This is a genomic window from Sphingomonas kaistensis (genome assembly GCF_011927725.1).
Lineage (GTDB): Bacteria > Pseudomonadota > Alphaproteobacteria > Sphingomonadales > Sphingomonadaceae > Sphingomicrobium > Sphingomicrobium kaistense.
This window is the reverse complement of the sequence record NZ_JAATJC010000001.1, coordinates 337976-448256: the sequence shown is the minus strand read 5'-3', so window position 1 is coordinate 448256 and position 110281 is coordinate 337976. Positions and strand designations below refer to the sequence as shown.

114 protein-coding genes, 1 tRNA gene and 1 pseudogene (2 of these 116 cut by a window edge) are annotated in these 110281 nt (G+C 66.5%); 51 read left to right on the top strand and 65 right to left on the bottom strand.

All coding sequences use genetic code 11. The features are described from left to right. Window positions 1-21: the 5' end (the start) of a hypothetical protein gene (locus tag GGQ97_RS02120; protein ID WP_168067422.1), read on the bottom strand. 129 nt of this gene lie to the left of the window's left edge; only the first 21 of its 150 coding nucleotides appear in the window; it begins with the start codon at window positions 19-21; its stop codon lies beyond the left edge, outside the window. Window positions 22-35: 14 nt separating this feature from the next. Then, window positions 36-365 carry a DOPA 4,5-dioxygenase family protein gene (locus tag GGQ97_RS02115; RefSeq protein ID WP_168067421.1) on the bottom strand — a complete coding sequence of 110 codons (330 nt, stop codon included), beginning with the start codon at window positions 363-365 and terminating at the stop codon, window positions 36-38. 227 nt (window positions 366-592) lie between these two features. On the opposite strand from GGQ97_RS02115, the gene GGQ97_RS02110 reads away from it, so the two are divergent. Together GGQ97_RS02110 and GGQ97_RS02105 are read left to right on the top strand one after the other, a co-directional pair. After that, the gene (locus GGQ97_RS02110; RefSeq protein WP_168067420.1) at window positions 593-1351 is read left to right on the top strand and encodes a phenylalanine 4-monooxygenase; all 759 of its coding nucleotides are present in this window, start codon (window positions 593-595) and stop codon (window positions 1349-1351) included. Window positions 1352-1389: 38 nt separating this feature from the next. Beyond that, window positions 1390-1824, top strand: coding sequence for a hotdog fold thioesterase (locus GGQ97_RS02105; protein ID WP_168067419.1), 435 nt, complete (start codon window positions 1390-1392; stop codon window positions 1822-1824). Here the strand turns inward: GGQ97_RS02105 and GGQ97_RS02100 are convergent. Both GGQ97_RS02100 and serS read right to left on the bottom strand, forming a co-directional pair. Next, the gene (locus GGQ97_RS02100; protein WP_342448423.1) at window positions 1821-2534 is read right to left on the bottom strand and encodes an alpha/beta hydrolase family protein; all 714 of its coding nucleotides are present in this window, start codon (window positions 2532-2534) and stop codon (window positions 1821-1823) included. The two genes, GGQ97_RS02105 and GGQ97_RS02100, sit on opposite strands and share 4 nt — an antisense overlap. Then, window positions 2525-3784 (bottom strand): serine--tRNA ligase, encoded by a 1260-nt coding sequence (gene serS, locus GGQ97_RS02095; RefSeq protein ID WP_168067418.1) that lies wholly within the window; start codon window positions 3782-3784, stop codon window positions 2525-2527. The genes GGQ97_RS02100 and serS overlap by 10 nt, the downstream gene beginning before the upstream one ends. Before the next feature lie 110 nt (window positions 3785-3894). On the opposite strand from serS, the gene GGQ97_RS02090 reads away from it, so the two are divergent. Then, the gene (locus tag GGQ97_RS02090; RefSeq protein ID WP_168067417.1) at window positions 3895-4857 is read left to right on the top strand and encodes a DUF808 domain-containing protein; all 963 of its coding nucleotides are present in this window, start codon (window positions 3895-3897) and stop codon (window positions 4855-4857) included. An 8-nt stretch (window positions 4858-4865) separates the two neighbouring features. After that, window positions 4866-5195, top strand: coding sequence for a FluC/FEX family fluoride channel (locus GGQ97_RS02085; protein WP_168067047.1), 330 nt, complete (start codon window positions 4866-4868; stop codon window positions 5193-5195). Here the strand turns inward: GGQ97_RS02085 and GGQ97_RS02080 are convergent. Further along, a complete protein-coding gene (locus tag GGQ97_RS02080) occupies window positions 5192-5704 on the bottom strand; it encodes an acyloxyacyl hydrolase (protein ID WP_168067416.1) in 513 nt (170 codons plus the stop codon). The two genes, GGQ97_RS02085 and GGQ97_RS02080, sit on opposite strands and share 4 nt — an antisense overlap. Before the next feature lie 120 nt (window positions 5705-5824). Here GGQ97_RS02080 and GGQ97_RS02075 point away from each other — a divergent pair, with 120 nt between their 5' ends. Next, window positions 5825-6325, top strand: coding sequence for a DUF4142 domain-containing protein (locus GGQ97_RS02075; protein WP_168067415.1), 501 nt, complete (start codon window positions 5825-5827; stop codon window positions 6323-6325). 1 nt (window position 6326) lies between these two features. Here the strand turns inward: GGQ97_RS02075 and GGQ97_RS02070 are convergent, their stop codons facing one another. Together GGQ97_RS02070 and dmeF are read right to left on the bottom strand one after the other, a co-directional pair. Continuing rightward, entirely contained in the window at window positions 6327-6887 is a 561-nt protein-coding gene (locus GGQ97_RS02070) for a DUF2585 family protein (RefSeq protein WP_168067414.1), read from the bottom strand. Beyond that, window positions 6878-7765 carry a CDF family Co(II)/Ni(II) efflux transporter DmeF gene (dmeF, locus tag GGQ97_RS02065; RefSeq protein ID WP_168067413.1) on the bottom strand — a complete coding sequence of 296 codons (888 nt, stop codon included), beginning with the start codon at window positions 7763-7765 and terminating at the stop codon, window positions 6878-6880. Before dmeF ends, GGQ97_RS02070 begins: the two co-directional genes overlap by 10 nt. 67 nt (window positions 7766-7832) lie before the next feature. Between dmeF and GGQ97_RS02060 the strand changes: the two genes are divergently transcribed. Beyond that, a complete protein-coding gene (locus GGQ97_RS02060) occupies window positions 7833-8804 on the top strand; it encodes a magnesium transporter CorA family protein (protein WP_168067412.1) in 972 nt (323 codons plus the stop codon). Here GGQ97_RS02060 and GGQ97_RS02055 read toward each other — a convergent pair. Further along, window positions 8801-8998 carry a hypothetical protein gene (locus GGQ97_RS02055; protein ID WP_168067411.1) on the bottom strand — a complete coding sequence of 66 codons (198 nt, stop codon included), beginning with the start codon at window positions 8996-8998 and terminating at the stop codon, window positions 8801-8803. The genes GGQ97_RS02060 and GGQ97_RS02055 overlap by 4 nt on opposite strands. A gap of 157 nt (window positions 8999-9155) precedes the next feature. On the opposite strand from GGQ97_RS02055, the gene GGQ97_RS02050 reads away from it, so the two are divergent. The 3 genes from GGQ97_RS02050 (at window position 9156) to GGQ97_RS02040 (ending at window position 12622) form a co-directional block, all read left to right on the top strand. Further along, on the top strand, window positions 9156-9611 hold the full coding sequence (locus GGQ97_RS02050) for a low affinity iron permease family protein (RefSeq protein ID WP_168067410.1): 456 nt from the start codon (window positions 9156-9158) through the stop codon (window positions 9609-9611). 72 nt (window positions 9612-9683) lie between these two features. Next, window positions 9684-12362 (top strand): aconitate hydratase AcnA, encoded by a 2679-nt coding sequence (gene acnA / locus GGQ97_RS02045; RefSeq protein ID WP_168067409.1) that lies wholly within the window; start codon window positions 9684-9686, stop codon window positions 12360-12362. A 14-nt stretch (window positions 12363-12376) separates the two neighbouring features. Continuing rightward, window positions 12377-12622, top strand: coding sequence for a CBU_0592 family membrane protein (locus GGQ97_RS02040; RefSeq protein WP_342448422.1), 246 nt, complete (start codon window positions 12377-12379; stop codon window positions 12620-12622). Here the strand turns inward: GGQ97_RS02040 and ygfZ are convergent. After that, window positions 12619-13323, bottom strand: coding sequence for a CAF17-like 4Fe-4S cluster assembly/insertion protein YgfZ (gene ygfZ, locus GGQ97_RS02035; RefSeq protein WP_168067407.1), 705 nt, complete (start codon window positions 13321-13323; stop codon window positions 12619-12621). The genes GGQ97_RS02040 and ygfZ overlap by 4 nt on opposite strands. 23 nt (window positions 13324-13346) lie before the next feature. Here ygfZ and pyrC point away from each other — a divergent pair, with 23 nt between their 5' ends. Then, the gene (pyrC, locus tag GGQ97_RS02030; RefSeq protein WP_168067406.1) at window positions 13347-14384 is read left to right on the top strand and encodes a dihydroorotase; all 1038 of its coding nucleotides are present in this window, start codon (window positions 13347-13349) and stop codon (window positions 14382-14384) included. Here pyrC and GGQ97_RS02025 read toward each other — a convergent pair. Next, the gene (locus GGQ97_RS02025; RefSeq protein ID WP_168067405.1) at window positions 14381-15124 is read right to left on the bottom strand and encodes a Crp/Fnr family transcriptional regulator; all 744 of its coding nucleotides are present in this window, start codon (window positions 15122-15124) and stop codon (window positions 14381-14383) included. The genes pyrC and GGQ97_RS02025 overlap by 4 nt on opposite strands. A gap of 251 nt (window positions 15125-15375) precedes the next feature. Between GGQ97_RS02025 and GGQ97_RS02020 the strand changes: the two genes are divergently transcribed. The 6 genes and pseudogenes from GGQ97_RS02020 to GGQ97_RS14700 all read left to right on the top strand — a co-directional run. Then, window positions 15376-15468: transfer RNA gene (locus GGQ97_RS02020), tRNA-Ser, on the top strand. Window positions 15469-15607: 139 nt separating this feature from the next. Then, the gene (locus GGQ97_RS02015; protein WP_168067404.1) at window positions 15608-16789 is read left to right on the top strand and encodes a tyrosine-type recombinase/integrase; all 1182 of its coding nucleotides are present in this window, start codon (window positions 15608-15610) and stop codon (window positions 16787-16789) included. 236 nt (window positions 16790-17025) lie between these two features. Further along, window positions 17026-17619, top strand: a complete 594-nt coding sequence (locus GGQ97_RS02010) for a hypothetical protein (RefSeq protein ID WP_168067403.1) — start codon at window positions 17026-17028, stop codon at window positions 17617-17619. An 84-nt stretch (window positions 17620-17703) separates the two neighbouring features. Beyond that, window positions 17704-17892 carry a helix-turn-helix domain-containing protein gene (locus tag GGQ97_RS02005; protein ID WP_342448547.1) on the top strand — a complete coding sequence of 63 codons (189 nt, stop codon included), beginning with the start codon at window positions 17704-17706 and terminating at the stop codon, window positions 17890-17892. Window positions 17893-18995: 1103 nt separating this feature from the next. Further along, the gene (locus tag GGQ97_RS02000) at window positions 18996-19619 is read left to right on the top strand and encodes a tyrosine-type recombinase/integrase (protein WP_168067402.1); all 624 of its coding nucleotides are present in this window, start codon (window positions 18996-18998) and stop codon (window positions 19617-19619) included. Window positions 19620-20404: 785 nt separating this feature from the next. After that, a pseudogene (locus tag GGQ97_RS14700) lies at window positions 20405-20521 on the top strand (PEPxxWA-CTERM sorting domain-containing protein); the annotation flags it as partial. A gap of 673 nt (window positions 20522-21194) precedes the next feature. Here GGQ97_RS14700 and GGQ97_RS01990 read toward each other — a convergent pair. The 3 genes from GGQ97_RS01990 to GGQ97_RS01980 all read right to left on the bottom strand — a co-directional run bounded on the left by GGQ97_RS01990 (window position 21195) and on the right by GGQ97_RS01980 (window position 22683). Further along, complete coding sequence (locus GGQ97_RS01990) at window positions 21195-21638, bottom strand: hypothetical protein (protein WP_168067401.1); 444 nt, start codon at window positions 21636-21638, stop codon at window positions 21195-21197. Window positions 21639-21699: 61 nt separating this feature from the next. Further along, window positions 21700-22122 carry a large conductance mechanosensitive channel protein MscL gene (gene mscL / locus GGQ97_RS01985; RefSeq protein WP_168067400.1) on the bottom strand — a complete coding sequence of 141 codons (423 nt, stop codon included), beginning with the start codon at window positions 22120-22122 and terminating at the stop codon, window positions 21700-21702. A 75-nt stretch (window positions 22123-22197) separates the two neighbouring features. Then, window positions 22198-22683 (bottom strand): hypothetical protein, encoded by a 486-nt coding sequence (locus GGQ97_RS01980; RefSeq protein WP_168067399.1) that lies wholly within the window; start codon window positions 22681-22683, stop codon window positions 22198-22200. A 147-nt stretch (window positions 22684-22830) separates the two neighbouring features. On the opposite strand from GGQ97_RS01980, the gene GGQ97_RS01975 reads away from it, so the two are divergent. From GGQ97_RS01975 to GGQ97_RS14695, 4 genes are all read left to right on the top strand, one after another. After that, complete coding sequence (locus tag GGQ97_RS01975; protein ID WP_168067398.1) at window positions 22831-23031, top strand: dodecin family protein; 201 nt, start codon at window positions 22831-22833, stop codon at window positions 23029-23031. A gap of 80 nt (window positions 23032-23111) precedes the next feature. Beyond that, entirely contained in the window at window positions 23112-23708 is a 597-nt protein-coding gene (locus tag GGQ97_RS01970; protein WP_168067397.1) for a DUF937 domain-containing protein, read from the top strand. A 25-nt stretch (window positions 23709-23733) separates the two neighbouring features. Beyond that, window positions 23734-24156 (top strand): DUF3597 domain-containing protein, encoded by a 423-nt coding sequence (locus GGQ97_RS01965; protein WP_168067396.1) that lies wholly within the window; start codon window positions 23734-23736, stop codon window positions 24154-24156. Then, the gene (locus GGQ97_RS14695) at window positions 24084-24431 is read left to right on the top strand and encodes a PilZ domain-containing protein (RefSeq protein WP_425338705.1); all 348 of its coding nucleotides are present in this window, start codon (window positions 24084-24086) and stop codon (window positions 24429-24431) included. Before GGQ97_RS01965 ends, GGQ97_RS14695 begins: the two co-directional genes overlap by 73 nt. A gap of 107 nt (window positions 24432-24538) precedes the next feature. On the opposite strand, the gene GGQ97_RS01955 is transcribed toward GGQ97_RS14695, so the two are convergent. Next, complete coding sequence (locus GGQ97_RS01955; protein ID WP_168067394.1) at window positions 24539-25003, bottom strand: hypothetical protein; 465 nt, start codon at window positions 25001-25003, stop codon at window positions 24539-24541. A 506-nt stretch (window positions 25004-25509) separates the two neighbouring features. Between GGQ97_RS01955 and GGQ97_RS01950 the strand changes: the two genes are divergently transcribed. Further along, the gene (locus GGQ97_RS01950; protein WP_168067393.1) at window positions 25510-25776 is read left to right on the top strand and encodes a hypothetical protein; all 267 of its coding nucleotides are present in this window, start codon (window positions 25510-25512) and stop codon (window positions 25774-25776) included. A 234-nt stretch (window positions 25777-26010) separates the two neighbouring features. Continuing rightward, entirely contained in the window at window positions 26011-26613 is a 603-nt protein-coding gene (locus GGQ97_RS01945) for a DUF4262 domain-containing protein (RefSeq protein ID WP_168067392.1), read from the top strand. A gap of 916 nt (window positions 26614-27529) precedes the next feature. On the opposite strand, the gene GGQ97_RS01940 is transcribed toward GGQ97_RS01945, so the two are convergent. The 3 genes from GGQ97_RS01940 to GGQ97_RS01930 all read right to left on the bottom strand — a co-directional run bounded on the left by GGQ97_RS01940 (window position 27530) and on the right by GGQ97_RS01930 (window position 32767). Further along, window positions 27530-29281: a recombinase family protein gene (locus GGQ97_RS01940; RefSeq protein ID WP_168067391.1), complete on the bottom strand. Its 1752-nt coding sequence runs from the start codon at window positions 29279-29281 to the stop codon at window positions 27530-27532. 1327 nt (window positions 29282-30608) lie between these two features. Next, on the bottom strand, window positions 30609-31268 hold the full coding sequence (locus GGQ97_RS01935) for a hypothetical protein (protein WP_168067390.1): 660 nt from the start codon (window positions 31266-31268) through the stop codon (window positions 30609-30611). Window positions 31269-31351: 83 nt separating this feature from the next. Continuing rightward, the gene (locus tag GGQ97_RS01930; protein ID WP_168067389.1) at window positions 31352-32767 is read right to left on the bottom strand and encodes a tetratricopeptide repeat protein; all 1416 of its coding nucleotides are present in this window, start codon (window positions 32765-32767) and stop codon (window positions 31352-31354) included. A 103-nt stretch (window positions 32768-32870) separates the two neighbouring features. Here GGQ97_RS01930 and GGQ97_RS01925 point away from each other — a divergent pair, with 103 nt between their 5' ends. Together GGQ97_RS01925 and GGQ97_RS01920 are read left to right on the top strand one after the other, a co-directional pair. Beyond that, window positions 32871-33137 (top strand): hypothetical protein, encoded by a 267-nt coding sequence (locus tag GGQ97_RS01925; protein WP_168067388.1) that lies wholly within the window; start codon window positions 32871-32873, stop codon window positions 33135-33137. A 461-nt stretch (window positions 33138-33598) separates the two neighbouring features. Further along, complete coding sequence (locus GGQ97_RS01920; protein ID WP_168067387.1) at window positions 33599-34222, top strand: hypothetical protein; 624 nt, start codon at window positions 33599-33601, stop codon at window positions 34220-34222. 423 nt (window positions 34223-34645) lie between these two features. Here the strand turns inward: GGQ97_RS01920 and GGQ97_RS01915 are convergent, their stop codons facing one another. The 4 genes from GGQ97_RS01915 to GGQ97_RS01900 form a co-directional block, all read right to left on the bottom strand. Further along, window positions 34646-35233 carry a calcium-binding protein gene (locus tag GGQ97_RS01915; RefSeq protein ID WP_168067386.1) on the bottom strand — a complete coding sequence of 196 codons (588 nt, stop codon included), beginning with the start codon at window positions 35231-35233 and terminating at the stop codon, window positions 34646-34648. Window positions 35234-35718: 485 nt separating this feature from the next. Next, a complete protein-coding gene (locus GGQ97_RS01910; protein WP_168067385.1) occupies window positions 35719-37101 on the bottom strand; it encodes an efflux transporter outer membrane subunit in 1383 nt (460 codons plus the stop codon). Further along, on the bottom strand, window positions 37098-40298 hold the full coding sequence (locus tag GGQ97_RS01905) for an efflux RND transporter permease subunit (RefSeq protein ID WP_168067384.1): 3201 nt from the start codon (window positions 40296-40298) through the stop codon (window positions 37098-37100). Before GGQ97_RS01905 ends, GGQ97_RS01910 begins: the two co-directional genes overlap by 4 nt. Further along, complete coding sequence (locus tag GGQ97_RS01900; protein ID WP_168067383.1) at window positions 40298-41530, bottom strand: efflux RND transporter periplasmic adaptor subunit; 1233 nt, start codon at window positions 41528-41530, stop codon at window positions 40298-40300. The genes GGQ97_RS01905 and GGQ97_RS01900 overlap by 1 nt, the downstream gene beginning before the upstream one ends. A gap of 412 nt (window positions 41531-41942) precedes the next feature. Between GGQ97_RS01900 and GGQ97_RS14250 the strand changes: the two genes are divergently transcribed. Both GGQ97_RS14250 and GGQ97_RS01890 read left to right on the top strand, forming a co-directional pair. Then, the gene (locus tag GGQ97_RS14250; protein WP_168067382.1) at window positions 41943-42518 is read left to right on the top strand and encodes a YMGG-like glycine zipper-containing protein; all 576 of its coding nucleotides are present in this window, start codon (window positions 41943-41945) and stop codon (window positions 42516-42518) included. Window positions 42519-42527: 9 nt separating this feature from the next. Beyond that, window positions 42528-43820, top strand: a complete 1293-nt coding sequence (locus GGQ97_RS01890) for a L,D-transpeptidase family protein (RefSeq protein ID WP_168067381.1) — start codon at window positions 42528-42530, stop codon at window positions 43818-43820. Window positions 43821-43824: 4 nt separating this feature from the next. Here the strand turns inward: GGQ97_RS01890 and GGQ97_RS01885 are convergent, their stop codons facing one another. Both GGQ97_RS01885 and GGQ97_RS01880 read right to left on the bottom strand, forming a co-directional pair. Further along, complete coding sequence (locus tag GGQ97_RS01885) at window positions 43825-44496, bottom strand: energy transducer TonB (RefSeq protein ID WP_168067380.1); 672 nt, start codon at window positions 44494-44496, stop codon at window positions 43825-43827. An 81-nt stretch (window positions 44497-44577) separates the two neighbouring features. Then, window positions 44578-45372, bottom strand: coding sequence for an alpha/beta fold hydrolase (locus tag GGQ97_RS01880; RefSeq protein WP_245198012.1), 795 nt, complete (start codon window positions 45370-45372; stop codon window positions 44578-44580). Between the two features lie 51 nt (window positions 45373-45423). Here GGQ97_RS01880 and GGQ97_RS01875 point away from each other — a divergent pair, with 51 nt between their 5' ends. The 3 genes from GGQ97_RS01875 (at window position 45424) to GGQ97_RS01865 (ending at window position 48815) form a co-directional block, all read left to right on the top strand. After that, window positions 45424-45930 (top strand): (2Fe-2S)-binding protein, encoded by a 507-nt coding sequence (locus GGQ97_RS01875; RefSeq protein WP_168067378.1) that lies wholly within the window; start codon window positions 45424-45426, stop codon window positions 45928-45930. A gap of 60 nt (window positions 45931-45990) precedes the next feature. Continuing rightward, window positions 45991-46878 (top strand): RcnB family protein, encoded by an 888-nt coding sequence (locus tag GGQ97_RS14145; RefSeq protein ID WP_209022773.1) that lies wholly within the window; start codon window positions 45991-45993, stop codon window positions 46876-46878. 98 nt (window positions 46879-46976) lie between these two features. After that, complete coding sequence (locus tag GGQ97_RS01865) at window positions 46977-48815, top strand: DUF885 domain-containing protein (RefSeq protein ID WP_168067377.1); 1839 nt, start codon at window positions 46977-46979, stop codon at window positions 48813-48815. A 27-nt stretch (window positions 48816-48842) separates the two neighbouring features. Here GGQ97_RS01865 and GGQ97_RS01860 read toward each other — a convergent pair whose 3' ends face one another. The 3 genes from GGQ97_RS01860 to GGQ97_RS01850 all read right to left on the bottom strand — a co-directional run bounded on the left by GGQ97_RS01860 (window position 48843) and on the right by GGQ97_RS01850 (window position 52943). Further along, window positions 48843-50342 (bottom strand): ABC transporter permease, encoded by a 1500-nt coding sequence (locus tag GGQ97_RS01860; RefSeq protein WP_168067376.1) that lies wholly within the window; start codon window positions 50340-50342, stop codon window positions 48843-48845. Then, window positions 50339-51265: an ATP-binding cassette domain-containing protein gene (locus GGQ97_RS01855; RefSeq protein WP_209022772.1), complete on the bottom strand. Its 927-nt coding sequence runs from the start codon at window positions 51263-51265 to the stop codon at window positions 50339-50341. The genes GGQ97_RS01860 and GGQ97_RS01855 overlap by 4 nt, the downstream gene beginning before the upstream one ends. 91 nt (window positions 51266-51356) lie before the next feature. Continuing rightward, window positions 51357-52943 (bottom strand): lysine--tRNA ligase, encoded by a 1587-nt coding sequence (locus GGQ97_RS01850; protein WP_168067375.1) that lies wholly within the window; start codon window positions 52941-52943, stop codon window positions 51357-51359. 97 nt (window positions 52944-53040) lie between these two features. On the opposite strand from GGQ97_RS01850, the gene GGQ97_RS01845 reads away from it, so the two are divergent. Further along, window positions 53041-55779 carry a helicase C-terminal domain-containing protein gene (locus GGQ97_RS01845; RefSeq protein ID WP_168067374.1) on the top strand — a complete coding sequence of 913 codons (2739 nt, stop codon included), beginning with the start codon at window positions 53041-53043 and terminating at the stop codon, window positions 55777-55779. Here GGQ97_RS01845 and GGQ97_RS01840 read toward each other — a convergent pair. The 8 genes from GGQ97_RS01840 to GGQ97_RS01805 all read right to left on the bottom strand — a co-directional run bounded on the left by GGQ97_RS01840 (window position 55720) and on the right by GGQ97_RS01805 (window position 62805). Next, on the bottom strand, window positions 55720-56082 hold the full coding sequence (locus GGQ97_RS01840) for a MerR family transcriptional regulator (RefSeq protein WP_168067373.1): 363 nt from the start codon (window positions 56080-56082) through the stop codon (window positions 55720-55722). The two genes, GGQ97_RS01845 and GGQ97_RS01840, sit on opposite strands and share 60 nt — an antisense overlap. 5 nt (window positions 56083-56087) lie before the next feature. Further along, window positions 56088-56381, bottom strand: coding sequence for an integration host factor subunit alpha (locus tag GGQ97_RS01835; RefSeq protein WP_168067372.1), 294 nt, complete (start codon window positions 56379-56381; stop codon window positions 56088-56090). Between the two features lie 162 nt (window positions 56382-56543). Further along, on the bottom strand, window positions 56544-57506 hold the full coding sequence (locus GGQ97_RS01830) for a beta-ketoacyl-ACP synthase 3 (protein ID WP_168067371.1): 963 nt from the start codon (window positions 57504-57506) through the stop codon (window positions 56544-56546). Between the two features lie 6 nt (window positions 57507-57512). Further along, window positions 57513-58583 (bottom strand): phosphate acyltransferase PlsX, encoded by a 1071-nt coding sequence (gene plsX, locus GGQ97_RS01825; RefSeq protein WP_342448421.1) that lies wholly within the window; start codon window positions 58581-58583, stop codon window positions 57513-57515. Between the two features lie 14 nt (window positions 58584-58597). Beyond that, entirely contained in the window at window positions 58598-58777 is a 180-nt protein-coding gene (rpmF, locus tag GGQ97_RS01820; RefSeq protein WP_029941941.1) for a 50S ribosomal protein L32, read from the bottom strand. 147 nt (window positions 58778-58924) lie between these two features. Further along, window positions 58925-59557 (bottom strand): MBL fold metallo-hydrolase, encoded by a 633-nt coding sequence (locus tag GGQ97_RS01815; protein WP_168070627.1) that lies wholly within the window; start codon window positions 59555-59557, stop codon window positions 58925-58927. 41 nt (window positions 59558-59598) lie between these two features. Then, on the bottom strand, window positions 59599-61521 hold the full coding sequence (locus GGQ97_RS01810; protein ID WP_209022771.1) for a S9 family peptidase: 1923 nt from the start codon (window positions 61519-61521) through the stop codon (window positions 59599-59601). 12 nt (window positions 61522-61533) lie between these two features. Beyond that, window positions 61534-62805 (bottom strand): dipeptidase, encoded by a 1272-nt coding sequence (locus tag GGQ97_RS01805; RefSeq protein WP_168067370.1) that lies wholly within the window; start codon window positions 62803-62805, stop codon window positions 61534-61536. A gap of 55 nt (window positions 62806-62860) precedes the next feature. Between GGQ97_RS01805 and pabB the strand changes: the two genes are divergently transcribed. Then, the gene (gene pabB, locus GGQ97_RS01800) at window positions 62861-64582 is read left to right on the top strand and encodes an aminodeoxychorismate synthase component I (protein ID WP_342448420.1); all 1722 of its coding nucleotides are present in this window, start codon (window positions 62861-62863) and stop codon (window positions 64580-64582) included. Here the strand turns inward: pabB and pdeM are convergent. Beyond that, a complete protein-coding gene (gene pdeM, locus GGQ97_RS01795) occupies window positions 64579-65241 on the bottom strand; it encodes a ligase-associated DNA damage response endonuclease PdeM (RefSeq protein ID WP_168067369.1) in 663 nt (220 codons plus the stop codon). The two genes, pabB and pdeM, sit on opposite strands and share 4 nt — an antisense overlap. Window positions 65242-65283: 42 nt before the next feature. Continuing rightward, window positions 65284-65739: a 3'-5' exoribonuclease gene (locus tag GGQ97_RS01790; RefSeq protein ID WP_168067368.1), complete on the bottom strand. Its 456-nt coding sequence runs from the start codon at window positions 65737-65739 to the stop codon at window positions 65284-65286. A 69-nt stretch (window positions 65740-65808) separates the two neighbouring features. On the opposite strand from GGQ97_RS01790, the gene GGQ97_RS01785 reads away from it, so the two are divergent. Next, window positions 65809-67308, top strand: coding sequence for a M20/M25/M40 family metallo-hydrolase (locus tag GGQ97_RS01785; RefSeq protein ID WP_245197809.1), 1500 nt, complete (start codon window positions 65809-65811; stop codon window positions 67306-67308). On the opposite strand, the gene GGQ97_RS01780 is transcribed toward GGQ97_RS01785, so the two are convergent. The 3 genes from GGQ97_RS01780 to GGQ97_RS01770 are packed head-to-tail and all read right to left on the bottom strand — an operon-like array spanning window position 67305 to window position 70216. After that, window positions 67305-67568, bottom strand: coding sequence for a hypothetical protein (locus GGQ97_RS01780; RefSeq protein ID WP_168067366.1), 264 nt, complete (start codon window positions 67566-67568; stop codon window positions 67305-67307). The two genes, GGQ97_RS01785 and GGQ97_RS01780, sit on opposite strands and share 4 nt — an antisense overlap. A 27-nt stretch (window positions 67569-67595) precedes the next feature. After that, window positions 67596-70022, bottom strand: a complete 2427-nt coding sequence (locus GGQ97_RS01775) for a ligase-associated DNA damage response DEXH box helicase (protein ID WP_168070621.1) — start codon at window positions 70020-70022, stop codon at window positions 67596-67598. Then, a complete protein-coding gene (locus tag GGQ97_RS01770) occupies window positions 70019-70216 on the bottom strand; it encodes a hypothetical protein (protein ID WP_168067365.1) in 198 nt (65 codons plus the stop codon). The genes GGQ97_RS01775 and GGQ97_RS01770 overlap by 4 nt, the downstream gene beginning before the upstream one ends. Before the next feature lie 20 nt (window positions 70217-70236). On the opposite strand from GGQ97_RS01770, the gene GGQ97_RS01765 reads away from it, so the two are divergent. Together GGQ97_RS01765 and GGQ97_RS01760 are read left to right on the top strand one after the other, a co-directional pair. Then, a complete protein-coding gene (locus GGQ97_RS01765) occupies window positions 70237-71283 on the top strand; it encodes a ligase-associated DNA damage response exonuclease (protein ID WP_168067364.1) in 1047 nt (348 codons plus the stop codon). Between the two features lie 53 nt (window positions 71284-71336). Continuing rightward, a complete protein-coding gene (locus GGQ97_RS01760) occupies window positions 71337-71801 on the top strand; it encodes a DUF411 domain-containing protein (protein ID WP_168067363.1) in 465 nt (154 codons plus the stop codon). Window positions 71802-71818: 17 nt separating this feature from the next. Here GGQ97_RS01760 and GGQ97_RS01755 read toward each other — a convergent pair whose 3' ends face one another. The 4 genes from GGQ97_RS01755 to GGQ97_RS01740 form a co-directional block, all read right to left on the bottom strand. Beyond that, entirely contained in the window at window positions 71819-72094 is a 276-nt protein-coding gene (locus tag GGQ97_RS01755) for a DUF4242 domain-containing protein (protein WP_168067362.1), read from the bottom strand. Between the two features lie 72 nt (window positions 72095-72166). After that, on the bottom strand, window positions 72167-73294 hold the full coding sequence (locus tag GGQ97_RS01750; RefSeq protein ID WP_168067361.1) for a hypothetical protein: 1128 nt from the start codon (window positions 73292-73294) through the stop codon (window positions 72167-72169). A gap of 84 nt (window positions 73295-73378) precedes the next feature. Beyond that, window positions 73379-74758 carry a phosphoglucomutase/phosphomannomutase PgmG gene (pgmG, locus tag GGQ97_RS01745; protein WP_168067360.1) on the bottom strand — a complete coding sequence of 460 codons (1380 nt, stop codon included), beginning with the start codon at window positions 74756-74758 and terminating at the stop codon, window positions 73379-73381. A gap of 52 nt (window positions 74759-74810) precedes the next feature. Further along, window positions 74811-75593 carry a division plane positioning ATPase MipZ gene (locus GGQ97_RS01740; protein WP_168067359.1) on the bottom strand — a complete coding sequence of 261 codons (783 nt, stop codon included), beginning with the start codon at window positions 75591-75593 and terminating at the stop codon, window positions 74811-74813. A gap of 69 nt (window positions 75594-75662) precedes the next feature. On the opposite strand from GGQ97_RS01740, the gene panC reads away from it, so the two are divergent. Continuing rightward, entirely contained in the window at window positions 75663-76523 is an 861-nt protein-coding gene (panC, locus tag GGQ97_RS01735; RefSeq protein ID WP_168067358.1) for a pantoate--beta-alanine ligase, read from the top strand. Between the two features lie 69 nt (window positions 76524-76592). Beyond that, the gene (locus GGQ97_RS01730; RefSeq protein WP_168067357.1) at window positions 76593-76898 is read left to right on the top strand and encodes an SEL1-like repeat protein; all 306 of its coding nucleotides are present in this window, start codon (window positions 76593-76595) and stop codon (window positions 76896-76898) included. A 38-nt stretch (window positions 76899-76936) separates the two neighbouring features. Here the strand turns inward: GGQ97_RS01730 and pal are convergent, their stop codons facing one another. Genes pal through GGQ97_RS01700 form a run of 6 tightly spaced genes read right to left on the bottom strand, consistent with a single transcriptional unit; the run spans window position 76937 to window position 81227 of the window. Further along, window positions 76937-77461, bottom strand: a complete 525-nt coding sequence (gene pal / locus GGQ97_RS01725; RefSeq protein WP_168067356.1) for a peptidoglycan-associated lipoprotein Pal — start codon at window positions 77459-77461, stop codon at window positions 76937-76939. Between the two features lie 14 nt (window positions 77462-77475). Continuing rightward, window positions 77476-78783 carry a Tol-Pal system beta propeller repeat protein TolB gene (gene tolB / locus GGQ97_RS01720; RefSeq protein WP_168067355.1) on the bottom strand — a complete coding sequence of 436 codons (1308 nt, stop codon included), beginning with the start codon at window positions 78781-78783 and terminating at the stop codon, window positions 77476-77478. 11 nt (window positions 78784-78794) lie between these two features. Continuing rightward, window positions 78795-79634, bottom strand: coding sequence for a hypothetical protein (locus GGQ97_RS01715; protein WP_168067354.1), 840 nt, complete (start codon window positions 79632-79634; stop codon window positions 78795-78797). Continuing rightward, on the bottom strand, window positions 79631-80023 hold the full coding sequence (tolR, locus tag GGQ97_RS01710; RefSeq protein WP_245197807.1) for a protein TolR: 393 nt from the start codon (window positions 80021-80023) through the stop codon (window positions 79631-79633). The genes GGQ97_RS01715 and tolR overlap by 4 nt, the downstream gene beginning before the upstream one ends. Before the next feature lie 59 nt (window positions 80024-80082). After that, on the bottom strand, window positions 80083-80766 hold the full coding sequence (tolQ, locus tag GGQ97_RS01705; RefSeq protein WP_168067352.1) for a protein TolQ: 684 nt from the start codon (window positions 80764-80766) through the stop codon (window positions 80083-80085). Continuing rightward, the gene (locus tag GGQ97_RS01700) at window positions 80763-81227 is read right to left on the bottom strand and encodes a YbgC/FadM family acyl-CoA thioesterase (RefSeq protein WP_168067351.1); all 465 of its coding nucleotides are present in this window, start codon (window positions 81225-81227) and stop codon (window positions 80763-80765) included. The genes tolQ and GGQ97_RS01700 overlap by 4 nt, the downstream gene beginning before the upstream one ends. Before the next feature lie 108 nt (window positions 81228-81335). On the opposite strand from GGQ97_RS01700, the gene GGQ97_RS01695 reads away from it, so the two are divergent. Together GGQ97_RS01695 and GGQ97_RS01690 are read left to right on the top strand one after the other, a co-directional pair. Next, window positions 81336-81794: a hypothetical protein gene (locus tag GGQ97_RS01695; protein ID WP_168067350.1), complete on the top strand. Its 459-nt coding sequence runs from the start codon at window positions 81336-81338 to the stop codon at window positions 81792-81794. Beyond that, window positions 81787-81993, top strand: a complete 207-nt coding sequence (locus GGQ97_RS01690; RefSeq protein WP_168067349.1) for a helix-turn-helix transcriptional regulator — start codon at window positions 81787-81789, stop codon at window positions 81991-81993. Before GGQ97_RS01695 ends, GGQ97_RS01690 begins: the two co-directional genes overlap by 8 nt. Here the strand turns inward: GGQ97_RS01690 and GGQ97_RS01685 are convergent. From GGQ97_RS01685 to GGQ97_RS01645, 9 genes are read right to left on the bottom strand one after another with little or no spacing between them, the layout of a single operon-like run. After that, the gene (locus tag GGQ97_RS01685; RefSeq protein WP_168067348.1) at window positions 81990-83123 is read right to left on the bottom strand and encodes a DUF3089 domain-containing protein; all 1134 of its coding nucleotides are present in this window, start codon (window positions 83121-83123) and stop codon (window positions 81990-81992) included. The genes GGQ97_RS01690 and GGQ97_RS01685 overlap by 4 nt on opposite strands. 10 nt (window positions 83124-83133) lie before the next feature. Next, window positions 83134-84159 (bottom strand): Holliday junction branch migration DNA helicase RuvB, encoded by a 1026-nt coding sequence (ruvB, locus tag GGQ97_RS01680; protein ID WP_168067347.1) that lies wholly within the window; start codon window positions 84157-84159, stop codon window positions 83134-83136. Beyond that, window positions 84156-84800, bottom strand: a complete 645-nt coding sequence (locus tag GGQ97_RS01675; RefSeq protein ID WP_168067346.1) for a hypothetical protein — start codon at window positions 84798-84800, stop codon at window positions 84156-84158. Before GGQ97_RS01675 ends, ruvB begins: the two co-directional genes overlap by 4 nt. A gap of 8 nt (window positions 84801-84808) precedes the next feature. Further along, a complete protein-coding gene (gene ruvA, locus GGQ97_RS01670; protein WP_168067345.1) occupies window positions 84809-85402 on the bottom strand; it encodes a Holliday junction branch migration protein RuvA in 594 nt (197 codons plus the stop codon). Between the two features lie 48 nt (window positions 85403-85450). Next, the gene (ruvC, locus tag GGQ97_RS01665) at window positions 85451-85939 is read right to left on the bottom strand and encodes a crossover junction endodeoxyribonuclease RuvC (protein ID WP_168067344.1); all 489 of its coding nucleotides are present in this window, start codon (window positions 85937-85939) and stop codon (window positions 85451-85453) included. A gap of 11 nt (window positions 85940-85950) precedes the next feature. Beyond that, on the bottom strand, window positions 85951-86694 hold the full coding sequence (locus GGQ97_RS01660; protein WP_168067343.1) for a YebC/PmpR family DNA-binding transcriptional regulator: 744 nt from the start codon (window positions 86692-86694) through the stop codon (window positions 85951-85953). Window positions 86695-86726: 32 nt separating this feature from the next. Further along, window positions 86727-87245 (bottom strand): DUF1003 domain-containing protein, encoded by a 519-nt coding sequence (locus GGQ97_RS01655; protein ID WP_425338727.1) that lies wholly within the window; start codon window positions 87243-87245, stop codon window positions 86727-86729. After that, window positions 87242-87559 (bottom strand): YbjQ family protein, encoded by a 318-nt coding sequence (locus GGQ97_RS01650; protein WP_168067341.1) that lies wholly within the window; start codon window positions 87557-87559, stop codon window positions 87242-87244. The genes GGQ97_RS01655 and GGQ97_RS01650 overlap by 4 nt, the downstream gene beginning before the upstream one ends. A 30-nt stretch (window positions 87560-87589) precedes the next feature. Continuing rightward, window positions 87590-87832 carry a DUF2312 domain-containing protein gene (locus tag GGQ97_RS01645; protein ID WP_168067340.1) on the bottom strand — a complete coding sequence of 81 codons (243 nt, stop codon included), beginning with the start codon at window positions 87830-87832 and terminating at the stop codon, window positions 87590-87592. A gap of 141 nt (window positions 87833-87973) precedes the next feature. Between GGQ97_RS01645 and pyk the strand changes: the two genes are divergently transcribed. Continuing rightward, complete coding sequence (gene pyk / locus GGQ97_RS01640; RefSeq protein ID WP_209022891.1) at window positions 87974-89428, top strand: pyruvate kinase; 1455 nt, start codon at window positions 87974-87976, stop codon at window positions 89426-89428. On the opposite strand, the gene GGQ97_RS01635 is transcribed toward pyk, so the two are convergent. After that, on the bottom strand, window positions 89425-90306 hold the full coding sequence (locus GGQ97_RS01635) for an NAD(P)H-hydrate dehydratase (protein WP_168067338.1): 882 nt from the start codon (window positions 90304-90306) through the stop codon (window positions 89425-89427). The two genes, pyk and GGQ97_RS01635, sit on opposite strands and share 4 nt — an antisense overlap. Continuing rightward, a complete protein-coding gene (locus GGQ97_RS01630; protein WP_168067337.1) occupies window positions 90303-91070 on the bottom strand; it encodes a histidine phosphatase family protein in 768 nt (255 codons plus the stop codon). Before GGQ97_RS01630 ends, GGQ97_RS01635 begins: the two co-directional genes overlap by 4 nt. Window positions 91071-91183: 113 nt before the next feature. On the opposite strand from GGQ97_RS01630, the gene GGQ97_RS01625 reads away from it, so the two are divergent. Further along, a complete protein-coding gene (locus GGQ97_RS01625; RefSeq protein WP_168067336.1) occupies window positions 91184-92341 on the top strand; it encodes a beta-glucosidase in 1158 nt (385 codons plus the stop codon). On the opposite strand, the gene GGQ97_RS01620 is transcribed toward GGQ97_RS01625, so the two are convergent. Together GGQ97_RS01620 and glf are read right to left on the bottom strand one after the other, a co-directional pair. Continuing rightward, window positions 92338-93366, bottom strand: a complete 1029-nt coding sequence (locus tag GGQ97_RS01620; protein ID WP_168067335.1) for a glycoside hydrolase family 43 protein — start codon at window positions 93364-93366, stop codon at window positions 92338-92340. The two genes, GGQ97_RS01625 and GGQ97_RS01620, sit on opposite strands and share 4 nt — an antisense overlap. Before the next feature lie 112 nt (window positions 93367-93478). Further along, on the bottom strand, window positions 93479-95854 hold the full coding sequence (gene glf, locus GGQ97_RS01615; RefSeq protein ID WP_245197805.1) for a UDP-galactopyranose mutase: 2376 nt from the start codon (window positions 95852-95854) through the stop codon (window positions 93479-93481). A gap of 238 nt (window positions 95855-96092) precedes the next feature. Here glf and GGQ97_RS01610 point away from each other — a divergent pair, with 238 nt between their 5' ends. The 8 genes from GGQ97_RS01610 to GGQ97_RS01575 all read left to right on the top strand — a co-directional run bounded on the left by GGQ97_RS01610 (window position 96093) and on the right by GGQ97_RS01575 (window position 104657). Then, entirely contained in the window at window positions 96093-97625 is a 1533-nt protein-coding gene (locus GGQ97_RS01610; RefSeq protein ID WP_168067334.1) for an acyl-CoA carboxylase subunit beta, read from the top strand. Further along, window positions 97622-98041, top strand: a complete 420-nt coding sequence (gene mce / locus GGQ97_RS01605; protein WP_168067333.1) for a methylmalonyl-CoA epimerase — start codon at window positions 97622-97624, stop codon at window positions 98039-98041. The genes GGQ97_RS01610 and mce overlap by 4 nt, the downstream gene beginning before the upstream one ends. Further along, entirely contained in the window at window positions 98041-98289 is a 249-nt protein-coding gene (locus tag GGQ97_RS01600; protein WP_168067332.1) for a hypothetical protein, read from the top strand. The genes mce and GGQ97_RS01600 overlap by 1 nt, the downstream gene beginning before the upstream one ends. Window positions 98290-98333: 44 nt before the next feature. Then, window positions 98334-100466, top strand: coding sequence for a methylmalonyl-CoA mutase (scpA, locus tag GGQ97_RS01595; RefSeq protein WP_168067331.1), 2133 nt, complete (start codon window positions 98334-98336; stop codon window positions 100464-100466). After that, on the top strand, window positions 100463-101314 hold the full coding sequence (locus GGQ97_RS01590) for an alpha/beta hydrolase (RefSeq protein WP_168067330.1): 852 nt from the start codon (window positions 100463-100465) through the stop codon (window positions 101312-101314). Before scpA ends, GGQ97_RS01590 begins: the two co-directional genes overlap by 4 nt. 31 nt (window positions 101315-101345) lie before the next feature. Continuing rightward, window positions 101346-101690 carry a hypothetical protein gene (locus GGQ97_RS01585; RefSeq protein WP_168067329.1) on the top strand — a complete coding sequence of 115 codons (345 nt, stop codon included), beginning with the start codon at window positions 101346-101348 and terminating at the stop codon, window positions 101688-101690. A gap of 38 nt (window positions 101691-101728) precedes the next feature. After that, entirely contained in the window at window positions 101729-103729 is a 2001-nt protein-coding gene (locus GGQ97_RS01580; protein ID WP_168067328.1) for an acetyl-CoA carboxylase biotin carboxylase subunit, read from the top strand. Window positions 103730-103844: 115 nt separating this feature from the next. After that, window positions 103845-104657 (top strand): class I SAM-dependent methyltransferase, encoded by an 813-nt coding sequence (locus tag GGQ97_RS01575; protein WP_168067327.1) that lies wholly within the window; start codon window positions 103845-103847, stop codon window positions 104655-104657. 6 nt (window positions 104658-104663) lie between these two features. On the opposite strand, the gene GGQ97_RS01570 is transcribed toward GGQ97_RS01575, so the two are convergent. From GGQ97_RS01570 to GGQ97_RS01560, 3 genes are all read right to left on the bottom strand, one after another. Then, complete coding sequence (locus tag GGQ97_RS01570) at window positions 104664-105422, bottom strand: SDR family NAD(P)-dependent oxidoreductase (protein ID WP_168067326.1); 759 nt, start codon at window positions 105420-105422, stop codon at window positions 104664-104666. An 83-nt stretch (window positions 105423-105505) separates the two neighbouring features. Further along, window positions 105506-106615: a S8 family serine peptidase gene (locus tag GGQ97_RS01565; protein ID WP_168067325.1), complete on the bottom strand. Its 1110-nt coding sequence runs from the start codon at window positions 106613-106615 to the stop codon at window positions 105506-105508. 196 nt (window positions 106616-106811) lie between these two features. Further along, entirely contained in the window at window positions 106812-108341 is a 1530-nt protein-coding gene (locus GGQ97_RS01560) for a type II secretion system protein GspD (protein ID WP_168067324.1), read from the bottom strand. Window positions 108342-108578: 237 nt separating this feature from the next. Here GGQ97_RS01560 and GGQ97_RS01555 point away from each other — a divergent pair, with 237 nt between their 5' ends. The 3 genes in view from GGQ97_RS01555 to fghA are tightly spaced (at most 25 nt apart) and all read left to right on the top strand, a layout consistent with a single transcriptional unit that may run on beyond the window. Continuing rightward, window positions 108579-109691, top strand: a complete 1113-nt coding sequence (locus GGQ97_RS01555; RefSeq protein ID WP_168067323.1) for an S-(hydroxymethyl)glutathione dehydrogenase/class III alcohol dehydrogenase — start codon at window positions 108579-108581, stop codon at window positions 109689-109691. Window positions 109692-109716: 25 nt separating this feature from the next. After that, complete coding sequence (locus tag GGQ97_RS01550; RefSeq protein ID WP_168067322.1) at window positions 109717-110106, top strand: VOC family protein; 390 nt, start codon at window positions 109717-109719, stop codon at window positions 110104-110106. Between the two features lie 13 nt (window positions 110107-110119). Beyond that, window positions 110120-110281, top strand: the 5' end (the start) of a protein-coding gene (gene fghA / locus GGQ97_RS01545) for an S-formylglutathione hydrolase (protein WP_168067321.1). The gene runs 675 nt beyond the window's last position; 162 of the gene's 837 nt are visible here — the first part of the coding sequence; it begins with the start codon at window positions 110120-110122; its stop codon lies off the right edge, out of view.

The window sequence follows — 110281 nt, the reverse complement described above, 5'->3', positions numbered from 1 at the left end:
GCGCTTGCCTTCGTCGGTCATAGTCGTTGTTCCTTTCAGTCGAACATCGCGGTGGCGAGCGGCTCGCTCGGCCCGAACCAGATCACGTGCTGGGTGTGGTCCGAACGATCGTTGCCGGTGGAGGGGTGCGCAAACACGGTCAGCCCACGGCGGTTGAGCGGGAGCCAGCAGGCGGCCTCGCCGAAGCGATTGGGCGCCACCGTCAACTGGACCGATCCGCGCGGATGCGGCCCGACCGGAACGGTGTGGAAGTGGCCGACCGAGGCACCGAACTGCTCCGCCACCTCGGCCGCGACCGTGCGGGCGAGATCGACCTCTTGCGGATCGAAATAGAGGTGGACGTGGAAGTCGCTCGGGATCGCCATGGGGCCGAGATGGGGAGCGAGGAGGCGGTTCGAAAGGGTCGGCTTCCATTCAGGTTCGAACGCGCATAAGCTCCGCCCATGACCGCGCACGTCGCCATCGCCGCTCCTTATTATCGCCACGAGGTGGGGATCGGCTGACGCGCGTCTGACAGGACCAGCTTTCCGCCACCCCGCCCGGCCACCGCCAGGCGGGTTTTTTTGTGTTCGTTTCTCGAGGACCGTCCAACATGCTCAAGCAATTCCATCGTGCCGAGGCCAACCCGCAGCTGCCGGGCTGGCAGGCCTATGTGGTGGACCAGGGCTGGGACCGGTTCAGCGCCGAGGATCACGAGACGTGGGACATCCTGCACGACCGCCAGACCGCGCTGCTGCAGGGGCGGATCGTGTCGCGGTTCATGGACGGGCTCGGCAGGATCGGGCTCGGTGACGGCGGGATTCCCGAACTCGGACGCCTGAACGACAGGCTGCAGCCGCTGACCGGGTGGCGCTGCGTGGCGGTGGCCGGGCTGGTACCCGACGAGGCGTTCTTCGCGATGCTGGGTGAGCGGGTGTTCCCGATCGGCAATTTCATCCGCACCCGCGCCGAGCTCGACTATCTCGAGGAGCCCGACTGCTTCCACGACATCTACGGCCATGTGCCGATGCTGGCCGACCGGGCGGTGGCCGACGCGATGCGGACGTTCGGCGAAATGGGCGTGAGGGCGATTGCGGCGGGTGAGGGCGACAAGGTCGCACGGATGTACTGGCACACGATCGAGTTCGGGCTGGTCCGGGAGGAGGGCGAGACCCGCATCCTTGGCGCGGGGTTGGCGTCGAGCTTCGGGGAAGCCGCCAAGAGCCTCGAGGATCCGGCGATCGAGCGGCGGCGGTTCACGCCGGCAACGGCGGTGGCGACGCCCTACCGGCACGATGCGATGCAGCCGCTTTACCTGGTCGCCGACGGCATGGACGAGGTGGTCGAGGCGCTGGAAGGGCCGCTGCCCTAGGCTGGCGCGGGGGCGGTGCTTCTGCTTAGCATTGGCGTATGAGCATCTGGCATTCCCCCGACTTCGACGCCGCTAATTTCACCCGCCTGGGCGGGGCGACCATGCCCGGGCACCTCGGCATGGTGTTCACCGCGCGCGGCGAGGACTGGGTCGAGGCGACCATGCCGGTCGATCATCGCACCCACCAGCCGTTCGGACGGCTTCACGGCGGCGCCAGCGTCGCGCTGGCCGAGACGGTGGCGAGCATGGCCGGGGCGATGACGGTCGACCCGGCACACAAGGTGGTGGTCGGACTGGAGATCAACGCCAACCACATCCGCCCGGTGCGCGACGGTCTGGTCACCGCTCGGGCGAGCGCTGAGGCGATCGGGCGGACCACGCAGATCTGGACGATCCGAATCACCGACGAGCGCGGCAAGCTGGTCTGCCTGTCGCGGATCACGCTGGCGGTAATCCCGACCCAGCAGGCCTAGGGGGTCGGCAGGCCGCGGCTGCCAAGGAAGCGCAGCGTCTGTCGCACCACGTCGCGGGTGGCCGGGCGGGACACGCCGAACCCCATGTGATTGCAGCCAAGCTCGACCGCCTCGTCGCTCTCTTCCGGCTGGCCGCGGGCCGAGGCCGGGGCGACGATGCCGTCGCGGCGCGACCAGAGGGCGAGGGCGGGAACCGGCGGCTTGTCGCAGATGCGCGGAAGCGGCGGATTGTCGACCTTGTGGCCGGCGACCAGTTCGTAGAGCCGCCAGACGTTGTTGGCGCGCAGGTCGCCCGAAAAGGGCGAGCCGAGGGTCACCACCGCGCTGACGAGGTCGGGGCGGTGCCGGGCGAGTTCGCGCGCGAACAGGCCGCCGAGGCTCCAGCCGATCACCAGCACCTTTCCGTCGTCGCCAGCAACTTCGACCAGCCGCCGTTCGAGCCGCTCAAGCGTATCGACACGGGCCCCGCGGTTGAGGCCGAGCGCCCAGGGGTGGGTACGGAACCCTGCCTCGGCAAAGGCGCGGCGAAGCTCCAGGGTGGTTCGGTCAGTGGCGACGAAACCGGGGATCACCAGCGCGGGGGGTCCGTCGACCGGTCCCCGGGGTCCGAGATGGCCGAAGCCGTTGAGGAGCCGCGGCGCAAGGCTCAGCGCCTCGGTCAGGCGGCGATAGCCCGGAGGGGCGAGATGATCGCGCCCGTTCAGAGCCACTCCCCGCCCATCAGGCCCTGCAGCGCCTTGGGCAGGCGCACCCGGCCGTCCTCGGTCTGGTGGTTCTCCAGCAGGGGCACGAGGATCCGCGGGCTCGCCAGCGCGGTGTTGTTGAGGGTGTGGGCGACGCGAACCTTGCCCTCGGCATCGCGGTAGCGGAGGTTCGCGCGGCGGGCCTGCCAGTCGTGCAGGGTCGAGCAGCTGTGCGTTTCGCGATATTTGCCGAGGCTCGGCACCCAGCTCTCGATATCATTCATCCGGAATTTGCCGAGGCCCATGTCGCCGGTCGAAGTCTCGATCACCTGATAGGGGATTTCGAGGTCGGCCAGCAGCGCTTCGGCGAGGCCGAGCAGCTTGGCGTGCCAGTCGGCGGACACCGCCTCGTCGGCTTCGCAGATGACGAACTGTTCGACCTTGGCGAACTGGTGGACCCGCAGCAGGCCGCGAACGTCACGGCCCGCGCTGCCTGCCTCGCGGCGGAAACAGGGCGAATAGCCGGCATAGAGCACCGGGCCCTTCGAGAGGTCGAGAATCTCGCCCGAATGAAGCGAGGTCAGCGCCACCTCGGCGGTGCCCGCCAGCCACAGGTCGTCGTTGGGAAGCTGGTAGGTTTCCTCCTTGTGGCCGGGGAACTGGCCCTGGCGGACGAACGCCTCCTCGCGGACCAGCGCGGGGACGGTGATCGGAGTGAAGCCGGCGGCGGCGATCTTGCCCAGCGCCCAGGCCATCAGATTGGCCTCGAGCAGGGCGAGGCGGCCCTTGAGGCAATATTGGCGGCTGCCCGAGACCTGGACGATGCGGCCAAGGTCGGCCCAGTCGTTCATCTCGCACAGCTCGACATGGTCGCGCGGCGTGAAGCCGAAGTCGGGCAGCTTGCCCTCGGTGCGCATGACGACGTTGCTGTTCTCGTCCGGCCCGACCGGAGCGCCCTCCCACGGAATGTTGGGCAGGCGGAGCAGGGCGTCACGAAGCTCGGCTTCCTTGTCGGCGATCCCAGCTTCGAGCTCGGACGCTTTCGCCCCGGCTTCCTTGGCACGGCGGCCCAGTTCGGCCTTTTCCTCCGGCGCGGCGGTCTTGAAGCCGGCCGAAATGGCGTTGCGCTCGGCCCTCAGGCGGTCGATGTCGGTCTTGTTGGCGCGGACCTCCGCCTCAAGCGCGAGGATGGCGTCGAGGTCCACCGCTACGTTCTTTTGGCTAGCAGCGCGGGCGACGAGGTCGCGGTTCTGGCGGAGGAAAGCGAGGTCCAGCATGGGGTGGCGGATGCGCGATTGCGTCCCGCGACGCAACCTCTGCGACCTCCCGAGGCTTGACCGGCACTCGCCTTGCGTCTTTGCAGTCGGGCGACAAACAAGGGGATCACATGCCTTCCGGACTTGCCGCGCTGCTCGACGATGTGGCGACCATTGCCAAGCTTGCCGCTGCCAGTGTCGACGATGTCGGCGCCGCCGCCGGGCGCGCCGGGATGAAGGCGGCCGGGGTGGTGATCGACGATACGGCGGTCACCCCGCGCTACGTCACCGGGCTCAGCCCCGCCCGCGAACTGCCGATCATTCTGAAGATCGCACGTGGATCGCTTTTCAATAAGCTCGTCATCCTGCTCCCCGCCGCGCTGCTGCTCGCGGCGTTCGCGCCATGGGCGGTCACGCCCCTGCTGATGATCGGCGGCGCCTTCCTTGCCTATGAAGCGACCCACAAGATCTGGGAAAAGGTTAGTGGGCACAGCCATACGGCCGAGGAACTGATCGATGTCTCCGATCCCGGCGAGCTGGAGGACCGGCAGGTCAAGGGCGCGGTCCGGACGGACTTCATCCTGTCCGCCGAGATCATGGCCATCGCCCTTGCGGAAGTGGAAGCCAACAGCATCGGGACGCAGGCCGGAATCCTTGCAGTGGTGGCGATCGCCATCACGATCGGCGTTTACGGTGTCGTCGGGCTGATCGTGAAGCTGGACGATATCGGGCTGCACCTGGCCGAGCGCGGGCCAAGCTTCGCGCAGAGCTTCGGCCGCGCGCTGGTTCGGGGAGTCCCCAAGCTGCTGGCCGCGCTGGCGGTGATCGGAACCGCGGCGATGCTGTGGGTCGGCGGGCAGATCCTGCTTCACGGGCTCGAGGACCTGAACATCGCCGCGGCGATCCCGCACTTCGTCCATGACGCGTCCCACAGCATTGCCGAGGGCATCGGGTTCGCGGTGCCGGTTTGGGAATGGGTGCTGAACGCGCTTGGCGGCGCGGTCGCGGGCATCGTGGTCGGCGGCGTCATCGTCGCGCTGCTGGGCCTCCTGCCAAGCCGCAAGGCCCCCGAAGTCGAGGCGGGCGCGCACTGAGCGCCCTATTGGTCTTCGTCGGTGGCGGCAGCGGGGCGATGCTCCGCTGGTGGCTCGGCGGGCTGGTGGCGAGCCCGTGGGGAACACTGGCGGTAAACCTGATCGGTTGCCTGGCGATGGGGCTGCTCGCCGGGGTGCTCGGTCGGAGCGGCGGAGCCGAGCAGGCGCGGCTGCTGCTGGGAGTGGGGTTGCTCGGCGGGTTCACCACCATGAGCGCGTTTGCGCTGGACACGGTGCTGCTGTGGACCCGCGCGCCCGGCACCGCGCTGCTTTATGCCGGCCTGACGATTGCCGGATCGCTGGCCGGGCTTGCGCTGGGCCTGGCGCTGACCCGCTAGAGGCGGAAATTCAGCCGAACGCCGAGGTTGTCGATGCCGGGGTTCTGCTTGCCCGCCAGCTGGGCGTGGCTGAAGTGGACCCAGCTCGCCTCCACCCCGACACTGTCGCTGAGTCGGGCGCCGATCGCAACCTCGGGCGCGAACAGCACCCGGCTGCCGAGCGCGAGGCGATCGGGGAGGTCGACCTTCGACGCCGACCCGTCGTGCACCGCGAGCCCGACCCCCGGCCGGACGTAGAGGCGGTCACCGAACCGCGCCGACAGGCCGGCAGCGAGGAAGTTGGTGCCGCCGTCGGTGTTGAGCTGGCCGAAGACATAGGGCTGCAGCGGCGTGCCGGCGATGCGCCCGCCACGGATGCCCGCACTGACGTCCGCACCGCCTTCGCGGTCGGAGTTGAGGCTGAGCGGCGTCTTGACGCCATGGGCGTGGAGGCCGGCGAAGACCTCGGCGGCGGAGGCAGCGGAGGGGACGCACAGGACGGCGGCAAGCAGCAATGCGGATCTGATCATCGCCCCTCATAGGTCTGAAAGCGCTTGGACGCCAAGCACTTGAGACGCCCGGCATGGGGAACTGCATTGCCGATGGAGGCTTCAGCATTCATGATGCCCCTGCCTAAATGGAGTGCCTCGATGCGTCGTCTCCTCCCCTTTGCCCTTGTCGCAGCGCTGGGCGGCCTGGGCCTCGCCGGCTGCGCCACCGCGCCAGGCATGACGACGACCCCGCGGGTCGCGCCCGCCTTCATCGCGATGGCGGCGTCGACCGACCTGTTCGAGGTGGAAAGCAGCCGGCTGGCCCTCCAGCGCAGCCGCGACCCCGGGATCCGGATGCATGCCGAACTGATGATCCGCGACCACACCAACACCAGCGCGCAGCTGCGCGCGGCCGCGGCAAGCGCGGGTTTCGGTGTGCCGACGCAGATGCTGCCGATGCACCTCGACATGCTGAGCGCCCTTTCGCGCTCACCAACTTTCGATGCCACCTATCGCGCCCAGCAGGTCACCAGCCACCGGCAGGCGCTGGCACTGATGGATCGATATGCGCGCCGCGGCGACGTGCCGCAGATGCGCGGGGTGGCGGCGGCCACGGTGCCGGTGGTCCGCGGGCACCTCGATCACATCGTTCGGAGGTAGCTCAGGCCCTTGCCTGCCAGGCCCGCACGGCATCGTCGGGGCTGAGCAGCATCCAAATGTTGAGCGTCAGATTGTCGCGGATGATCGCTAGCGAAATGAGCTCGAGCACCAGCACGATCATCACGCTGGCCCAGACCGGCACCCGCGCCGCAACCAGGAAGCCGGCGATCATCATCGCAATGTCGCTGACCGAATTGAGCACCGAATCGCCGCGATAGCCGAGCGCGATGGTCGCCTCGCGGTAGCGGTTGATGATCACCGGGGAGTTTTCGACGATTTCCCACGCCGCCTCGACCAGCGTCGCGGCGAGCAGCTTCTGCCCTGGCTGCCACCGCTTCGCGACGAGATGGAGGAGGCCATAGAAGAGGAAGCCGTGAACGACGTGGCTTGCACTGTACCAGTCGAGCAGCATCTGGCTCTGCTTCGCGCCGACCGGGCCCCACAGTTCGATCAGCCCGCCCTTGTAGGTGAGCGGACGGCCCATCAGCCACAGGATGGCGGCGGCGGCGAGGACGACGAGGGCAGTGGCGACGAACGGCCGGGCTTTCTTGCTCACGCGCATTCCACGGTCAGATGGGCAATCCTCTTGTCGTCGCCGAGGCGGCGGCGGATCTCGCTGGCGGGCGCGCCGGTGGCGGAGACGATGGCGGCGTAGCGGCCGGGCCCGACAGCCCACAAGTGCCAGTCGTGGACGATGACGTCACCCGGTCCTTCGATCCGGCGCTTGAGATCGTCGCACAGATGCTGGTCGGGGACCTTGTCGAGAAGCACCGCGGCGGTTTCCGCGACGAGGCCGCGGCTCCAGTTGAGGATCACGAGAGCACCGACCACCCCGACCGCGGCATCGAGCCAGCCGACCCCATACCACCAGCCCGCGGCGAGGGCGGCGATCGCCAGGACGCTGGTCAGCGCGTCGGCAAGGACATGGAGATAGGCCGCGCGGAGGTTGTGGTCGCTTCCGTGGGAGTGGCCGTGATCGTGGGCATGGTCGTGGTCGTGGCTGTGACCGTGACCCAGCAGCGCAGCGCTGGCGAGATTCACGATCAGGCCGATCACCGCCACGATCAGCGCGTCGCCGTAGGCCACCGTGCGCGGCTCGAACAGGCGGACGCCGCTTTCGTAGAGGATGCCGAGCGCCACTGCGGCGAGGCCGAGGGCGGAGGCGAAGCCGGCGAGGCTGCCGACCTTGCCGGTGCCCCAGCTGTACCGCTCGTCGCCATTGTTGCGACGGGCAAAGCTGTAGGCGAGTGCGCTGACCCCGAGCGCAAGGGTGTGGGTCGCCATGTGCCAGCCGTCGGCGACCAGCGCCATCGAACCGGCCAGGGTCCCGGTGACGATCTCCGCCACCATCATGACGGCGCTAAGTACCACTACCCAGCGGGTGCGCCGGGCGTTGCGGTCGTGGGCGTGCCCGAGGAAGTCGTGCGCATGGGTCGGCATTGCCCCTCGTGGCTAGGGCAGCGCCGGACTCTTGCCAAGGCGGAGATGCAGGGCCCAAGAAGCGTCCATGCTGCGTGCTTACGGTCCCGATTGCGATGGTTCGGTCATCACCGCCGAAGGCAGCATCCCCGCCACTGCGACCTGGATCGACCTCGAGGAGCCGACCCGCGAGGAGGAGGAGATGGTCGAGCGATCGCTGGGCTTCGCAGTGCCGACCCGAGACGACATGGTCGAGATCGAGCCGTCGAGCCGCCTCTACGAGCGCGACGGGGCGCTGGTGATGACGGTGAGCGTATTGTTCGGGGTGCAGGAAGGCCATCCGCAAAGCGAGCCGATCAGCTTTCTCCTCAAGGGCGGCAAGCTGGTGACGGTACGCTATGTAACGCCCAAGCCGTGGCTTGCCTTCAGCCGCGAGGCGCGGAGCGAGATCGCGCTGGTGAGGGACGCGACGACCGCGCTGACCCGGCTACTCGATGCGGTGGTCGACCGGTTGGCCGACGAGCTGGAGGTGGCAGGGGCCGAGATCGAGCGGCTCTCCCACGATACTTTCCGCAGCAACGATTATGAGCGGATCTCGACCAAGCAGCTGGAAGCGGTGTTGCGGCGGATCGGACAAGTCCAGAATTTGATCGCCAAGATCCGGATCACCGCGGTCAGTACCGCGCGGGCGCTGGGCTTCCTGGCGGCGTCCGACCGATTGCATGGTCCGGAGTGCGAGCGGACCCGCGACCTCATTTCCAGTCTCAGCACCGACGTCGCGGCACTGATCGACCACAGCGCCTTCCTGTCGGGGCAGCTGACCTTCCTGCTCGACGCCAGCCTTGGCCTCATCAGCATCGAGCAGAATGCGGCCATGAAGCTGTTCAGCTGGATGGCGGTCGTGTTCCTGCCGCCGACGCTGATCGCCGGCATCTTCGGCATGAATTTCGTCCACATGCCCGAACTGGACGAAGTGTGGGGCTATCCGATGAGCCTGGGGTTGATGCTGGTCAGCGCGGTGTTGCCGCTGTGGATCCTGAAGCGGCGGGGCTGGATCTAGGCGCGGAGCAGGAAGGCCGAGCCGGAGGACATCGCCGCAGCATCGGCGACGACCGGCTGGCTGGAGGCGGCGAGGCGGCGTGCAAGCGCTATCCGGGCCATGCTGAGATCACCCAGCGGAAGGCCCGAACGACCGGCTTCGGCGCGCTCGAAAGCGGCGAGGCGGCGGTCGAAGGTCGGGCTTGTGAACGACATGGCTTTTCCCCGCGCAGGTCACGGCCTGACGCCGGAACCCCCGCATCAACCGCCCGGGCACACGGATGTTCCCACCCAGGTGATTCTTTTCACGGCACAATGGCGACACGGTCATTGCCCGCTCGCAACAATCGCGCTCCGGGGTCGTTACGGCGGCATGAAGGGTCGGAAACGCTCGTGGCTAGTGCAGGCTGGCGACCGCTTGTCGGAAGCGGTGGCGCGGCTGTTCGCGCACCCGATCATGCACATCGTGGTGATCATCTTCTGCTGTGCCTGGTTCGCGGTGGGACTGCCGACCGATCTTCTGACCGCCGCGCTGTCGATCCTTGCCATCACCCTCGCGCAGATGGTGCTCAACGGCCAGTATGACCGGGAGGCCGAAGCACACCGCCGCGATGTCGCGATGCATGCAAAACTCGACGAGCTGATCCACGCGACCAAGCGCGCCCGCGACGAGATGGCCGGGATCGAGGAAGAGCTGGACGAGAAGGAAATCCGCGAGCTTCGCGAGGAAGCCAAGGAATTGGTCGAGGCGGCAGCCAAGCGGACCAACGACATCGCCGATGGCGAACGGGCCAAGCGCGCGATCGAGCAGGTCGGCGACGGCCGCTAGCCCCTTTGCCGGTGCGGGAAAGGCTTGCTAAGGGCCGCGGCAATCCCATTCTTCGAAACAAGCGAGTTTGCCATGATCCCGACCGGCCAGGACAGCCTCGGCACCCGTTCGACCCTGAATGTCGGCGGCAAGGCCTATGCCTATTACGACCTGAACAAGGCGGGCTCTGCGCTTGGCGACGTCAGCCGGCTGCCCTTCTCGATGAAGGTGCTGCTCGAGAACCTGCTCCGCTTCGAGGACGGCGTCACGGTCACCCGCGACGATCTTCAGGCGATGGTCGACTGGCAGAAGGAAAAGCGGATCAGCCGCGAAATCCAGTATCGCCCGGCGCGTGTCCTGATGCAGGATTTCACCGGCGTTCCCGCCGTGGTCGACCTCGCCGCCATGCGCGATGCGATGAAGCAGCTCGGCGGCGACCCGCAGAAGATCAATCCGCTGGTCCCGGTGCACCTGGTCATCGATCACTCGGTGATGGTCGACGAATTCGGCACCCCCAAGGCGGCCGATGCCAATGTCGGCTATGAATATGCCCGCAACCGCGAGCGCTATGAGTTCCTCAAGTGGGGCAGCCAGGCGTTCGACAACTTCAAGGTCGTGCCGCCGGGCACCGGCATCTGCCACCAGGTGAACCTTGAATATATCTGCCAGACGGTGTGGACCTCGGCCGACCAGAGCGGCGACGAGGTGGCCTATCCCGACACGCTCGTCGGCACCGACAGCCACACCACCATGGTCAACGGCCTCGGCGTGCTCGGCTGGGGCGTCGGCGGGATCGAGGCCGAAGCCGCGATGCTCGGCCAGCCGGTGTCGATGCTTATCCCCGAAGTGGTCGGCTTCCGCGTCACCGGCAGCCTCAAGGAAGGCATCACCGCCACCGACCTCGTGCTGACCGTCACCCAAATGCTCCGCGCCAAGGGCGTGGTCGGGCGCTTTGTCGAATTCTATGGGCCGGGCCTCGACGCCATGACCCTCGCCGACCGGGCCACCATCGCCAACATGGCGCCGGAATATGGCGCGACCTGCGGCTTCTTCCCGATCGACAATCGCACCCTCGACTATCTTCGCCTGTCGGGCCGCGACGACGATCGCATCGCGCTGGTCGAAGCCTATGCCAGGGCGCAGGGCATGTGGCGCGACGCCGACGCGCCCGAGCCCCTGTTCACCGACACGCTCGAGCTCGATCTCGGCAGCGTGGTGCCGAGCCTGGCCGGGCCGAAGCGCCCGCAGGACCGGGTCATCCTCAGCGAGGTCGACGACCAGTTCAACGCCGAGCTGGCCGAGACCTACAAGAAGGCCAACGATCCGCGCGTCGCGGTCGAGGGCGAAGCCCATGACCTCGGCAACGGTGACGTCGTCATCGCCGCCATCACCAGCTGCACCAACACCTCGAACCCGAGCGTGCTGATCGCCGCCGGCCTGGTCGCCCGCAAGGCGCGTGCGCTCGGCCTCACCCGCAAGCCGTGGGTCAAGACCAGCCTTGCGCCGGGAAGCCAGGTGGTGAGCGACTATCTCGCCGCCGCCGGCCTGCAGGAAGACCTTGATTCGATCGGCTTCAACACCGTCGGCTACGGCTGCACGACCTGCATCGGCAATTCGGGCCCGCTGCCCGAGCCGATCAGCGCGGCGATCAACGCCAACGACCTCGTCGCCGTGTCGGTCCTGTCGGGCAACCGCAACTTCGAAGGCCGGGTCAGCCCTGACTGCCGCGCCAACTATCTCGCAAGCCCGCCGCTGGTGGTCGCCTATGCGCTTGCCGGCACCGTCCGCAGCGACATCACCGCCGAGCCGCTCGGGACCGCGCAGAACGGCAATCCGGTCTATCTCAAGGACATCTGGCCGACCAACGACGAGATTCGCGCGCTGATCGACGCCCACGTTCACTCCGACCTGTTCCGCAAGCGCTATGCCGACGTCTATCGGGGCGACGAGCGCTGGCAGGGCATTTCGGTGACCGGCGGCGACACCTACGCCTGGCCGGCGGCGTCGACCTACATCGCCAACCCGCCCTATTTCGAGGGCATGAGCATGACCGCCAAGGGCATCGAGGACATCACCGACGCCCGCACGCTGGCGGTGTTCGGCGATTCGATCACCACCGATCACATCAGCCCGGCGGGCTCGATCAAGGCCGAGAGCCCGGCCGGCAAGTGGCTGATGGAACGCCAGGTGCCGAAGAGCGAATTCAACAGCTACGGCGCGCGCCGCGGCAACCATGACGTGATGATGCGCGGCACGTTCGCCAACATCCGCATCCGCAACAAGATGCTGACGGGCGTCGAGGGCGGCTACACCCGCAACCTCCTGACCGGCGAGCAGGAAGCGATCTACGACGCGGCCATGGCCTATAAGGAAGCGGGCGTTCCGCTGGTGATCCTTGCGGGCAAGGAATATGGTACCGGCTCGTCGCGCGACTGGGCGGCCAAGGGAACGGTACTGCTCGGCGTTCGCGCGGTCATCGCCGAAAGCTTCGAGCGCATCCACCGGTCGAACCTCGTCGGCATGGGCGTGCTTCCGCTGCAGTTCGCCGACGGGGACAGCGCCGCAAGCCTGGGCCTCGACGGGTCGGAAAGCTTCACCATCCGCAACGTCGCCGGCATCCAGCCGCGCCAGGACGTCGAGGTCGAGGTGACCGAAGCCGACGGCCACACCCGCACGATCGTCGCGCGGTGCCGCATCGATACCTATAACGAGCTCGAATATTTCCACGCCGGCGGCATCCTGCCGTACGTGCTGCGCAAGCTCGCCGCCTGATGGAGCGCCTTTTCGTGGATATCGCAGGGTGGGCCGCCGCCCTGCTGATCCTTGGCGGCTATGCGCTGCTGACGGCGGGGAAGGTCGATGCGAAGTCGCCGCTGTACCAGGCGATGAACGTGCTCGGCGCGATCGGCTTCATCATCAACTCGGGCTACTTCAAGGCGTGGCCGTCGGCGGTGCTGAATGTGATCTGGGCGGGAATCGGGATTGTCGCGCTAATCCGCATCGCCTCGAACCGGAAGAAGGCGGAAGCCTAAGCCTCGGCAAGCGCGGCTTGCAGCCACGCCGGGAGCGCCACGCCCGCGAGATCGTCGACCCGGCGATGCTCCACCGCCAGGCCAAGGTCCGGGTAAAAGGCCTTGGTACGCGGGCCGGGCTCGCTGGCGGGGACGATGACCAGCCGGCGATTGACCTTCTGCCGCCAGTTCATCCGGGCGGTATTCTCTTGGCCGACGTAGCAACCCTTGGTGAAGCTGACGCCGTTCAGTTCGGCGGCATTGCATTCGAGCCAGAGAAGGTCGCCGAGCTCGCCGCGGCCTTCGCACACGCCAAGCGACAGGCGATGGGCGAGCCAGCCGGTCGCGGTCCCGTCCGCCGGCGCGATCCAGCGGCGGCCGAGAGCGGCAAGGCGCGGATCGGTCACACCCTCGTCGCCCTCTGCCGACCAATGCACCGCGAGCGCGGGCTCGGGCGCGATCTCGATCGGGCGCCGCAGCCGATACATGCGTAGCCGCTTGGCGAGCTCCTCCGCCGCGTCCGCCTCGCAATCGATCAGCAGGTCCTCGCCGTCCGCCCACACCAGGAAATCGAACAGGCATTTGCCCTGCGCGCTGAGCAGGCCCGCCCACACCGGCAGCGCGCCGCTCACGTCGTTGGTGACGAGGCCCTGGAGGAAGCCGCGCACGTCCTCTCCGGACAGGCGGATGAGGGCGCGGTTCTCAAGGGTAGTGGCAGGCATGACCCTTAGCTAAGAAGCCGCCCATGCAAACGCAAAGCCTGACCATCCGCCGCCCCGACGATTGGCACCTGCACCTGCGCGACGGAGCGATGCTGGAGGCGGTCGCGCCCTATAGCGCGCGGCAGTTCGCGCGGGCGATCATCATGCCGAACCTGGTGCCGCCGGTGACAACGGTCGACGCGGCGTGCGCTTATCGTGACAGGATCCGGCGGGCGGCCGGGCCGGGGTTCGAGCCGCTGATGACCTGCTACCTTACCGATAGCATCGATCCCGACGAGCTGGAGCGCGGGCATCGCGAAGGCGCGTGGGTCGCCGCCAAGCTCTATCCCGCCGGCGCCACCACCAACAGCCACAGCGGCGTCACTGACGTCCGCCACATCTATCCGGCGCTCGAGCGGATGGAGAAGATCGGCATGGTGCTGTGCGTCCACGGCGAGGTCACGGACCCCGCCATCGACATCTTCGACCGCGAGGCGGTGTTCCTGGAGCGCGTGCTGACCCCGGTGCTGCGCGACTTTCCCGGGCTCAGGATCGTGCTCGAGCATATCACCACCGCCGACAGCGCCGACTTCGTCCGCGACGCCGAACCCAATCTCGCCGCGACGATCACGCCGCAGCACTTGCACCTCAACCGCAATGCCCTGTTCGACGGCGGTCTGCGTCCCCACGCTTATTGCCTGCCGGTGGTGAAGCGCGAGCGGCACCGGCTGGCCGTCCGCGCCGCGGCCGTCTCGGGCAGCCCGAAATTCTTTCTCGGCACCGACAGCGCGCCGCACCTGAAGGAAGCCAAGGAAAGCGACTGCGGCTGTGCCGGTATCTGGAACGCGCCCCACGCGCTCGAAAGCTACGCGACCGTGTTCGACGAGGAAGGCGCGCTGGATCGATTCGAAGGCTTCGCGTCCGAGCATGGCCCGCGCTTCTACGGGCTGCCGTTGAACGAAGGCACCGTCACGCTGGAGCGGGCGGACGTTGCCGTTCCGGAGCGGATCGCCGCCGCTGGTTCATCGCTGGTGCCCTTCCATGCCGGCCAGACGCTCGGCTGGAAGCTCGCCGCGGCCTAGCTGGCGGTGCCGCGTCCGTCGGGGCCGAGCACCGCGTGGAAATGGTTCTCGATCGCCTGGTAGCAGTCGCAGCTGACCCGCAGCAGGCCGGGCCGGTCGATCACCTGGATGGCGCCGCGGCGATAAGCGATCAGCCCTTGCTCCTGAAGCACCCGGGCGACCGCGTTGACCGTGGTCCGCTGGACGCCGAGCAGCCCGGCGAGGCTTTCCTGGGTCAGCTCCAGCCGGTCGCTTGCGGCCCGGTCCTGGGCATGCAGCAACCAGCGCGCGGCGCGGGCCTCGATCGGGTGAAAGGCGTTGCACGCCACCGACTGCATGACCTGCGCCAGCAGCGCGTCGGAATAACGGCAGAACAGGTTGCGGATGTGCCCGCTTTCCAGCTTGGCCTTTTCGAGCGCCGGCATCGGGATCAGCGCTGCCGAGCCCGGCAGCTGGACCACCGCCTGGGTAAAGGCCGGCGCCGCGCCGCAGCTGATGATCCCGCCGACCGCCCCTTCGCGGCCGATCGCGGCGACCTCGACCGAGCGCCCGCCCGACAGCTCGCGCCGCAGCGACACCATCAGGCCGTCGAACGGGAACAGGCTCTGCTTGGTGACCGAACCGGTTTCAAGAACCGTGTCGCCGACGCCAAGACGCACCACCTCGATGTCGGTGCCCAGCAGCGCGCGTTCTTCCTCGGACAGGGTGGCGAGCAGGCGATTGCCCGCAAATGCGGCATCCAGGCTTGTCTCAGCCGACATGTGGCGCGGTAGATCCATTTACCCCGTAACTCCTACAGGCCCGAAGAGCCTGCCCCGGCGAAAGCATTACGCTAGTGTTCCGACAGGAAGCAATAGCTGAAATTATAAGGACTTAGGCCAGCTTCTAAGTCGACTTGCCGACAGTTGTCCGGCTAACATTCTGTTTCTCCGTCGAGCTTATTCATCGGATGTGGCTTGCGAGGTTGAACCGGCCAGCATGCTCCGCTAAGCGCACCGCAGCCGAGGCATCCGGAGACGTGGGTGAGTGGCTGAAACCAGCGGTTTGCTAAACCGCCGTAGGGGGAATTCCCTTACCGAGGGTTCGAATCCCTCCGTCTCCGCCATGGCCGTTATTGTCCGAGTTTGCCAATGTCCAAACCCGCCCTCCTTCAAGAGGGCGGGGCGGCCGGCAAGGTCCGCTTACGTCCATTGTTGTTCGCCACAAGCCACGTTACAGTGTGGGGAAGAAAGTGGGGAGAGCAAATGGCCAAGCTCACGGCAACGGGCGTCAGAGCAGCATTGAGCAAGCCTGGTCGGCATAGCGATGGCAATGGCCTGATTCTAGCAGTTGGCACTCGTGGCAACGGATCTTGGATGGTCCGCGTCCAAAAGGACGGTAAGCGGCGCGACATCGGCTTGGGTGCGGCAAGCAAAGTGACGCTCTCCGAAGCTCGAACCCGAGCAGCAGCGGCCCGTGCACAGGTCGAGGCTGGGCTTGATCCTGTCACCCAGCGACGCAAGGCGGCCGGTATTCCCACCTTTCGCGAAGCCGCCGCTCATGTTCATGCCGAAAACAAAAAGGGCTGGAAGAACGGCAAGCATCAAAGCCAATGGCTCCGAACGCTGGAGGTGTATGCCTTCCCCACACTAGGGGACAGGCTGGTGAGCAGTATCGAAGGCCCGGCCGTCCGCGAGGTGCTAGCGGAAATCTGGACAGACAAGCCCGAGACCGCCCGGCGCGTTCGCCAGCGGATCGGTGCTGTACTCGACTGGGCCTACTCAAAAGGTCATCGGGACAGCGAAGCTCCTATGCGCTCCCTGTCGAAGGGCCTTCCGCGTCAGCCGAAGAAGGATGGTCATCACGCAGCCATGCCCTTCGCTGACGTACCAGCCTTCCTTGCTCGGTTGCGAAAAAAAGAGACTTGGGGACGGTTGGCGCTCGAGGCTGCAATCCTCACGGCAGCTCGCTCAGGAGAGATACGCGGTGCCGGATGGAGCGAGGTTGATTTAGACAAAGCTCTCTGGACCGTACCGGCCGACCGCATGAAAGCTGGTAAGGAGCATGTGGTACCCCTGTCTCCGGCCGCTCTAAGCGTCTTCCGGCGCGCTTACGAGTTGCGAACCGAGGGGTGTCAGTACGTCTTTCATGGGGCCAAGCGCGACAAACCGATGAGCGACATGACGCTTATGAAGGTTCTTCGCGACATGGGAGAAGCTGTCACCGCGCACGGCTTCCGCTCCAGCTTCCGCGATTGGGTGTCGGAGGAAACGCAATTTCCGAGCGATCTAGCGGAAGCTGCTCTCGCTCATGCCATCCCGAATAAGGTCGAAGCGGCTTACCGGCGCGGCAACTTGCTCGATAAGCGGCGCGGCCTCATGGACGCTTGGTCTGCATACTGCAGCGGTACTGGCGCCAGTGTGGTGCGGCTGGCGCACGTCAAGTGAGGGAGCGGAACCCTTTTGTCCGCATAGCTCGGCGAAGCGACGACCAACCAGACGTTATTGGCTTAGTCAGCGATGACGAAAGAAGGCGGCTACACGAGCTGCTGGATCGCATTTTGGACCAGCGCGAGAATCTGGATAGTTGGCGAGCTGAACCTTCTACCCTCAGCGACCTGCTACCTGGCCCTGGCGACCCCGGTAAGGTGCTTCTGCGGGCGATGGCCGATCAAGGAGCACGGTTGGCGTTCGATGCAGCTGTAAATTTAGCCGTGGACGCGCTGGGAAGCGCGCGAACGCAATCATTACCACCCGCTACCGAAGAGCCGGAAGGCATTCGTCGAGCGCTCTGGCTACGGCTGCATCGCGTGAGCAAGTTGATAGACGGTCGTGCCGGCTTGTTCGGCCGGAGTGATTTCCCGCTGCTTCGTGTCTTGGAGGAGTTGGAGAATCTTTCTTACGGGGAAGTTGGCGAAGTTTTCAGAGCGCCACCGTTGAAGCCGAGTCAAAGGCACAACAGGGGCAAGCTTGCAAAGCTCAGGCTGAAAGCGCTGGCATGGGAAAAGTGGCTGCGAAGCGAGCAATCACTTTCAGCACTTCACTCCCACATGGCAGTTGCAGCCGCTTTCAAGACCGACTGGGATGCCATCAGAAAATGGCGAGCGTCGTGCGTTCAGATCCTAGGGCCAAGCTTGGTAAAATGGTCGTTAGAGCAAGCCGCAAAGGGAAATCAGCCGGGATACGCTCTACTGGGCGATTGGAAATCTGCCTTGGAATATGATGGTGAGAGCTACCAACAGGCTTTGCGTGACGAGCCCCCTACCAGGATCGCTTAGCGGATAAGCTTTCCGGAACGCTCAGCGGCACAGGTTTCCGTTTTGTTCCGCTTTCATTCGTGGTCAGTTGCCATCGTTCGAACCATGATGTGGAGAGCGAATGTGGAACGACTACTTGTCTCTATCCCGGATGCCGGAACGATGCTCGGCCTGGGAAGGTCAAAGATATACGAACTTCTCACTGAAGGCCGGCTGGAGTCCGTGACCATCGGCCGGCGCAGGTTGATCCGGTTGGATAGTGTCCGCCTTCTGGCCCGTGGCGAGGCAGCTTAGTAATGGCTCGCCGCAAGAGAAAAGCCCTCCGCACGAGTGCAACCGCGCGAAGGGCTAAGGTTGTCGTCTCTGGTAAGCCGACGCGACCTCATAAGCCATTTGATGAGCGGCTGGCAAACGCCCGCGCCTTCCTAGCGAAGGGTCACAGATTGAGGCCTTGGACACGAGGTAATAGCGCTTCGGCGCATAGCCGCGAGTAGTCCTAAGAGGGGAGCGGATGGAGTGTCGCTCCCCTTTCATCGTCAGCAATCTTGAAACTTGCGACGGGAGGTCCCCCGTGACGTTGATGATACAGCGAGAAAACAGCGTTTTCTGCCTCTCTGGCACGGACGCTGCTAATCTATATGAGAGTAGCGGTCCTTACCCACCTGCATCCCGGCCGAACACTTGGGGGGGTGCTCGCAACAGCGCCAGCAGACAGAGCGACAGGATCAGCCTTGAGAAGGCAGTCAAGGTAGTCGAGGCGGCACAGCGAGCCATAACGATTGGCCGGCCTTTCAATCGTCATCTCACGGTCCACTGGGAAAAGGCGGGACTGACTGATGCTGAGGCAGCAAGCGCTACCGGCCGGATTCTGAAGCTGGTCAGTGATTGGCTCCGCAAACATGGTGGCACTTCCTACACCTGGGTGCGGGAGAATGGGGACGGCAAGGGCAGCCATACTCACATCCTTTTGCATGTGCCTCGTGGTCTCAGCCTGAGCCTTACGAGGCGATGGTATCGCCTTGTGACCGGGTGTGAGGCCCGCGACGCCAAGGGCGCTGTGGTGACAAGGAGAATCGGAGGCACTGCTAGTTGCGCGTTCTTCGGCAGCGATTGGTATCTCGCGAATCTGGCCTACGTCGTGGGGTACGTCATCAAGGGGGTGGAAGCACGGGACGGGATTGCACTTGGGCTTGAGCGGTACGGAGTGGGCGGCACAATCACGGGCAAGCGGCTCTCGATCAGCGGCAGCCTGAGCTGACTGGACGCGAATGGCGGAATGTCTGCAGTGAGTGCTCAGCGGGGCAAGTATCGAGCATAATTCAAGGGTCTGCTTTCACCCTCTGCGGACACTCAGGCCGGCTGATCCGTAGCACTCCAGCAATCTCTGGAGACTAGCCATGCTCGAATTTGCCATGTCCGCGCCACCGCGACCCCCGTCCGGCCGGAGAGTTGCCGGTGCCAAGCTGGCGTTAAAGCCCGTGGACGTCTGGGGCATCCGCGTACGCCTTCAGGTGGCGCTAAAAGCTCGGGACCTGGCGCTCTTCGACTTGGCTCTGGATAGCAAGCTGCGTGGCTGCGACCTTATGTCGCTCACGGTTTCAGATCTTCTTTCGTCTACAGGAGTGCGCTCCCGCGTCATGATCCTTCAACGGAAGACCGGCCGCCCCGTGCAGTTCGAAGTGACCGAGCAGACGCGGCGCTCGCTGACGGCTTGGCTCAACCAGAATAACATGGCGCGGGAGGAGTGGTTGTTCCCCAGCCGGAGCAAGCGAGGCTCGCACCTCAGCACGCGCCAGTATGCCCGGCTGGTGGACAGGTGGGTTGCTCTCATTGGTCTCGATCCGACCTCATACGGCACGCACAGCATGCGCCGCACCAAGGTTTCACTCCTATACAAAAAGACCGGCAACCTTCGTGCCTGCCAGCTACTCCTGGGGCACACCAAGCTTGAAAGCACCGTTCGCTACCTTGGCGTTGAAGTGGACGACGCCTTAGAGCTTTCGGAGGCCTTGGAGTTGTAGAGCGGCCGGACAGCCCTTCCGCGTGCGCCCGCGCGAGGAAAAATCTGTATTAGCGTTCCTGCGCCGGTTCCCCACCGCTCTCCAGCCGTATGGCGCCAGGGATTTGAGTACCCCCCGGCAAACGTCTGCAATGGGTGGAGAGCAGACATTGGCTTCTGCCGCGCGCCTCTCGTCCTAAAGCCGACTGGCGATCACGGCACCGCTGTTCTCCAACTGCCAGATAGATCGCGTTTGCAGCGGCATTCACAGCCGGCCAGCGGTCATGCTCCTGCTCGACCTTGTAAAGCATCTCGACAGATTGCCTCACGTTAATATCCCGTTTACTATTCTAGCTGTTCGAGTCGTCAGGGGACGGCAACGGAGATTAGCAAATGCGCAAATTCGCCTTCGCAGCCACTGCTCTTGCGGCATCACTCGTTGCTACTTCTGCAGAAGCAGCCACAAACATCACGTTGACCAACGTCACTGGTGCCGAATACGCAACAGCAGGCGTGTTTGTGACCGGAGATTTGAGCTTTACAGGTAGCACCAACGATGGCGGAGGCCTCGATAGCGTTCTGCTTCAGATCTACGATGACTTCCAGCTCAAGTTCAGCCAGTCTTTTTCCTTGGAGATCGGTGCGACAAGCACGTTTACCTTCGAAGCGTTCTATCCTGGACTTGTCGGCACGAGCGTACCGGGTATTGGCATTTACGTCGTGGACGGCGGCTCTAGTGTCATCATTCGCGACCCATTCCTGCTTCCGAGATATGCGGACCCTTCGGCCTGTACGACGAACTGCGGGCCAACGGGTGCGGTTCCTGAACCAGGGACATGGGCGATGATGCTCCTAGGTTTTGGAGCAATCGGTGCTGCAATGCGCCGGCGTCGGACTGGCGCACGGTTACTTCAGCTCGGCTAATTTCAGGGGAGGAGAGAAAGGGAAAAGGCGCGCTTCCGTCCTCTTCCCTTTCTCTCTGTGAACCGGCTCTAACTGCTATCCTGCTTCATCTCGCCACGCCTGCAGCATTTCAAAAGAGACAGCGCGGCGCGCGACGGTGACACGCAATAGCTCGCTACCGATCGGATAGCCGAGCCGGCCAGCAAAAATGTAGGGTCGGGCACGAAGCCGACCATAGACCGCAACGATAGGGCTGATGTCTGCTTCGGGTCGAAAGCGGACGTCATCCGCTCTGCGCTTTGAAAAGCTACTGCACCCGTTGCTGCATGCGGCTGACGAGGAAGACACTTAGGGCACCAGTGACTCCGCCCGTGATGAAACCGCCCCACCTACTCGGAACGCCAAGTGTAGTTGCCAAGAAGGCCACAGTGATACCGATTGCTACGGCGACGAGAATCATCTTGCCCATACCAGAGCTTATCAACTCGCGCTGAACGTCCGCAATGGGTCGAAGGCGGACATTAGCGACTTAGCTCGGAAATGTCGGCTTACGGGTGCAGGCGCCCCAGTTCGGAATGACGGGCATGGGCGCAAAGCAGGTGCCGCCTGCCCAATGGCTTGTCATGGCCAAGAGCAAAACGACAGGCCTCTAAGGATAAAAGAAGGAGTGGCGTTTCGTTAGGGAGTCGTTCGACTAACGACTGGATCTTCCTGCCAGCAGGCCGTCCAGTGCTTTGTTGAGCCGGTTCCCGCATTCCGCGAAAGCATCAGCCACGGCTTCCAACTCCCCGATCGTCCATTGATCGCCATGCCGTAAAAGTGCCTGCTCGCCATCGTGAGCTGTTCCGGGCTTAGCATGGACGAGGTTGTTTCTCGCGCCGACGAGAGCACGAAATTCCATTGCCGCTTTTTCCAAGTCACTCTGCTTCGCAGAGTGCTCGAGACCTTGCACAAGATGCACCAGCGTATCAGCGACGCGCCCTGCGGTGCGATCAGCCAGGTCTTCCATGCTGCCGGGTTCAATCCGTTCACAGCACCAAACAGCGTTCCACTCCAAGCCTGCGAAGCAATAGACTGCCAAGCCGACAGCCGACGCATATTCAGCGCGTACTGGCACACCAAGCCGCTCGTTGTTCATGTAAAGCAGCTCGACACGTGCAGAGCCTTATGAGCCGATGCTGAGACCAAACAGTCGAAGATCAAGGCCTGCGGCGCAACTCGTCGCGGATCTCCGCGAGAAGCTCGACCTCGGTCGGCCCGGTGACCTCGTCCGCCCGCCTCATCACTTTGTTGGCCGAACGGACCAGCATGAAGATGATGAACGCGAGGATCAGGAAGTTGATCAGGACTGTGACGAACTGACCCCACCCCAGCACGGCTATGCCGGCGGCCTTCAGATCCGTATAGCTGCTCGGATTGCCCTTGAAGCCGTCCGGGATCGGTCCGAGCACGGTGAAGTAGTTAGCAAAATCCAGGCCTCCGAAGATCGAGCCCACCACGGGCATTATGATGTCGTCGGTGAGGCTGGCAACAATGGTCGCAAAGGCCGCACCGATGATCACGGCCACAGCCAGATCAAGCACATTGCCCTTTGCTATGAATGTCTTGAACTCAGAAAACATGCCGCCCCCCATAACCTGAAATAACGACAGTAACCCATCTGTGGGATTTCGCACTCTTTATTCGGTTGCTAGCGATCAACTCGCAAGAATGCTCTTCAAACCGGCAATTCGCTCGCAGACGATGCACATCTGTGCATTCAGACCGTCCAGCTGCTCGAGGGAGAATGCTGTTTGTGACGCTCTCAAAGAGGCGATGCCGCTCTCCGAGGCATATATAACCGACGTACCATCTGTAGTTCTTTCCACTCCCACAAAGTGGTGGGAGATCAGGTTGCGGGTTCGGCAGAGCTGTTCTGCCAGATTGCCAATCTCAGCCACCTCGCGGGCCGCTTCAGGGTTGCGTCGCGACTTGAGGCTGACGAGGGCACGCCACTCTGCCAAGCGCTCATTGAAAGAGCCCCGAACTCGTGCGGTCGTCATTCCGCTGTCTCCGTCGGACAGGCGCAGCCGCTTGATGTCGTCGATAACGGCGCGCTCCAGCATGCTCCAGTTCAGCAACAGGTAGCCGAGCGCTTTCATGAGAGGGTCGGTATCGGAGTGAGCGTCGGTCGCTGTATTCACGCGGTCTGATCCTTCGGCAGGCAAGCGAAGAGTACATCAGCTCCATAGGCAGCGCAGCCTCCATCGTCGGAGCAGGTCGGACTGCCGTAGCTGCCGTTGACTTTAACACATGTTAGGCGCTCCCTCTTCGGAAGAAGGAGACCAACAATGGCCGTAGCCAAGACTCTCGAGATTATTTCAAGCTCTACCGAGAGCATCGAAGCAGCCGTGCGCGAAGGCATCGCCAAGGCCGGCGAGACTATCCACGACATTCAGGAGGCTTGGGTGCAGAGCACCAAAGCCTTGGTAAACGACAACAAGGTTGTCGAATGGCGAGTGACCCTGAAGATCACTTTCATCGTCAAATAGCCCTCACGGCCATTCATCTTGCCAGGCATCCACAAACACGGGGCTGGCGCCTTGCCAGTTTACCGACGAGGAGAAATCACTTGGACGTCAATCAGATGCTACAGCAGACTGGCGCTGTGGAAGCCCTCTCGCGTGAACTCGGCGTCGACGCGTCGACCGCTCAGGCAGGCGCCGCCGCACTCTTGCCGTCGATCCTCTCCGGATTCCAAAACCCAGTAGCAGCAAGCGCCGCCCCAGCTGCTTCTCAAGCACCCTCGGCACTTGGTGGATTGGGAGGGCTGTTCGGAACGATCGGTGGATTGGGCGGGGGCGCGCTCCTCGACAACGTCACTTCGACACAGCCCACCGAGGTGAACAAGGGCAACGAGATCCTTGGACAGCTGTTCGGGTCGAAGGACGGTAGCCGGGCCGTGGCGGCAAGCGCCGCGGCTCAATCGGGCGTGGAACCGTCATTGTTGAAGAAGATGCTGCCCGTTCTTGCCATGGTCGCTGCTGGCTATGTCATGAAACAGGCGAGCCAGGGCGGAGGTGGATTGGGCGGAGCACTTGGGAGTGTCCTGGGTGGTCAGGCTTCTGGCGCCGGGAGTTCGGCATCGTCGCAGAACGCACAGGGTGGCGGGTCGGCCGACATTCTTGGCAGTCTGATTGGAGCCGCCGGCAAGTTCTTGGGACGGTGAATCAAGATTCTGGGAGACATACACCATGAGCATTTTCGGTAAGATCAAGGACGCGATTTTCGGCAAGAAGTCGGCGCCAGCGCCGGCACCGTCACCTACCAGCGGCGGAACGCTACAGCCGCCTCCTAGCTCAGGCGCGGCTACAACTTCTCCCACAAGCCAGACCAGCCAACCCCAACCCCAAAGCCAAGTTGACGTTGAGCAGGTCCTGACCGGAATCGCATCGTCGAAGGGCAACCCCGATCTGAATTGGCGGACGTCAATCGTCGACCTGATGAAGCTACTCGACATGGACTCCAGCCTTGCAAATCGGAAGGAGCTCGCAACCGAACTCGGCTACACGGGTGAGAAGGACGGCAGTGCCGAGATGAACCTGTGGCTCCACAAGGAAGTGATGCGGCAGCTGGCCGCTCATGGCGGCAAGGTGCCCGCCAATCTCACCGACTGACACGCGGCGTCCTCCAAGTGCCAGAAGAGGGAGACTCGACCGACTGGGTCAAGCGAGCAGATCGCGACCCTGTGTCAGTCGCTGCCTCTCTGGCGCTCGCTGGGCGGCACCTACCAGTTCTGATTACCGACGTTTCGGAAGATGGCTGCCGAATCACGTGCGACGAGATCCTGCCAATCGGATCCGCTGTCTCGATCAGGGTGAATCTCGTAACCGTTGCTGCAACCATTAGATGGTCCTTTGCCGGCAGCGCTGGACTACGGTTCGTTAGCTAGCAAATTCGAGAGAACGCCGCTTGCAAGCCGGGGGCGGTGCCGGGAACGACTGAGATGCGTTGGAAGCGGTCAATCATTGACCACGCGGCCAGCTGCCAAGCTATGAACTATTGAGTACGGCAAAGCTCCTCGGCGCCAGAGGTGATCGCGACCTCGGACCACTCCTCAGACGCCTCGCGGCGACCGTCTCCGTCGTTGCGGCGCATGCTAGCTCCACTCCGCCGAATGCCGTTCTCCTGAATACCCTTCGATTGCACCGGACCTAATGAAAGCTTTGACCCAATTGCCACGTCGTGCGGGCTTACCTTCTTTTCAATGAGTAATCCTTGATGCGGCCGCTTTCCCGTGACCATCCCGGTGCCAGCAATGTTCACTAGATATTGGCTGTCTTGGATCCTGCCGTTCCCGCATGCGACTCTGAGGAGGCCAGCATCGAAATGACCATCAGCGTCACTATCGCGACTGGATTCTAGTTCGAAGTAGCGAGTCATGCCGTTGCTATAGGTGCCAGTCACAGTGAAGTTCGGCGGCGCAGCAATCCAATCTTTCGTGTTGCTTTTGGTCGTGTTCACGATCGATTGCTGCTGCCGTGCCGAGGACGGCGCCTGTGTCTGGGCGCTGGATGCCACAGACGCGAACGCTAGCCCTCCCAATGCAACCGTCCGCGGAAGACCCAATGCACCCCGAAATCCTGCGCCAGAATGCTTCATCGTGCGTCTCCAGTTTCGAGGATTACGCGTATACGTCTGATGCTGACCCGTCAGCAGCATGCTAAGATAACCACGGCTATACTTCTCTTACGGCAGCGTAACAACTCGTGGCCTCCTCCTCGACGGAATGGCGAACGGATGCTTTCTGCAAAATTCGCAACGACTTGGAAGAAGACATCAGCAGTCGTAGCGCAAAGTCCGGAGGTCAGGGTCGTCGGCCCGGTCGCTTGCTTGGCCTGAACAAAGAGCCGCCCCTCCGCGTTTGGGGCTGCTGCAGAGCTATGGTGCTGCGTGTTGCTCCGCGCGTTCGACCACTTGAGCTCTACCGTTGCTGACAGCGGCGTCAGCTGTGGCGCTTGGAGGATCGGATGGTCTGGCACATTGCGAGGGCGGAAGCGCTGGCGGACCCGCTGGCAGCTCGCCTCAAGATCATGGAAAGGCTCAGGCGCCTAGCCGAGCTGGACGATCCTGAGGGCACCGTCGTGCAGATCCTGATCGATGCAATCATGCTGGTAGAATCGTACCGAGGGGCGCGGCATCAGATTACATTCCTTCCCGAACTCACACGAAGTATCGACGAGCTACTTCGCGAGTTCGAAATCCTGGAAAGAGCGGAGAAAATGGCGACCGAGTGAGACGCTGAAGTTCGAGATATTCGATATTCGCCAAGGTAGGTCTGATCGGTGTGGACCCGGGCCTGCACCAAGGGCAAGCTTTCCCTCATAAGCAGGCCTAGCGGTATCGGCGGCCCTCCAATATGGCTGATTAGGCCGAACGAGCATCCAGAATAGGTGGAAAGCCGGTATTTACGTCGAACTAACTTGAGGTCGACAAAAGGTGCAGCCTCGCCACCGACAACGAGGCTCCGCATGCAATTTCCCGATGACGAAAATGGCGATGTACTGCGGGGAATGGCAGGATCCGGCTTTGACTTCGGCTCGCCGCATGACGTAGATTTCTACGCCGTCTTCCCGGTGGGAGCGGACGCGGACCTGGTCGCCCGGCAGTTGATCGAAGCCGATGCCGGGGAAAGCGTGCTCTCCGGGATGTCGACCACCCAGTTGCCAGACGGCGCGACCGAGTTGAAGGTATCGCGCAAGATGCTGATCACCCATCACGCTATCGGCGCCTTCGAGCACCGCCCGGGCGATCTTTGTGCGGCACACGGCGGCCGGCTCGACGGCTGGGGCGTGATGCAGGACGCCCTGTCGGAGGAGCCTTCTCAGACAACGGGTGGCGAGAAGCCGCCGAACCGCATGGATGTTCCCGGGGAAGCGTTCGACGAGGCGGAGGGCAGCTTCGTCGCTGGCATCCGCAAACATGGCTGGATGCAAACGCACGCGCTCGACGAGGACGACAAACCCGGCTTCTGCTTCACGACCGGCTTTCAGGCCACCACAGAGCATCCCGAGATCCTAGTTTTCAAGGTCGACCAGAAGATCGCGAACGGCCGCCTTCAAGGAAGACGATGAAGCCCATGCCATGCTCGATACCCTCAATGCTTCCATGCGCACCGTCGAGATAAGCCTGCTCAGGCAGAAGTGGAGCCTCAAGCGGAACGCTGACAGTCGAGAAGAAACCAGCTCCTGAGTTCTCAAACTTAGTCACTTGCGTGGCTTCAGCCTGCCACCGCAATTGGTCCGCGAACGCTGGATGGTCCTGAGCCGTCGCTTCGAGGACTGCTCGCTCAATCGGCCAAAGAGGTCTCACGCGGCAAGCGTAACGCGCCTGCGCCATTGTCCGCAATGAGGTCGAAAGCGGACATTAGCTACTTAGCTGGGCAGGCCCCGTTTTTGCGGCTAACTCGCGCGAGGGATAGCCGACGCGTGGCGCGCTAGTCGCCGTTGCAAACGCCGCAGAGTGACGCCTCGTCCATAATGAGGCCCTCCCCGAAGCCGAACGGCTGACCGCAATGTATGCACTCAGTCACTGGCGCTGCCCGGAAACGGGCCTCGGGTCTCCTCTCACATTCGCGTTTCGACTCGTGCCAAGCGCGCTTCTCTTCCTCAGTGAACGAAATAGGAGCCTCCAGCTCATACCCTGATGGCAATGGATGAAGGTCTGGTTTCCGCCTGCGTGCCGCTGTTGCGGATGGGCAGCTCTCGGCCACTTGCCGACATGCAGGAAGGCGAATGCCCGACGGCAACCAATGGTGGAAAGCGGAACGGCAGCTTGCGGGTAGTAGCCCGCACAAAGCTGACGATCGTTTAGGTTCGTCGTCGCGGCAGCATTGCGCCCGTTTCGGACGTCCAGAGCATCCGAGCAGGCACCCGGAAGCGGTCATTCATTCAGCTGCCGCCCTTAAGTCCGCTTCCGACCCATTGCGGACATTCGCGCATCGTCTGCTGAGCTCCCATCACGGAAAGCTAGCGCAGGACCGCGCTTACCTTAGCGCACGGATTGGTAGGTGCGATCCGGCTTGGGTGTCGGAAAACCCAGTATGGCGCGTTGTTGATGCCAATCAGCCGGCAATGGCGAATAGAGCAGCTTACGCTCGGTGAGGTCGGGAGGCTGCCGGCCGTCGAGGATTGCGGATTTGATGTCCGGTGCCAGATAATTCAATCGTAGCAGCCGGGAGAATTTGCTCGCCGTCAGCTTATAGTTTGCGGCGTGCCTGTCGAGATCGCGAGTTGGATCAGCCAAGAAGTCGACATCTGCGTTGGCAGCTTTCCTTAACAAATCGACAAGTCGTTTATTGAGGTGCTCTCCCGGGTGATGTTCGAAAGGAAGCTTGAGTTTGACCCGATGCGGTCCAAGAATTGCGTCGGTACGAAGCAAGTGGAGATTGTGCTCGGAGCGTGAGATCTCAGGCATCGAATGAAATAGGCCAATGCCGTTCCAGCGAAGGTAAGCGTCAAGAACACGTAGGCTGATCCAAATCCGAACTTCGGATTTCGCCACTTCCACGCGGCTGACAAGGCCTTCAAACTTCTTGCGCAGATCAATGCCCTTAGCTGCGAGTATTCGTTCGGCAGCAAGTGGCCCGTTGCGTTGCATCTCATAAGCCAAATGCGGATCGGCGTAGGCACGGCAGACGGCGGTCCGAAGCTTTTCGCAGTCGCGTAGGAAGGCGACCAGCGCTCCGCTTACGACTTGCTCAATTTCCTCACCACGAATCCGAACGCGATCGACGCGCTGGCCCTTTCGCAATTGCCTGCTGACGCTTTCGTAATAGCGCTGGGGCCATCGCTTCGTCCCGCGTATTCGAGGGGCGAGAATGCGGTCAGTCTCATCGAAGATGAGGCCTGCCAGAAGATGTATGCTGGGATCGACCTTGCCGCTTTTCTTGGTACGCGTGGCGAGCACGGCTTGGAAATGCTGCCACCTCTCGAGCGAGATGTACGCCTCGTGATCCGCCTTTATCAGCTCGCCATCAACGTATTGATAGCCAGCATAGATAGGATTTCGGAACATCTTCTGAGCCGAGCCACCATACCAGAGGCCGTTCCGCCGTTTGGTCTTAAAGCGAAAGCTTGAAACAAGCTTTCCTTTGCCTTCGTCATCGAGTGCTCTCAGCAAGCTACTGACGCTTGGATAGTCGTCGAACCGATCGAAGGCCGCGCGAACTAATTCGGCCTCCTTGGGAATGATCTCGAGCCGACCTTTTTTTGAGAGGTACCCGATTGGGGCCAAGCCACCGATATAGAGTCCGCTTCTCCGCATCGTGTTTTTCTTGTCGCGGATGCGATCTCCCATCATCTCGCGCTCAAATTGCGCGAAGGTTAGGAGGATGTTGAGGACCATACGGCCCATGCTGTCTGAGGTGTCGAACGACTGGGTGACGCTTACGAAAGAAATATCGAAGTGCTGAAACGCGTCCATAAGCCGGACGAAATCGGCTAGCGACCGAGTAAGACGGTCAATTTTGTAAAAGACGATTGCGTCAATGCGCCCCTCCCGGGCGTCCGTGAGCAGCCGGTGAAGTGCAGGCCGCTCGAGATTGCCCCCAGAAAAGCCTTCGTCATCGTAATGCTGCGATAGTTCTACCCAACCCTTGTGTGCTTGGCACTTAATATAGGCGGCACAGACCGCTCGCTGCCCCGCCAGCGACGTCATCTCCTGACCAGTTGGGCTCTCGGTGCTCTTGCGCGTGTAGATCGCGCAGCGGACCGCCGTCATCGTCTCGGTAGGATTGGGCATTGAGGCCTCCCTCGATTGCCCCTTTTTAGCCTATTTTGAAGGAGAGCGATAAGGATTGGCTTTCGGCCCAGATCCTCGCGGCGGTGGATAGATCACACATGAAGATCGGTCAGAAACGGATCTAATTTTGGCATCGAAGATATTGTAGGCGACGTTGCCTCACCGTAGATTGGCGCCGCTCCCGCTCGGTAAGCCGCAAGGCATTTGGGAGTGAACCGGGTTGAGCGCTTGCCAAGCGCTCCCCGGTTTCCGCCGCCGCTGTCAATTCGTAGTGCCTTCCCTTTAAAGGGTTGGCGATTCGGTTCTCGTCGGCACGCCGGGTCGCATATCGCGCATCTTTCACACATTGCGGACATTCGGCCTTAAAGCCCGCAAGCCCTCGCCACTCTCCTGCCATCGTCATAGCGCGGCATGTAGCGCACGCCTGGTCCCCTAAGCATCCGGCAATCTCTGTTGACCTTGCCGGCATGAGCGATGCCGAGAGTTCTACCGTAGCGATCCTTACCGAAAGTCTCGATCCGCACCGGGCCAACGCGCAGAGCCAAACGCATCGCTTCCTTAGCGGCTCGAGCTTGCCGATCGCTGCATACGTGGTCGCCGAACTGCTGGCGGCATGGCCTTGAGCGTTGATAATCTGCCGCGTCGATGCCGAGGTGGCGGACCTCGCCTAGGTTGCGGCAGCGGATGCCGCCTCCGTCAATGACAGTGGCAGCAGGAAGCGATGATAATCAGCAAAGCCACGAGGGTGGGACGGAGCAAACATTGGTTGGCGACCCTGTCGGGAGCTTTTGCCGAGTCTCAACCAGGGTCGCCAATCGTAGGTTGGAGGGGCGAATCCTACAGTGCAAGCGCCGAATATAGGCCGCGATCGATAACGATGGATCGGCTGATGTAACGCCGGTCTGCTTCTCGGTTTGCTAGACCGCCGATGAGGTCAGCAGATAATTTCGACCTTCCTCGTCGGGTATCAAAGTCCAGTCATAGGGCAGGCCGGCGAGTGCTTCAGCAATCCCGTCCTTCACCTGGCTGTCGAGCACCTCGATGAGGATCGTCGGGCGATCTCATTCGAGTGTTTTGCGGAAGCCCCGCAAGGCAGTTGGCAGGTGTCGCTCCACATCCATGCTTCCTAAGTCGATGCCGCTTCAGGTCGTGTTTCGCCTTAGTGCGTCACTCGACAAACAACTTGCATGTACCGGTCGAAAACCAAGCTGCCTTCTCTGAAGGGCCCAATCGAGGGGAATATCCTGCTTCAATAGGACCCCTCTCGTAAGATCTGGAGGCTGGCTCCCATCGGTGATTGCCGCGAGGATGTCGGGCGCCAGATAATTCAAGCGTACCAGCCTTGAAAAGAGCACCGGCTTTTCCCAAGAGACCAAGCTAGCTCAGTCAGCGATCGATCGCGATGCTGATAAATAAGTCGCTGGGCTTCACGAGCATCGTTCAGCAATTCGGTGAGCTTCATGTCGGGCTTTAGTGCCTCAACGCATGGGGTAATTGGCAACCAAGTTTCCCGCCGTTGACGATAGAGGTGGACAGGTACCTCCAGAGTGTGAAGTTGCTTGGCACGGAGAAGCTCAAGATCGCTCATCCGGAACATGCCAACACCGTCCCAGCGAAGAAACGCTGCGAGGGCATCGATACGCAGCAATACCCGGATGCGATCAAAGCCAATCTCTATCCGTGACATAAGCAGCCTGTACGTGAGTGCTCGCCAGCTGATCTTGAGATCGCGAAGCCTTACAGAGGCAGCGGTTCCCTGCGCTGCCAGTGTATTTACCTCTGAGCCAAGCCCGCTGCTGCTCAGCAGTAGCTCCCGCAGGGATGCCGGCGAACTGCAAAGTTCCTGCAAGGCATTCAACACCATGCCTTCGATCTGGTTGGCGTTCACTCGAAGAGTTTTGAGCGCTCGGCGGACAGCCCATGCGGAGGGCGCTGACTCGTAGTAGCCGTGGTTGCCGCGATCGTTGAAGCTCTGGCGCGCGTTCATACGGCGTCCGTATGCATCCCAAAGTAGCCCGGCGCGCGGCCTCTGCCCGGCCAATCGCTTGACGCTGCTGAGGCTCACCGCGCCTAGCTGCGGAAGTCGGGTTGCAGCCCCGCCCCCTGCCAGTAGGCCGAAAATCCGAGATCGCGGCACAGATCCTCGAAACCTGCTAACGCGCGCAGCTCGCTGGCGCAGGGCAGGAACAACAGCTGCGTGATGCGCCGATACTGATCGGAGATGCGCGCATCATCCGCATTGCTCCACAACGGCGTCACCTGGCTGCCGCGGCCGAGGTAATAAGAATAAGCGAGGTCCAGCACGCGGGGAGCCTCGCCAAGCGCCAGCAGCGCCATGAGGGCGGCCACCGCCATCACCGGCGCACGAACGACCAGCCCGGCGGCACGCTCAACAAGGGCGCACCTTTTCTCGTCGTCAGCGCTCCCGCCGCACAGCGCGGCCAGGTCGCCCAGCAACGTGACCATGACCGGGGGCAGCGCCGGCCGAACATATTCGTCCTGCACGAAGCACCGGGCCTGCTCGGCGCGCCCTGTGAACAACAGAGTCCAGAAGCGCGCCGACCATATGGCCGGGTGCTGGGGCCAAAGCTGCAGCGCACGGGTCGCGACCCGCTCCATTTCCTCGAGCTCGCCGAAGTTCCAGCAATGGTACATGCGCTTGTAGTAGAAGGTCGCCGCCAGCGGATCTTCGTCGATCAGCGCAGCAATCAGCGGCCGTGCCGCACTCGGCCGGCCAGTCGCCATTTCCAGCACCGCCAGATCATGGCGAGCCGGCATGTGGCCCGGATCGTGATCGAGCACCTCTTCAAGCCGCTTGCGCACCGCAAGCCAGTTGCCGAACATCGGCATCACCCCGGCCCGGGCGACTAGCGCATCACTTTGCCAAGGGTCGATCGCCAGCGCCCGCCTAGCCGCAGCCTCGCAGGCAGTCAGCAAATCACTGCAAGCATTCGGGGGGGAATATTCCACCGCCTTGCGCAGCAGCACCGCCTTCATGCCCCACCCCCGCGCCGAACCGCGCTCGTCCTGCAAGCAACGGTCGAGGCGCGCGATCACGTCGAGGTCAGGGCCAGGGAGCCCGGCGCGCCAGCAGCCGAAGGCGTCGTCGACTGCCTCGGGCAGGCCGCTGGCGGCGTCCACCGGGGTGGAGGCTCCGGAACTCCGCCGAAGAACATAGCCGGTTCGCGGAATGGTTTCGAGCGAGATGGCCAAACTGCCAACGGCGCGAGCGATCTGCCGCACGCCGGCAATGGCCCGGTTGAGGCTGTCATCGCCGACGCTGGCGCTGCCCCAGCATTCCACGAACAGCTCACGACGGGTGACCACCTGCCCTTCCGCATCCAGAAGGCGCAGAAACACCAGCATGAACTGGGGCTCGACATGGTGGGTGCCGTTCGGTCCTTCCACCAGCCGGCGCGACGGACTGATACGCAAATCGCCAATGCGAAAGTCGTCGCGCGTGGGCAGGTCCGACAGCTTGAGCAAGATGCTTGCGCTCCCTCGCAATCAGGTTTGCATCATAAGATGATCATCGCAAGCAAGGGCGCGGCGCGGCACGCCAGCATCCTCTCTCACGAAGGAGGTCGACATGAAGAAGATCACATTGCCCGCCGCGCTGCTCGCCCTGGTTGCCGGGACCGCGCTCGTGGCCCACCCGACCAACACTCCCTACGCCTCTCGCGGCGAATGCGAGCGGGCCGCGGCGGAGTCCGCCAAAGCTGACCGCGAGCGGCTGGTCGCGCTCGGCATCTTCGATACGGTCGGTGCGGCGCAGAGTACCTTCCACGACGATTGGCGCTGCGAATATGATGAAGAGGACGATGCCTGGTACATCGTCGACTATCGCGGCCGCTGAGGCAAGGGGCGCCCGCCGTGCCGGTCAGGCGCGGCGGGCGAAAAGCCGGTCAGGCAACTTCATTGCCCGTGACCGGGAACCCGTCTCCTATGCGCTCAACATGACCCTGGAAGCGCAGATCCTGCTACACGATCGCTGCGGAGGATGCTGCCAGGCTGGTCAACGTGCCCGATCGCGCGGACGCGCAGGCCGGCTCGGTCACCTTGGCTTCGAGACTATTCCCTCACGATTGAGTGGGGCACATCGTGGACGTCGAGCCTCTCCGCCCGAATGTCGGCTCTGGGTCGAAAGCAGACATTCGATCCAGCACCCCCGGGGGGGCTTCGCAAAGTTCAGAGCGGTCTGCTCTGGACACCGATGCTGCTTCTCAGCTTTCTAGGCCGTAACACCACTCGCTGTCGGGGATTCACTTACAGGCTTACTGTGCTATAACGGTGAGGCACTGAACGAGGTGAGAACGCATGCCCGCCAAGAAAGCGTCCGAAGCCGCGAAGAAGGATCAGCTGCGAGTAGCAGATGATGCTGGTAAGTCTCCGGAGCGGCGCATGGCAGACACGGCGGTCCATCCGGCCGTCAGCGCAGCTGCCACCGTGCTCAACTTCGCCAAGGGCACCTTTGGAAAGCTTGAGATTACTGAGACAGTCGAGGCGTTGAACGACAACGTCGCGGCAGTGAAGTCAGGCAACCTCAGTGGGCCGGAAGCGATGCTGGTAAGCCAAGCCCACGCGCTGAACGCCATTTTCACTGAGCTAGCGAGGCGCTCGGCCCTGAACATGGGCGAGTACATCGAGGCCAGCGAGAAATACATGCGGCTCGCGCTGAAGGCTCAGGCTCAATGCCGCGCGACGTTGGAGACGCTGGGCACTCTCAAGAATCCGCCAGTCGTCATAGCAAGGCAGGCCAATATCTCGGCCGGTCCTCAGCAGGTGAACAATGGCGCCGCTCCCCGCGCGGAAGTTTCGAGCAATCAGCCAAACAAACTATTGGAGCAATCCCATGAGCCACGGTTGGACCCAGGAGCGCCGCGCAAAGCAGGCTGCTGCGATCCGGCGTTGGTCCCCTTGGAAGCAAGCCACCGGGCCTAGGACACCGGCCGGCAAAGCCATCTCCAGCCGCAATGCCTTCACAGGCGGCCGTAGAGCGGCGCTGAGGGCCGATTTCGCCTACGTCCGGTCACTGATGGCAGCCATAGAGACTGAGGTGCCTTATTGAGGCTCACAGGCCGAATGTCTGCTTTCGACCCATTGCGGACGTTAGCCTCCTGATTGATTGCCACTGGGATCGGCGAGCCGGCTTGGCTACCTGCATCCCTGTAGCCCTGCGGGCCGCAGACAATGAATAACGCTGCTGCGATAAGTAGTGCCATGCCACTGTCGTTCGGAAGGCGGGGGGTCGCTCAACACAGCAGAACAACCGTCAACGGGGCACGCAAGCGGCACTAAAACTGAACGTCCGCAATGGATGGGAAGCTGACATCCCTTTCTCAAGGCCTGCAGCGCAGCAACGTGTTAGCCAAACAAGAAGTCAGATGGCACTGGAGCAGGCGCCGCTGCGAGAGTGATGTGGAAGTCGGCGAGGCCGTCTTTGTTCACGTCGACAGAGACTATCGTATCAGAACCTGCTGACGTGATGACGACATTGTCCATGGTGATGTTGTGAACCCGAAGATCCAGCTTGTCCTCACCTGAAGTGAAGTCGAGAATACGATCATTCCCGGCCGGACCCCAACCCGGATAGAAGGCGAAGTTATCAGCTCCCGCCCCGCCAACAATGATGTCATCGCCCGCGCCACCGACGATCTGATCATTACCGTCGCCTCCGTTCAGGTAGTCGGCACCCTTTTCGCCGAGCAATGTGTCATTGCCCGCTTCGCCGTAAAGCCAGTCGTTGCTGTCATCGGCATTGTTACCTTCGCCACCGCGAATGACATCATTGCCGGAGCCGCCATAGAGAACGTCGCTACCGAAGCCGCCGTAGATTTGATCATCCCCGCCCAGGCCATAGATAACGTCATCACCTGCCCGCCCGAAGACGTAGTCGCTTTTCTCGGAGGCACGGATCGTTTGCGATTTCTGATTGCCGTTATAAGTGCCCATGACGTCCTCCGAGTTTCTCCTCTCGGTCTATAGCAAAACTAGCATTGCTAACCCAGTTTAATCTATTTTGAGTTTACCTAGCTTTAGCCCCCGACGAAAACTCCGGACGCAACAAAGTCGATCTTTGGACGCTGGGTGGCTGATACTGATTGAAAGCGAACATTAGCCCGGCAGCTGAACGAGCGACCTCTGCCAAGGGGTTCGCCGCGAAGACCAGGCCAGCTGCTTACGGCCACTTGCAACCATTCAAAGCGCTGACTCGAATGTCCGCTTTCCACCCAAAGCAGACATTCGAAGGCCTCAAGCAAATAGTGACGAGCACGTACTGTGGGGAAAAGCGTGGGGAACGCTTGAAGGCCCGCCGATAGTTCGACTTACTCGCAAGGACTTAAGTAGCTAGGTTCGGCGGACTCCGTCTCCGCCATTCCCATTATCGCTGCCGCCTCCCCGTCGATCCGACGAAGGGAGACGCGCGCGCCAGCGGCCTAGATGCCGTCGCCGCCCAAAGCGCGATAGACGGCGACCCTGTTCTGCGCCGCCGCCAGTTGAACCGCCACGACATTGCGTTCGATCGCATAAGCGGAACGCTGGGCGTCGAGCACGTTGAGGAAGGGGTCGAGGCCTTCGCGATAGCGCGCGGTGACGAGGCGCAGCGTATCGTTGGCGGCGGACAGGTTGCGCTGGTTGGCGGACACCCGGTCGTCGAAAGTGCCACGGTCGGCCAGAGCATCGGCGACCTCGCGGAAGCCGGTCTGGATCGCCCGCTCGTAGGTGGCGAGCGCGGCCTGCTGGTCAGCCCGGGCAAGCGCGACATTGGCCCGCGCCGCCCCGCCGTTGAAGATGCTGTAGGTGGCGCCGGCCCCGGCGGAGAAGTTGAACGCGCTTCCGGTGAACAGGCCGGTCAGCGTGCTGCTTGCAAGCCCGAGCAGCCCGGTCAGCGATATGCGCGGGAACAGCGCGGCGCGGGCGGCGCCGATCTCGGCATTGGTGGCGCGGAGGCGATATTCGGCTTCGATCACGTCGGGGCGGCGCAGCAGGATGCGGGAATCGAGGCCGGCCGGCAGGACGGCGACACTGGCCGCCGCCTGGTTGATGGAACTGGGGAGCAGGCTGGGATCGACCGGTGCCCCGACCAGCAGCTGGAGGAGGTTGGCGCCCTGCGCGCGGCGGGCGCGCTGTTCGGCAAGATCGGCGCGCGCGGTCTCGAGCACCTGCTGGGCCTGGAGGAGGTCGGTGCGGGGGGCGACGCCACCGCGCAGCCGGGCATCGGTCAGCACCCGGCTGCGTTCCGCCGCGGCGACCGTATTCTCCGCAATGGTCAGCAGCGAGGTGTCGGCGGCATAGGCCAGCCAGGCGTCGGCGATGTCTCCGATCAGCGCGACCCGGACCGCCCGCTCGGCCGCGCCGGTCGCAAGCAGCCGCTCCTGCTGGGCGCGGGTCTGCGAGGCGAGCAGGCCGAACAGGTCGAGCTCGAACGAGGGCAGCAGGCTGGCCGACCCGCCGACCCGTACCCCGTTGATGTCGCCGTCCTCGTCGCGGCGCGGAGTGACCTCCACCCCGGCGGAGGAATCGAGGCGGGGGAGCTGGTTGGCGCGGGTGATCCGCACCTGCGCCCGGGCCGCAGCGATGTTGGCGGCGGCGATACGCAGGTCGCGATTATTCTGCAGCGCCTGGCCGACCAGGGTCTGGAGCCGCACGTCGCGAAGGACGTCGCGATGGTTGAAGTCGGCAAGGGCGGGCGCTTCGCCGCGATACGGATCGCCGACCGGCCAGCTGACCGGGACCGGCGCGGCAGGCGTGCGATAGGCCGGATCGAGCGACGTGCAGCCCGCCAGAAGCAGCGGCGTCAGGACAAGCAGGCGCTTCACGTGGTGGCTTCCTTGGGCGGGGCGTTGCGGCGCAGGCGGTCGCGCACCCGGACGATGCCCTCCTTGGCGGCGCGGCGGACCAGCACGAAGAACAACGGGATGTAGAAGATCGCGAGGATGGTGGCGGTCAGCATGCCGCCGATCACCGCGGTGCCGATGGCGATCCGGCTGTTGGCGCCGGCGCCGGTCGACAAGGCCAGCGGAAGGACGCCGAAGATGAAGGCGAAGCTGGTCATCAGGATCGGGCGCAGGCGGATCCGGGCGGCTTCGATCGCACTGTCCATCACGCTCTTGCCGGCGCGCTCGGCCTGTTCGGCAAATTCGATCATCAGGATCGCATTCTTGGCGGCCAGCCCCATGGTCGTGAGCAGCCCGATCTGCAGGTAGACGTCATTCTCCAGCCCGCGCAGGGTGACCGCGAAGACGGCGCCGACCAGCCCGAGCGGAATGACCAGCAACACCGCGACCGGGATCGTCCAGCTTTCGTACAAGGCGGCGAGGCAGAGGAAGACCACCAGCAGCGACAAGGCGTAGAGCAGGGGTGCCTGACCGGCCGACAGCCGTTCCTGGAAGCTCGCGCCCGACCAGGACACGGTGGTGCCCGGGATCTCGGCGGCCAGCTCCATCATGCGGTCCATCGCTTCACCCGAGCTGACCCCGGCGGCCGGCTGGCCCTGGAATTCGAACGAGGACACGCCGTTGAAGCGGCTGAGGCTGCTCGGCCCCGTGCTCCACCCGGTCTGCGCGAAGGCGCTGAACGGGGTCATCTGCCCGTCGTTGCCGCGCACGAACCACTGGTCGAGGTCCGAGGGCTGCGAGCGGTACGGCGCGTCGCCCTGGACGTAGACCCGCTTGACGCGGCCGTTGTCGATGAAGTCGTTGACGTAGCGCCCGCCCCAGGCGGTCGAGAGGGTGTTGTTGACGTCGGCCTGGCTGACCCCGAACGCGGTCAGGCGCTGCTGGTCGACGTCGATATCGAGGTTGGCGACGTCGGGCAGGTCGCTCAGCCGGACCGAGCTCAGCAGGGGATCGCCGTTGGCGGCGGCAAGCAGGCGTTCGCGCGCGGCCAGGAACTGCTCGCGGCTGAGCCCGCCGCTGTTCTGCAGCTGGAGGTTGAAGCCGTTGGACTGGCCCAGGCCGCGGATGGCGCCGGGTACCAGCGCGAAGACCTGGGCATCGCGGAAGCCGCGGAAGGCGCCCGACGCGCGCTCGACGATCGCGTCGGCGGTGTTTTCGGCGCCCTTGCGGTCGTCCCACGGGGCAAGGTTGATAAAGCCCTGCCCGGTGTTCTGGCCGCTCGCGCCGCCGCCCCCGCCGCCACCGGCGACGGTGAAGACGACCGACAGGTTCTTGGCCTCATAGTCGCGCAGATAGGCCTCGATCTGGCGCTGGACCTCCAGCGTGCGCTGCTGGGTGGCACCGGCGGGGAGGCGGAACTGGATGCTGGCGGCGCCCTGGTCCTCGGTCGGCAGGAAGCTGGTCGGCAAGCGCTGGAACAGGATCACCAGGATCACGCAGGTGACCCCGTAGATGCCAAGGAACAGCCACTTGCGGTTGATCACGCCGATCACCGCGCCGGTGTAGCGCTCGATCCCGCGGCTGAAATTGCGGTTGAACCAGTCCTGGAAGCGGTGCGCCCAGCGCTGGTACCAGCGCGCGTCCGATCGCTCGGCGGCTTCCTCTTCCGCCGGCTTGCGGGCCTTGAGCAGAGTCGCGGTGATCGCCGGGCTGAGGATCAGCGCGACCAGCACCGACAGGATCATGCAGCTGATGATGGTGATCGAGAATTGCTGGTAGATGACCCCGGTCGAGCCGCCGAAGAAGGCCATCGGCAGGAACACCGCCGACAGCACCACCGCGATGGCGACCAGTGCGACCTGGATCTCCTTCATCGAGATCTCGGTCGCCTCCCTCGGGCTCATCCCCGGATTCTCTTCCATCAGGCGCTCGACATTCTCGACCACGACGATGGCGTCGTCGACGAGCAGGCCAATCGCGAGCACCAGCCCGAACAGGGTCAGCGTGTTGATGGTGAAGCCGAACAGATAGAAGATCGCGAAGGTGCCGAGCAGCACCACCGGCACCGCGATCGCCGGCACCAGTGTCGCCCGCCAGCTTTGCAGGAAGACGAACATCACGATGACCACGAGGACCACCGCCTCGAGCAGGGTCTTCACCACTTCCTCGACGGACAGCTTGATGAAGGCGGTGGTGTCGTTGGCGTAGGCGACCTTGAGTCCTTCGGGCAGCGAGGTGGTGAGTTCCGACACCCGGGCCTTGATCAGCTCGGCGGTCTTGAGGGCGTCGGCCCCGGGCGCCAGGCTGATCGCCATGCCAGCGCCCGGGTGGCCGTTGATGCGGCTCACCGCATTGTAGCTCTCGGCCCCATATTCGACCCGCGCAACGTCCTTGATCCGGACCGTCGCGCCGCTCGGCTCGGTCTTGAGGATGATGTTCTCGAACTGCGCGGGGGTCTGCAACCGCGATTGGGCGGTGACGGTGGCGTTGAGCAACTGATCGCGCGGCTGGGGCAGGCTTCCCACTTCGCCCGCCGCGACCTCGGTATTCTGGTTCTGGATGGCGGTGATCACGTCGCCCGGCATCAGTGACACGCCGGCGAGCCGCTGCGGGTTGAGCCAGATCCGCATCGCCCGCTGCGAGCCGAACACGTTGACGTCGCCCACGCCCTCGACCCGTGACAGGGGATCCTGGATGTTGCTGGTGAGATAATCGGAGACGTCGATGTTCGAGCGCCGGTCGCTTTCGTCGAACACGCCGACGATCAGCAGGAAGTCGGGGTTGGACTTGGTGACCCGGACGCCCTGCTGCTGGACCTGCTGCGGAAGCCGCGAGACCGCCTGCTGCACGGCGTTCTGGACCTGCACCTGTGCGGTATCGGGATCGGTTCCCTTGGCGAAGGTCGCCGAGATGCCGACCGACCCGCGCGAGCTGGAGGTGGAGGAGAAGAACAGCAGCCCGTCGATACCCGACAATTGCTGTTCGAGGATCTGGGTGACGCTGTTCTCGACCGTCTCCGCGCTTGCGCCCGGGTAGGTGGCGCGGATGTTGACCTGCGGCGGGGCGACGTCGGGATATTGCTCGACTGGCAACTGGGTGATCGCACCGATCCCGGCCAGCATGGTGATGATCGCCAGGACCCAGGCGAAAATCGGCCGGCTGATGAAAAGCTGTGACACTAAGCGGGACCGCCGCCCTTGCCCTGGCCCTTGGCTTGCCCCGCAGCGCCGGCCGGAGGCGGCGCGATGCGCTGGGGCGTGCCGGCCGGGACCGGGCGGATCGCCGCGCCGTCGCGCAGGTTCGACAGGCCCTGGCTGATGACCTTGTCACCGGCCTTGAGGCCGCCGGTCACGACCCAGTCGCTGCCCTGCGTCCGGTCGGCCACGACATCGCGGCGGCTGGCCTTGTTGTCGGGGCCGACGAGGAACACGTAGGCCTTGCCGCTGATGTCGCGCTGCACCGCATTCTGCGGGACGAGGATAGCGCCGGGCGTCACCGCCTGGATGAAGCGGGTCTGGACGAATTGGCCGGGCAGCAGGACGCCCTGCGGATTGGGGAAGCTCGCACGAAGGGTCACCGTTCCGGTGCTTTCGTTGACCTGCAATTCGGAGAACTGGACGGTACCGGTATAGCCATAGTCGCTGCCGTCCTCGAGCAGGAGGCGGACCTGGGTGCTGCCGGGCGCCACGCCGCCCTGCGCCAGCGCGCGGCGAAGCGCGGTCAGATCGGCACTCGATTGCTGGATGTCGACGTAGATCGGGTCGGTTCGCTGGATCACCGCAAGCGGATTGGCCTGGTTGGCGCTGACCAGTGCTCCCTGGGTGAACAGCGAGCGGCCGATCCGTCCGGAAATCGGCGCTCGGATCGTGGCGAAGCGGAGGTTGATCCGCGCCGTTTCCAGCTGCGCCAGATTCTGATTGACGCTGGCCCGGGCCTGGCGGGCCTGCGCCGCGGCATCGGTATATTCCTGCTGGCTCACCGCTTCGATCTGCGCCAGCGGGCGGAAGCGGTTGGCCCGCGCCTGCGCCGCATCGGCCGCAGCCCGGGCGCTGGCGACGGTCGCCGAGGCCTCGTTCACGGCCGCACGATAAAGGCTGGGATCGATCTGGTAGAGCGGCTGCCCCTGCCGCACGAAGCTGCCTTCGGTGAACAGCCGGCGCTGGACCAGGCCGTTGACCTGGGGCCTGACCTCGGACGTTTCGTAGGCGACGGTGCGGCCGCCCAATTCGCTGACGACGGGCACGCTGGAGGTGGTGACGGTCACGAAGCCGACCTGCGTGGGCCCGCGAGCGCCGCCTTTCCCTTCGCCCTTCTGCGCCGCGGCGTCGGAGCCGCCCGAACAAGCGCCCAGCATTGGAAGCAGGGTAAGGAGAGCAAGAGCCGTGGCGATGCCCGGCGATCGATGGACCATCAAGATGTGCGCAATCTTCGAAGTAGCTACGCAAGCCCCAACTCGTGGCTTTGCGAAAAGTTCGTGGCGCGAGGCGGCCATGGACCAAAGTCGGTAGAACGTGCCCAGCGACCGCCGGTCCGCAGGCCTCGCGTCGCCCATCCCGGTTCGGCTCGGCGTTAATCGCCAACTTCCCGCTCACCAGTGCATTTCGCTTCCGTATCGATCCGTTCACCAGGGGGTCAGTGCGGCTCCTTCAATTGGCCTAAGTCCTTGGTTTTCCGGCGCTTGTTGCGCATCCGGAACCTCTTGGGGCGGCCTTTCGTTGGGGCGGCGCTGACATTGATCGGTGCTGGCCCGTGTTGCGGGCCTCCGCTTCCGCCATGCCGGATGTGGCCGATCGAGGTTACCGGAACACCACGGGAGAAAAGATATGAAGAAGACCCTGATCGCCTTGGCCGCCGCCAGCTCGCTGTCGCTGGGCGCCTGCTCGACCATGAACAACAACGACACCCTCGCCGACGCCGCAACCGGCGCAGCCGTGGGTGCTGTCGGTGGTGCCGCTGTCGGCGCCGTTGTCCCGGGTGTCAGCCCGATCACCGGCGCGGCCGTTGGTGCTGCCATCGGCGGCCTGACCGGCGCCGTATGGGCCGACAACAACAATGACGGCTATGCCGATGGCTATGTCCAGAACGGCCAGTATTACCAGGGCCAGCCGAGCGGCTATGATTCGACCCTCGGCCGCGTTGCGACCGGTGCCGGCGTCGGCGCCGTGGCCGGCGTTGCCGCCGGTGCGCTGATCCCGGGCGTCAGCCTGCTCGAAGGCGCCATCGCCGGCGCCGTCGTCGGCGGTCTTGCCGGCGCGATCTGGGCCGATAATGACCGTGACGGACGGGTCGACGGTTATGTCCAGAACGGGCAATATTACCCGGGTGCCCCGGCGCAGACCAACACCGGCACCTACAACACGCCGGCCCCCGCCCCCAGCCGGAGCGGTGAGCGCGGCTAAGGAGAACAGATGAGCCTTTCGCGTATTCAGATCGGCTTGTGTGCCGGGCGCCTCGTGCGCCCGGCACTTGTTTGTGCGGGGCTGCTCGTCGCCCCCGTGCTGGCCGCCTCGCCCGCGGTCGCCCAGGTGACGGCGGCGCGCCCGTCCACCGGACCCCTCTTCTTTCGTCCCGGCTCGCAGGGAGCAGCCTTTGAGCTGCTTCGGCTGACCGAGACCGCCCGTGCCGACGGGCTCGATCCCAAGCGCTATCGCAGCCGCGACCTGGCCCGGCTCGCCCGTGCCGCCGAGGCTGGCAACCCGCAGGCGATCGCCCGCGCCGACCGCGCCCTCAGCGAACTCTTCGTGCGTTACGCCCAGGACCTGCGCCGGGCGCCCAACGTCGGCATCGTCTATGTCGATGGCGAGCTTCGCCCGCAGGCGCCCAGCGCCGCCACCCTGCTTGCAGCCGCCGCTGCCGCGCCCGACGTCGCCGCCTACATGCGCAACATGGGCTGGATGCATCCTTATTATGCCCAGCTTCGCCGCCAGCTGACCGATGCCCGGCCCGATCCGGCGACGGCGTCGCTGGTGACCAAGAACATGCTTCGCGTCCGCAGCCTTCCCGCAACGGGCCGCTACGTGCTGGTGAACGTCGCCGCGCAACGCCTGTTCATGATCGACAACAACCAGACCGTGGACATGATGCGGGTGGTGGTCGGCAAGCCGGTCTATCCGACCCCGATGATGGCGGGCCTGATCCGCTACACCTCGCTCCGTCCCTACTGGAACGTGCCGAGCGACCTTGCGGCCGAGCGGATCGTCCCCAACGTCATTAAGGGCGGCACGCCCTATCTCCGGGCCAAGGGCTATCAGGTGCTGTCCGACTGGTCGGACAAGGCCAAGGTGGTCAGCCCCGCCAGCGTCGACTGGCAGGCGGTCGCGGCCGGCAAGAAGGAAGTGCGACTGCGCCAGCTTCCGGGCCCTGCCAACAGCATGGGCGACATGAAGTTCATGTTCCCCAATCCGCAGGGCATCTACCTCCACGACACTCCGCAGGACGAATTGTTCGGGGAAGCCGCGCGGCTGTTCTCGGGCGGTTGCGTGCGGCTCGAGGCGGCGCATCGCCTGGCGGCCTGGCTGTACGGCAAGCCGCTCCGCGCCAAGGGCGCCGCGCCCGAGCAGAAGGTCCCGATGGCCAAGCCGATGCCGGTCTATCTGACCTATCTGACGGCGGTGCCGAGCGGCAACGAGCTCGCCATCTACGAGGACATCTACAAGAAGGACGGCGTTCCGGCGGCGCGTCAGCGGGTCGCTTCGCGCTGACCGGTCAGTCGCGGTTCCAGGTCGCGACATAGCGTAGCGCGACCGGGACCGGATTGCCTCCGCGATCCCGTGCTGGTTCCCAGCGGGTCCGGCCAAGCAGGCGGCACAGTTCGGCATCGAGCGCCGGATTGCCGGACGAGGAGAAGGGTAGGCAGCGCGTCAATTGTCCCGACGCGCTGACCTCGATCGCCAGAACCGCCGACCCGCGCGGGGCGCCAAAGCCGCGGATCCGGCGATAGTCGCCACGCGACAGGTTGCCCGACAGCAGCCGCGCCTCGCTGCCGATCCCGCCGGACCCCGCGCCGCCGCTTCCGCCTCCCCCCGATCCGTCGCCACCGGCGCCTGAACCGCCACCCGGCCCGGCGACCCGTCCGGCGCCCGCGCTGGGTGCGGTGCCGGTGACCGGCGCCTCTTCGTCCGCGGTTCGCAAGGTCGGCGGCGTGGGCAGCCGTACCTCGGGGACGGGCTGGACGACCGGCGCTGGACGGGCGGCGAGGTCCGTCACACCTTCCTCGCGCGCCTCGGCCGGGGCCTGTCGTTCGGGCGGGGGCTCCGGCTCGGGCAGCGCGGGCGGCGGGACGTTGAAGGTGGTCAGCGCCTCCTGCGCGCGGCGCAACGGTTCACCGGCAAGACCGTGCAGCAGCGCCGCGCCGAGACCGAGATGGAGCAGGACCACCAGGCCGATGGCCTTCTTGCGATCTCTTTGCTGCGGTTGCCACGGCATGGCGGGGTAACGCAGGCGGACGACTGCCGCTCCCTAGCGCTCCACATCAGCGAGGAAGGCCGCCAGCACGCGGTCGAAGATCGCCGGCTGCTCGAGATTGGGAAGATGACCCGCGCCGGTGATCTCGATCAATCCGGCGTGCGGGATCAGCGACTTCAACTCTTCGGACAGCGCCGGCGGCGTGATCCGGTCCTGGCTGCCGTAGAGGATCAGCGCCGGGCACGACAACGTGGCGGCCTCGTGCTTTTGGTCGGCCAGCCACACCGCTTCCGCCGCCCGCGCGTAAGCGGCGGGGTCGATCCGGGACATGGTGTCGACCACCTCGCGCCGGACGGCGGGATCGGCCGGCTGGGCAAGCAGCGCGTCGGCCCGACTGTCGGCCAGCCCGGCCATGCCCAGCGACGCAGCGCCGGCCAGCGAGCGTTCGAGGATGGCCTCGCCCTCCGGATGCCGGGCAAAGGTATCGGCGAGCACCACGCTCGCCACGCGCGTCGGTGCCATGGACGTCATGGCCAGCGCGATGACGCCGCCAAGGCTGAGGCCGCACACATGCGCTTGTTCGACCCCAAGCGCGTCCAGCACCGCCAAGGCGGCGGCGGCGAAGTCCTTGCGGCCTTCGACCTCCAGATGACCGGGTTCACTGTTCCCGTAACCCGGCATGTCGATGGCGATCGCCAGTCGTTCCGCGCCGAACGCGTCTACTTGGCCATCCCATGCGCTTCGGTCCGAACCGACGCCATGCAGGAACAGCAGCGGCACGCCTCCGCTGCCCCGCGTCGTGCAGCCGATCCGGCCCCATTCGGTGTCGATGCCTTGCCTGTCCGTCATCACGCCTGACGACTTGGCAGCATCGCGCCGCCACGGCTAGATGCCGCACTCATGGCGCGGATGCGGGTCAATGGTCAGGCTTTGGAATTCGCGCTCGATCCCGCGACCCCCTTGCTGTGGGCGCTGCGCGACGCGGCCAACCTGACCGGGACCAAGCAGGGCTGCGGCGGGACGGGCCAGTGCGGCGCATGCACGGTGATCGTCGACGGAAGCGCGGCGTTGAGCTGCACCCTCGCCATCGGAACGCTCGAAGGGGCGGACGTCACCACCATCGAGGGCCTGGCCAACCACCCGCTGACGCTGGCGCTGATCGCCGAGGACGCGATCCAGTGCGGCTTCTGCCTGCCTGGCTTCACCTGCGCGGTGGCGGCCCTGCTGCAGCAAAGCCCGCGGCCTGCAGCGGAGCAGATCGACGCGCTTCCCAATCGCTGCGCCTGCGGCATGCAACCGCGGCTGCGGCGGGCGATTGAGCGGGTCGCCGGAGCAGGCGCCCCGGAGCCCTCGCCGACGCCGCCCGCCCCTCCGCAGACGCCGGAAATCGTTTCGCCTCCGCGTTAATCTACCGGTCAGCCGACTGGAGTGAAGATCGCTTCAACCTGGCTCCGAGAGGTCACGATCATGCGTTTGTCCCTGTTGTCGTTGTTGCTGCTCACCGCTTCGTCCGGCTCCTTTACCGCTGCCGTGGCCCAGCCCGACGGCGTGAATGAACAGGCCGAGGGGTCGCGTTCCCCCGGGTCCCGCGCCCGCGCGGAACGGCAGAACCGTGACGTCGACGCGGCCGCTCGCCCGGCGCGATCCGATTGGGCCGAGCCCCGCGAGCGACCGCGCGATGCCGAAGCGGTTCGGCAGGCGCCTCCTCCCCGGCACGATGCTGCTCCCGACCCCGTGCGCGCGGTGACGGCCACGGCCCCACGGCCGCGCCGCGACGAGCCACGGTCCGGCGGGGGAGAGGTCGCAAGCCCCGAGCGGCGTGCTTACGGTGCCGCCGGCGGTGGCTGGCGCGGTGGAAGCGGGGAGCGCCGGGGACGCAACCGCGACGTCCCGCCGACCGCTGGATCGCCGGTCTATGGTAACGCCATTCCGACGCCGGTGACGGTCACGCAGCCTTCGCGCGTCGTATCTCCCGGCACCGTGGCAGCAGGCGACCTGCGCAACCGCATCGCGGCCGAGGGCCTGCGCCGCGACCGGATCGAGCGCGACGGCTGGCGGCGCGAGTGGCGGCAGGACCGCCGCTACGACTGGCGGCGTCACCGCGACCACGACCGCGCGCGCTTCCACCTCAGCATCTACGTCGATCCGTTCGGCTGGCGCTATCGCGAGTATGACATCGGCTGGCGGCTTCCGGCCCGTTACTATGCCAGCCGCTACTGGATCCTCGATCCCTATTATTACAGCCTTCCGCCCGTCAGCGGTCGCTATCGCTGGGTGCGCTACCATGGCGACGTGCTGCTGGTGGATCTGCGCACGGGAAGGGTACTCGACCGCATCCGGGATTTCTTCTGGTAGACGGGGCCCGGCGGTTGGTGGGAGCGTTGTTGACAGGGATCGAGTGAGGTTCTCTTCGCGACCTCACCTGTTGCACGCCTTGCGAGTATAAGCCCGCCATGACCCGTCGCTTCCTGCTGCTCGGCGCAAGCCTGCTCGCCCTCGGTGCCTGCACCGCGACCGCCCCGTTGACGGTTGTCGACGCCCCTCCAGTCGCGTCGCGACCCGCGGCGACGGCGCAGTCCGAGCACGAGCGGCTGTTCGCGATCTTCAAGGAAAGCGACGAGGCGAGCCTGCGCCGCAATCCCCTGAGTGCCCTGCTGCGCGGGGACATGCGCTATGCCGACCGGCTCGGCGACAACATCTCCGACGCCTATTTCGCGGGCGAGAAGGCGGCCGCCGAGCGCGACCTTGCAGCGCTTGGCACGATCGACCGGGCCCGGCTGACCCCGACCGATGCGATCGCCTTTGACGTGTTCAAGTTCACCAGTGAGGACACGCTGCGTGGCTACGGCGCGGACCTGCTGCCCCTGACGCGGGTGCGGCCGATGAACCATTTCTTCGGCTTCCACACCTTCTACCCGACCTTCGCCAGCGGGCAGGGGGCGGCGCCGTTCCAGACGCTGGTCGACTATGAGAACAACCTCAAGCGCCACAAGGACTATGTCCGCTATCTTGACGGCGCGATCCTGCGGTGGCGGGAGGGGATGGCGAGCGGGGTGGTCGATACCAAGTTGACCGTTCGCAACATGATCGAGCAGCTCGACGGACAGCTGAAGCAGACCCCGGCCGAGAACAGCTACCTCGGCCCTGTGCGCAAGTTCCCGGAATCGATCCCGGTGGAGGAGCGCGCTCGGCTGACCACGGCCTATCGCGCGGCCTATGACGGCGAGATCCGGCCCGCACTGACCCGGGTCCGCGATTTCCTTCGCACCGAATATCTGCCGGCGGCCCGCGACGGGGTTGGCCTGCTGAGCATGAAGGGTGGGCCCGAACTCTACCGCCATCTCGTCCGCTCCTCGACCACGCTCGATATCGCGCCCGAGGAGATCCACCAGCTTGGGCTTAGCGAAGTGGCGCGGATCCGCGGCGAGATGGACAAGGTCCGCCGCGAAGTCGGCTTCAAGGGCGACCTGGCCGCCTTTTTCGAGCATCTGCGGACCGACCCCAAGTTCCAGCCCAAGAGCCGCCAGGCCCTGACCGACGCTTATTATGCGGTCGGCAAGAAGGTTGATGCCGAGCTTCCGCGCTTCTTCTCGACCATGCCCAAGGCCAGGCTCGAAATCCGCCCCTACGAGCCGTTCCGCGAGAAGTTCGAGGCGGGCGGATCCTATGAAAGCGGCACTCCGGACGGCTCACGCCCGGGCGTCTTCTACTTCAACGCCTACGATCTTCCGAGCCGCACCACGCCGGGGATCAACACGCTCTACCTCCACGAAGGCTCGCCGGGGCACCATTTCCAGATCAGCCTGGCGCAGGAGAACGAAGCGCTGCCGTCTTTCATGCGGTTCGGCGGCAATACCGCTTATGCCGAGGGCTGGGCGCTTTATGCCGAGACGCTCGGCTACGACATGGGGCTGTTCAAGGACCCCTATCAGCGGTTCGGGACGCTGTCGGACGAGATGTTGCGGGCAATGCGGCTGGTGGTCGACACCGGGCTTCACGCCAAGGGCTGGAGCCGCGACCAGGCGATTGCCTACATGCTTGCCAACAGCAACATGGGCCGGACCGACGCAACGGCCGAGGTCGAGCGCTACATCGCCATTCCGGGGCAGGCGCTGGCCTACAAGCTCGGCTCGCTCACCATCCAGCGGCTCCGCGCCAAGGCGCAGGGCGAGCTTGGCGACCGGTTCGACATTCGCGCCTTCCACGACCACGTGCTGAACACTGGCGCGCTGCCGCTGGCGGTGCTGGAGCAGAAGATCGACCGCTGGATCGCGGTGACCAAGGCAGGTTGAGCGAAGGGGCCGGGGGCGGGCGCGCCCTCAGCCTGCCTCGGCCGAGCGGCGCCCGAGCCGTGCGGCGAGTTCCTTCAGGCCCGGCTTCTGGCCTTGGGCGAGCAGGCTGGCCCGGAACAGGCGGCCGAGCAGCAGCATCTGCAGCGCGACAAAGGCGGCGAGCAGCAGACCCGAGCCGATCACTTCCCACGCCTGGATGCCGGTCCCGAGCCGTGCCAGCACCGCGAACGGGGTCCAGATCGGGACCCAGGTCATGATCGTCACCCCGATGCCCTTGCCGCCGTCGACGATGCCCTGGATCAGGATCGTGATCGGCAGCAGGATCGCAAGGATGATCGGCATCAGATAGCCCTGCGCGTCGTTCATCGAATCGCTGATCGCGCCGACCGCCAGGAAGAACACCGAGATGGCGAGATAGCCGGCGATGAAGAAATAGATCATCGCCGCGATCGTGGTCCATGAGGTGAGCGGCGCGAGTGCCGGGCGGATCAGGTCCGCGATCGCGCCCTGCGTGGCGAAGGCGGCAAAGGCACCGCATCCGATCCATACCGCGATCATGGTCAGCCCGACCGCCACGGTCCCGAGCAGCTTGCCGTACATCAATTGTTCGGGGCTGATGGTCGCGAGCACGGTTTCGAGCAGCTTGTTGGAACGCTCCTCGATGGTGCCCTGCAGCATCCAGCTGCCCGACAGCATCAGCGCCATCATCAGCAGGTAGCAGCTTGCGAGCGGGAGGATCGAACGGACCAGCAGGGCCTCGCGCGCACCGCTGCCGGGCACCGGCTGGGCGATCAAGAGATTGGGGGTCACTGTTGCGGCGGCGGTCGCGACATCGGGGGAAACGCCTTCGGCCGACAGCAGGACCTGCCGAAGCGAGCGCGTCAGCACATCCTGCACGATGGCGACGAACTGGGTGTTCGGCCGCCCCGAGGAGGACAGCCGCGCAGTGCCGGTCCGAATGAAGTCGGCGGGGATGATCACCACCACGTCGATCGGCTCGGCCTTGCTGCCTTCGCCCGGGCGAAGCAGCGTTTCCAGCCGCTGGTCGAGCGCGGGGCCCTGCAGGCGGCTGAAGTCTGCCGGCGGGGTGACGATCTCGAAGCGGGGCTCGGGGCGCTCGAACTCGGGAATGTCCGCCGGCATTGCTGGCTTGAGCCGGGCGAGCGCCGCGGTGACCCCGCCCTCGGCGCCGAAGCGCTGGACCTCGGCGTCGCTGAACCAGCGGTCGTTGCGCGACCAGGGCTCGTCGGCGGGAGCGGCCAGCTTGTGGCGCTCCACGTAACGGGCAAGGTCGCTCATCGCCCGGCGATCTTCGTCGAGGCGCAAGCGCTCCGTGATCTGCCGGCCGGCGCCGAAGGCGGCCTGGTCGACGATCATCACACGGTCTGGATCGCTGTCACCCATGAATCGCTGGGTGAGCGGCGCGAGCGCAAAGGCGATGGGAAGGATCAGCAGCGTCAGCCAGAAGCTGCGCATGCGGGTGATCTGCCGATATTCGCGCAGCGCGACGAGGAGGACGTTGTTCACTTCACCGGCTCCTCGGTTCCGACCATGTGGAGGAAGACGTCGTGCAGGCTGGCGCGGCGTTCCTCGAAGCGGCGCAGCGCGATCCCGGTCGCCGAGCAATGTTCGAGGAGGTCGCCGGACGAGGCGCCGGGCCGAAGCGTGATCGCCCAATCCTGCCAGCCCGCGTCGCCTTCGCCTTGCGGCGTGCAGTCGGCGACCCCGGCGACCCCGGCCAGCGACTGGCGGGAGGTCACCGTAAGCCGGGCCGGAAGCAGCGCGCGCGCCTCGTCGAGATTGCCTTCGAATTTCTTGGCGCCGCGCGCGAGCAGCAGCAGCCGGTCGCACAGGCGCTCGGCATGCTGCATTACGTGGGTCGAGAAGACCACCGTCGCCCCCTTGGCCGAAGCGCGGCGGATCTCGTCCTCCAGCAGGCCCTGGTTGACGGGGTCGAGGCCGGAAAAGGGCTCGTCGAGGATCAGCAGCCTGGGGCTGTTCACCACGGCGGTCGCAAGCTGGACCTTCTGGGCCATGCCCTTGGAGAGCTTGTCGACGGTCGACTTGACGTTGGCGGACAGGCCGAAGCGGTCGAGCAAGGCGAGACCCTCGGTCCGGGCGTCGCCGGCGGTCATCCCCTTGAGGCGGCCGAAATAGACGATGGTGTCGATCGCCGACATGGTGCGGTAGAGCCCGCGCTCCTCGGGCAGGAAGCCGAGAAAGGGCGCATTCTCGCGGCCCGGCGCGCGGCCGAGGACCGAGATGCTGCCGGCTGTCGGGCGGATGATGTCGAGTACCATGCGCAGCGAAGTGGTCTTGCCCGCGCCATTGCCGCCGAGAAAGCCGAATACCTCGCCGGTGCGGACGGCGAAGCTCAGCGCATCGACGGCGGTAAAATCCCCGTATTTCTTGGTGACCTGGTCAAGGACCAGCGCCTGATCAACCTGCACGAAACGCACCCCCTGCGAAGCCTCGTGTGGAGCCGAGCGGCGGCAGGCGGTCAACCCGCTATCGGACGACCGTTCGACGAACGGCGGCGCCTCAGGAGGCGAGCGCTTCGGCGATCAAGCGGCGGCTGTTGTCGATACCATAGAGCGCGATGAAGCTGCCGAGCCGCGGACCCTGGCTGGAGCCGAGCAACGTCTCGTAAGCCGCCTGGAACCACTCGCGCAGCCGCTCCTTGCCGTAATGCTGCTTGCCGATCTCGAACACGGCGTTCTGGATATCGTCGGCCGGGGTGTCGGGGGCAAGCTGGCCAAGCATCGCGTCGAGGTCGCGCAGGGCGGCGGCTTCGGCTTCAGTGGGCGCGCGGCGCTGGAGCCCCGGCACCACGAAATCGCGGGCATAGGTGACGGCAAGGCCGATCAGCTCGTCGAGCTCGGGATCGTTCTCGGGCGAGGTGCCGGGCGCATAGCGCTGGACGAAGCGCCAGGCGGTGTCCTTGTCGGCGACGCCGGGCAGGCTGGCGAGGTTGAGCAGCAGCCCGAAGCCGAGCGGCAGCGCGGCCGGCTCCGGCACCGTGCCGCCGTGGATGTGGTGCACCGGATTGCCGAGGCGCTGCTCGGACGGCTGCTCGGGCCAGCGGCCGCGGAACTGCCAATAATCGTCGATCGCGCGCGGGATCAGGCCGAGGTGGAGGTTCTTGGCCTTCCTGGGCTCGCGGAACAGGTAGAATTCGAGGCTCCGCTCGCCGCCATACTTGAGCCAGTCGTCCAGCGTCAGGCCGTTGCCCTTGGACTTGGAGATCTTCTCGCCCTTTTCGTCGAGGAACATCTCGTAATTGAAGCCTTCGGGCGGGCGGGCGCCGAGGATACGGGCGATTTTGCCGGACTGGATGGTCGAATCGATCAGGTCCTTGCCGGCCATCTCGTAATCGACGCCCAGCGCGACCCAGCGCATCGCCCAGTCGACCTTCCACTGCAGCTTAGAAAGGCCGCCGAGCGCCGATTGGGTGACCTCGCTGCCGTCCTCGTCGGTGAAGGTGATGGTGCCCGCCTCCGCATCGACGACCCGGACCGGCACCTGCAGTACGCGACCGGTGGTCGGCGAGATCGGCAGCACCGGCGAATAGGTCAGCCGCCGCTCCTCGCGCAGGGTGGGAAGCATCACGCCCATGATGTCGTCGAAGTGGCGCAGCACCTGCCGCAGCGCCTCGTCGAACTGGCCCGAGCTGTAGGCATCGGTCGCGCTGACGAATTCGTAGTCGAAGCCGAAGCGGTCGAGGAATTGCCGCAGCAGCGCATTGTTGTGATGCGCGAAGCTGGGGTGGCAACCGAACGGGTCAGGGACCTGCGTCAGGGGCTTGCCCAGCGCGGCCTGCAGCAGCTCGCCGTTGGGGACATTGTCCGGGACCTTGCGCAGGCCGTCCATGTCGTCGCTGAACGCGACCAGCCGGGTCGGTACGGTGCCGCCGGTCAGTGTCTCGTAGGCGCGGCGGACCCAGGTCGTGCGCAGGACTTCGGTAAAGGTGCCGATGTGCGGCAGGCCCGAGGGACCGTAGCCCGTCTCGAACACGATCGGCGCGCCGCCCGGCTTGCCGTCCGGATAGCGCGCGAGGAGCTTGCGCGCTTCCTCGAACACCCAGGTCTTGTTGGCGAGTGCAGCCTGGCGGATCGCATCGTCGGTCATGGGGAGCGAATGCGTTGTTGCAGGTGCGAAGGCAAGGGGCGGTCGGCTCATCGCATCTCCGTTGCCCTTTCGTTCCCCTGCCGCCACATAAGCGGCAGTGGCGTCTCCTCTTTCCCTTCCCGCACTTCACGCGTCCCATGCCGGCATCTGGTTGGTCGGCCCCGACGGCGCGCGGGAGGCTGGGCGGGGGGAAGCGATCCGGGCGGTTTCGGACACGCCGCATATCCTCCTGAACGCGCCGCTTGCCGGGCAACGGCTCGGCTATGCGGAGGTCAGCGGGCTCGACCTTTTGGAGCTGTTTGCCTTCGTTCACCCGGCGCGGTTCGTGGTGCCGACGGTGCCGGGGTTGGCGGCGTTCGTGGGGCTGGAGGCCCCGGCCGACGAGGCCAGCGCTGCGGCGCTGCTGCCGGAGATCGCCGAACGGCTCCTTGCGACGCTCGAGGACGAGGGCTGGGCCGAGCGCGAAGGGGCGTGGAGCGTCAACGCCTCGCTGCACCGCCTCGGCTGGACCTGGGCGCCCCTGGTGGGCAAGCGGCTGCGGCGGCCCGAGCGGGGCGAGCGGATGCTTTTCTCGCGGCTCGAAGCTTGGGAGGAGGCTTCCGAGCGGCCGCCGGCGCGGATCGTCAGGCTGGGCGATGGCGAGGCCGAGGCTCGGCTTGCGCAGCTGACCGGCGCGGGGTCGGAAACCCGCGAGGGTCAGCGCGCCTTCGCCGCCGCCGCCGCCCATGCCTTTGCTCCGCGCGACCGCCGCGATGCGCCCAACCTGTTGCTGGCCGAGGCCGGGACCGGGATCGGCAAGACGCTCGGCTACCTCGCCCCGGCCTCGCTGTGGGCGGAAAAGGCCGGCGGCACGGTGTGGGTGTCGACCTACACCAAGGCGCTGCAGCGACAGCTCGACGCGGAAGGGGCGCGCATCGTGCCCGACGAGGAGCAGCGCAAGAAGCGCATCGTGGTGCGCAAGGGGCGCGAAAACTATCTCTGCCTGCTCAACCTCGAGGACGCGCTTCAGGGCAGCTTCTCGGGCCGGGCGGCAATTCTTGCGCAACTGGTCGGGCGGTGGGCGGCCTACAGCAAGGACGGCGACATGGTCGGCGGCGACCTGCCCGGCTGGCTGCCGAGCCTGTTCCGCCGGGCCGGCGCCACCGCGCTGACCGACCGCCGCGGCGAGTGCGTCTATGCCGGCTGCCCGCACTACCGGAAATGCTTCATCGAAAAGGCCGAGCGCGCGAGCCGCGGGGCGGACCTGGTCATCGCCAACCATGCGCTGGTGATGATCTCCGCCGCGCGCGGGCGGCTGGGCGGAGGGCTCGAGCGGATCGTCTTCGATGAAGGGCACCACCTGTTCGACGCCGCCGATTCGACCTTCGCGGTGGCGCTGACCGGGGCCGAGACGATCGAGCTTCGGCGCTGGATCATCGGGCCCGAGCGCAGCACCCGCGGGCGGCGGCGCGGGCTTGCGGCGCGGCTGATGGACGTCTGCTCCTACGACGAGGAAGGCGCGCAGGCGCTCGACGCGGCGGTGCAGGCGGCCGGATTGCTGCCGGGCGACGGCTGGCTGGGCCGGGTGGTCGAAGGCTTGCCGCTGGGGCCGCTGGAAGCCTTGTTCGCGGCGGTGCGCGTCACGGTGCTGGCCCGCGCCAAGGCCGAGGACGCGGGCTACGGCCTGGAGACCGAATTGGCCGAACCCGACGCGCCGCTGGTCGAGGCGGCGGCAGCGGCCCTGGTCGCGCTCGAATCGCTGCAACGGCCGATGACCGCGCTCCGGCTGCGGCTGGAAGCGGTGCTGGAGGATGCGCCCGACTGGCTCGATGCGGCGGCGCGGGCGCGGGTCGAAGGGGCGATCGCCGGGCTCAACTGGCGCGGGCAGGCGGTCGGGGCCTGGACCCAGCTGCTGGCCCGGATCGGCGGCAGCGCGGACCCGGATTTCGTCGACTGGATGAACGTCGACCGGGTCGAAGGGCGCGAGCTCGACATCGGGCTGCAGCGCCGCTGGCTCGACCCGACGCGGCCGCTGGCCAAGGCGGTGATCGAGCCTGCGCACGGGGTGCTGGTCACCTCCGCCACCCTGCGCGGGGGCGAGGAACATTGGGAGGTGGCCGACGCCCGCACCGGCGCCGCGCATCTGCCGGCCGCACCGGCGCATTTCCATGCCGCGAGCCCGTTCGACTATGCCTCGGCGGCCGAGGTGCTGGTGGTGACCGACGTCAAGCAGGGCGACCTGGCAGCGCTGGCCAATGCCTATGCCCGGCTGATCACCGCGGCGGGCGGTGGCACGCTGGGGCTGTTCACCGCCATCGCACGGCTGCGGGTGGTCCAGGCGCGGATCGCCGACCGGCTGGCGCGCGAGCAATTGCCGCTGCTGGCCCAGCACGTCGACCCGATCGACACCGGCACCCTGGTCGACATGTTCCGCGCCGACCCCCGCTCCAGCCTGCTCGGCACCGACGCGCTGCGCGACGGGGTGGACGTGCCGGGCGAATCGCTGCGGCTGGTGGTGATGGAGCGGGTGCCGTGGCCGCGCCCGACCGTGCTTCACGCCGCGCGGCGGCTGGCGGGCGGCGGCTCGGCCTATGACGACCGGGTGGTGAAGGCGCGGCTTGCGCAGGCGTTCGGGCGACTGGTCCGGAGGCAGGGCGACCGCGGCACGTTCGTGATGCTTTCGGCGGCCTGCCCCTCGCGGCTGCTGACCGCGTTTCCGCCGGGGGTGCGGGTCAGCCGGGTGAGCCTGGAGCAGGCAGTGGAGCGGGTCGCCAGCGCCCGCCGGCCGGAAAGCGGATTAGTCCCCGCCGATAGCGTCGACGAGGTCGGCCCGGACCCGCTTCAGCGCACTGACTAGATCCTCGTCCGGCTCGGTCGGCTCGGGCAAGGGCGCCTTGTCCTTCAGCAATTGCTGGACGCCGCGGACGGTATAGCCCTGGTGCGACAGCAGCGAGTGGATGCGTCGCACGAGCTCGACGTCTTCGGGGCGATAATAGCGGCGGTTGCCAGCCCGCTGAAGCGGCTTCAGCTGCGGAAAACGGCTCTCCCAGTAACGCAGGATATGCTGCGCGACGCCAAGCTCGGCGGAGACTTCACCGATGGTGCGGAAGGCCGAGGGATCCTTGGCTCCGGGCCCCTTGGTCCCCGACTGGGCCGGCACGTCCGTCAGTCGCGCGCGATGCGGTCGCGCATGGTCTGGCTGGCGCGGAAGGTCATCACCCGGCGCGGTGCGATCGGCACTTCGACCCCGGTCTTGGGATTGCGCCCGACCCGCTGACCCTTGTCACGCAGGATGAAGCTGCCGAACCCCGAAATCTTGACGTTCTGACCATGCGCCAGCGCCGAACACATATGATGAAGCAGCCGCTCGACCATCGAGGCCGACTCGGCACGGCTCAGCCCGAGCTTGCGGTGCACAACATCGCCAAGATCGGCACGCGTGAGCGTACCGCTGTGCATTTCGCTTCCTTGCCCGCCACGCGGGACGCCTGCATCGGCCATCCGTTTACTCCCGCCCTGTCGGCGCCCCTGATTTTGCGCGCCCCCACGATCGTGCATAACGCAAGATAGGTAGGTCGGCAAACAGACAATCTGCGCAAGTTGCCGATGATTGTCCGAGGGTTAAATGGAAAGTAAGGCGGCGCCCCAGGTGAAACCGCCGCCCATCGCTTCCAGCACGATGAGGTCGCCAGGCTTGATCCGGCCGTCCTTCACCGCGACGTCGAGCGCCAGCGGAACCGAGGCGGCAGAGGTGTTGGCGTGGCGGTCAACAGTCACCACCACCTTGTCCGGCGACAAGCCAAGCTTGCGCGCGGTGGCGTCGAGGATCCGGGCATTGGCCTGGTGCGGAACCACCCAATCGACGTCGGCCGGGGTCTTGCCGCCTGCCTCGAGCACTTCGCCGAGGACCTGCGCGAGGTTGACCACCGCGTGGCGGAACACCTCGCGGCCCTTCATCCTGAGCTTGCCCACCGTTCCGGTGGTCGATGGCCCGCCGTCGACATAGAGCATGTCGCCCCACTGGCCGTCGGCGTGCAGCTTGGTGGCGAGGATCCCGCGGCTTTCGGTGTCCTCGGCGCGCAGGACAACGGCGCCGGCACCGTCGCCGAACAGGACGCAGGTGGTGCGGTCCTCCCAGTCGAGGATCCGGCTGAAGGTCTCGGCCCCGATCACCAGCGCGGTCTTGGCATTACCGCCGCGCAGCATCGAATCGGCTACGGTCAGGGCGTACAGGAAGCCGGTGCAGACCGCATGGACATCGAACGCGATGGCGTCCTTGATCCCGAGCAGGTGCTGCACCTTGGTCGCCGAGCTGGGAAAGGTCTGGTCGGGGGTTGCGGTGGCGAGGATGATCAGGCCGATGTCGGCCGGTTCGAGCCCGGCATGGTCGAGCGCCTTGCGCGCCGCCTCGGTCGCCAGGCTGGCGGTGGTTTCGCCCTCGCCCGCGATATAGCGGCTGCGGATGCCGGTACGCTCGACGATCCATTCGTCCGAGGTATCGACCTGCGCGGCCAGTTCCTGGTTGTCGACACGCCGGGCGGGAAGTGCCGACCCTACTCCGAGAAAAACGCTACGCAGGGCCACCTGGGGTTACTCGCTTACGGCAAAGGCGTGGGCGCGGAATTCGTCGAGGTCGCTCACCACTTGGTTGACGATATCGCCCCGGACCATCCGCGCTGCAACGGCGATGGCATTGGCGACTCCCTTGGTGTTGGCCCCGCCGTGGCTTTTCACCACCAGCCCGTTGAGGCCGAGGAAGACCGCGCCATTGTGGTTGTTGGGGTCGAGATGGACCTTGAGCATGTGCAGCGCCGGCTTCGACAGCGCGAACCCGGCCTTGGACCGCAGCGACGAGGTGAAGGCGCGGCGCAGGAGGTCGGTAACGAAACGTGCGGTGCCCTCCGCGGTCTTGAGCGCGATGTTGCCCGAGAAACCGTCGGTGACGACCACGTCAACCTTGCCGCGCGACAGTTGGTCGCCCTCGGTGAAGCCGTCGAAGGTGAGGTGGAGGTAGGTCGCCTCCCGCAGCAGGGCGGCGGCTTCCTTGAGCTCGCCGGTGCCTTTCAGCTCCTCGGTACCGATGTTGAGTAGCTTCACCCGCGGTTTCTTCAGCCCAAGCACGGTGCGTGCATAAGCGGCGCCCATCACTGCGAACTGGACGAGGTTCTGGGCATCGCACTCGGTATTGGCGCCGAGGTCGAGCATCACGCAGTCATGGCTTCCGAGTGTCGGAAGAAGCGCGGTCAGCGCCGGCCGGTCGATCCCGGGCATGGTGCGCAGCGCAAGCTTGGACATCGCCATCAGCGCGCCGGTGTTGCCGCCCGAGAGGGCCGCATCGGCGCTGCCGTCCTTCACCGCGTTGATCGCCAGCCCCATCGAGGTGGTGCGGGCACGGCGCAGGGCCTGGCTCGGCTTTTCGTCGCCGGCAATGCTGTCGGCAGCATGGAGGATGGTGGCGCTGCCGGCAGGCAGCGACATGCGCTCGAGGCGGGAAGCGATGGCCGCCTCGTCGCCGACGAGAAGGAAGCGAAGCGAACGGTCGGCGCGCAACGCACGCTCGACCCCGCCCAGCACCGCTTCGAGGCCGCCGTCACCACCCATCACGTCCACTGCGATCCGCGGAGCGCTGAGGCTCCGGGCACTGGCCGGTGTGGGGGTCACGTCAGCGACGCTCTTCAGGCCTCGGTCGAGACGATCTCGCGGCCGTTATAATGGCCGCAGGCCTGGCACAGATTGTGCGGGAGCTTGAGCTCGCCGCAGTTCGGGCATTCCTGGAAGCTCGCCGGGGTCAGCGCGTGATGGCTGCGGCGCATGTTGCGCTTCGAGGGCGAGGTCTTTCTCTTGGGGACGGCCATTGCGGCACCTGTTCTAAGCTGTTGCGGTCAAAAAAGAAGGCGACGCCCCTTTGCCGGCTCACCGGGGCGAACCCCGAGGCGGCGACAAGGATCGTCGCGAACGGGCGGCCTATAGCGGAACGGGGCGCGGAAGCAAGGGCAGGCGGCTCAGGCCAGCACCTTGTCTCCGACGAAGGGGTTGCTTGCCCGCTCGCGCTCGAAGCTGCTGGCCGGGCCGTGGCCGGGGATGAACACCGTCTCGTTCCCGAGCGGCCACAGCTTGTTCCTGACCGAATCGAGCAGGGCCTGGTGATCGGACAGCGGAAAGTCGGTCCGCCCGATCGAGCCTGCGAACAGCACGTCGCCGACCAGCGCCAGCTTGGAGGGCGGATGGTGGAAGATGACGTGGCCCGGCGTGTGCCCGGGGGTCTGGTAGACGTCGAGCACAAGGTCGCCGACCGTGACCTGCTCGCCATCGGTAAGCCAGCGATTGGGTTCGAACGGCGAGGCGTCGATGCCATAGGCCGCGCCGTCGTCGGCCAGCCGGGCGATCCAGAACAGGTCGTCGAGGTGCGGGCCCTCGATCGGCACGCCCAGTTCCGCCGCCAGCTGACCGGCCTGGCCGCAATGATCGATGTGGCCGTGGGTCAGGATGATCTTCTCCACCGTCACCCCCGCCTGGGCGATGGCCGAACGGATCTTGGGCAGATCGCCGCCCGGATCGCACAACGCCGCCTTGTTCGTCGCGGTGCACCACAGGAGGGTGCAGTTCTGCTGAAGCGGGGTGACCGGGATCACCATCGCCTTCAGCGGCGGATTGTCTTGGACGCTCACGAAACTCCTTACTTGAGCAGCGTCTGCTGCCAGAATTGCAGGGTCGACCAGAACAGATAGTCCTGGTTCTCCTTCTTGCCGAAGCCGTGGCCCTCGTTCTCGCCGACCATGTACCACGTCGGCGCGGCGCCGGGACGGGCATTCAGGGCCGCGACGACCTGGTCGGCCTCCGACTTGGGCACGCGGGGATCGTTGGCGCCCTGCACCACGAACATCGGCGCCTTGATCTCGCCGATCCGGCGCAGCGGGCTGATTTCCAAGAGCTTGGCGCGCTGCTTGGGATCGCGCTCGTCGCCATATTCGACGCGGCGAAGGTCGCGGCGGTAGCTTTGCGTGCCTTCAAGGAAGGTGACGAAGTCGGAGATGGCGACGTTGCACAGCGCGCCCTTGAAGTCGGCGGCGTAGCGGATCGCGCTCGCATAGCACATGTAGCCGCCATAGCTGCCGCCGGTCACCGCCATGCGGGCCGCGTCGATCGCCGGATCGGCCTTGAGCGCGGTCAGGAAGGCGCCGATGTCCTTGACCGAATCCTCCCGCTTGAACGGCCCGTTGTCGAGGCTGACGAAGCGCTTGCCGAAGCCGGTCGAGCCGCGGACGTTGGGGAGGAAGACCGCGATCCCCAGCTCGTTGATGAGGTAATTGTCGCGCCCCATGAAGCCCGGGCGCTCCTGCCCCTCGGGACCGCCGTGGATGTCGACCACCACCGGGCGCTTGCCGGGGAATTTGGCGGGGTCGGGGCGATAAAGGAAGCCCGACACGCGCTCACCGTCGAAGCTCTTCACCTCGATCAGCTGGGCCGACGGATTGCGCGAGAAATCGAGCCCGCCGGTTTCGCTCTGGGTCCAGCGGGTGAGCTTGCCCGTCTGGGGATTGAGCGACCAGGCGTCGGCAGTGCCCTGCGCCGAATTGAAGGTGAAGCCGAGCTCGCCCCACGGCGACCATTCGAGGCCGCCGGCGACTCCGACCGGAAGCGTGGTCACCTGCCGCGATCGGCCGCTGGCCACGTCGAAGAGGTAGAGGCGGCTGATTCCGGCCTCGTTGGTGAAATAGGCGATAGTGCGACCGTCGTCGGACAGGTCGAAGCTGTCGATGTCCCACCGGCCGGCGTTGGCGACGGGCGTGAACTTGCCGGTCGCGGTATCCATCCGCCCGAGGCGCTGGACGTCGCTGTCCTCGTCCGACAGCACCCACAAGGCACCATCGGGGGCGAATTCGGCGCCACCGAAGGCAATGTCCTTCTTGAGGTCGCCGAGTGGGGTCAGCTGCTGGGTGGCGAGGTCGAGGAGATAGGGGTCGCTGTTCGTGACCTGCTGATAATTGAGCACCAGCGCCTTGGCATTGCCGGGCGCGAAGGCGGCGACGCCCCATCCGCCGCCCTTCACCTCGGCGACCAGCCGGTCGGTCTTGGGATCGCGCGGGTCCATCACGTACAGGTCAGTGTCGGCGCCGTTGCGGCGGGTCGAGCTGTAGGCGAGTAGCTTGCCGTCCTTGCTCCACGCGCCCGAGCTGTTGCGGCTCTTGCCGTCGGTCAGCAGCGTCAGCCGGCCGCCGTCGAGCCGGTAGAGCTGGAAGAATTCGGCGCCGCCGCGGTCCATCTGCGTCACCAGCACGTCGCCCGACGGGGCCCAGCTGCCGCCGACCGGCTCGGGCTCGAAGGTGATCTGCTGACGGTCCATCAGCGGGCCCGCGACGCGGTGGAGCTGGGGGACGTTGGCGAAGCGGGTACGGATCAACATCGAGCGGTCGCGCGCGTTCCAGCCGGCGAAGCCGGCGCTGCGCAGCTCCATGTAGGGGCGCGTGCGGGCGGCGAGTTCGGCCGGGACCGGGGGCACCGCCTGGACGGTCAGCGCGGCGGGCTTGGGCGCAGGCGTCTGCGCAAAGGCCGAGCTCGAGACAAAAGCGGCAAGGGCCAGCGAGACGCGGGTCAGCATGGGTTCGGGCTCCTAGTTGGCGGGCTTGGGCGGGTTAAGCGTCGCCATCGAGGGCGGCACGTCCTTCATCCTGGCGGCGGTCGCCTCCGCCCCGCGCAGCGCGCGAAGGACATTGCCGCCGGCCAGCTTGGCGAGGTTGGCGTCCGACCAGCCGCGGCGGATCAGTTCGGCGAACAGGCGCGGATAGGCTTCGACGCCTTCCAGCCCGACCGGCGTGCGCGGAATGCCGTCGAGGTCGCCGCCGATCCCGACATGGTCATGGCCGGCGACCCTGGCGACATAATCGATATGGTCGGCGACTTCCTTGATCCCGACCACCGGGCGCGGATTGGCGGCGACCCAGGCTTCCATCGCCTTGGTGACGGCGGCGGCGTTGGCGCGGTTGTAGGTCTTCACCCGCGCTTCCTCGGCGGCCTGTTCGCCGTCCCACTTCCACTGGGCGGGGCTGAGGAAGCTCGGCACCCACGTCACCATCACCACGCCGCCATTGGCCGGCATCAGGCGCAGCACGTCGTCGGGGACGTTGCGCGGATGGGGGTTCACGCCCGCCGCGCTGGAGTGGGAGAAGATCACCGGGGCCTGGGACGCCGCAATCGCATCGCGCATGGTCGCAGGCGCGACGTGGCTCAAGTCCACCATCATGCCGAGGCGATTCATCTCCTTCACCACTTCGACCCCGAATGGCGACAGGCCGTCATATTTGGGCTCGTCGGTGCCGGCATCGGCCCATTCGGTGGTTTGGTTGTGGGTCAGGGTCATGTAGCGCGCGCCAAGGTCGTAGAAGCGCCGCAGCGCCGCCATCGAGCCGCCGATCTGGCGCCCGCCCTCGATCCCCAGCATCGAGCCGACCCGGCCCGCCTTGTGCGCTGCCTCCATCTCGTCGGCGCTGCGGGCGAAGCGGAGGGTGTCGGGGTAGGCGTCGATGATGCGGTGGGCGGTGTCGATCTGTTCCAGCGTGACCCGGATCGCTTCGTCGCCGAGCGTGGTGCCGTCGATATAGACCGACCAGAACTGACCGCCGACCCGGCCGGCCTTCAAGCGCGCCATGTCGGTCATCAGCGGCGGCTTCCAGCTGTCGGTGCCGCTTTGCAGCCCTTCGACCTTGCTTCCGAAGTCGCCGCGAAGCGCCCACGGAAGGTCGTTGTGGCCGTCGATCAGCGGGGTCCGCTTGAGAATCCGGTCGATCCGCTGGCTGACCTTGGGATCGATCGGCGGGTTGGTCGGGGAGGTCTGGGCCATGGCGGACACCGGGAGCAGGCTCGCCGCGGCGAGCAGGAGGAGCATGGATCGCATAAGCCTAGCTTTACGAACCGGGGCGCCGCTTGCAATGGCCTGATCTGTGGATGCGCCGTTTCTCCTGTTCGACGATGCCCGGTCGGGTGACCCCGCGCGGCTGTACCGGCGGCCGGTGGGCGAGGTTCGGGCCGAGCGGATGGAGGAGGTGCTGCCCGCGCTCGACGCGTTGCAGGCGGCGGTGCGAAGCGAACGTCACGCGGCCGGCTTCCTCGCCTATGAGGCAGGCTATGCGCTGGACCCGGCGCTTGCGGGCGCGGCGCGGCAGGGTGACGGGCCGTTGCTGTGGTTCGGATTGTTCGACGGCTTCGAGACGGTCGCCGCCGACGCTGTGCTGCCCAATCCGGCGAGCGGCTGGAACGGCGCTCCCGAGCCGCTGGTCGACCGCCGCGATTATCTCGGCGCAGTCGAAACGGTCCACGAGCAGCTTCGCGCTGGCGACTATTACCAGGTCAATCTGACCTTCCCCAACCGGGTGCCGTTCGAGGGCGATCCGGCAGCGCTCTATGCGCGCATGCGGGAGGCGTCGCGGATGGGGTGGGGGGCGATGATCCGCCATCCGGACGGCTGGCTGCTGAGCCTCAGCCCCGAGCAGTTCTTCACACTGCGCGGCGGGGTGATCGAGGCCAAGCCGATGAAGGGCACCGCCGCGCCCGATGCCCCGGCAAAGGCACTGACGGCCGATCCCAAGAACCGCGCCGAGAACCTGATGATCGTCGATCTCCTCCGCAACGACCTGGCGCGGGTGGCGGAGCCGGGGAGCGTGACGGTCCCCGAGCTGTTCGCGATCGAGCGCTACCCGACCGTCACCCAGATGGTCAGCCGGGTGACCGCGCGGCTCCGGCCCGGGCTCGACGCGGTCGACGTGCTGCGCACCATTTTTCCCTGCGGATCGGTGACCGGGGCGCCCAAGGTCGCGGCGATGAAGGCGCTGCGGGCGCTCGAACCGCACCCGCGCGGCGCCTATTGCGGCTCGGCCGGATGGATCGAGCCGGGGGGTGACGCCGCGTTCAACGTCCTGATCCGGACCCTCGAGATTGCACAAAATGTGCAGCAGGCGACACTTGGCCTCGGTTCCGGGCTTGTGGTCGATTCGGTTGCGGACGATGAATGGTCCGAATGCAACAACAAGGGAGCCTTCGTGACGCGTGACCGCCCGGCGATCGACCTGATCGAGACCATGCGCTTCGATCCCGGTGAAGGCGTGATCGAGCTTGACCGCCACCTCGATCGGCTGGGGGCCTCGGCGGAGGCGTTGCAGTTCCAGTTCAACCGCCACGCGGCCCGCAACGAGCTCCAGGCCGCGACCTTTGGCCGCCGCGCGCCCGCCACTGCCCGCCTCCTCCTGTCGCCGACGGGGGTGATGGCGGTGGAGGTTCGGGCGATACCGCGGGTGCGGACCGAGCCGGCGCGGATCAAGATCGTGCCGTTGCCGGTCGCGCCCGATGATTACCGGCTGCGGTTCAAGACCACCGATCGCGCTTTCTACGACCAGGCGCGGATCCAGAGCGGCGCGGACGAGGTGATCTTCGCCGATCCCGACGGACGCCTGACCGAAGGAAGCTTCACCTCCTTGTTCGTCACGCGCGACGACGGAATTCTGGTGACGCCGCCGCTCGCCCGCGGGCTGATCCCGGGAATCCTTCGCGACAAGCTGATCGCCGAGGGCGCAGCGGTGGAGGGCGATCTCGTCCGCGCCGACCTCGAGGGCGGGTTCCTGGTCGGCAATATCCTGCGCGGCCTGGTGAAGGCGCGGCTGGTCGACTAGGCGGCGAGCGGGAACTTCAGCAGGCGGTCCTTGACCGGGACCAACGCGGCGGCCGGCGACCCGACCTTGCGCAAAATTTCCTTGTGGCCGGCATCGAGCCCGCCGGTCAGCGCACCGAACGCGGGGAGGATCAGCTTGGCACCGCTGGCGACGAAGCAGCGGCGGCTGACCCGCCGGCCGCGTACCTGCAGCCGAAGCTTGGGATGGTAATGGCCCGACAGCTCCGGGCGGGGATCGCGGATGTCGGCTTCGTGGCGGAGGATCAGGCCGTCGACCTCGACCTCCTCCCTCAGCGTGCCGCCGCAATGGTCGGCGAAGCCAGGGTCGTGGTTGCCGAGGATCCAGGTCCAGTCGAGCCGGGCGGTCAGCGCAAGCAGCATGGCGCGCGCCGCTTCGGGCAGGCGGTCGCAGCCGAACTTGTCGTGGAAGCTGTCGCCGAGGCAGTAGAGCCTCTCGACACCGGTGCGGTCGACCACCTCGGTCAGCGCGGCCAGCGTCGCCTGGCTGTCGTAGGGCGGCAGGAACTGCCCGAGCTTGGCGTACCAGCTCGCTTTCTCGAGGTGGAGGTCGGCGACCAGCAGGGCGCGCCGTTCCGGCCACCACAGGGCACCCTGGGGATCGGCGAGGAATTCGTGTCCGGCGAACGAAAGGGGAACCATCGTGGGGCCGCTTAGCCCGACTCCTGATTCCGTGGCAACGACTTAGTAGCCGCGGTTCACCACATGGTCGCGCAGCGCGCGGGCGTCGTGGAGAGCATTGTGGGGAACCGCGCTGTTGCGGGCGGTGGAGAAGCCGGCGAGGTTCATTAGCCGGAAGGTCAGCGGCGGCACCGTCACCATTTGGCCGTTGCCGGTCATCAGCGCCTTGCAGAAATAGGCGATGTCGTCGGGCCAGTCGGCGACGATCTCGACTTCCTCGAACGGGCTCAGCCAGCGCGACAGTTCGCGGGCGACGTCGGCAGCGGGTTGCGGCGCCGCCTTCAGCGCCAGTGGCACGGTGTCGAGATAGGGGATGACGTGGCGCTCGACCCAGTCGATGCAGGGGCGTTCGTGCTCGACGATCGCATAATATTCCTCGCTGTCGTCGTCGGGGACCAGCGCCAGGCTGAGCAAGGCCCCGCCGAAGCCGTCGAATTCGCAATCGAGGAAGTAGCGCATGGGCTTAGGCTCTGGACGAGGAAGCGCGGCCGCGCCAGTCTCCCGCCAAACCAAACCGGGGGAATGACGATGCGCCTGACCTTGACCAGCCTTGCCGTGAGCACCGCCCTGATCGCGACAGGGGCGACGGCGCAGACCCCGAACCGGGCCGACCTCGCCAAGGTGGTGGCCAGCCGCCACGACACCACGGTCAAGGCGCTGCAGGCGTGGATCGCGCTGCCGACCATCGCCGCGGAAAAGCGCAACGTCGCCGAGGGTGCCGACTATATGCGGCGGCTGGCGCTGGACGCCGGCTTCCAGAAGGCGCGGGTGGTGCCGTCGGGCGGCGTTCCGGGCGTGTTCGCGACGCTGGACGCGGGCGCTCCGGTCACGCTCGGCATCTACTTCATGTACGACGTGAAGCAGTTCGATCCCGCCGAATGGTCGAGCCCGCCGCTGGAGGGGCGGCTGGTCGACCGGCCGGGCGAGGGGCAGGTGATCATGGGCCGCGGGGCGGTCAACCAGAAGGGGCCGCAAATGGCCTTCCTGGCGGCGCTGCAGGCCTTGAAGGCGAGCGGCCGCAAGCTGCCGGTCAACCTGGTGCTGGTGGCCGAGGGCGAGGAGGAGATCGCGTCACCCAACTTCCCGGCGGTGGTCGCCGATCCCGAGGTCGCCGCCGCGCTGAAGAAGACCGTCGGCGTATTCATCCCGACCACGACGCAGGACAGCAACGGGCAGGCGGGGATCACGCTGGGCGCCAAGGGCGCGGTCGAATTCCAGCTGATCGTCGGCGGCGAGACCAGCGACAAATATCCCAAACTCGACGTCCATTCGAGCAATCATGCGCGGATCGAAAGCCCGGCCTGGCGGCTGGTGAAGGCGCTCGACAGCCTCGTCGCCGACGACGGCCACACCCCGGCGATCGACGGGTTCAGGGACAATGTGAAGCCGCTTACCGCGCGCCAGAAGGAATTGATCGCGCAGCGGGTGGCGGCGACCAACGAGGCGGAGGTCAAGCGCACGCTGGGCATCGGCAAGTGGATCGGCGACGAGGATTACCAGACCAGCTCCGAACGCTTCCTTGGCCAGCCGACGGTCAACATCCAGGGCCTGGTCAGCGGCTACACCGGCGTCGGCGGCAAGACCGTCCTGCCGGGCCGGGCCGAGGCCAAGCTCGAATTCCGGCTGGTGCCCGACATGACCCGGCAGGAGGTCGAGACCAAGCTCAGGGCCCACCTCGCCAAGCGCGGGTTCGACGACGTCAAGGTGGTGGTGAGCGGCGGCTATGGTCCCAACCAGACCGACGAGAACAGCCCGTTCATCCAGGCCCAGAAAAAGGTCTTCGAGCGGGCCGGCATCGCCTACACGCTGACCCCGCGCAACGCCGGCAGCTGGCCGGGGGTGGTGTTCAACGGCGCGCCGCTCAACCTGCCGACCGGGCAATTCGGGATCGGCCGCGGCAACGGCGCCCATGCGCCCAACGAATGGTTCCTGATCCGCTCGGCCAATCCTAAGGTGGCGGGGATCGACGAGGCGGCGATGCTCTACGTCGATTATCTCTACGAGGTGGCGAAGCTCGGCCGGCGCTAGCGCGGCGGGCAGAGGTCGTCGGGCCGGGCGCGGCTGTTGCGGCAGCGCGCTTCCAGCTCGCGGCGTTCGCGGCCGAGGCGTTCCTCTTCCTTGCGGATTTCCCGCCCGCGCTTCTCATCGGCTTCGGACTGGCTGGTGGTGGCGAGGTCAACGCCCTTGGACACAACCTTGACCGGCAGGGTGACGACGTCGACCGCGGTACTGGCCACGGCGCAGGCCGTGAGGGCGGGGGCGAAGAGCAGGACTGGCAGGAAGCGCATAGCGGCGTCCTAGCAGATCCGGGCGGCTCAGTCCTCGCGCATCGCCAGTTCGGCGATGGCGCTTTCGGCTTCGACCAGCAACGCCTCGTCGGCGCTCGCGCCGCTCGGCAGGGCTTCGCGGCCGATCACCACCATCAGCGGCACCGCCATCGGGGTGACGCGCGAGAGGTGGACATGGACCATCTGCGCCGCGGCGCGCTCGACCAGCCGGGCGAGACGGCCAAGCTCGGTCATCCGGGCGCGGGCATCGTCCCAGGCGGCGCGCATCAGCAGATGCTCGGGCTCATACTTGCGCAGCACGTCGTAGATGAGGTCGGTCGAGAAGCTGACCTGCTTGCCGGTCTTGCGCTTGCCCGGATGCTGCCGCTCGACCAGCCCGCCGATCACCGCCACTTCGCGGAAGGCGCGCTTCAGCAGCATCGACTGCTCGACCCATTCGACGAACTCGCCTTCCAAGATGTCGGGGGAAAGCAGCGGCGCGGGATCGCCGATCGGCTCCAGCCCGTAGACCGACAGCGCATAATCGTTGGCGACGAAGCCCAGGGGCTTCAGGCCCATCTTCTCCATCCTCTTGGTCACCAGCATGCCTAGGCTCTGGTGCGCGTTCCAGCCTTCGAAGCTGTACATGATGAGATAATGGCGGCCTTCGTGGGGAAAGGTTTCGACCAGCAATTCGTCGGGCTGGGGCAGGCGCGAGCGGCGCTGCTGCACCTCCAGCCATTCGCGCACGTCGGGCGGGAAGCGGTGCCAGTCGGTGGGATCGGACAGCATCACCTTGACCCGGTCGGCAAGGTGGGTCGTCATGCTCATCCGCTGGCCGCCATAGGTGACCAGCCGTGCTTCCTTGGAGGAGGCCTGGACCAGGATGTCGCTGTCCTTGAACTGCAGCACCTCGAGGCTCAATCCGGCGAAGAACACATGGTCGCCCGGGCTGAGGGTCGAGGCGAACCCTTCCTCGACCCGGCCGAGCATCCGCCCGTTCTTGAAACGGACGTCGAGCATCGGATTGTCGACGATGATGCCCGCGTTCATCCGGTGCTGGACCGCGACGTTGGGACGGGTGATCCGCCAGTGGCCCGAGCCGGCGGGTTCCTCCACCAGCCGCCGGAACTTGTCATAGGCGCGCAGGGCATAGCCGCCGGTCGCGATGTAGCTCAGCACGTTGGCGAAGATGGCGTCGGTCAGCCCGGCGTAGGGGGCGGCGGAGCGGATCTCGGCCAGCAGTTCGGCTTCCTCGAACGGGGCAGCGCAGGCGCAGGCGAGGATGTGCTGGGCCAGGGTGTCGAGCGTGCCGGGGCGGAAGATTTCGGGATCGAGCTCGCCCGCGTCGACCGCGTCCAAAGCGGCGCGGGCTTCGAGATATTCGAAGCGATTGCCCGGCACGATGGTGCCGTGACTGGGCTCGTCGAGGCGGTGGTTGGCGCGGCCGATCCGCTGCAGCAGGCGGGACGACCCCTTGGGCGCCCCCATCTGGATGACGAGGTCGACATTGCCCCAGTCGATGCCGAGGTCGAGGCTGGAGGTGCAGACCAAAGCCCGCAGGCGGCCGTCGGCCATCGCCGCCTCGACCTTGCGGCGGGCTTCCAGCGCCAGGCTGCCGTGGTGGACCCCGATCGGCAGGCCGTTCTCATTCTCCTTCCACAGGTCTTGGAAGATCAGCTCGGCCAAGCCCCGGGTGTTGCAGAAGACGAGGGTCGTCTTGTGTTTCTCGATCTCGGCCATGACCTGCTTGGCGGCGTAGCGCCCCGAGTGCCCCGACCAAGGAACGCGGTTCTGGGGAAGCAGGATGTCGAGCTGCGGCTCCGCGCCCTTGGCCCCCAGCACCACGTCGACCTCGTCCATGTCGGCATCGGGCGCGAGCCAGCTGCAATAGGCGTCGGGATCGGCGACGGTGGCGCTGAGGCCGACCCGGCGCAGGTCCGGCGCGATGCGTTGCAGCCGGGCAAGGGCGAGTGCGAGCAGGTCGCCGCGCTTGTCGCGGGCGAAGGCGTGGATCTCGTCGAGCACGATGGTCTTGAGCCCGGCGAACATGTGGAAGCTGTCGGGATAGGACAGCAGCAGGCTCAGGCTTTCAGGCGTGGTCAGCAGCACCTGCGGCGGCTTGACCCGCTGCCGCGCCTTGCGGTCCGACGGGGTGTCTCCGGTGCGGGTCTCGACCCGAATCGGCAGCCCCATCTCCCCGATCGGGTCGAGCAGGTTGCGCTGGACGTCGACCGCAAGCGCCTTGAGCGGCGAGATGTAGAGCGTGTGGAGCCCCTCGGCCGGGTTCTCGACCAGCTCGCAGATGGTCGGGAGGAAGCCGGCCAGCGTCTTGCCCGCCCCGGTCGCCGCCACCAGCAGGGCGTGGCGGCCGGCGCGGGCCCGCTCCAGCATCTCCAGCTGATGACGCCGCGGTTGCCAGCCGCGGGCCGTGAACCAGCCGGCGACGACGGGAGGGAGGTCAGCCCCGGTCAGAGGCCGCTGTGGCCGTCGCGCTCATGCTCGCGCTGCTCGGCGGCATAGTTTTCGCGCGTCGCCCGCTCGGTGATCTCCGGATCGACCTTGCTGCCCTTGTTCTTGAGGAACGCCCAGGCCATCACCACCACCAGCAGGATCGGCCCGATGATCGTCACGATGCTCCAATAGTTCACGTCGCTGCCTTCGGCCATGTCGGCGTCCTCTTATCATTATGCGTGCGGAACCGTCCGCTTGTCCTTGTCGTATAAGAGCCGTGCCGCGCCTAGGTTCCTGGATCGAGCCCCATCCGACGGGGATATACGTGCGGCCCGCCGATGCCTGGGTCGATCCGTCGCAGCCGCAGGCGCGCGCTTTGGTCACCCACGGCCATGCCGATCACGCCCGCGGCGGGCACGGCACGGTGTGGGCGACGCCCGAAACGCTGGCGATCATGGGGGTCCGCTACGGCGACCAGAACGGGTGCGAGGTCGCTTACGGCCAGAGCGTCACGGTCGGCGAGGTGGAAGTGAGCTTCGTGCCGGCCGGCCACGTGCTTGGGTCCGCGCAGATCATCCTCGACTGGAAGGGCGAGCGGGTGGTCGTGTCGGGCGACTACAAGCGCCGGCCCGACCCGACCTGCGAGCCGTTCCTGCCGGTCAAATGCGATATCTTCATCACCGAGGCGACCTTCGGCCTGCCGGTGTTCCATCATCCCGAGACCGGCGGCGAAATCGACCGGCTGCTAATCCGCCTCGCCGACAATCCCGATCGCTGCGTGCTGGTCGGAGCCTATGCGCTGGGCAAGGCGCAGCGGGTGATCGCCGAGGCCAGGCGGCGCGGGCACCACCAGCCGATCTACCTGCACGGCGCGCTGGAGCGGCTGTGCACCCTTTATGCCGAGCAGGGGATCGACCTCGGCGAGCTTCGGCTGGTCGCGGGGACCGACAAGAAGGAGATGATGGGGCATCTCGTCCTGTGCCCGCCAGGAGCGCTTAACGATCGCTGGAGCCGGCGACTGCCCGACCCGATCACCGCGGCGGCGAGCGGGTGGATGCGGATCCGCCAGCGCGCGCGGCAGAAGAACGTCGAACTGCCGCTGATCATCTCCGACCATGCCGACTGGGGCGAGCTGACCGACACCATCCTCGAGATCGCGCCCAAGGAAGTGTGGATCACCCACGGCCGCGAGGACGCGCTGATGCACTGGTGCATGACCCGGCAGATCAAGGCGCGGGAATTGAACATGGTCGGGTATGACGACGACGAGGACGACGGCTGAGGGCCGGCCCGCCGTTCATCGACAGGCGAGGTGAGTTGCGTCATGGTCGCGCCATGATCGACCTGTCTTCGCTCAACCGCCGCCGCCTGCTGGGGCTGACCGCCACCGGTGCGGCAGTGCTCGCCGCGCCCGCGCTCGCCGCCGCTCCGCCAGCGATGACCACCTGGCGCAGCCCGACCTGCGGCTGCTGCACCAAGTGGGTCGATGCCATGCGCAAGGCCGGCTTTGCGGTGACGCTTCGCGAGACCGACGACATGGCGGCGGTAAAGAAGCGCCTGAAGGTGCCCGACGCCGCGCAGAGCTGCCACACGACCCTGGTCGGCGGTTTGGTGGTCGAAGGCCATGTTCCGGCCGATGCGATCCGGACGCTGCTGGCGCGACGGCCGAAGGGCGTGATCGGGATCGCCGCCCCCGGCATGCCGCGCGGTTCGCCCGGGATGGAGACGGCGGACGGGGCCAAGGACCCGCTCAACCTGACCCTGTTCGACGCCGCCGGCCGGGTCCGCCGCTTTAGCTGAGCCGACAGGCCGGGCCGTCAGCCCTCCGCCGTGGTCGGGTCGATCATGGCGCGCACCTGCGAGATGCGGTTGGCCGGGAAGCCGCTCCGCTCGGCATGGTCGCGAATCAACTGCTCGTCGGGCGCGCGGTAGACGCAGTAGATCTTGTCGTCGGTGACGTAGGAGTGGACCCACTCGATGTCGGGGCCGAGGTCCTTGATCACCGAGCAGCTGTGCTGCGACGCACCCTTGAGGTCGGCGGGGCCGAGCTGGCCCGCCCCGGGCATGTCACGCTCGATTACATAGTCCGGCATGATCCGACCTTCCTTATAGTGAAAGTGGCGGAAAACTGCAGCAGACGCGCGCTGCTGTCGAGTCTTCCGGCCTTAGCTGCCGATCCGCCCAAGTAGCGCCTGCTGCAGCGACTGGAGGTTGCGGCCGATCGCGGCCTCGACCGCAGCCGGGTCGGTCCTGACGTCGAAGTGATGGACCTGGCTGATCGTCGCCGACCCGCCGCCGATCGCGCGGGCCGCGAAATTGGCCTTGGCCAGCGTGTTCCCGACGGTGGTGCCGGTGTTATTGGCGAGTGCGATGCGGCCCTTCATCAGGTCCTCGGCGAAGACCAGGTCGTGGGTCAGCTGGAGCCGGGCGAGGTTGCGGCCGTCGCCGGGCGGGGCGAGCGTGACCTCGGTGCCGTCGGCCTGGATCACCAGCCTGGGCTTGCCGTCGTAGCTGCCGGCGGTGCGGAACAGGCCGAAGCCGCGGCTGGCCATGTCCGTGTCGCGCAGGCCGACCACCAACCGGACGGTCATCACCGCGGCGCCGGTTTCCCTGGACAGCGGACCGACCGCCGCCGCCTGGTCCCAGGCGCTGCCGAAGTCCTTGAGGCCGCCGCCCATCTTCATCAGGCCGCGGGCCATGCCAAACATCCCGCCCATCCTGCCGCCGACCTTGGAGGCGACCGCGGCGCCGGTGTCGATGTTCTTCGACGCGGCGCCCTCGGGCGTGCGGGCCCCAGCCGGCATGGCAAAGCCGGCGCCTTCGACGCTGAAGATCTGGTTGAGGCCGCTGTCCCGCTCGACCGCCGCTGGCGTCGGCTTGAGCTTGGGCGCGAGCTTGCCCCAGGTCGCGGTGGAGGCCAGCTGGCGGGGGCCGAGCACGGTCAGGCCGCGGGCCTGCAGGCCCTGCACCCAGGCGGCGTAGAGCCGATCGGTCAGCTGCTGCCGTGACGCGGCGTCCAGCCCCTGCAGGCGATAGTCGACGCGGACATAGTCCTGGCGCTTCTCTTCCTTGGCCGAGAGGCCGTCGGAGACGTCGACGAATTCGACCGTGAACTGGGGAATGGCGACGGTCCGGGCACCGCCGAATGCCGGATTGCCGACCGCCTTGACGTAGGCCGCGTCAGCGACCGGATTGGCGGCGAACGGGGCCAGCTTGGCCTTTTGCGCCAGCGCCGGCGATGCACCGGCGACAGCCAACGTCACGCCAAGTCCAAGCGCCACCAATTTCCGCATGAGATTCCCCCCGACCGGACACGCACCCCCTGCGTATCTTCACGCAGGTTATTGTCGGTTGAGGGCAATGCGGCAAGCTATAAGTTAATGGTCGCCCTCGGTCCGCTCGATCTCGGACAGCGCGAGCTGCTGGTCGATCTCGGTCACCAGCAGGTCGAGGCCGCGCTGGTCGGTGGCCTCGGCGCGGGCGACCAGCACGTCCTGCGTGTTGGACGCGCGCAGCAGCCACCAGCCCTCGGGCGTGTTGACCCGCACCCCATCGGTCGCGTCGACCGTGGCGCCGTCGGCCGACAGCCGGTCGCGGACTTCCTCGATCACCGCGAACTTGCGGCTCTCGTCGACCGGGAAGCGGAGTTCGGGGGTCGAAACCGACACCGGCATTTCGGTCCTGAGCTGAGTCAGGCTCTTGCCGCTCGCCGCCACCGCCTCGATCAGTCGGACCGAAGCGTAGAGCGCGTCGTCGAAACCGTACCAGCGGTGCTTGAAGAAGATGTGGCCGCTCATCTCGCCCGCCAGCGGGGCCCCGGTTTCCTTCATCTTCGACTTGATCAGGCTGTGGCCGGTCTTCCACATCAAGGGGTGGCCGCCCATCTCGCCGATCCGGTCGAACAGGGTCTGGCTGGCCTTCACATCGGCGATAATGGTGGCGCCGGGCTGCTCTTCGAGCACCGGTCCGGCGAGGATCATCAGAAGCTGGTCGCCCCAGATCACCCGGCCCTGCCCGTCGACCGCACCGATCCGGTCGCCGTCGCCGTCGAAGGCGATGCCGAAGTCGAGACCCTTGTCACGGACCAGCGCCTTGAGGTGCTCGAGGTTCTTCTCGACCGTTGGGTCGGGATGGTGGTTCGGGAAGCGGCCGTCGACGTCGGTGAACAGGGTGTGGTGCTCGCCCGGAAGCAGCTTGATCAGCTTCTCCAGCGCGGGGCCCGCGGCGCCGTTGCCGGCGTCCCAGCCGATGCGATACGCGCCGCCCTTGAAGTCCTCGACCAGGCGCTGGACGTAGCGGTCCATCACGTCCTCGTCGGTGATTTTTCCCTCGCCCTCGGTCCAGCGGCCTTCGGCGGCGCGGGCGCCGAGCGCCTTGATTGCCGAGCCGAACACGCTGCCGCCCGGAAGCAGCATCTTGAAGCCGTTATAGTCGGCCGGATTGTGGCTGCCGGTGATCTGGATGCCGCCGTCGACATCGAGTTCGGACACCGCCCAGTAGAGCATCGGCGACGGCCCCTCGCCGACGCGGACCACGTCCATTCCGCCTTCGGTCAGGCCGCGGACCAGTGCCTCTTCCAGCCGCGGCGAATGCTCGCGCCCGTCGCGGCCGACGGCGAGCTTCCTTGCCCCCATCTCCTGCCCCTGCGCCGCGAAGGTGCGGCCGAGCGCATAGGCGTCCTCCTCGTGGAGGGTGCGGCCGACGATGCCGCGGATGTCATATTCGCGGAGGATGGTGGGATCGAAGCTGTGGGTCATGTCGCCCCCGAACGAGGAGAGTTGAGGAAGGTTGCGGCGAGGGCGGGAAAGATCAGGCCGCCTTGGCCGCTTCCGCGCCGGGCAGGCCGAGGCCCGCCACCATCTCGCGCAATTCCTGCCGCGCGGCGATGTGGGCGATCCCCGCGTCGCCGATCTGCTTGAGGTCGAGCAGGGTCAGGCCCTTGGGGAACAGTTCGCGGTAGATGACGCGCTCGCTGAGGCCCGGGATGACGCGGAAGCCAACCCGGCGCGCAAGCTCATCCATCGCCGCGCCGACGCGCTGCTGGTTGTGGCTGCCGATGTGCTGGAGACGGTTGCGCAGAACGACCCAGTCGACGCTCTTGCCGGCGGTCTTGGCCCGCGCGGTGCGGCTGTTCCAGATCAGCTCGGCATAGAAGCTCGGCTTGGTCACCTTGAAGGTGTCGGGGTTGACCTGCCCGATGAGGTCGAGGTCGACGAAGCTGTCGTTCATCGGGGTGACCAGAGTGTCGGCCTTGAGGATGGCGGCGCGGGCGACGGCGTCGTCGCGGCCGGGCGTGTCGATCACCAGCACGTCGGCCTGGCCCGCAAGGCCGGCGATGGCGGCGTCGAGCGCTTCCTCGCTCTGGTCCTCGAGCACCTGGAACACCGGCTGGGGCAGCTCGACCCCGAGGCGCCGCACCGACGCGGCGCGGTTCTCGAGATAGCGGGTGGTCGTCCGCTGGCGCTGGTCGAGGTCGAGCGCGGCGACGCGGTGGCCGGCGGCGGCCAGTGCAACGGCGGTGTGCACGGCGGTGGTCGACTTGCCGGTGCCGCCCTTTTCGTTGGCGAAGACGATGAAATGTGGGCTCGTCACTTGGTTTCTTCCCCGCGTAGCGCCAGAGGCGCGTCTTGTTGCAACCCAAGTAAACCGGGGGATTCGGCGGTGCAAATCATCCGTGAGCTTCAAGGGCTGAAGCCGGCGGTGGCGGCGCTTCGTGGCGCTGGGGACACGCTGGCGCTGGTGCCGACCATGGGCGCGCTCCACGACGGGCACCTCGCGCTGGTCGCCGAGGCGAGAAAGCACGCCGCGCGGGTCACCGCGACCATCTTCGTCAATCCGCTGCAGTTCAACGATCCCGGGGACCTTGCCCGCTACCCGCGGACCGAGGAGGCAGACCTCGCCAGGCTGGAGGCGGCGGGGTGCGACCTCGTCTGGCTGCCGACGCCGGCCCAGCTCTATCCGGACGGCTTCGCCACCAGCATTTCGGTGCGCGGGGTCAGCGAGCGGTGGGAGGGCGAGCATCGCCCCGGACATTTCGACGGAGTGGCGACGGTGGTGGCGAAGCTGCTGCTGGCGGTGCGGCCGACCCACGCCATCTTCGGCGAAAAGGACTGGCAGCAACTGGCGGTGATCCGCCGGGTCGAGGCCGACCTCGGGATGGGCGTCGCGATCCTCGGCCAGCCCACGGTGCGCGAAGCGGACGGGCTTGCGATGTCCTCACGCAACGCGCTGTTGTCACCGGAACACCGCGCGGAGGCGGTCGCCTTGCCTGCCGCCTTGCAGGCTGCCGGTAAGGAAATCGCCGCAGGTGGGGCGGTCGGACCTGCGCTGGAGCGCGCGAAAGCGACGCTTCGGGCGGAAGGCTTCTCCGATGTGGATTATGTCGCGCTGGTCGATGCCGACAGCCTCGAACCCCTTGAAAGCCCACGCGAACCAATGCGCCTGCTGGCCGCCGCAAGCATCGGCGGGGTACGCCTGATCGACAATATACCTGTCACTTCGGAGCAACAGGTAGGGTGGTAATTACCGCGTTAACCATTTGATAGCCCGCACGGGGGAGCTTGCCTGCAACGAAACAGGGGAGTTCAAGCAATGGCAATCGGTCAAAAAGGTGCGGAGTTCCTGATGATGAGCCGGCTTCGCGATGTGGAAGCGGGCGACGTCAATGCGCTGTTCGAGCTGGGCGTGACCTATTCGACCGGCAATGGTGCCGAGGTCGATCTCGTCGAAGCGCACAAGTGGTTCAACCTCGCGGCGCTCAATGGCTGCACCCGCGGGCAGGCCTGCCGCGCCGAGATCAGCATCGAGATGACCGCCCGCGAAATCGCCGAAGCGCAGAAGGCGGCGCGGGCCTGGCTGGCGCTGAGCGGTCGCGGCGCCACGCGCGCCGCCGCCTGAGGCAAGACGCCCCGGCCAAAACCCGGGCGACAGGAAGATCAGCGAACCACCACCGTCACGGCGCGGCGGTTCTGCGCCCAGGCGCTCTCGTCGGTGCCGTTGGCGACCGGGCGTTCCTTGCCCCAGCTGATGGTCAGCAGGCGGGCTTCCGGCACACCCTGCGCCATCAGGAACAGCTTGGCGGCCTGTGCGCGCCGCTCCCCCAGCGCCTGGTTATATTCACGCGTGCCGCGCTCGTCGGCATGGCCCTCGACCGAGGCGCGGACGTTCGGATTGGCGAGCATCCAGCGCGCCTGCGCGGTCAGCGTCGCCTGCGCGTCCGCCGACACGTCCGACTTGTCGGTCCCGAAATAGATGGTGTCCGATCCCGCCGCGGCGACCATCGCCGCCTGGCTTCCGGGAAGTTCGACCAGCCCGACGTCGTCGTTGGTCGCACCGCTTCCGGCCGCCGGATCGGTCGGGCCGGTCTGGGCCGGGGGCGTGGTCTGCGGCGCCTGGCGGCGACCGCAGGCGGTCAGCGAAAGGCTCAGGGCGAGGGTGGCGACGATCAGTGGTGCGCGCATCATGTTTCTCCTTGTCAGCGCTGCAGCGGGGACCAGCTCGGGTCGGAGCCGTCCTGCGGAGTGGGAAGGCGGCGGGCAGTGCCGCCGCCGACCGGAACCGCAAACAGGCTTGAGCGCCCGTCACGGGTAAAGCGATTGAACATCACGAACTGGCCGTTGGGGGCCCAGCTCGGGCTTTCGTCCTGCCAGCCGTCGGTCAGCGTCTGGTCGCCCCCGCCACCGGCGTTCATGACGCCGATCCGGAACGAGCCGACCCGGACGAAGGCGATCTTGTCGCCGCGCGGGCTCCACGCGGGGGAGCCGGCCGGACCGCCGAAGCTGATCCGCCGCTGATTCGATCCGTTCGCGTCCATCACGTACAATTGCTGCGATCCGCCGCGATCGCTTTCGAACACGATCCGGCGGCCGTCGGGCGAATAGCTGGGCGCGGTGTCGATGCCGGGCGCGCTGGTCAGCCGCTGGGGCACGCCGCTGCCGTCGGCGTTGGCGACCCAGATGTCGGTGTTGCCGTTGGCGGACAGCGCATAGGCGATGCGATTACCGTCGGGCGAGAAGCGCGGCGCACTGGTCAGCGCGAGGCCGGGCACCAGCAGGCGCTTGGTGCCGGTGGCGATGTCCAGCACCCACACCCGGGCGCGGCGGCCCTGGTAGCTGGTGTAGGCGAGGCGGCGGCCGTCGGGCGAGAAGCGCGGAGTGACCACGGTCGCCTCGCCCTCGGTCAGGTAGCGCAGGTTCGCCCCGTCCGAATCCATGATCGCGATGCGCTTCTGGCGATTGTTCTTCGGCCCGGTCTCGGCCACGAACACCACGCGGGTGTCGAGAAACCCGCCCTCTCCGGTCAGGCGCGAGTAGATGGCGTCGGCGCATTTGTTGGCCGCCCGGCGCCAATTGTCGGTGGTGACCTGGAAGCCCTGGCGAACCAGCTCGCGGCCCGCCCCGACGTCGTACAGGTAGCAACCGACGGTGATCTGGCCCGGGCCCGCCGGCCGGACGAAGCCGGTGACGAGCTGCTGCGCGCCAAGCCCGCGCCATTCGCCGAAGGCCGGTGCGTCGGCCTGGGCCACGCTGTAATTGGGAAGGCCGCCCGGCCCCAGCGGCGCGAACCGCCCGCTGGACCTGAGGCCCGACGCGATCACGCCCGCGATGTTGCGGCCGAGCGCCATCTCGACGCCGGCCTCGGTCGGCATGGCCGGCACCGCGACCGAAGTCGCGCTGTTGACGCCGCCGCTGGTCACTTCGACATCGACCGGCGGTGGCTCGCCCTGGGCAAGCGCCGGGCTCGCCACCAGCGCCGTCATGGCCAACAGCAGTTTACACTTCATCGCGGGCGTCCTCATTTCGCGGCATAGGTCAGGTTGATGTTGCCCCATCCGCCTTGCGGTGTGCTGTACAGCTCTGCCGGCAGGCGCAAGGGCGAGCAGGCGCGGAACACCGCCACCGCCTGGTCGTAGGCGAGATCCTCGAACTTGGCATTGTCCTCGTCGACGCCCGAAGTGCGGACCAGCGACGGCGGCCGCGACAGCCGGCCGGAGCGGTCGAGCCGCAGGTTGACGGTGACCCGGATCCGGTCGGCGCCGGGGCCGAGCGTCGACTGTCGCGCGGCGCAGGGCTGGATCTGGCGCTTGATCGCGCTGTCGACGCTGGCCTTGGCCGCGGCGCTGAAGGTCGCGGCGCCGTCCGCCGCCTCGCGCGGGGCAAGATCGCGGCTGGAGGGGATGCCGCGCAGGAAGTCGTCCCCGATCCGCGACTGGCGCGGGGGTGCCGGGCGGGGCTGGGCCGGGGCGGGGCGGGCGGGCTGGGGCCGCGCCACGCTCGGACGCGGCGGCGCCGGGCGCGTGGGAAGGGGCCGGGGCACCGGCGCGGGGGCCGGACGGGCGACTGGCGAGGGCAGCGGCGGCGGCGGCGGCGCCTGCTCCAGCGGCGTCGGCTGTGGCTGGGGCGGTGAGGGAGTCGGCTCGGACGCGGGCGCCTGGGCGGCCGGCGGCGGCGTCGCGGGAGTCGGGGCCGCGGCGGCCAGCGCCACCTCGTCGCTGTCGACGAACTCGACCTGAACCGGCGGCGGCTCGGGCGTATTGGGGACTTTGGCCAGGCTGGTGGTCAGCGCGACGACCAGAACGGCGTGCAGCAGCAGGGCCGCAGCCGTGCCTTTTGCTTCGCCGCTATCAACCCTCACTGGCTGCCGCCCTCGGCGGTACTGACCAGCGCGACGCGATTGAGGCCGGCGCGATTGAGCTCGCCCATCACCCGCATCACGCGGCCATAATCCAGCCCGCGGTCGGCGCGCAGGAAGATGCGGCGGCCTTCTTCCGGTGCGGGCTCGGCAGCGATCGCGGCCAGGCGCTGGGCCAGCGCATTCTCCGCGACCTGGGTGTCGTCGATGAAGATCCGGCCTTGTCCGTCGAGGCTGACCTGGACCGGCTGGACCTGGTTATCGAGCGGTGCCGCGCGGCTTTCGGGCAGGTCGACGGGAACGCCGGCGACGAGCAGCGGGGCGGTGACCATGAAGATGATCAGCAGCACCAGCATCACGTCGACCAGCGGCGTGACGTTAATCTCGGCCATCGGCGCGCGCCGGCCGCCGCGCCGCCTCGTCCCGGTTCTTTGGCCGACCGAAGCGCCCATCAGACGTCGCGCTCCAGTTCGTGGCTGAGCGTGCCGTGGAAGCGGTCGGCGAAGCGGTTCAGCCGCGCTTCCAACCGGTCGAGGCCGTGGGTCAGTCGGTTATAGGCGATCAGCGCGGGAATGGCGGCGAACAGGCCGATGGCGGTGGCGAATAGCGCCTCGGCGATCCCCGGCGCGACCACTGCGAGGCTGGTGTTGTTGGCCCCGGCGATGGCGGTGAAGCTGCGCATGATCCCCCACACGGTGCCGAACAGGCCGATGAACGGCGCCGAGCTGGCCACGGTGGCGAGGATGTTGAGGCGGTCGGACAGGCGATCGAGTTCCTGCTCGACCTCGGCGCCCATGACGGTGGTCAGCCGCTCGCGCGCGCCGCTGCGGTCGCCCGAGCGCAGGCCCACCGAACGCCGCCATTCCTTGAGGCCGGCGGTGACGATGCGGGCGCTCGGCACGTCGTCCTTGCCGCGCGCCTCATGATAGGCGTCGATGTCCTTGGCCGCCCAGAAATCGCGCTCCCAGGCCTCGCTGTCGCGGTTGATGCGCTTCAGCCGCTGGGCGTGGGTGATGATAATGCCCCAGGTCCACACGCTGGCGAGCAGCAGCCCGATCATCACCGCCTTCACCACGATGTCGGCGTGGAGGAAGAGGGCAAGCGGGCTCATCAGGTCGGCGGCAGGAGCCGTCATTCATCATCCTTTGTTGCGGCGCGGATCTCCTCGAACCGCGCGACCCAGTCCCGCGGCTGCCGCGTGGGCCGGCCGTCGGGGGTAAGAAAAGCGGCGGTAATCCGCCCCTCGGCCAGAGTCTCCCCAGCGCGGATGACTCGTTGCTGAATCCGGACGGATGCGGCGCGGACGTCCTCCACGGTCGAAATGATCAGCAGGTCGTCGCCGAGCCTGGCCGGGCGGAGGTAGCGGACGTTGGCCTCGGCCACCGCATAGACCCCGGTGCCGGCCTCGAGCGTGGCCCGCTGGTCGATCCCGGCGGCGCGGAGCATGTCGGAGCGGGCCCGCTCCATGAATTTCAGGTAATTGGCGTAATAGACGATCCCGGCGGTGTCGGTGTCTTCGAAATAGACGGTCAGGGCGAAGCGATGCTCGGGCCCGACGAAGCCGCCGCGATAGGGCTGGTCGTAGGATGGCGTCATGCCCGCGGGCTCTAGCGGCGCTGGACTCGGGCGTGAACCCCGCTTGACGGCGAAGTAACCCAAAGGTTACATGTTACCTACAGGTTACATCGGACGGGAGTGGGCGTTGTGAGCTATCAGACCAAGCGCGATTATTTCGGACCCTCCGTTGCGGACGTCGAGCGGCAGCGCCGGACCATGTTGTGGATGCTGCCGCTGATCCTGATGAACCAAGGGGTCGGCATCTTCGCTGCGGACGCGAGCGTGATACGGCAGGTCACGGGGACGATCGCTTGGGTCAGCGTCACCGCGGCGCTGCTGTGGTTCCTGCTGGGGATCAGGCTGCGCTGGATGTCACCGCAGGAGCACCGGCAGCTGAACGACGAATGGTATCAGGCGGTCATCGGCGATTCGGCGCGCTGGGCGTTTGCCGCGGTGGTCGTGACGGGGATGATTCTCTTCGTGACGCGCCACTGGTTCCCGCTGGAGGGCGCGAGGGGGGTGTTCGTCACGACCAACGCCGCGATCCTCACCGCCGCGCTCCGCCAGGCGTGGCTTAACCGCGGGCCGCTGGACGAGGATGACTGAGCGACTAGGCACCCGGCTGAAGGATGTGCGGGTCGAGGCCGGGCTGACCCAGTCCGAGCTCGCCGATCGCTGCGGGGTCAGCCGAAAGACGGTGAACACAGTCGAAAACGGGGTGTTCATCCCGTCGACCGTGCTTGCGCTGACGCTGGCGCGCGTCCTCGGCCGCCCGGTCGAGGAGCTGTTCTTTCTAACCGACTAGCGCGCGACCGCCTCGACCAGCCGGATGAGATCGCCCTGCGGGGCCGACATGTCGGCCAGATGCATGCCCCAGCCGGGGATGAAGAACCCGCCAAGACCGACCTCGCCGCCGATCCGGTCGGTCCACTTGGCGCCGGGGGTGACGTTGGTGCGAAGCTCCAGATAGCCGCGCTGGCCGTCGTTGACGCAGCGGCCGGACACGAGGCCTTCGGTACGCAGGAAGGGGGTCGGCGGCGTGCCTTCGGTCGACCAGCGGATCGGCCCGCCGGGGACCGCGGTGGTCAGGCGGGTATACCAATAGCTGTCGAGATCGGCCCATCCCCGCCTGCCCAGCGCCGCGGGATTGGTGCAGGCCACCGTCATGCCGGCTGCCGGGGCATAGCCGAACAGCGCGCCCGGCGGCGGCGGATTGTTGGTGCGGTAGGAGACATAGCTGACGACGCAGCCGCGTTGCCCGGCCGCGGTGCAGAGCGGGGTCGACTTGAACGTGCCGCCGACCAGCTTGCCGGCGGGAACCAGCACATTGTAGCCGGGGATGATCGCCAGTGCCATCTGCCGCGCTGCCGGCTTGCCCTCGATCTCGTCGGCGATCAGCTTCTGCAGGTGCCAGCTGCCCTGGCTGTGCCCGACCAGCACGAACGGACGGCCGCGCGTCCGGCCGAGGAAGCTGCGAAAGGCGCTGCGCACGTCTCCGTAGGCGACATTGAACGCGGGGCGAATGTCCTGCCCAAGCGCCGCCGCACCGATCGCGGATGCGGTCATCTGGCGATAGATGGGGGCGAAGGGGCGGCACACGCCGGCGAAGCGGGCGAACTGCGAGGCGGCGGCCGATCGTTCCTCGTTCACCGAAACATCGCTGTTGAGCCCGCGATCCTGGCTGACGGTCGGATAGATGTAGAAGCAGTCGACCTTGGGGCTGGCCGCCGGGCGCGCCTGCCCGTTCGAGCCATAGCCCTGCCTGGTCAGCGCGGTCGTCGCCAGCGGCGTGGAGCAGCTGTCGGAGCGGCCCGGCAGGCACAGCCACAGATTGTCATAGGCATAGCCGAGCGCCGACGAGTTGGTGACCGGCGGGGATGCCGCGACGCTGGCCTGGGCAGCGCCAAGGAGCAGTGGGGCAAGCAGAAGCGACATCGCGAAAATCCTAGTCGAAGAGGCCGTTCGGGGTGCCCGATGGCGGGGTCAGGCCGAGGTGGGTCCAGGCCTTGCCGTTGAGGCAGCGTCCGCGTGCGGTGCGGGCGATGAGGCCGAGCTGAATGAGATAAGGCTCGATCACGTCCTCGATAGTGTCGCGCGGCTCGCTGAGGCCGGCGGCGAGCGTTTCCACCCCGACCGGCCCGCCGCCATAAAGGTCGGCGATCATGTGGAGATAGCGGCGGTCCATCGCGTCGAGGCCGAGCGCGTCGATCTCCAGCCGGCTGAGCGCGCGGTCGGCGGCGGCCATGTCGATGCTGTCGGAGCCCGCGGCATGGGCAAAGTCGCGGACCCGGCGCAGCAGCCGCCCGGCGATGCGCGGGGTGCCCCGGCTGCGGCGGGCGATCTCGTGCGCGCCGTCCTCGGTGACCGGCGCGCCGAGCAGGCTGGCGGCGCGGCGAACCACCAGTTCAAGCTCGGGCACGGTGTAGAAATTGAGCCGGACGGGAATGCCGAAGCGGTCGCGCAGCGGGGTGGTCAGCAAGCCCTGCCGGGTGGTTGCGCCGACCAGGGTGAAGCGCGGCAAGTCGATCCGCACCGAGCGCGCCGAGGGCCCCTCACCGATGACGAGGTCGAGCGCGCGGTCCTCCATCGCCGGATAGAGCACTTCCTCGACCGCCGGATTGAGGCGGTGAATCTCGTCGATGAACAGAACGTCGCCGTCCTCGAGGTTGGTCAGAAGCGCGGCAAGATCGCCCGACTTGGCGATCACCGGGCCGGAGGTGGCGCGGAAGCCGACGCCCATCTCGCGCGCGACGATCTGCGCCAGCGTGGTCTTGCCGAGGCCGGGCGGGCCGAAGAACAGCACGTGGTCGAGTGCCTCGCCTCGTGCCTTGGCGGCGGCGATGAACACGCGGAGATTCTCGCGCGCCGCCTGCTGGCCGACGAATTCGTCCAGCCGCTTGGGGCGCAGCGCGGCGTCGACGTCCTCGGCCGTGCGCTCGGGCGTGGTGATGCGGTCGGGATCGGTGGTCATTCAAGGGGAGCCGCTTCAATTGGCTCAGGTGGATGCTCTTCCAGCGGAGTTTGCAGTGGAGGTGTTATCGCCTCGCGGCCAAGCAAGACTCGCCGGGCGAGGCGAACTGAGTCTGGCCTGCGGCCTAGACTTTTGCTTCCGATCAATCCCCGCACATGCACTGTTTTTAGAAAGGTGGTGTCGCGGGAATTCGCAATGTCCGGGTTCCGGGCGTAAGCCATACCAATCAGAGTGCGTTCTAGCCATTCGATGTAGGGCGAATGGGATGCGCCCTTGGCGAAGCGCCAGTCGTCATCGAATGGCTTTGTGATGAGCGGGAAGAGAAACAACTGAGGCGGTCCTCTTCTTCTCACGTTTCTTTTTGGCCGAAGGGCCCAGTTGTAATGATTCAGTTTATGATCAGTAAACGCTTCTGCAGCGGAACCGCCTTGCGCAACGGTCTTCCCTACATACCAGGGTCGCAACTGCGAACGCCCCAAGCTGAAGAGATAACAGCCGATTGAAGCCGACAAGTCGCAATCGGCCTCGGAATTGATTTCCCGCCACCAGTCGGCTGACGGGCGGCAAGCTCTTCCTCGGTCGTCCAAGGGAACTTGAAAGGGACCGAAGGTCTCAAAGTAGTGGTCGCTTGAGTAGCTCATCGGTTTACCTACTTCGCCGCCTTGCGCAGCGCCAGCCGAACCAGCGCGTCGAGGGTCGCGTCGGGGCCCAGTTCCTCGGCCGCGGCGGCGACGGCCTGCGCGGCTTCGGCTGGCTTGAACCCGAGGTTGGCGAGCGCCGACAACGCGTCGTTGGTGGCGGGATTGGCGGCGGCCGGCGTTCCCGGCCCGAGCGCCGGGGCAAGGCCGAGCTTGCCCTGCAGTTCGAGCGCGATGCGCTGGGCCAGCTTGGGACCGACCCCGCTGGCCCGCGCGATCATCGCTTTGTCGCCGGCCGACACGGCGCGCGCCAGATCGTCGGGCGAAAGGATGGTGAGGATCGCAAGCGCCAGCCGCCCGCCGACACCCTGCACCCCGGTAAGCTGCCGGAACGCCTCACGCTCCGCCGCCGCGCCGAATGCGAACAGGGTCATGCTGTCTTCGCGGACCTGAAGCTCGGTCAGCAGGATGACGTCGCCGCCCACCGGCGGAAGCGCGGACAGGGTCCGTCCGCTCGCCAGCACGAGATAGCCGACCCCGCGCACGTCGATCACGGCGCTGTCGGCGGAAAGTTCGGCGAGGATACCGGCGAGGCGGGCGATCATGGGGCGGTTAGAGCAGGAACAAAAGGCGCACGCAAATGGCTTGAGCGCCTAGCGCACGCCGCGCCGCGCGCTGGCGAGATGATGGGCGTGGGTGATGGCGACCGCAAGCGCATCCGCCGCATCCTCGCCCGCGATCTTCGCGCCGGGCAGCAGCATCGCCACCATCGCGTGAACCTGGTCCTTGGACGCGCCGCCGGTGCCGACCACCGCTTTCTTCACCACCGAGGGCGCATATTCGCCGACCTCCAGCCCGCCCCGCGCCGCGCACATCAGCGCCACCCCGCGCGCCTGAGCGAGCTTGAGGGTCGAGGCGGGGTTCTTGTTGACGAACACTTCCTCGGCGGCGGCGGCGGCCGGCCGATGCTCGGCGACGATCGCCTCCAGCGCGCCGGCCAACTCGGCCAGCCGCGTCGCGAGCGGCAGGCTGGCTTTGGTCTTGATCTGGCCGTTGGCGACATGCGCCAGGCGATTGCCCTCGGCCCGGACGATCCCCCACCCGCAGGACGAGAGCGAGGGATCGAGGCCGAGAATAATCATCGCGTCGGCGCTCAGCCGAGCTTCGCCAGCTCGTCGTCCGAGATGTCGTAATTGCCCCACACGGTCTGGACGTCATCGTCGTCCTCGAGCGCGTCGACCAGCTTCATCAGGCTTGCGACGGCATCGCCCGCGACCTCGGTGGTGAGCGTCGGCTTCCACGCCAGCTTGACGGCATCGGCCGGCCCGAGCGCCGCTTCGAGCGCCTTGGCGACATCGTGCATGCCGTCCTGCTGGGTCCAGATCTGGTGGCCGTCCTCGTCGCTCTGGACGTCGTCGGCCCCGGCCTCGATCGCGGCTTCCATGACCTTGTCCTCGTCACCCGCGGCGGCGGGATATTCGATCAGGCCGAGCCGCTCGAAGCCGTGGGCGACGCTGCCGCTGGCACCGAGATTGCCGCCGTTCTTGCTGAACGCGGTGCGGACGTTGGTTGCGGTGCGGTTGCGATTGTCGGTCAGCGCCTCGACGATGATCGCCACGCCGTTCGGGCCATAGCCCTCGTAGCGGACTTCCTCGTAATTCTCCGCGTCGCCCTTGCTCGCCTTGTCGATCGCGCGCTGGATATTGTCCTTGGGCATCGACTGCGCCTTGGCGGCATTGACCGCGGCGCGCAGGCGCGGGTTCATGTCGGGATCGGGCATCCCCATCTTCGCCGCGACGGTGATTTCGCGGCTGAGCTTGGAGAACATGCCCGAGCGCTTTTTGTCCTGCGCGCCCTTGCGGTGCATGATGTTCTTGAATTTGGAATGGCCGGCCATGGTGGTCCTGTAGATTTGGTCTGGCAGGCGCCTTAGCCGCGCCGCCCGTCCGGCTCAACGTCGGCCTTGTCGAGCAGCAGGTCGACCTTCTGGTGAAGCTGCGCGATCGACAGCTCTGCGCGGATGTTGGTCTCGAAATCCACCGACGCGTCCTGGCGATCCTTATGGCTCTGCCGATTCTGGCTCATCATGATGATCGGCGCCTGGATCGCGGCCAGCGTCGACAGCATCAGGTTCAAGAAGATGAACGGATAGGGGTCGAACACCAGCCCCCAGTGGTTCAGTACGTCGGTGTTGAGCAGCATCCACCCGAGCAGCACCAGGGTGAAGCTGATGATGAAGCCCCAGCTTCCGCCGACCCTGGCGACCCGGTCGGCCAGCCGCTCCCCGAAGGACGGCGTGTCGAGCCCGGTATGGACATGGCTATGGTGCCCCGAGGCGAGGCTTTCCAGCACCGAGCGTTCGGCCGGGCTGCATTCGTCGCCGATACGGCCCAGCAGCTCGGCGGCAAGCTCGGCGACCGAAGGAACCCGGTCGGCCACGTGGCTCAGAGCTTCACCGCAGTCCCGCAGGCGCAGACCATCAGCATCGAGCCCGACTTGCCGATCACCTCATAGTCGAAGTCCACCGCGAGGATCGCATCGGCGCCGAGCCGGCGGGCGGAGGCTTCCATCTCGGCCATCGCCTGGGCGCGGGCTTCCTGGATCGACGATTCGTACGCGCCCGAGCGGCCGCCGAGGAAGTCGGTGACCGAAGCGAAGATGTCCTTGATGACATTGGCGCCGACGATGACCTCGCCGCCGACCAGGCCGAGATAGTCGCGGACCGGTCGCCCATCGAGCGTCGAGGTGGTGGTGATGATCATCGTGTCGGTTCCCCCTGTGAGAAGCCGACCTTAGTGCAGGCCCAGCGCATTGCGATAGGTTTCGAGCAGGGCGTCCGCTTCGTCGCGGGCGTGCTTCTCCATCTTGCGCAGGCTGACGACCTTGCGCATCGTCTTGGTGTCGAAGCCGGTCGCCTTCGCTTCGGCGTACACATCCTTGATGTCGTCGGCGACGCCCTTCTTTTCTTCTTCCAGACGCTCGATGCGCTCGATCAAAAGGCGCAGCTGGTCGGCCGCGACGTTGCCGTCGGACATGATTCCCTCTCCCCGGTGAATAGGTATGCGGGGGCGCCCTTAGGCCAGTGAAGGGGGTGCGCCAAGCGGTTGAACAACCAGCCGTGCCCGCTATGGCTCGGCGGCAACAGCAGCAGACCGGAAGATGGGAGTAGAGTGGCGATGTCGGTAGGACCGCGCGGACGCAAGGTCAGGATTCTCGCCACCTTGGGGCCCTCCTCGAGCAGCCGGGAAATGATCGCCAAGCTGATGGCCTGCGGGGCGGACGCCTTCCGGATCAACATGAGCCACGGCGACCAGGCCACCAAGGCGCAGCTGGTCGACACCATCCGCAGCCTCGAGGTCGAGCACAAGCGCCCGAGCTGCATACTGTTCGACCTGCAGGGTCCCAAGCTTCGGGTCGGCCGCTTCGCAAGCGGATCGGCGCTGCTCGAGACCGGCGCCCGTTTCGTGCTCGACGCGGACGAAACGCCCGGCTCCGCCGAGCGGGTCGAACTGCCGCATCCCGAATTGTTCGAAGCGGTGCGCGAAGGCGACCAGCTGCTGATCGACGACGGCAAGATCCGCCTGCGGGTCGCGGCGGTTACCGCCAGCCGGATCGAGACCATCGTCGAGGTCGGCGGCAAGGTCAGCAATAACAAGGGCGTCAACGTGCCCGACGTGCTGGTGCCGATCCCGGCGCTGACCGAAAAGGATCGTGACGACCTTCAGTTCGCGCTTGCGCAGGGCGCCGACTATATCGCGCTGAGCTTCGTCCAGCGGGCCGAGGACGTCGAGGAAGCGCGCGCGCTGATCGGCGACAAGGCCGCGCTGATGGTCAAGATCGAGAAGCCGGCGGCGATCGAGCGGCTGGAGGGCATCCTCGCCCATGCCGACGCGGTAATGGTCGCGCGCGGCGACCTTGGCGTGGAGCTTCCGGCCGAAGCGGTGCCGCCCTTGCAGAAGATGATCGTCGCCCGCGCCCGCGAGCTCGGCAAGCCAGTGGTGGTGGCGACCCAGATGCTGGAAAGCATGATCACCTCGCCCACCCCGACCCGGGCCGAGGTCAGCGACGTCGCCAATGCCATCTACGACGGCGCCGATGCGGTGATGCTGTCTGCCGAGAGCGCCGCCGGCGACTTCCCGGTCGAAGCGGTGGCGATGATGGACCGGATCGGCCGCTCGGTCGAAGCCGACCCCAAATATGCCGAGCGGGTGCACTTCACCGCCACCCCGGCCGAACCCAACACCGCCGATGCGCTGGCCGAAAGCGCGGGCAACATCGCCAATACGGTCAAGGTCGCGGCGATGGTCTGCTACACCTCGACCGGTGCGATCGCCCGCCGCATCGCCCGCGAGCGCGGCCCGGTCGCCTTGCTGGTGATGACCGCGAGCCGCACGGTGGCCCGCCGGATGGGGCTGGTGTGGGGGGTCCACGCCGTCCACACCCGTGACGTCGCCAGCTTCGAGGAAATGGTCGGCAAGGCCAAGCGCATGGTGCTTCGCCACAAGCTTGCCGCGGGCGGCCAGCGGGTGATCATCATGGCCGGCGTGCCGTTCGGGACCGCCGGTTCGACCAACGTGCTGCACGTGGTGCGGGTGGTCGGCGACGAACTCGACGATTACGGCGTCAGCTAGAGCATTCCGCCATCGCGCAGGATGCCGGGCACCTCGCCCGGTATTTCCCGCGCGAGGAAGCCGAGGGTGCCGATCTTCTCGCCCAGCCGGCGACCGGCCTCGCCATGGCACCACACGCCCCATAGCAGCGCGGTGAGCGGATCGGCGCGGCGTGCGAGGAGGCCGCCGACGATTCCCGCCAGCGTGTCGCCAGACCCCGAGACGCCGAGGCCGGGGCCGCCGCCCGGGTAGCGAAATAGTTGTCCGTCGGGCGCGACGATGTGGCTCTGCACGCCCTTGACCAGAGTAAGGCAGCCATAAAGTTCGGCACAGCGGCGGCCGGCATCGACCGGGTCGGCCTCGACCTCCGCTTCCTCGCAGCCGAGCAGGCTCGCTATCTCGCCGGCATGGGGCAGGAGGATGGTCGGACATTCCGAGCTTTTCACCTCGCGTCGCCTTGCCGGCAGCGCGTGGAGGAGGGCGGCGTCGAGCACCAATGGCCTACCGCCACCGACCAGCGCCTCGGCCAGTGCTTCGGTCGCCTTATTTCCGCGCATGCCCGGACCGGCGACGACCACGTCGGCTTGGCCCGCACGGTCGGCGACCTGCCGGACGGTGGAGGGTGCGAAACCGCCGTCGCGGCCCTCGGCCATGCCGGTGACCATCGCTTCGGGCATCGAGATGGACAGGCCCGGCGCCGCGCTGTCGACCGTGACGATCTGCAACCGCCCGGCGCCCGCCCGCATCGCGCCCATGGCGGTCAGCAGCGCCGCCCCCGCCACCTCGCGGCTTCCGGCGACGATCAGAATCGAGCCGCGCTCGTCCTTGTCTCCGCCGGCGATCGGCGGGAGTGGGAAATGCCGAAGCGTCGCGTGGTCGAGTTCGACCGGAGCGGTCACCTGCTCCCCACCATCTGGTCGGGCGCGGCGGTCACCGGGGCGCCCTGCTCCTCGAGCGGGGCGGCATGGTTCCACAGCGCCAGCCTGGGCGCGCAGTCGAGCTCCTGCACGTCGAAATCGAAGGCGCAAATCCCGCAGTTCAGGATGTCGGCGGCCTTGTCGATGGCGAGGATGTCGGTCTCCTCCAGCTCCTCCAGCACGTAGCGCATGCACAGCACCACTACCTGGTGGCAGACGATCAGCACCCGCCGCCCGTTATAGTGGAGGTTGATCGAATTCATCGCCGAGCGCAGCCGCAGGATGACGTCGGCCCAGCTCTCGCCGCCGGGCGGGCGATGATAGAATTTGCCGAGCCGGGTCCGGTGGGCTGCTTCCTCCGGATACTGCTGGCGAATGCCGAGCGCGGTGAGGCCGTCGAATACACCGAATTCGCGCTCGCGGAGCCGCTCGTCGATGACCGTTCTGGCCCGACCCCCGGCAAGGCCCCCCGCTTCGCAGATCGCGCGGGCGGTCTGGCGGGCACGCAGGTAGGGCGAGGACAGGATGACCTCGGGCTTTTCGTGGTCGGGCAGCGCGGCGAACCAGCGTCCGGCAGCGTCGGCCTGCTGGTGGCCGAGGTCGGACAGGGGCACGTCGACGTCGCGGATGTCGATCCCGATCGTCGCCAGGCCCTCGGCCTCCGACCGGTCGCGCGCGACATTGCCCTGGCTCTGGCCATGACGGACGAGGTACAGGCGCTGGGGCCAGTGGCTGGTCGGCTGCAAGCGGGTCGATCCTTTCCAGTTTCCGTCAAAGCACGAGCGACCGCGAAGGTTCAATCGGGGGTGACCCGCCGTCCCTGGGCTCGAATCCCGTCCTCATGTGTTGGGGGATCGTTATGCACGGCCCCGAAACGATTTTTGCCAGTTTTTTCCAGGGCGGGTTCGAATGCTCCTCGCACCGCCGCCGCGACGGGGTGCGTCTCGACCTCTTGCGGGCGACCGGCCACGACCGGCATGTCGCGAGTGACTATCGTCAGTTGCACGACCTGGGCCTTCGCACGATTCGCGACGGGGTTCGCTGGCACCTGATCGAAAAGGCACCCGGCCAGTACGACTGGTCGAGCTGGACCCCGGCGCTCGAAGCGGCCGCGGATGTCGGCATGGAGGTGATCTGGGACCTCTTCCATTACGGCTCGCCCGATCACGTCGACCAGGGCGCTGATAACTTTCCCCGCCGCTACGCCGACTTCGCGCTCGCCGCGGTCGAGCATCACCAGCAGGTGGTCGGCGGGAGGCCTCTGCTGTGCCTCGTCAACGAAATCAGCTTCATGGCCTGGGCGGTCGAAGTCGCTTATTTCCCGCGGCCTGCTGGCGCGGAGCGGAAGGGCTGGTTCAAGGAGCAACTGGCCCGCACCGCCATCGCCGCCGCCGCCGCTGTCCGGGCGGAGTTTCCCGACGCGCTGCTAGTATGGGCCGAGCCCCTGGTCCACGTCGCTCCGCGCGATCACCGCCGCAAGTCGGTCGAGGCCGCCGAGCGCGAGCGGCAGGGTCAGTTCGAAGCCTATGACTGGCTGACCGGCCGCGCCCGGCCCGAGCTTGGCGGCGACCCGAGCTTCGCCGACCTCATCGGACTCAACTATTATCCGCACAACCAATGGTATCTCGACGGGCCGACCATCCCGATGGGGCATCACGAATATCGTTCGCTCGCCGACATGCTGGTCGAGATCGCGGAGCGTTACGGCAAGCCTTTGTTCCTGGCCGAGACGGGTGCCGAAGGCAGCGGCCGGGCGGCGTGGCTCCATCATGTCTGCGGCGAAGCGCGCGAGGCGATGGAGCGCGGCGTCGACCTTCAGGGCATCTGCTGGTTCCCGATCACCGCCTATCCCGGCTGGGACAACAGCCGCCATGCCGAGGCGGGGCTGCTGTCGACGGTAACGGCGGACGGCAAGCGCCACGTCGATGCGCGGCTGCTGGAGGAGCTTCGCGAGCAAGAGCAGCGCTTCGCCGCGTGGGCGAAGCGGCCGGGCAAGCGGGTGCTCGAACTCGCCTAGACTGCTGGCGCCTTTTCCTCGCCGGTCGACGGCGTGCGCACCACCGGCCAGCCGTCCGCCCAGTCGATCCGGTCGATCAGCAGCACGCGGCGACTGTTGATCTCGTCCTCTTGGCGCTGGCGCGGGCGGTCGATGTCCACCGCATGATAGAGGATCCAGTGGACTCCGGCGCGGTCGGTGACGATCCCGTTGTGCCCCGGCGCGAGCCACTTGTCGTTGCGGGTCAGCATCAGGCTGTGCCTGATCCCGCGCACCTGCTCCAGCGTCTCGAACGGCCCGAGCGGGTCGCTCGCCCGCGCGACCATCACGCCATATTCGGCCTGCGGTCCGCAGCAATTGTCGCCCGAATAGAAGAGGTAATAGGCGCCGTCGTGCGCGATCACCCATGCCGCCTCGACCAATCGGGGAAAGGCGCCGGGTTCGGGATTGGGCCAGATGATGTCGGTCGGCCGGGTGCCCGGCGCGAAGGACAGGAGGTCCGCGCTCAGTTCCTGCACCTTGATCGGCTGGAAGCCTGAACCCCAGTAGAGAAAGAACCGGCCGCTTGCGGGGTCGCGCAGCACCATGGGGTCGATCACCTCGAACCCCTGACCGTTGAGGAACGGCTGGCCGATGTCGGTGAACGGCCCTTCCAGCCGCTCGGCGACGGCGATGGCCAGGCTGTGCCCGGGCTCGTCGTCGCAGGCGTCCGGCTTGGCCGAATAGAACATGACGAAGCGTTCGCCGTCGCGAAGGACGTAAGGCGCCCAGAAATCCTGGGTGTGGCTGGCCCAGATCGGCTTGACCGGCAAGGCGTCGCCCAGATGCTCCCAGTCGATCAGGTCGGCGGAGCGGGCGACCTGGATGTTGATCCAGCCGTCCTTGTCGCGGCTCTGCGTCGCGTATGCGTAGTAGTAGCCGTCGTCCGCCAGCAGCGCGGACGGGTCCGGGAAGTCGCGATCGAGAACTGGATTGCGGTAGGTATGGCGGGCCCCGTCAGCGGCCGCCGAAACAGTGACGGCGCGGTCGCGCTCAGGGTCGGGCATTCAGGTCATGTAGTGGGAAAAGCCGCCGGCGGAAACGGCCCCAGGCCGATTCGACGAAGAGGCTCCCGGCTGTGGGCCGGAAACCTCTTCGCCTGTCTCGGAAAAAGCGGCCTCAGATGGCCAGTCGAAGCTCCTGGCTGCTCGCGCCGGAGCGGGTGCGAACTTCGTCCATGCGGCGGAACGTCGCGAGGGCCTGACCGACGATCTGGTCCATGTTGTAATAGCGATAGGTCGCCAGGCGGCCGACGAAGGTCACCCCCGGGGTCGAATCGGCAAGCGCCTCGTAGCGCTTGAACAAGGCCTGGTTCTCCGGCCGCGGGATTGGGTAATAAGGGTCACCCTCCGCGCTCGGATATTCCAGCGTGATCGAGGTGCGCGGATGCTGCTGCCCGGTCAGGTGCTTATATTCGCTGATCCGGGTGTAGGGGATGTCGGTCGACGGATAATTGACCGTGCCCACTTCCTGGAACCACTCCTTGTCGATCGTCGAGTGGACGAACCGCAGCGAGCGGTAGGGCAGCTTGCCGAAGCGCCAGTCGAAATATTCGTCGATCGGACCGGTGTAGATGATGTGCGCGGCGTCGATCTCGTTGCGGACGTCGCGGAAATCGGTGCCGAGCGACTTGTCGATAAGCGGATGGTCCAGCATCCGCTCGAACATCCGGGTGTAGCCCTCGAGCGGCATGATCTGGTGCTTGTCGGTGAAGTAGCGGTCGTCGGTATTGGTCCGCGTCGGGATGCGCGCCGTCACCAATTTGTCGAGCTCGCTCGGGTCGAGGCCCCATTGCTTGCGGGTATAGCCCTGGAAGAACAGCTCGTAGAGTTCGCGTCCGACGGCGTTGACGACGACGTCCTCGCTGGTCTTGATGTCCGCCACCGGCTCGGCCCGCGCCGCCAGGAAGGCGGCGGCCTCCTCGTCGGTCTTGAGTCCGGCGTCGAACAGCATGTTCAGCGTGGTGCGGTTGATCGGGATCGGCACCTGCTGCTCGCGGACGTTGGCGAGCACGCGGTGCTCGTAGGGCCGCCATTGCGTAAATTGCGACAGGTAGCTGACGATCTCGTCGCTGTTGGCATGGAAGATGTGCGGCCCGTACTTGTGGTACAGGATGCCGTTCTTGTCATATTCGTCATAGGCATTGCCGGCGACGTGATCGCGCTTGTCGATCATCATCACGCGGGCGCCATGCTGGGTCGCAAGCCGCTCGGCCAAGACCGAACCGGCAAAGCCGCAGCCGACGATCAGATAGTCATACTTCTTGTTCTTGCTGTGCGTGGTGTGGCCCTTGCCGAACGCCGGGCGCTCGATCTTCTGGCCCTGCTCGGTCACATCGCCGAGCAGCGCGGCCATCCGCGCCTGGGTCGTGTCCCAGCTCATGTCGGACAGCGCGAGGTCGACTTCGGCCAGCCAGTCGCCGCCTTCACCGCCGGACAGGGCGAGCGCGCGGTCGCCCGCTTCGACGAACTGCTCGGCAGTGGCGGCGATCATCACGCCCGACAGCTTCTCGTAGTGCCGCTTGACGTCCTTGATCGGGGTCGAGACCACCGGCTTGCCGGCGGCGAGATATTCGGGCGTCTTGGTCGGCGAGATGAAACGCGTCGCCTCGTTGATGGCGAAGGGCATCATCGCGACGTCCCAATTGCCGAGATAGGTCGGCAGCTCGGCGTAGCTCTTGCCGCCGAGGTAATGGATGTTGGAGCGGCGCGGCAGGTCGTCTTCGCTGATCTTCACCACCGGGCCGACCATCACCAGCTGCCAGTCGGGCCGGAGGTCGGCGACATGCGCGAGGAGGTCGAGGTCGATCCGCTCGTCGATCACGCCGTAGAAGCCGAGCCGCGGATGGGCGATCCCGGCCTGGTCGGCTGGATCGGCGATCCCGCCGCGGGCGGCGCCGAAGTGGGCGCGATCGACTGACGACGGGAAGGGGTGGACGTTGCCGTGCCGCTTCTTCTTGGCCTCGTAGAGCGAATAGCCGCCGGTGAAGACGATGTCGGCCAGGTCCAGCAGTTCACGCTCGAGATCGAGCAGTTCGGTCGGGGCGAAGCGGAACGCGCTCAGCTCGTCCATGCAGTCGTAGACGGTGGCGACCGCGTCGAGATGCCGCGAGAAGGGCAGCATCATCGGGGTGTAATACCAACGGATCAGGCGCCCCTTGAGGGCCGCCGAATAGTCGTCGAGCAGGCCCTTGAGCACCGTGCGCTCGGCATCGACTTCAAGCCCTTCGGGAATGCGCGGCGTGACCACCGTGACATTGGGCATGTCGGTGGCCGGGCGCACGTCGAGCGAGGGGCCGGCACCGGCTTCGGCGGGGATCGGCTCTTCCCACACCACTACCGGCATCGACTTGGCGAAGCGGCTCATCAGATGCTGGGGGCGCTGGAAGACGAAGTCCCAGCGGAGGTGCGAGAAACACAGAAGCGTGGTCTGTTTGTTCGGGAAAGCCGGAACCTGGGAAGAGCCAGAGCCGTGAACGCCGACTTTGTCGAACATGCGAAAGGAACCTCTCAATGGAGATGAAGAACTGCAGCAAAACGTTGGCGGACCGAGTCGCGTTCCGTCGGGAAGCCGACCGTGGGTCCTGTCGTGCCGTGGTGCGATACGGATTTCTCGCACTGCACCACTGTTAAACGGAGTTTGCTCACCCTTTGTTCCGGCCAACCTGCCGTGGTGAGCGCGAATATTTCGCAAAGTTGACGGCGCTCAAGCTTGCGTCGAAGAGCCTGTTTCCATGAGCAGCACCATTGCAGAACTCGAACGCCGCCGCGAAGCCGCCCATGTCGGCGGCGGCACCAGGCGGATCGACGCCCAGCACGCCAAGGGCCGCCTGACCGCCCGCGAGCGGCTTGCCGTCCTCCTCGACGAAGGCAGCTTCGAAGAGGTCGACGCCTTTGTCGAACATAATGCGACCGAATTCGGGATGGCCGACCAGCGCTTCCCGGGCGACGGCGTGGTGACCGGCAGCGGCACCATCAACGGCCGCCTGGTCTATGTGTTCGCGCAGGATTTCACCGTGTTCGGCGGCTCGCTGTCCGAGCGGCACGCGCAGAAGATCTGCAAGATCATGGACGCTGCGATGAAGGTCGGGGCGCCGGTGATCGGCCTCAACGATTCGGGCGGCGCGCGCATCCAGGAAGGAGTCGCCAGCCTCGCCGGCTATGCCGAGGTGTTCCAGCGCAACGTGCTGGCGTCGGGCGTGGTGCCGCAGCTCAGCCTGATCATGGGTCCATGCGCGGGCGGGGCGGTCTATTCGCCGGCGATGACCGACTTCATCTTCATGGTGAAGGACAGCTCGTACATGTTCGTCACCGGCCCGGAGGTGGTGAAGACCGTCACCAACGAAGTGGTGACGCAGGAAGAACTTGGCGGCGCGGTCACCCACACCACCAAGTCGTCGGTCGCCGACCTCGCGCTCGAGAACGACATCGACGCGCTGCTGGCGGCGCGGGAATTCTTCGACTTCCTGCCGCTGTCCAACCGGGTGTCAGTGCCCGAGCGGCCGAGCGAGGATCCGTGGGACCGCGCCGAGCCGAGCCTCGACACGCTGATCCCGCCCAGCGCCAACCAGCCCTACGACATGCACGAGCTGATCCGGAAGGTCGCTGACGAAGGCGACTTCTTCGAACTTCAGCCCGCGCACGCCGCCAACATCATCATCGGCTTCTGCCGCATCGAAGGCCGCACCGTCGGCGTGGTCGCCAACCAGCCGATGGTTCTGGCCGGCGTGCTCGACATCAACTCTTCCAAGAAGGCCGCGCGCTTTGTCCGCTTCTGCGACGCGTTCGACATCCCGCTGCTGACCTTTGTCGACGTGCCGGGCTTCCTCCCCGGCGTCGGGCAGGAGCATAACGGCATCATCAAGCATGGCGCGAAACTGCTGTTCGCTTATGCCGAGGCGACCGTTCCCAAGATCACGGTCATCACCCGCAAGGCCTATGGCGGGGCCTATGACGTCATGGCCTCCAAGCATTTGCGCGGCGACTTGAACTACGCCTGGCCGACCGCCGAAATCGCGGTGATGGGCGCCAAGGGCGCGGTGGAGATCATCTTCCGCCAGGACCGCGGCGACGCCGACCTGATCGCCGCCCGCACCAAGGAATATGAAGACCGCTTCGCCAACCCCTTCGTGGCGGCGAGCATGGGCTTCATCGACGACGTCATCCAGCCGCAGGAGACCCGCCGCAAGGTCGCGCTGGGCCTGCGCAAGCTTAAGGACAAGAGCCTCGAGAACCCGTGGAAGAAGCACGACAACATCCCGCTATGAAACTCGGACGCCTGAACCATGTCGGGGTCGCCACCCCGTCGATCGAGCGCAGCCTCGAAACCTATCGCACCCTGTTCGGCGCCGAGCCGTCGTCGCCGCCGTTCGACCTGCCGGCGCAGGGCGTGCGGGTGTGCTTCGTCGATGCGCCCAACAGCCAGATCGAGCTGATCGAGCCGCTTGGGGCCGACAGTCCGGTGGCGAAGTTCATCGAGAAGAACCCGCAGGGCGGGCAGCATCATGTCTGCTTCGAAGTCGACGACATCGACGCGGCGCGGGCGCATTTCGAGGGGCTCGGCACGCGCATCCTCGGGCCCACGCGGATCGGCGCGCACGGCACGCCGATCTTCTTCCTGCATCCCAAGGACACCGGCGGCACCCTGACCGAGATCATGGAAAGCCCGAAGCAGGCGCATTGATGGGCGGGCGCGGCGAGGAATTGCTGATCGGCGCGCTGTGCGCCGTGCTTGCGCTGTTCCTCTTGGCGCGGATCGGCGGCGCGTTGCGCACCGGCGAAGTGCCGCTCTACCGTACCCGCCTCAACCGCTCCGATGCCGGCGAAGCGCGCTTCTGGGGACTGGTGCTGATCAACGCCGCGATGTGCGGGCTGCTGGTCTTCGTCGCCGCCGACCTCCTGCTCGGCCTCGGCTATCGGAGCGGCCGCTAAGCCAAGGGTTTTCGAGCCGCCCGCTTGGGTTTAGGGCCGGGCCCATGTCCACCGACAAACATGACGCCTGGAAGACCCTCGCCGCCAAGGAAGCGCGGGGGCAAGACCTCAGCCGCACCACGCCCGAGGGGATTACCCTCAAGACCGTCTACGGCCCCGAGGATGCGGCGGGCATCGACCCCGGCTATCCCGGCGTCGCGCCCTACACCCGCGGTCCCTATGCGACGATGTACGCCGGCCGGCCGTGGACCATCCGCCAGTACGCCGGTTTCTCGACCGCCGAGGAGAGCAACGCCTTCTACCGCCGCAACCTGGCGGCAGGACAGAAGGGGCTGAGCGTTGCCTTCGACCTCGCCACCCACCGCGGCTACGACAGCGACCATCCGCGCGTCACCGGCGACGTCGGCAAGGCGGGCGTCGCGATCGACAGCGTCGAGGACATGAAGCTGCTGTTCGACGGCATCCCGCTCGGCGAGATGAGCGTCAGCATGACCATGAACGGCGCGGTGCTTCCGGTGCTCGCCTTCTACATCGTCGCGGGCGAGGAGCAGGGGGTCGACCGCAACCTGCTGTCGGGCACCATCCAGAACGACATCCTGAAAGAGTTTGCGGTCCGCAACACCTACATCTACCCGCCGCAGCCCTCGATGCGGATCGTCAGCGACATCATCGCTTTCACCTCGCGCGAGATGCCCAAGTTCAACAGCATCTCGATCTCGGGCTATCATATGCACGAGGCCGGCGCGACGGCGGTGCAGGAGATGGCCTACACGCTCGCCGACGGCATGGAATATGTCCGCGCCGCGGTGAAATCGGGCCTCGACATCGACGCCTTCGCGCCGCGGCTGAGCTTCTTCTGGGGCATCGGGATGAACCTCTTCATGGAGGTCGCCAAGATGCGCGCCGCGCGCACCCTTTGGGGCCGGATCATGACAGACCTCGGCGCCCGGACCGAGAAGTCCAAGCTGCTGCGCACCCACTGCCAGACCAGCGGCGTGTCGCTGACCGAGCAGGACCCCTACAACAACATAGTCCGCACCACGATCGAGGCGCTTGCGGCGGTGCTTGGCGGCACCCAGTCGCTCCACACCAACAGCTTCGACGAGGCGATCGCGCTTCCGACCGACTTCTCGGCCCGGATCGCCCGCAACACCCAGTTGATCCTTGCCGAGGAGAGCGGCGTCACCGCGGTCGCCGACCCGTTGGGCGGAAGCTGGTATGTGGAGGCGCTGACCCGCGAGCTGGAGGACAAGGCCTGGGCGCTGATCCGGGAGGTCGAGGCGCATGGCGGGATGACCAAGGCGGTCGCCGAGGGACTGCCCAAGCGCCGGATCGAGGAAGCCGCCGCGACCCGCCAGGCCAAGGTCGACACCGGCGAGGCGGTGATCGTCGGCGTCAATCGCTACCGCCTGCCGGAAGAAGCCGATCTCGACATCCTCGAAGTCGACAATGCCAAGGTCCGCGCCGGGCAGATCGAACGGCTCCAGCGGATCCGCGCCACGCGCGACGAGGGCGCGGTTCGCGCCGCGCTGGAAGCGCTCGAGCAAGGTGCCCGGAGCGATTCCAACCTCCTCGCGCTCAGCGTCGAGGCCGCCCGCGCCCGCGCCACGCTGGGCGAGATTTCCGATGCCCTCGAAAAGGTATTCGGCCGCTATGCCACCAAGCCCGAGCCCGTGTCCGGCATCTACGGCCAGCGCGCCGACGTCCACTGGGAAGAGGCCAAGCAGGGCACGGTCGCCGTCAGCCAGCGCCTCGGCCGCAAGCCGCGGATGCTGGTCGCCAAGATGGGCCAGGACGGCCACGACCGAGGCGCCAACCTGGTCAGCTCGGCGTTCGGCGACCTCGGCTTCGAGATCGTCGCCGGTCCGCTGTTCCAGACCCCGCGCGAAGCCGCCGAACTGGCGGTCATTGCCGACGTCGACGTGGTGGGCGCAAGCAGTCTCGCGGCGGGGCACAAGACCCTGATCCCCGAGCTGATCGGCCAGTTGAAGGACATGGGCCGTCCCGACATCAAGGTCATCGCCGGCGGCGTCATCCCCGCGCAGGATTATGCCGAGCTTCGCGCCGCGGGGGTGCAGGCGATCTTCGGTCCCGGCACCAACCTCGCCGACGCCGCCGACGAAGTCCTCCGCCTGCTCGGCCACAACAAGCCGCCGATCGACCAGGCCGCCGAATGAAGGCGCTGCTGGCCGCCGCCTTGCTGCTCGGCATGCCGGCGGCGGTGGAGGGGCAGGTTCGCGCCACGCCGATCACCATCGGCACCAGCCACGGCCTCGACTCCAGGGCGCTTGGCGAAGCGCGCACCATCAACGTCGTGCTTCCGCCAGGCTATGCCAAAGCGACGGCCAAGCGTTACCCGGTCATCTACCTCCTTGACGGCGGGGTCGAAAAGGACCTGCTGCACGTCGCGGGGGTGGTCCAGCTCGGCTCGATCTGGGGCCGGATGGACGAGGCGATACTCGTTGGGGTCGAGACCAGGGACCGCCGCCGCGAGCTGGTCGGCAAGACGAGCGATCCCGAACTGCTCAGGAAATACCCGACCGCCGGCGCCTCCGCCGCCTTCCGCGCCTTTCTCCGCGACGAGGTGAAGCCGCTGGTCGAGCGCGAGTATCGCACCAGCGGCAAGACCGTCGTGATCGGCGAGTCCCTCGCCGGGCTCTTCATCGTCGAAACCTGGATGACCGAGCCCGCGCTGTTCGATGGCTATGCCGCGATCGACCCCAGCCTGTGGTGGGACAAGGAAGCGCTGAGCAAGCGCACCGCCACCATCGGCGCCGCCCAGCGCGGCAAGCGGCTCTACGTCGCGCTCGCCAGGGAGCAGCTCGAAACACCCGCCGCCGCCAACCGCGTGGCCGCCGCCGCTCGCTCGGCTGGGTCCGACCTGTGTCTCGCCGCCCGGCCGGACCAGACCCACGCCACCATCTATCAGCAGGTCGAAGCGCAGGCCTTGCAATTCCTCCTGCCGCCCGCACAACCGGCACCACCCGAATATGGGTTCGAAACCGGGTGCTCGCCGCGACGGTGACGCCGCGGGAACGAGGGGTGGGGGGGAACATATGGACGAAGATGAAACGCCGCCCGTCAGTGAGGCCGACCGCCTGCTATACGACTGGTTCAAGCATCTGACGTCCCTGTCGCTGCTGGCGATCGGCGGTGCCTTGTCGCTGTCGCAGGCGGGCGGGGCGAAGGTCGATCCGATCCCGCTCGGGATCATCGTGATCGCGATGGGCGTCGCCGGGGCCTGCTCCTTCTCGGGCGCCGACCAGCTGGTCCGTGCCGCAGCCGAGGGCAAGCCAGTGCCCCGCAGCGCGCGGCTGCTGCAACGCGCCGCGCCGGGTTTCCTGGGCATGGGCGTCGGCGCCTTCATGGCGGTGTTCATCGGGGGCCTTGCCGGCGCATAGCTTTGCTTGGCGCGGCAGGGGCGCTAGGCACTGGCCCCATGTTCTCCAAGATCCTGATCGCCAATCGCGGCGAAATCGCCTGTCGCGTGATCCGCACCGCGCGGAAGATGGGCATCAAGACCGTCGCGGTCTATTCCGACGCCGACGCCCGCGCCCCGCACGTCGAACTGGCCGACGAGGCCGTGCGCCTAGGGCCGCCGCCAGCCGGTGAAAGTTATCTCAAGGCAGACCTGATCATTGCCGCGTGCAAGGCGACGGGGGCCGAAGCCGTCCACCCGGGCTATGGCTTCCTGTCCGAGCGCGCGAGCTTCGTCGAGGCGCTTGCGGCGGAGAATATCGCCTTTATCGGCCCGCCGGCCAACGCCATCGCTGCGATGGGCGACAAGATCGAATCGAAGAAGCTGGCCCAGGCTGCCGGCGTCAACGTCGTCCCCGGCTTTCTCGGCGACATCGCGACCACCGACGACGCGGTGCGGATCGCGGGCGAGATCGGCTATCCGGTGATGATGAAGGCTTCGGCCGGCGGCGGCGGCAAGGGCATGCGCCTGGCCTGGAGCGAGGCCGACGTCCGTGACGGCTTCGAGGCGACCAAGCGCGAGGGCCTAGCCAGCTTCGGTGACGACCGCGTGTTCATCGAGAAATTCATCGAAAGCCCGCGCCACATCGAGATCCAGCTGCTCGGCGACAAGCATGGCAACATCGTCTACCTGAACGAGCGCGAGTGCAGCATCCAGCGCCGTCACCAGAAGGTGGTCGAGGAAGCGCCCTCGCCGTTCGTGACGCCGAAGATGCGCAAGGCGATGGGCGAGCAATGCGTCGCGCTGGCCCAGGCGGTCGGCTATCACAGCGCGGGGACGGTCGAGCTGATCGTGTCGGGCGCCGATACAACGGGCGAGAGCTTCTACTTCCTCGAGATGAACACCCGGCTGCAGGTCGAGCATCCGGTGACCGAGGAGATCACCGGCCTCGACCTCGTCGAACAGATGATTCGCGTCGCTGCGGGTGAGCCGCTCGGCTTCACCCAGGACGACGTCCAGCTGAACGGCTGGAGCGTCGAGACCCGTGTCTACGCCGAAGACCCTTATCGCGGCTTCCTGCCGAGCACGGGGCGGCTGGTCCGCTACCGGCCGGCAAAGGTCGGAACCGAGGGCGACACCCGCACGCGGGTCGACGACGGCGTCCGCCAGGGCGGCGAGATCTCGATGTTCTACGATCCGATGATCGCCAAGCTGATCACCTGGGCCCCGACCCGCGAGGCGGCGATCGAGGCGCAGGTCGAGGCGCTGGACGGGTTCGACATCGGCGGGATCAGCCATAACGTCGACTTCCTGTCGGCGCTGATGCAGCACCCGCGGTTCCGGTCGGGCGAGATCACCACCGGCTTCATCGCCGAGGAATATCCCGACGGCTTCGCCGGCGCGCCGCTCGACGACACGCTGACCGCTGACTTGAGCGCGCTCGCCGCCTTTATCGCGACGGTGCACGAGAGCCGCGCTCTGCGCATCGACCAGCAGCTGGGAACGCCCGTTACCGCCGCCCGCGAACATGTCGTGCGGCTCGACGGCGGGGCCGAGCATCATGTCCGATTCACCCTCGACAAGGTGACGGTCGACGGCGGCCAGCCGCTTGCCTTCGAGGCGGATTATGCCCCCGGCCAGCGGCTGATCCGCGCCAGCGTCGGTCATCGCAGCCGCACCGTTCTGGTGGAGAAGCAGGGTCGCAGCTGGCGCATGACCACGCGCGGCGCCAGCCACCGGGTGACGGTGATGACCCCCACGGTCGCCGAGCTCGCCCGCCACATGATCGAGAAGGTCCCGCCCGATCTCTCGCGCTTCCTGCTTGCGCCGATGCCGGGGCTGGTCACGCGGCTGGACGTCGCGGTCGGCGACAAGGTCGAGGCCGGGCAGCCGATCGCGGTGATGGAGGCGATGAAGATGGAGAACATCCTCCGCGCCGAGAAGAGCGCGACGGTCAAGGCGACCCCGGTCAGTGCCGGGTCCAGCGTCGCGGTGGACGAGGTCATCGTCGAGTTCGAGTAACACCGACTTGTGCTAGCGTTGCGTCCGGCGGCCTCGAGCGATTCGGCAGTGGCTGCTTACTCCTGCGTCGGGCGACCGCCCCCCTTGGCGGTCCAGCAAGCATGCGGAGCACGTCATGAACGCCAACAAGGCCTTGTGGGAAAAGGGTGACTTCACCCGCATCGCCGACGCGATGCGGCAGAGCGGGGCCGAACTGGTCGAACGGATCGGGGTCAGCCCGGGCGAGCGCGTCCTCGACCTTGGCTGCGGGGACGGCACCACGGCCCTTCCCGCCGCCGAGCGCGGGGCCGACGTCCTCGGCGTCGATATCGCCGCCAACCTCGTCGCCGCCGGCAATCGGCGGGCGCAGGCGGCGGGCCTTGCCAACTGCCGGTTCGAGGAAGGCGATGCGAGCGACCTTGCCGGGATCGCCGACTCCAGCTTCGACCGCGTCGTCACCGTGTTCGGCGCGATGTTCGCGCCGCGGCCGGACGACGTCGCGAGGGAGATGGCGCGGGTGACCCGCCCCGGCGGCACGATCACCATGGGCAACTGGATTCCCGGCGACCCGACCCTGGTGGCGCAGATCCTCAAGACCAGCGCGGCTTATTCGCCGCCGCCGCCCGAAGGCTTCGTCAGTCCGATGCTGTGGGGGCAGGAGGAGCATGTCCGCGCCCGTTTCGCCGCAGCGGGGATCGACGACGTCAGCTGCGAGCGCGACAGCTTCGTGTTCCGGCACGGTGGCCCGCCGGCCGATTTCGTCGCCCACTTCCGCGACTATTACGGCCCGACCATGAACGCCTTCGCAGCGGCCCGTGACAGCGGCCGCGACGGGGAGCTCGAACGCGAATTGGTCGACCTGTTCGAGCGGCAGAACGGGAGCGGCGATCCGCAGCGGACCGAGATTCCCGCGACCTTCCTCCGGGTTACCGCGACCAAGCCCGGCTGAGCAGCCTCAGGCGCTGGTCCCGCCGTCGATCGTCACGCACGCGCCGTTGACGCCGCTCGCGGCGGGCATCAGCAACTGCATGATCGCGTGGGTCACTTCCTCGACGGTGATCAGCCGTCCGTTGCCGTTGGCGCGGGCGAGCAGGGCCCGTGCTTCCTCCACGCTCTTGCCGGTCGCGCCGGCGATTCGGGCGGCGCTGTCGTCGACCATCGGGGTGTCGACGAAGCTCGGGCAGATCGCGTTCACCGTCAGCCCGGTGCGGGCGAATTCGAGGGCCAGGCTGCGGGTCAGGCCGACCGCGCCATGCTTGGACGCGACATAGGGCGCGGCCATCGCGCCGCCTTTCAGCCCGGCGACCGAGGCGACGATCACCAGCCGCTTGCCGGGCGCCTGGAGGTCGGGAAGCGCGAGTTGCGCCCCGTCGAACAAGGCGGTGAGGTTGGTGGCGATGATCGCGTTCCACATCTCGCGCCGCGTGCGCTGGAACGGGCGGCTGTCGCCGATCCCGGCGTTGAGGATGACATAGTCGAGCGGGCCAAACGCCTCGCGCGCTTCGGCGAAGGCGCGCGCCTGTGCCTCTGCGTCGGTCACATCGCACACGATCGCCCGGCCGCCGGTCTCGGCTGCAACTGCCTCGAGCGGTTCGCGGCGGCGGCCGAGGAGCGAGACGTTGGCGCCGGCGGCGGCGAGGGCGCGGGCGGCGTCGGCGCCGATGCCGGTCCCGCCGCCGGTGATGAGGGCATGCTTGGAGGTCGCAAAGGTCATGCCGCGCACCCTAGCCCCGGCGAGCGCAAAGGAAAGGGCGGCCCGGTCGCCCGAGCCGCCCTCCCTCAGCCTGGTAGTGAGGCTTACTTGACGCCGATCACGTCGGCCGGCGAGGCCGGATCGCCCGTCACGGTGCCGCCGCTGCGGACCGCGCCCGCCAGCAGCAGGCCCGCGAGGTGCGGGGTCGCCATGCTGGTGCCGCTGATGGTGTTGTAGCCACCGTTCAGCCAGGTCGACTTGATGGCGACGCCGGGCTCGGCATAGTCGATCGGCGGGTTGCCGTAGTTGGAGAAGCTCGCCCACTTGTCGCCGACGGCGAAGGCCGAAACGGTGAAGATGTTCGAACCGTTGGCACGGCCCGGCGAGCTGTTGTTGGCATTGGTGCTCTCGTTGCCGGCTGCAAGCGCGAAGCGGACGCCGCCCGCCGAGGCATTGATCACCGCCTGGTCGAGTGCGGTCGAGACACCGCCGCCGAGGCTCATGTTGGCGACGTCGCCGGCACGGCCGTTCTGCGCGACATAGTCGACGCCGGCGATCACGCCCGAGTTGCTGCCCGAGCCGCGGCGATCGAGCACGCGAACCGCAACCACCGGAGCGCCGGCGGCGACGCCGACCACGCCCGAACCGTTGGCACGCGCGGCGATGGTCCCGGCGACGTGAGTGCCGTGGCCGTTCTGGTCGATCGGCGAGGTGTCACGCAGGAAGCTCTTCGAACGGCTGGTGTCGAAGTTGAGGTCGGCATGCGGCGAAATGCCGGTGTCGATCACCCAGGCCGTGTTGTTGCCGGTGTAGGCGGCGCCGCCACCGACGCGGGCGATGCCCCACGGGGTTTCCTCGGCCATCGTGCCGACTTCGGGCTTGCCCTGCGCGGTGATCGGCCCGGCGGTCACGACCTGGTCCTGCTCGCAATATTCGATGTTGGGGTTGTTCTTCTGCATGTTCTCGACGGCCTGGGCCGGGAGTTCGGCAGCAAAGCCGCGGATCGCGACCGAGTAGACGTGGGTCACGCGGGCGCCGACGCTCTGTGCCGAACGATTGGCTTCGGCCTGGGCCTGCCCGCGACTGACTTCGCGCGCCTTGAATACGCAGATGTAGCTGTTCTGGATCTTCTCACCGCGCTGCTGCGCGGCAGCCGGTGTCGCTACCAGGGCAACCGCCATGGCCGCAGCCGACGTCATCAGGATGGTCCGCATAAAATCCCCTTCTTCTTGACCGCAGACCCCCAATTTGGCCCCGGCGGATAGGGGAAAGCTAACCACGATTCGGCGCTTGTCCAGAAGAAAAATTGCGCTAAATCAATATGTTAATACACATTTTTGGATGTAAGCGAGGGTATTCGTGCCGGCGATCCGGCAGCGGAGGAATCAGTCCGGAAGCGGTGCTGGACGACTAGCCGGGCGATCCTCCCGTCAGGCCCGGAACGGCTGGGGAAGGGGCCGGCTGGACCGGCACCTCGTTGCGCCGATGGCGCACGATCCGTGGAGTGATGACGATATAAAGCTCGGTCTTGGCCCGCGTGCTGCGCTCGTTGCGGAACACGGTGCCGAGGATGGGGATGTCGCCCAGGATCGGAAGCCGGCCCTTGGTGCGGAGATTATTCTCCTGGGTCAGCCCGCCGATGACGAAGGTCTCGCCGTCGCGCACGCTGGCGCTGGTCTCGGCCTCGCGCTGGCTGATGGTGGGATAGCCCTGGCTGTAGCCGGTGACCGACGACACCACGCCGTAGATCTGGCTGGTGACAAAGCCGTCGGTCGACACCCGCGGCGCGATCTGCAGGGTCACGCCGACGTTGACGTACTGGACCTGCTGGCTGACCCCGTTGACCCCGGACAGGGTGATCGAGGTCAGGATCGGAAGCGCGTCGCCGGTGATGATCTTGGCGGTCGAGCCCGATTGCGCGGCGATCCGCGGGCGCGACACGATTCGGCCTTCGCCGCGCTGGACCTGGGCATAGATGGCTGCCTGCAGGACGCCCGACTTGAACGGCGTGGTCGGGTCGTTGCCGAAAGAGGTGTTGGCGCCGAGCGTGATCTGGCCCACCGCAATCTGGCCGTCGCGGTTGGCGAGGTCGAGGCCGAGGTTCTTGACCCCCTGCTCGGTCAGTTCGACGAACTGGGTTTCCAGGATCACGCTGTCCACAGGCACGTCGATCGCGGCGATCTGGGCCTTGACCCGTGCGATTCGCTCGGGCGTGCCGGTGATCCAGATGGCGTTCAACCGGCGGTCGACCGCCAGGCCCTTGCCCGGGAAACTTTGCCCCAGCGGCAATTGGTTCTGCTGCTGCGCCTGGTTCTGGTTGTTATTATACTGGTTCTGGCTGCTTGCGGTGGCAATCGACCCGAAGCCCGGTTCGCGGCGGATGAAGACGTTGTTCGGCTGGATCGTCTCGCCTTCGACCAGCAGGCCGATGACTTCGCTGACGTCGGCATATTTCAGCGCCACCAGCTCGTAGCTGTCGCCGTCGAGCCCCGGCTCGACATAGGCCGGAAGCGAACTTGCCGGGGACACCGGCTCGGTCCCCGATCCGATCGGGCGGGCGCCGATCGCCTCGTCGCCGGACAGGCGCTGGACGATCACCTGCAGCGTGCGGTCGCCGGCCGGCTGGACGCTGACCTGCGCCGGACCAACGGTGTCGAACCGCCACAGCAGCCCGCTGTCGCTGGTTTCGAACGTCGACGAGCGGACCAGCCCGCGATAGCTCGCCTGGGGCGGGATCCGCGGCGCGCGCAGGGTTGAGCGGAGCAGCAGTTCGGGGCGGGTCGGATTGTTGTTGAGCGCCGCGGTCTGCGGCTCGGCCGGGGAGAAGCGGATGATGAAGGCCGCGCGATTCTCGTCGAGGGTGACGGTTTTCACTTCTTCGACCACCGACGGAATCGACTGCGCGGAAACGGTCGCGGGGAATCCCACGAGAAGCAGCAAGCCAAGGCGCGCCGTTGCGCGTCGGAAGGTGATCAGTTCGGCTCTCCCCCGGGCGGCACCCCCGCGGCGCCGATCCAGAAAATCGTTGAAGCGCGGCAGCTTAGGGTCGGATCGGTCTCGTGCAAGGACTTATTGTCGCCGTTTCGCAACGCCCTGTCGCTAATCGGCACGTCTTTGCCAAGCGCGTGCCGCTGTGCCACGGCTCTGGCGAACCGAACCAGTTGCGAGACCCAGTTGATGAAGACCCGCGCCGCCGTCGCCTTTGCCCCCAGGCAGCCGCTCGAGATTGTCGAGCTCGACCTCGAAGGGCCCAAGGCCGGCGAAGTGCTGGTGGAAATCATGGCGACCGGCATCTGCCACACCGATGCCTACACGCTCGACGGGCTCGACAGCGAGGGCATCTTCCCCTCGGTCCTCGGCCACGAAGGCGCCGGGATCGTCCGCGAGGTCGGGGCAGGGGTCACCTCGGTGAAGCCGGGCGACCACGTCATTCCGCTCTACACCCCCGAATGCCGCCAGTGTAAGTCGTGCCTCAGCGGCAAGACCAACCTGTGCACCGCGATCCGCGCCACGCAGGGCAAGGGGCTGATGCCCGACGGGACCACCCGCTTCAGCCACAAGGGCGAGCCTATCTTCCATTACATGGGCTGCTCGACGTTTTCGAACTTCACCGTCCTGCCCGAGATCGCGGTCGCCAGGATCCGCGAGGACGCGCCGTTCCAGACCAGTTGCTACATCGGCTGCGGGGTGACGACGGGGGTCGGAGCGGTGGTCAACACCGCCAAGGTCCAGGTCGGCGACAATGTGGTGGTGTTCGGGCTCGGCGGGATCGGCCTCAATGTCGTCCAGGGTGCCCGGCTGGCCGGTGCGAACAAGATCATCGGCGTCGACCTCAATCCCGACCGTGAGGCGTGGGGCCGGCAGTTCGGCATGACCGACTTCCTCAACACGCGCGGCATGAGCCGCGACGAGACCGTGGCCAGGATCGTCGAGATGACCGACGGCGGGGCGGACTATACGTTCGACTGTACCGGCAACACCGAAGTCATGCGCACCGCGCTCGAAGCCTGCCACCGCGGCTGGGGGACGAGCATCGTCATCGGCGTCGCCGAAGCCGGCAAGGAAATCGCCACCCGCCCATTCCAGCTGGTCACCGGCCGCAACTGGCGCGGCACCGCGTTCGGCGGCGCCAAGGGGCGAACCGACGTGCCCAAGATCGTCGACTGGTACATGGACGGCAAGATCGCGATCGACCCGATGATCACCCACGTGCTCAGCCTCGAGGAGATCAACAAAGGCTTCGACCTGATGCACCGCGGCGAGAGCATCCGCGCGGTCGTGGTGTACTGAGCAGCAATCCGGAGGAGAAACACCGATGTTTTCGCACGTCATGATCGGGTCGAATGACCTCGAGCGATCCAAGAAATTCTACGACGCTGTGTTCACCGCCATTGGCGGGCGGGAGGGCCGCGTCGATCCCAAGGGCCGCGTCATGTACCTCAAGGACGGCGGCATCTTCATCATCACCAAGCCGATCGACGGCGAGGCGGCGACGCACGGCAACGGATGCACTTTGGGCTTTTCGGTGACCGGGCCGGAGCAGGCCCATGCCTGGCACGAAGCCGGGATCGCTGCCGGCGGGACCCCGATCGAGGACGACCCCGGAGTTCGCAGCGGCATGGGCGTCAACCTCTACCTCGCCTATCTGCGCGATCCCGACGGCAACAAGATCTGCGCCATGCACCGGATGCCGGCCGACGCCTGAGGCCCCGACCGACATGCAGATCAGCTCCGACGTCCTCAGCCACGGCGGCCGCCAGCTCGTCGTCACCCACGATAGTGCGGCGACGGCGACGCCCATGACCTTTTCGCTGTTCCTCCCCCCGCAGGCGGAACACGGCAAGGTGCCGCTGGTGACCTATCTGTCGGGGCTGACCTGC

Bases quoted from the DNA above. Each gene is read 5' to 3' on its own strand.
- GGQ97_RS02115 (WP_168067421.1), bottom strand. From the start codon at position 365: ATGGCGATCCCGAGCGACTTCCACGTCCACCTCTATTTCGATCCGCAA.
- GGQ97_RS02110 (WP_168067420.1), top strand. From the start codon at position 593: ATGCTCAAGCAATTCCATCGTGCCGAGGCCAACCCGCAGCTGCCGGGC.
- GGQ97_RS02105 (WP_168067419.1), top strand. From the start codon at position 1,390: ATGAGCATCTGGCATTCCCCCGACTTCGACGCCGCTAATTTCACCCGC.
- serS (WP_168067418.1), bottom strand. From the start codon at position 3,784: ATGCTGGACCTCGCTTTCCTCCGCCAGAACCGCGACCTCGTCGCCCGC.
- GGQ97_RS02090 (WP_168067417.1), top strand. From the start codon at position 3,895: ATGCCTTCCGGACTTGCCGCGCTGCTCGACGATGTGGCGACCATTGCC.
- GGQ97_RS02080 (WP_168067416.1), bottom strand. From the start codon at position 5,704: ATGATCAGATCCGCATTGCTGCTTGCCGCCGTCCTGTGCGTCCCCTCC.
- GGQ97_RS02075 (WP_168067415.1), top strand. From the start codon at position 5,825: ATGCGTCGTCTCCTCCCCTTTGCCCTTGTCGCAGCGCTGGGCGGCCTG.
- GGQ97_RS02070 (WP_168067414.1), bottom strand. From the start codon at position 6,887: ATGCGCGTGAGCAAGAAAGCCCGGCCGTTCGTCGCCACTGCCCTCGTC.
- dmeF (WP_168067413.1), bottom strand. From the start codon at position 7,765: ATGCCGACCCATGCGCACGACTTCCTCGGGCACGCCCACGACCGCAAC.
- GGQ97_RS02060 (WP_168067412.1), top strand. From the start codon at position 7,833: ATGCTGCGTGCTTACGGTCCCGATTGCGATGGTTCGGTCATCACCGCC.
- GGQ97_RS02055 (WP_168067411.1), bottom strand. From the start codon at position 8,998: ATGTCGTTCACAAGCCCGACCTTCGACCGCCGCCTCGCCGCTTTCGAG.
- GGQ97_RS02050 (WP_168067410.1), top strand. From the start codon at position 9,156: ATGAAGGGTCGGAAACGCTCGTGGCTAGTGCAGGCTGGCGACCGCTTG.
- acnA (WP_168067409.1), top strand. From the start codon at position 9,684: ATGATCCCGACCGGCCAGGACAGCCTCGGCACCCGTTCGACCCTGAAT.
- ygfZ (WP_168067407.1), bottom strand. From the start codon at position 13,323: ATGCCTGCCACTACCCTTGAGAACCGCGCCCTCATCCGCCTGTCCGGA.
- pyrC (WP_168067406.1), top strand. From the start codon at position 13,347: ATGCAAACGCAAAGCCTGACCATCCGCCGCCCCGACGATTGGCACCTG.
- GGQ97_RS02025 (WP_168067405.1), bottom strand. From the start codon at position 15,124: ATGTCGGCTGAGACAAGCCTGGATGCCGCATTTGCGGGCAATCGCCTG.
- GGQ97_RS02015 (WP_168067404.1), top strand. From the start codon at position 15,608: ATGGCCAAGCTCACGGCAACGGGCGTCAGAGCAGCATTGAGCAAGCCT.
- GGQ97_RS02005 (WP_342448547.1), top strand. From the start codon at position 17,704: ATGATGTGGAGAGCGAATGTGGAACGACTACTTGTCTCTATCCCGGAT.
- GGQ97_RS02000 (WP_168067402.1), top strand. From the start codon at position 18,996: ATGCTCGAATTTGCCATGTCCGCGCCACCGCGACCCCCGTCCGGCCGG.
- GGQ97_RS01990 (WP_168067401.1), bottom strand. From the start codon at position 21,638: ATGAACAACGAGCGGCTTGGTGTGCCAGTACGCGCTGAATATGCGTCG.
- mscL (WP_168067400.1), bottom strand. From the start codon at position 22,122: ATGTTTTCTGAGTTCAAGACATTCATAGCAAAGGGCAATGTGCTTGAT.
- GGQ97_RS01975 (WP_168067398.1), top strand. From the start codon at position 22,831: ATGGCCGTAGCCAAGACTCTCGAGATTATTTCAAGCTCTACCGAGAGC.
- GGQ97_RS01965 (WP_168067396.1), top strand. From the start codon at position 23,734: ATGAGCATTTTCGGTAAGATCAAGGACGCGATTTTCGGCAAGAAGTCG.
- GGQ97_RS01950 (WP_168067393.1), top strand. From the start codon at position 25,510: ATGGTCTGGCACATTGCGAGGGCGGAAGCGCTGGCGGACCCGCTGGCA.
- GGQ97_RS01945 (WP_168067392.1), top strand. From the start codon at position 26,011: ATGCAATTTCCCGATGACGAAAATGGCGATGTACTGCGGGGAATGGCA.
- GGQ97_RS01940 (WP_168067391.1), bottom strand. From the start codon at position 29,281: ATGCCCAATCCTACCGAGACGATGACGGCGGTCCGCTGCGCGATCTAC.
- GGQ97_RS01935 (WP_168067390.1), bottom strand. From the start codon at position 31,268: ATGAACGCGCGCCAGAGCTTCAACGATCGCGGCAACCACGGCTACTAC.
- GGQ97_RS01925 (WP_168067388.1), top strand. From the start codon at position 32,871: ATGAAGAAGATCACATTGCCCGCCGCGCTGCTCGCCCTGGTTGCCGGG.
- GGQ97_RS01920 (WP_168067387.1), top strand. From the start codon at position 33,599: ATGCCCGCCAAGAAAGCGTCCGAAGCCGCGAAGAAGGATCAGCTGCGA.
- GGQ97_RS01915 (WP_168067386.1), bottom strand. From the start codon at position 35,233: ATGGGCACTTATAACGGCAATCAGAAATCGCAAACGATCCGTGCCTCC.
- GGQ97_RS01900 (WP_168067383.1), bottom strand. From the start codon at position 41,530: ATGGTCCATCGATCGCCGGGCATCGCCACGGCTCTTGCTCTCCTTACC.
- GGQ97_RS14250 (WP_168067382.1), top strand. From the start codon at position 41,943: ATGAAGAAGACCCTGATCGCCTTGGCCGCCGCCAGCTCGCTGTCGCTG.
- GGQ97_RS01890 (WP_168067381.1), top strand. From the start codon at position 42,528: ATGAGCCTTTCGCGTATTCAGATCGGCTTGTGTGCCGGGCGCCTCGTG.
- GGQ97_RS01880 (WP_245198012.1), bottom strand. From the start codon at position 45,372: ATGACGGACAGGCAAGGCATCGACACCGAATGGGGCCGGATCGGCTGC.
- GGQ97_RS01875 (WP_168067378.1), top strand. From the start codon at position 45,424: ATGGCGCGGATGCGGGTCAATGGTCAGGCTTTGGAATTCGCGCTCGAT.
- GGQ97_RS14145 (WP_209022773.1), top strand. From the start codon at position 45,991: ATGCGTTTGTCCCTGTTGTCGTTGTTGCTGCTCACCGCTTCGTCCGGC.
- GGQ97_RS01865 (WP_168067377.1), top strand. From the start codon at position 46,977: ATGACCCGTCGCTTCCTGCTGCTCGGCGCAAGCCTGCTCGCCCTCGGT.
- GGQ97_RS01850 (WP_168067375.1), bottom strand. From the start codon at position 52,943: ATGACCGACGATGCGATCCGCCAGGCTGCACTCGCCAACAAGACCTGG.
- GGQ97_RS01835 (WP_168067372.1), bottom strand. From the start codon at position 56,381: ATGCACAGCGGTACGCTCACGCGTGCCGATCTTGGCGATGTTGTGCAC.
- rpmF (WP_029941941.1), bottom strand. From the start codon at position 58,777: ATGGCCGTCCCCAAGAGAAAGACCTCGCCCTCGAAGCGCAACATGCGC.
- GGQ97_RS01815 (WP_168070627.1), bottom strand. From the start codon at position 59,557: ATGGTGATCCCGGTCACCCCGCTTCAGCAGAACTGCACCCTCCTGTGG.
- GGQ97_RS01810 (WP_209022771.1), bottom strand. From the start codon at position 61,521: ATGCTGACCCGCGTCTCGCTGGCCCTTGCCGCTTTTGTCTCGAGCTCG.
- GGQ97_RS01805 (WP_168067370.1), bottom strand. From the start codon at position 62,805: ATGCTCCTCCTGCTCGCCGCGGCGAGCCTGCTCCCGGTGTCCGCCATG.
- pdeM (WP_168067369.1), bottom strand. From the start codon at position 65,241: ATGGTTCCCCTTTCGTTCGCCGGACACGAATTCCTCGCCGATCCCCAG.
- GGQ97_RS01790 (WP_168067368.1), bottom strand. From the start codon at position 65,739: ATGCGCTACTTCCTCGATTGCGAATTCGACGGCTTCGGCGGGGCCTTG.
- GGQ97_RS01785 (WP_245197809.1), top strand. From the start codon at position 65,809: ATGCGCCTGACCTTGACCAGCCTTGCCGTGAGCACCGCCCTGATCGCG.
- GGQ97_RS01780 (WP_168067366.1), bottom strand. From the start codon at position 67,568: ATGCGCTTCCTGCCAGTCCTGCTCTTCGCCCCCGCCCTCACGGCCTGC.
- GGQ97_RS01770 (WP_168067365.1), bottom strand. From the start codon at position 70,216: ATGGCCGAAGGCAGCGACGTGAACTATTGGAGCATCGTGACGATCATC.
- GGQ97_RS01765 (WP_168067364.1), top strand. From the start codon at position 70,237: ATGCGTGCGGAACCGTCCGCTTGTCCTTGTCGTATAAGAGCCGTGCCG.
- GGQ97_RS01760 (WP_168067363.1), top strand. From the start codon at position 71,337: ATGATCGACCTGTCTTCGCTCAACCGCCGCCGCCTGCTGGGGCTGACC.
- GGQ97_RS01755 (WP_168067362.1), bottom strand. From the start codon at position 72,094: ATGCCGGACTATGTAATCGAGCGTGACATGCCCGGGGCGGGCCAGCTC.
- GGQ97_RS01750 (WP_168067361.1), bottom strand. From the start codon at position 73,294: ATGCGGAAATTGGTGGCGCTTGGACTTGGCGTGACGTTGGCTGTCGCC.
- pgmG (WP_168067360.1), bottom strand. From the start codon at position 74,758: ATGACCCACAGCTTCGATCCCACCATCCTCCGCGAATATGACATCCGC.
- GGQ97_RS01730 (WP_168067357.1), top strand. From the start codon at position 76,593: ATGGCAATCGGTCAAAAAGGTGCGGAGTTCCTGATGATGAGCCGGCTT.
- pal (WP_168067356.1), bottom strand. From the start codon at position 77,461: ATGCGCGCACCACTGATCGTCGCCACCCTCGCCCTGAGCCTTTCGCTG.
- tolB (WP_168067355.1), bottom strand. From the start codon at position 78,783: ATGAAGTGTAAACTGCTGTTGGCCATGACGGCGCTGGTGGCGAGCCCG.
- tolR (WP_245197807.1), bottom strand. From the start codon at position 80,023: ATGGCCGAGATTAACGTCACGCCGCTGGTCGACGTGATGCTGGTGCTG.
- tolQ (WP_168067352.1), bottom strand. From the start codon at position 80,766: ATGACGGCTCCTGCCGCCGACCTGATGAGCCCGCTTGCCCTCTTCCTC.
- GGQ97_RS01700 (WP_168067351.1), bottom strand. From the start codon at position 81,227: ATGACGCCATCCTACGACCAGCCCTATCGCGGCGGCTTCGTCGGGCCC.
- GGQ97_RS01690 (WP_168067349.1), top strand. From the start codon at position 81,787: ATGACTGAGCGACTAGGCACCCGGCTGAAGGATGTGCGGGTCGAGGCC.
- GGQ97_RS01685 (WP_168067348.1), bottom strand. From the start codon at position 83,123: ATGTCGCTTCTGCTTGCCCCACTGCTCCTTGGCGCTGCCCAGGCCAGC.
- ruvB (WP_168067347.1), bottom strand. From the start codon at position 84,159: ATGACCACCGATCCCGACCGCATCACCACGCCCGAGCGCACGGCCGAG.
- GGQ97_RS01675 (WP_168067346.1), bottom strand. From the start codon at position 84,800: ATGAGCTACTCAAGCGACCACTACTTTGAGACCTTCGGTCCCTTTCAA.
- ruvA (WP_168067345.1), bottom strand. From the start codon at position 85,402: ATGATCGCCCGCCTCGCCGGTATCCTCGCCGAACTTTCCGCCGACAGC.
- ruvC (WP_168067344.1), bottom strand. From the start codon at position 85,939: ATGATTATTCTCGGCCTCGATCCCTCGCTCTCGTCCTGCGGGTGGGGG.
- GGQ97_RS01660 (WP_168067343.1), bottom strand. From the start codon at position 86,694: ATGGCCGGCCATTCCAAATTCAAGAACATCATGCACCGCAAGGGCGCG.
- GGQ97_RS01650 (WP_168067341.1), bottom strand. From the start codon at position 87,559: ATGATCATCACCACCACCTCGACGCTCGATGGGCGACCGGTCCGCGAC.
- GGQ97_RS01645 (WP_168067340.1), bottom strand. From the start codon at position 87,832: ATGTCCGACGGCAACGTCGCGGCCGACCAGCTGCGCCTTTTGATCGAG.
- pyk (WP_209022891.1), top strand. From the start codon at position 87,974: ATGTCGGTAGGACCGCGCGGACGCAAGGTCAGGATTCTCGCCACCTTG.
- GGQ97_RS01625 (WP_168067336.1), top strand. From the start codon at position 91,184: ATGCACGGCCCCGAAACGATTTTTGCCAGTTTTTTCCAGGGCGGGTTC.
- GGQ97_RS01620 (WP_168067335.1), bottom strand. From the start codon at position 93,366: ATGCCCGACCCTGAGCGCGACCGCGCCGTCACTGTTTCGGCGGCCGCT.
- glf (WP_245197805.1), bottom strand. From the start codon at position 95,854: ATGTTCGACAAAGTCGGCGTTCACGGCTCTGGCTCTTCCCAGGTTCCG.
- GGQ97_RS01610 (WP_168067334.1), top strand. From the start codon at position 96,093: ATGAGCAGCACCATTGCAGAACTCGAACGCCGCCGCGAAGCCGCCCAT.
- mce (WP_168067333.1), top strand. From the start codon at position 97,622: ATGAAACTCGGACGCCTGAACCATGTCGGGGTCGCCACCCCGTCGATC.
- GGQ97_RS01600 (WP_168067332.1), top strand. From the start codon at position 98,041: ATGGGCGGGCGCGGCGAGGAATTGCTGATCGGCGCGCTGTGCGCCGTG.
- scpA (WP_168067331.1), top strand. From the start codon at position 98,334: ATGTCCACCGACAAACATGACGCCTGGAAGACCCTCGCCGCCAAGGAA.
- GGQ97_RS01590 (WP_168067330.1), top strand. From the start codon at position 100,463: ATGAAGGCGCTGCTGGCCGCCGCCTTGCTGCTCGGCATGCCGGCGGCG.
- GGQ97_RS01585 (WP_168067329.1), top strand. From the start codon at position 101,346: ATGGACGAAGATGAAACGCCGCCCGTCAGTGAGGCCGACCGCCTGCTA.
- GGQ97_RS01580 (WP_168067328.1), top strand. From the start codon at position 101,729: ATGTTCTCCAAGATCCTGATCGCCAATCGCGGCGAAATCGCCTGTCGC.
- GGQ97_RS01575 (WP_168067327.1), top strand. From the start codon at position 103,845: ATGAACGCCAACAAGGCCTTGTGGGAAAAGGGTGACTTCACCCGCATC.
- GGQ97_RS01570 (WP_168067326.1), bottom strand. From the start codon at position 105,422: ATGACCTTTGCGACCTCCAAGCATGCCCTCATCACCGGCGGCGGGACC.
- GGQ97_RS01565 (WP_168067325.1), bottom strand. From the start codon at position 106,615: ATGCGGACCATCCTGATGACGTCGGCTGCGGCCATGGCGGTTGCCCTG.
- GGQ97_RS01555 (WP_168067323.1), top strand. From the start codon at position 108,579: ATGAAGACCCGCGCCGCCGTCGCCTTTGCCCCCAGGCAGCCGCTCGAG.
- GGQ97_RS01550 (WP_168067322.1), top strand. From the start codon at position 109,717: ATGTTTTCGCACGTCATGATCGGGTCGAATGACCTCGAGCGATCCAAG.